Consider the following 115,343-nt stretch of genomic DNA (forward strand, 5'->3'; position numbering starts at 1 on the left):
TTCAAGAGAAATTGCTTCTAGAAGAACAGATGCTAACAGAGATTATTCAGCAAATAGAAGAAGCGCTAATGAAGGAAGTACGGCAAGAGTTAACACACAAAGAGATAATTCGCAAGGTAGAACAGCTCCTAATTCTAATAGAGAGGCAGACAAAGCTAGATCTCAAAGAGATTATTCTCAAAATAAAAGAGCATCCTCTTATGAAAAAGCGCCTGTAAGAACGCAATCGGAAAGAAGTAACTCTAACAGTGAGGGACGTACATCTAGAAATGAAGCTGCTCCAAGAGTAGCGCCACAGAGAGGAAATTCTGAAAGTAGAAACTCTAGTGCAAGACAGTCCGCTCCAGAACGAGTACAAACACAAAGAACGCCTAGTCAAAACAGATCGAATAGCGCTAGACAAAGTGCACCACAGAGAACAGAGTCAGCTAGAGGGAATTCTTCTAGAGAAAGAGCTGCTACCATTTCAAGAATGGAAGACCGAAGATCTTAAGTTAGTCAATATAAGTCAAAAAACACGGTTTCATACAGCCGTGTTTTTTTATGTCTTTTTTTAAATTAATTATCCTATTTTATTTAAAAAGAGTAAATTTGACGAGTTTTTAAAAATAATAGATGAGCACTTCGCATAAGAACCTACATACAAAATTAACTTTAGGAGGTTTATTAATTACATTAGGAATAATCTACGGAGACATTGGAACCTCACCTTTGTACGTAATGAAAGCCATACTTGGCGATCACATAATAAATGCTGATATTGTTCTTGGAGGAATCTCTTGCGTTTTTTGGACATTGACCCTACAAACCACAATAAAATATGTCATAATAACTCTAGGCGCAGATAATCATGGCGAAGGTGGAATTTTTGCCTTATACGCTTTAGTCAAAAAAACAAAAATAAAATGGCTCATAGTCCCCGCAATAATTGGGGGAAGCGCCTTACTAGCAGACGGAATTATAACTCCTCCCATATCTGTTTCTTCTGCAGTAGAAGGAATAAGAACCTATTACCCCTCTATTAATACCGTGCCTATTGTAATTGGGATTTTATTTGTGCTATTTACAATACAGCAATTTGGAACTAAATTAGTTGGGAAATTTTTTGCCCCTATGATGCTCGTTTGGTTCAGTATGCTTGGAATACTTGGACTGATCCAAATAACAAAACACCCAGAAGTTTTTAAGGCATTTAACCCTTATTATGCTTACCAATTATTATCTATTCACCCAGAAGGTTTTTTTGTCTTAGGCTTTGTCTTTTTATGTACTACTGGAGCAGAAGCATTGTATTCAGACATGGGACATTGTGGACGAAAAAACATACGCGTAAGCTGGGTCTTTGTTAAGACAACTTTAGTCTTGAACTATTTTGGACAAGCTGCATATTTAATACATCATGAAGGGGAAACATTGCAAACTTTAGGTGGTTCTAATGGAAATCCGTTTTACTTAATCATGGCTGACTGGTTTCAACCGGTAGGCATTGTGATTGCAACTCTTGCAGCAGTTATTGCTTCTCAAGCGCTTATTAGTGGATCGTTTACTCTTATAAATGAAGCGATGCGACTTAATTTTTGGCCAAAAGTAAAAATAAAATACCCAACCGAATTAAAGGGACAGCTATACATTCCGTCTATCAACTGGTTGTTATTTTTTGGTTGTGTGGGCATCGTTTTACATTTTGAAGAATCCAGTAATATGGAGCACGCTTACGGTTTAGCGATTATCTTATGTATGATAATGACAACCGTTTTACTGAATTTCTATTTAATTATGAAGCGGGTAAAACTATACTTTATAGTTCCGTTAATTACAGTTTATCTAATAATCGAATTTAGTTTTCTTGCAGCTAACATTACTAAATTTGCTGACGGAGGTTATGTAACCTTGATCATCGCTATATTATTAATTTCAGTAATGACTACCTGGTACCTAGCTAAAAAAATCAGTAAAAACTATACTAAAATTGTCAAGATTGACGACTATAGAAAGGTATTAACAGAGTTAAGTGCCGACTTAAGTATCCCTAAATACGCTACTCATTTAGTTTACATGACTAATGCTAATCGCATTGATGAAATAGAAGAAAAAGTAATGTATTCTATTCTTCAAAAAAGACCTAAAAGAGCAGATATTTATTGGTTTGTACACGTAAATATTTTAAGTGAGCCTTACAAAACAGAATATAAGGTTAGTGAAATTATCAAAGATGATTTGTACCGTGTAGATTTCAATCTCGGATTTAGAGAACCTACTAAAATCAACTTGATGTTTAGAGAAGTTATTAAAGACATGGTGAAAAATGGTGAAGTTGATATTACGAGCCGTTACGAATCGCTTAATAAGAATAACATCATTGGAGACTTTAAATTTGTCTTGTCTGAAAAATTCTTGTCGAATGATAGTGATATGAGATGGCATGAAAAATTAGTAATGAATTCTTATTTCTTAATCAAGAAATTAAGTTTATCTGAAGAAAGTGCCTTTGGCTTAGACAGTAGCTCTGTAAAAATTGAAAAATTCCCGATGGTGTTGCATGCACCAGAAAATATAGGTTTAACTCGGGTTAAGTAGTATAATACACCTTTAGATCTCCTTAAACACTGCCTAAAAAACAGTGTTTTTTTTATTGTTGAAAATATAAAACCAACAATCATTATTAAAAATTTAACTTTCAATCAATTAATAGTACCTTTGCACCTCAATTATTTAAAATGAGATTACACAGAAATTTAGTTTATACAACCATTGATTCCCTAAATGCCATATTTAACGAAGGGGAATACGCTGATAAAGTGGTAGCAAGAGCCTTAAAGAAAGACAAACGTTGGGGAAGTTCTGACAGAAAATTTGTTGCCGAAACTATCTACGAAATCGTAAGATGGAAAAGATTATATGCAGAAATTGCAGAGGTAAAAGCACCTTTTGACAGAGATAATATTTGGAGAATGTTTGCAGTTTGGGCTGTATTAAGAGGCTACCCGATCCCTGATTGGCGTCAATTAGAAGGAACTCCGGAAAGAAAGATAAAAGGACGTTTTGACGAACTTTCAAAAGTACGAGCATTAAAAGAGTCTATTCCAGATTGGATGGATGAAGTCGGTGTTAAAGAATTAGGTGAAAAAGTTTGGTCTAAAGAAATTACCGCTCAAAATCAACCCGCTAAAGTAATCTTGAGAGTAAACACGCTGAAAACTACTAAAGCAGAATTAAGAGCAATTTTAATGGACTTGGATATCGAGACCGATGTTTTGAAAGACCAGCCGGACGCACTTGTTTTGAAAGAAAGAGCTAACGTATTTATGACAGATGCCTTTAAACAAGGTTTCTTTGAAGTTCAAGATGCTAATTCACAACTTGTAGCTGCATTTCTTGACGTAAAGCCAGGAATGCGTGTTGTAGACACTTGTGCAGGTGCTGGAGGAAAAACGTTGCACATAGCAGCCTTAATGGAAAACAAAGGACAATTAATTGCCATGGATTTATATGAAAGTAAATTAAAGCAATTAAAAATCAGAGCAAAAAGAGACGGTGCTTTTAATATTGAATACCGTATCATTGATACGACGAAAGTTATCAAAAAATTACACCAGAGAGCTGACCGTGTTTTAATTGATGCGCCTTGTAGTGGTTTAGGAGTTTTAAAAAGAAACCCTGACGCTAAATGGAAGTTACAGCCGGAATTTATTGACAACATCCGTAAAGTACAAGCGGAAGTTTTAGAAAGTTACTCTAAAATAGTTAAGCCAGGTGGAAAACTAGTTTATGCAACCTGTTCCATATTACCTTCAGAGAATCAAGAACAAGTAGCTAAATTTTTAACTACTGATATAGGAAAAGAATTTAACTTTATTAAAGATCAAAAAATTCTAGCTCATGAATCTGGTTTTGATGGTTTTTACATGGCACTATTAGAAAGAAAAGAAGAAGTGGTAAAGCCTAAAGAAGCAAAAGAGGCTAAAGCTTAAATACTTACTTAATACATAGATAAAAATGCCTTCAACTTGAAGGCATTTTTTTTATATAGCAATAAGTCTAGCTTCTTTTCTCTAGATTAATCATTCATTGAGATTAAAAACTCTTCATTGTTTTTAGTTTGTCTAAAACGATCATTAATAAAACTCATTGCTTCAACAGGATTCATGTCAGAAAGGTATTTTCTCATAATCCACATTCTTTGTAATGTTTGTTGATCTAGTAATAAGTCATCTCTTCTTGTACTTGAAGACGTTAAATCAATTGCCGGGAAAATACGTTTGTTAGCAATTTTTCTATCTAATTGCAGTTCCATGTTACCTGTTCCTTTGAATTCCTCAAAGATTACTTCATCCATTTTAGAACCAGTTTCAGTCAACGCAGTTGCAATGATACTTAACGAACCGCCATTTTCAACATTACGGGCAGCACCAAAGAAACGTTTTGGCTTTTGTAGAGCATTAGCATCTACACCTCCACTCAATACTTTACCTGAAGCAGGCTGTACCGTATTATAAGCTCTGGCTAAACGTGTAATTGAATCTAAAAGAATAACAACATCATGACCACATTCTACTAATCGTTTTGCTTTCTCAAGCACAATGTTTGCAATTTTCACGTGTTCTTGTGGCTCTCTATCAAAAGTCGAAGCAATAACTTCTCCCCGCACACTACGTTGCATATCAGTAACCTCTTCAGGGCGTTCGTCAATTAATAATACTATTAAATAGACTTCTGGATGATTTGCAGCAATAGCATTGGCTATTTCTTTCAACAACATGGTTTTACCCGTTTTCGGCTGAGCAACTATCATTCCACGCTGTCCTTTACCAATTGGTGAAAACAAATCAATAATACGTGTCGAAATCGTACTTTGTCTATCAGCTAATTTGAATTTCTCAGAAGGAAACACTGGTGTTAAATGTTCGAAAGAAACACGATCTCTCACGACTTGCGGGTCGTGGCCATTTATTTTAAGAACGCGAACTAAAGGAAAAAACTTCTCTCCTTCTTTTGGAGGACGAACTACACCTTTAACAGTATCTCCCGTCTTAAGACCGAACAAACGAATTTGAGATGTGGATAAATAAATATCATCTGGTGAAGCCAAATAATTATAATCTGAAGATCTTAAAAAACCATAGCCATCAGCCATCATTTCTAAAACTCCTTCACTTTCAATTATTCCGTCAAATTCAAAATCAGAATCTCTAAAATTATTTTTCTTATTTTTAAAATTCGGATTTTGATTTTGCTTGTTTAACTGGTTTGGATTTACCTTTTTTGCTGGAGCAGCTGGGGCTTCAGTAGTATCACTAACGGCGGCTGGAGCTATTGTAGCGCTCTCCTTTGCAGTATGTGTAGTATCTTTAGATACTTCTTTATCTTTCTTTAAAGCGATTTTCTTTTCGTAAGCAGATTTACTAAACTTAACTATCTTAGGTCCCTTCTTCCCTGCTTCTTGATCATTTGTTTCTGCACTTTCAGAAGGTGCAACTGCATCAACTGCAACATTTGATTCTGCTGAAGAAATTTCATCTTCTTGCTGCTCCGCTTCTTTAGAAACGGCAGCTTTGCCTTTTCCTTTTTGTATAACTCCCTTTTTCACAGGAACAATTCGTGCTCTTTTAGGCTTGTCATCATCAAAATTATCCTCTGTCTTCGTCTCGGTTGGTGAGGCAACATTAGTATCCTGAAGTTTTAGAATATTAGCTATTAAAGTATCTTTTTTTACACCATTAAATTTTATGGTTTTAGCAGCTTTAGCTATTTCTTGAAGCTCAGAAAGCTTCATTTCTTTTAATGCAGAAATATCAAACATGAATGTTCTTGGAATTTAATTAATTTGGAATTACTATAAAAAGGATAGGTGGTAATTATTTTATTGTGAATTGCCCGCAGTATGAAGTGCTTACGGTATTGTTATGCAATAATACGAATAAAATTTAATGATACAATAGTATTTTTAAAAAAGAAAATATATTTTTGTGGAACAATTTATTAAAATGATACAAAGAATTCAAACGATATATCTCCTACTTGCTTTTGTAGTAACAGGAATTTTACCTTTTTTATTTCCATTGTGGACAATGAGTGATGGCACGGATTATTTCTTCATGCAAAATCAGTTTTATATTATTTTACAAGGTTTAAGTACAACACTTACAGTTTTAAGTATTGTTTCGTATAAAAAAAGACAAAATCAATTTGTTATTGGCAGATTGAATATCATATTAAATTTAATTTTATTAGGATTGTTTGTATATCGGTCACTAAATGTATCTGGAGAAACAGTACTTGTTTCTGAGAAAGGTATTGGGATGTTTCTACCTATAGTTGCTATCGTATTATTAGTACTAGCTAATAAGGCCATCAAAAAGGATGAAGATCTTGTAAAATCTGTGGACAGATTGAGGTAAACCTATAAACTTAGTTTATTAGTGCGAAGGAAACCCGAATGTAACAATTCGGGTTTTTTTATGAAATAAACTGAAAAAATTTTAAAAAAAGCAATAAGAATCCCTGCATTAAATAAATTTTTATAAATTTGAATACAGTATATTAAAAATGACAGAAAAAATACGGATCCATCTCGCAGATGATCACCAAGTACTAATTGATGGAATGAAAACCTTATTGAATACGGTCTCTGAATTTGAGGTTGTAGGTCATTCCTTAGACGGCAGTATACTTTACGAAGAAGTATCTCAAAACGATGCCACTATTCTTGTTCTTGATATTAGCATGCCTGTAAAAGATGGTATTGAAGTCATTAAAGAATTTTCTAAAAAAGGTTTTCCTTGTAAAGTAATCATTCTATCCAGTTATGATGACTTAAAAATCATTCAAGAAGTAATGAAATTAGGAGCTAGTGGTTACCTCACTAAGCAATGTGCCGGAGAAAATATAGTGGAAGCGATATTAGCGGTTACTAACGGTGAAGAATATTTTTGCAATACAGTAAGAGAAAAAATATTCACTACAGCTACTAAAGATTACTCCAAATTAAACAAATACAAACCCACAATTCTAGACCTTTTAACAGAACGAGAAATTGAAATCATCACTTTAATTGCGTTAGAATTTAGCGGTAAAGAAATTAGCGAAAAATTATACATTAGTACCAATACTGTAGAAACCCATCGCAAAAATATCATGAAAAAGTTAAAAGCAAAAAACACCATCAGTTTGGTGAAATATGCACTTAAGAATAAACTAATAAAATCTTAATTCTGCTTTGCATATACCCACTGACTAAAACTATTTTATGCTTTTAAAAAGATTTTTTATTTTACTTTTCTTCCTCATTAGTGTTAATAATGTTGTAAATGCAGCAGAAACAAAACCATCAAGAAAAGAAGTCTTAAGCCTCACACATGAAGCTACAAATCTCATGAAATATGAGAAGTATGAAAAATCATTAATTAAATCTCGAATTGCATTAAAACAAGCCATCACTTTAAAAGATGATGAGCTTATCGCTATCTGTTACAATATTATTGCAGCTAACTTTGACGGTATAGCCGAATTTGAAAAAGCCTTTTTCTATTATAAAAAAGGCTTATTATATGCTGATAGAACTACTAATGACGAATTGAAAAATTGGTTATACAATAACTTAGGTAACATCTATTGTTTTGATAAGAAAGAATATAAAAAAGGAATCTACTATTATAAAAAATCATTAGACTATAGTAGTAAAATTGGTGATTCAGTCCAAATTGTATTTACAAATCTTAATATTACCTGGGCTTATTTTGATATCGGCGATTTTAAAAGAGGTGTGCCTTATTTAAAATTCATTAATAAATACCACTACAAATTTGGAGATCAGTCTACAATCGTCGCTTTAAACATGTTAAACGGAATGTATTTTGGACATACCAATGATTCCAGCAAAGCCGTTTCTTATTTTGAAAAAGCTATTTTACTAGGTAATAAAGGTGATGAAAAAACAGATCTTTCATTTTCACATCAGGAATATTCAAGGTTTTTGCTGAAACATGGGGACTACAAAAAAGCTTATGAAAACCTTGCAAAATACAATGTACTCACTAATTTAATAAATGACGAAGACAAACTTAAGAAAGCGAACATTGCTGGTATTAATCTCGAAATTGATGAATATAAAAGAGAAATTGATACGATTGAACTTCGCTACAAGACTAAGGAAGAAATGTTATTAGACAAACAATCTAAAAACAAACAAATAAGTGTTATTATTATTTCTATTTTACTACTAGTAATTATTCTGTTGTATTTCTTCTTTCAGAATATTCGCTTAAAACAAAAAAATAAATTGAGCGAAGTACAGAGTAAAATTCAAGAAAATATTATCAACGCCTCTATCAACGGGCAAGAGTTAGAAAGAAAAAAAATTGCTAGCTTTCTTCATGATAACATCAGTGCCTTATTGTCCTCAGCAGGATTGCATTTAAGTGTGCTTAGCGCCAAAAACCCATCAGGAATAGAGGAAATAAGTAAAACAAAGGCTATTCTTAGTGAGGCTCATGATAAGGTGCGTGATTTATCACACCAACTACTCCCCTCTTTGCTGGCTCGTTTTGGGCTATACTATGCGCTTAAGGATTTATGTGAAAAGAACTCTAACTCGCTAATTACTTTTGATTACTCCAGCATAGTAGATACAAAAAGTCGCTATAACGAAGAGTTTGAAATGAAAATGTATTTCATTATCACTGAATTGCTCAATAATATCATCAAGCATAGTGAGGCAAATTATGCTAAATTAACTATTGAAGAAGACAACCATAATTTATCGATTCTTATTGAAGATAATGGGAAAGGATTTGATAATAATGCTTACAATACTATCGAAGGTTTTGGGCTTAATCAGATTCAAGCTAGAATAAATAACATGAATGGAGCAATTACAATTGACTCCAAAACAAATAAAGGAACAACCATCTCCATTATTGCCCCTATTTTATATAAAGTCTAAGTTCGTTTTTCGATTTCAATAATTTCTAAATCCTTTATTTTATCTCCGTCAATTACAAATCGCAGCATGGTACGTACTTGGTGGAACCCACTTTTTCCGCAAGCACCTGGATTCATATGTAGTAGATTGTTTTTTTTATCAAACATCACTTTTAAAATATGCGAGTGTCCACATATGAACAATTGTGGCGGTTTTGCAGCAAGTTCAGCTTTAATATTAGGATTGTATTTTCCTGGATAACCTCCAATATGGGTAATCCAAACATCAACTCCTTCGCACATAAAACGATTGTGCAAAGGAAATTCTAAACGCGCTTTATCATCATCAATATTTCCGTAGACAGCACGCAAAGGCTTCAGTTCCTTTAAGGTATCAGTAACCGATAAATTCCCAATATCACCGGCATGCCAAACTTCATCAGCTTGTACTACATATTTCAATATGGTATCGTCCATATAACTGTGCGTATCAGAAAGCAAAAGGATGTTTTTCATTTAGAGTCAGCTTTTATCATAAGTATTCTCACAAAGGTAAATTGTTTATTGAGAAAACTAAAATAAAGACTTACAAACACAACTTACATTTTTAGGCATTTCTCCACATAAAAACTTTGTACCTTTGTTCTTTAAAACTTTGCGACCTATTATCTTGAGATATTTTATAAAATTAGCTTACAACGGAACCGACTATCATGGCTGGCAATACCAGCCTAATGCTTCTTCAGTGCAAGAGACTTTAAACAACGCTTTATCTGTACTTCTCAATACCCCTGTCAACGTTATGGGAGCAGGACGCACTGATACTGGTGTTCATGCAAAGCTTATGTTTGCTCATTTTGATTTTGAACCGTCAATTGACATTTCTAAGTTAGTACACAAATTGAACGCTTATTTACCAAAAGATATTGTTATCTATGATATTATACCGGTTCATGATGATGCTCACACACGATTTGACGCCACAAAGCGAACGTATGAATATCATATCAATATTTTTAAAGATGCCTTTTTGCAGGAAAAGAGTTGGTATTTTCATCAAAAACTAGATATCCCCTTGATGAATGAAGCAGCAAAGTTATTATTTAATCACACTGATTTTCAATGCTTCTCTAAGGTAAACACTGATGTAAACACCTTTGATTGTACCATTTATGAAGCCCATTGGAAACAAGATAATAATAGTTTAATTTTTACGATATCAGCCAATAGGTTTTTGAGAAACATGGTGCGCTCCATTGTGGGAACCCTTGTAAACATTGGTTTACACAAAATCACACTGGAAGATTTCAACACTATTATTGAAAATAAGAATAGAGATAAAGCTGGATTTTCGGTACCAGCACATGGTTTGTATTTAACCGAAATTGATTATGATTATATTACAAAATAGCCCTGATGGCAGTGAAAATCCTTTATGTTTTTTCTTTAAAAACATAAAGATTGCAACGAACAGCAGGACATAGCTCCAAATAACCGAACTAAATTCAGCTTAAAAAAAATGAAAGCAAAAGCATTTGACACTCGTTTATTTAAACGAATACTACACTATACTAAACCGTATCAATGGCGTTTTAACGGCGTGATTGTATTTGCAATATCCTTATCCTTATTTGCAGCTTTACGTCCTTATTTATTAAAACAAACCGTAGACGACTACATACAGACAGAGGATGCTCAAGGACTACTATTTTACATAACCTTGATGGGAATTGTCTTGTTGTGCGAAGTTTTCTCGCAGTTTTATTTCGTTTTTTGGGCAAACTGGTTAGGTCAAGATATCGTAAAAGACATACGCGTAAAGCTATTCAAACACATCTTAAGTTTCAGAATGAAATATTTTGATTTGGTGCCTGTTGGCCAATTAGTGACCAGATCGGTTTCGGATATTGAATCTATAGCTCGCATTTTTAGCCAGGGACTTTTTATGATAATTAGTGACTTGATGAAAATGGTTGTGGTATTGATTTTCATGTTTTATATGAACTGGAAATTAACTTGGATCGTAATTGTAGCCATGCCGATTTTAGTGTTTTTTACCAGAATTTTTCAACGAAAAATGCAAGTAGCTTTTGAGGAAGTACGAAATCAGATTTCGAATATGAACTCTTTTGTACAAGAAAGAGTGACAGGAATGAAAATTGTTCAGCTATTTAATAGAGAAGATATTGAGTCCGAAAAATTCAAAGAAATCAACGATAAGCACAAGAAAGCATGGATTAAAACCATTCTTTACAACTCCATTTTCTTTCCTATTGCTGATATTATTTCGTCTTTGACTTTAGGATTCATTGTATTGTATGGTGGTATTAAAATATTAAATGGTGATAACTTTACCACCTTTGGCGATCTGTTTTCCTATACTATGTTTATAGGTATGTTGTTTAATCCACTGCGCCAAATAGCAGATAAGTTTAACGAAATGCAGCTAGGAATGATTGCTGCTAATCGTGTCTTTGCCATCATTGATACTGAAGATCAAATTCAAGATACAGGAACAATAGAAGCGCCAGTGTTTTTAGGGAAAATTGAATTTACCGATGTGCGTTTTAGTTACATCGAAGAGGAAGAAGTTATTAAAGGCATCGATTTAGACGTTAGTCCTGGCGATACTGTTGCGATTGTAGGTTCTACTGGCGCAGGGAAATCAACGATAATTAATTTATTAAATCGTTTTTACGAGATTGATAGTGGTTCTATATGTATTGATAAAAACAATATTGAAAACTATACTCTAGGTTCGTTGCGCAAGCAAATTGCCGTAGTACTGCAAGATGTATTTTTATTTGCAGATACCATTTACAATAACATTACGTTAAATAATCCAGAGATTACGCGAGAAGATGTTTTGGCTGCTGCCAAAGAAATTGGTGTACATGAATTTATTATGAGTCTGCCAGACAATTACGACTTTGATGTAAAAGAGCGTGGTGTGATGTTGTCATCTGGACAACGCCAATTAATTGCTTTTTTAAGAGCGTATGTTAGTAATCCAAGTATCCTTATTCTTGATGAAGCGACCTCGTCCATTGATTCTTATTCTGAGGAACTGATACAACGCGCGACTGAAACCATTACACAAGGAAGAACTTCGATAGTTATTGCCCATAGATTAGCAACGATTGTAAATGCAGATAAAATTGTAGTTATGGACAAAGGCTTAATTGTGGAACAAGGAACCCATCAAGAGCTACTTAATCGCGAGACGGGATATTACAAAAATTTGTATGATTCGCAATTTTCAGTGGCCAATTAACCGGTATTTAGGCAAATTAGTATGTTGAAAACGTTTAAGGATTTGTAGTAAAAAAATAGCTTTTAAGAACTGATAATAAGTGTATCCAATCTTCAATTGTCATTTAAGATTTTAACAAATTTCTTAAAATAGGTTTCTTTATTACTTTATCCATTTGAAACTTTCTCAAAACAGAATAAATCCTTAAATTCGCCAAATCAAATAATTTAGAAAACTTATAAAAATGAAATACGATATCATTGTTTTAGGAAGTGGACCAGGCGGATATGTTACTGCCATTAGAGCATCACAATTAGGGTTTAAAGTTGCCGTAATTGAAAAAGAAAACTTAGGTGGTGTATGTTTGAACTGGGGATGTATCCCAACAAAAGCATTACTAAAATCAGCTCAAGTTTTCGATTATCTAAAACATGCTTCTGATTATGGATTGACTGTTTCATCATTCGATAAAGACTTCCCAGCTGTAATTCAACGTAGCCGTGGGGTTGCACAAGGAATGAGCAAAGGAGTTACTTTCTTGATGAAAAAAAATAAAATTGACGTTATCAATGGTTTTGGTAAAGTAAAACCAGGTAAAAAAATTGATGTAACAGATAAGGATAATAAAGTGACTGAATATAGCGCTGATCACATTATTATTGCAACAGGTGCTCGTTCACGTGAATTACCAAACTTACCTCAAGATGGAGAAAAAGTAATTGGTTACCGTCAAGCAATGAGTTTACCTAGCCAACCTAAGAAAATGATTATCGTAGGTTCTGGTGCCATTGGAGTTGAGTTTGCTCACTTCTACAACTCTATGGGGACAGAAGTTACTATAGTAGAATTTATGCCAAACGTAGTACCCGTAGAAGACGAAGACATTTCTAAACAAATGGAAAAATCGTTGAAAAAATCAGGTATCACGGTGATGACTAATTCATCAGTTGAAACAATTGATACTACTGGAAACGGTGTTAAAGCTTTTGTAAAAACGGCCAAAGGAGAAGTTGTTCTTGAAGCTGATGTGTTACTTTCGGCTGTTGGGATCAAAACAAACATCGAAAACATCGGTTTAGAAGAAGTTGGTATTGCAGTTGACAGAGATAAAATCTTAGTAAACGCTTACAATCAAACTAATATTCCAGGTTACTACGCTATTGGTGATGTAACTCCTGGACAAGCTTTAGCACACGTTGCATCTGCCGAAGGAATTAACTGTGTTGAAAAAATTGCAGGAATGCACGTAGAGCCAATTGACTACGGAAATGTTCCTGGTTGTACTTATGCAACTCCAGAAATTGCCTCTGTAGGTATGACTGAAAAACAAGCTAAAGAAAAAGGATACGAATTAAAAATTGGTAAGTTCCCATTCTCAGCTTCTGGAAAAGCGCAAGCCTCTGGAAATTCAGATGGTTTCGTAAAAGTAATTTTTGACGCTAAATATGGTGAATGGTTAGGATGTCACATGATTGGAGCTGGTGTAACTGATATGATTGCTGAGGCAGTTGTAGCTCGTAAACTAGAAACTACTGGTCACGAAATCCTAAAATCAATCCACCCTCACCCTACAATGAGTGAAGCGGTTATGGAAGCAGTAGCTGATGCATACGGAGAAGTAATCCACTTGTAATCTCTAATCAACATGCATTAAAATGCATACTATAATAGTAAAACTCTGCACTAATTAGTGCAGAGTTTTTTTTTAGAACAATAAATAAACTAATTTTATTATTCTCTACAGTAGTAATAAAAAAAAACAGTCACAATAATTTCATTCACTCTAATTTTAACAAATGAAAACATTTGAAACCGAAAGACTTTTTCTAAAACCAACTAGCGTAGAGGATGCGCCTCTATTACTTACATTGCTCTATTCACCCAAATGGTTACAATATATAGGGGACCGAAATGTAAGAAATATTGAGCAAGCTGAAGATTATATTACCCATAAGATGCGCCCGCAAATGGAAAGACTAGGGTTTGGAAATTTTACTATTATTAGAAAAGATGACCAACATAAGATTGGTTCTTGCGGCCTTTACGATCGAGAAGGACTAGAAGGTATTGATATTGGTTTTGCCCTCCTGCCCGATTATGAAAAAAAAGGCTATGCCTTTGAAGCGGTAAATAAATTAAAGGACCTTGCAAATGAACATTTTAAACTTAAAGAAATTAGCGGAATAACATCTAAAAAAAATAAGGCTTCACAAGCTTTGCTGATGAAAATAGGTTTGAAATATGAGAAAGATATAGTACTGCCGAATGAAACAGAAGAAATCCAATTCTATAAACTAACCTACTAGCAGATTAAATAGTAAAAAATCAGGCAATTTTATATTTTGAATACGAATTTAAAATCAACACCTACTCTATACCGTTGTGAAGATACAAATTTGAAAAAAAAATTGTTTCTTTGGGCATTACAAATAAAGAGTAAATAACTCGTTCAATTTCTTATTTAACTGCCGTATTTTAAATAATTATTTTGAATTCAAGCCTATTTCTCAAAACCTTCAACCGATAGTAAAAACAAGATGAGCTTAAAAAAAGAAATCAATAGTGTACGCAGAAAATTAATGCAAGGATTAACAAAGAACATTGGTACTTCACATTTTGATAAAACTGCGGATTTAACTAAGGTTGACGTAAAAAAAATCCTGATCTGCAGACCTAATCCTAGACTAGGAAACCAGTTGTTAATGACGCCACTTTTACAGGAAGTTATTGCTACTTTCCCTAACTGTGAAATTGATTTATTTGTAAACGGAAATGCCGCACCCAGTATTTTTCAGAACTATAAAAATGTAAAGCAAATTATTCGTTTGCCAAGAAAACCGTTCAAGGAACTTGTAAAATACCTAAAGGGATGGATGGCAATTAAAAAGTATGAATACGACATTGTCATTAATGTGGTCAAAAATTCTTCTTCTGGTAGACTTTCAGCACAATTTGCCAATGCTAAATTCAAATTTTTTGGTGACGATATTGATGACCTAGGCTCTAAATTCCCTGATTACGAACATATCGCTAAATATCCTGTCTATAATTTTAGACATTATTTAAACCTTTTGGGGTATCCTGAAAACAACAATCCGATACCTTCTTTAAATTTAAAATTAGATCCATCAGAAATTACTGAGGCACACAAAATACTTCAAAACATTGTAAAGAACGATAAAAAAACAATTTGCATCTTTACTTTTGCTACTGGTGCTAAATGTTACAGTCCAGCATGGTGGGAACCTTTCTACGAATCAGTAAAAGTGGCTTTTCCTGATTATAATATTGTTGAAGTATTACCAGTAGAGAATGTTTCACAAATTGATTTTAAAGCGCCTACTTTCTATAGTAAAGATATTAGAGAAATTGCCGCTTTTATTGCTAACACTGAAATATTCATTGGCGCAGATAGCGGAATGATGCATCTCGCTAGCGCATCCCTAGCGCCTACTGTCGGTTTATTTTCGGTTACAAATGAAAATATGTATACTCCATACGGGAATAACAGTCTTGCTATAAACACAAACCATACAAATACGGCTGAAAGTATTAAAATAATTGCGGATATTTTAAATAAAAACTAAAGTACTAGCAAAACAATCTATAATTGTAAAAAGGGATTCGGTAAAACTCGAATCCTTTTTTGCGTTTCATAAGAATATGTTTTACTACTTTTACGGTTCCAAAAAATACAACTATGTCTGTAGCAAAAAAAGATTATAAAAGAATTACAACAAAGTCATTGATTGAAATGAAGGCAAATGGAGAAAAAATCTCTATGTTGACTGCCTACGATTATACTATGGCAAAAATTGTGGATACTGCTGGTATTGACGTGATCCTTGTAGGGGATTCCGCATCAAATGTAATGGCTGGTCACGAAACAACATTACCTATTACATTAGATCAAATGATCTATCATGCATCTTCAGTAGTTAGAGCTATAGAGCGTTCTCTAGTAGTGGTTGACTTACCGTTTGGTAGTTACCAATCAGATCCAAAAGAAGCCCTGCGTTCAGCGATTAGAATCATGAAAGAAAGCGGAGGACATGCTGTAAAATTAGAAGGTGGAAAAGAAGTTAAAGAATCTATAAAGAAAATATTAAATGCAGGAATTCCAGTAATGGGCCACTTGGGTTTAACACCACAATCCATTTATAAATTTGGTACTTACACTGTTCGTGCTAAAGAAGAGGAAGAAGCAGACAAACTTGTTGAAGATGCACAATTATTAGAGCGCCTAGGATGTTTTGCCTTAGTTTTAGAAAAAATTCCAGCACATCTTGCCGAAAAAGTAGCTAAGAGTATTTCGATTCCTGTTATTGGAATTGGAGCTGGAGGTGGTGTAGACGGTCAAGTACTTGTAATCCACGATATGTTAGGAATGAACAATGAGTTTAGTCCAAGATTTTTACGTCGTTACATGGACTTGTATGAAGGAATGACGACTGCTATTAGTCAATATGTTGCTGATGTAAAATCAAGTGACTTTCCTAATGAAAAAGAACAATACTAAATAAATTACTTATGTCCTTTAATTAGTTTTTGCTACTGCAATTGCAACTACTATTTAAAGGATTTTTTTTTATAACAATCCAAAATACCATCCTTGTTTTGAAAATAATTTCTACTAAAAATAATTTGCAGGTCTTGCATGAAGACAACCACATTATCATCGTGAATAAACGCGTTGGTGATATCGTGCAAGGTGATAAAACAGGCGACAAACCATTATCAGAAGTAGTTAAGGAATATATTAAAGACAAATACAACAAGCCTGGTGAAGTATTTCTAGGAGTCGTTCATCGTTTAGACAGACCTACTACTGGAATTGTAGTTTTTGCCAGAACAACAAAGGCACTTACCCGATTAAATGAATTATTCAAAAATAGGGAAACTCAAAAAACCTATTGGGCCATAGTGAAAAACAAACCTGCAAATCCTACAGACAAATTAGTTCATTACCTGAAAAGGAATGAAAAAAACAATAGTTCTAAGGCGCATTTAAAAGAAGTTCCTGACAGTAAATTAGCTAGTTTAGATTATACCATTTTTAAAGAATTAAACAATTATGTTGCCTTAGAAATCAATCTTCATACAGGGAGACACCATCAAATACGTGCGCAACTCTCGGCCATTGGCTCACCCATAAAAGGAGATTTAAAATACGGTTTTGATAGAAGTAATCCTGACGGCGGTATTCATTTACATGCTCGAAAATTAGTATTTATACATCCAGTTACTAAAGAAGCGCTTCAAGTGACGGCTCCGGTGCCTGATGAAGTAATTTGGAAAGCACTGTAATATTTTCGAAAAGAAAAATAAGTAATTAAAATTTTAAAATTAACTTGCATATCTATTCAACAAGTTAATTTTTACGATGAATTACAAGAATAATTTAAAATACCGAAAAGAAACGCTCACTAAACTTCTGGACAACGTCATTGCACATGAGAAAGAGATTATTGATGCATTGTATAAAGATTTCAAAAAACCCGCATTTGAAACCGTACTTACCGAGACAAATTATGTAGTAACGGAATTAAAAAACACTATTAAAAATTTAAATTCTTGGGCAAAACCAAAACGTGTTTTTCCATCACTATTAAATTTTCCTTCAAGTGATTTTATCTACAAAGAACCTTACGGCAAAGTATTAATTATTGCGCCATGGAATTACCCGTACCAGCTCGCATTGTGCCCGCTAGTTTCGGCTGTTGCTGCAGGAAATCAAGTAGTACTAAAACCCTCAGAACTGACTCCTAATACGGCTGCAGTTATCGCTAAAATTATTAGTAAAACATTTAACAAAGAACATGTAGAGGTAGTTCTAGGTGGCGTTGATGTCTCTAAAAATTTATTGGATCAACGATGGGATTACATTTTCTTTACTGGAAGTGTAGGTGTTGGTAAGATCGTATCTCAAGCCGCTGCTAAAAACCTAACACCAGTTACCTTAGAGTTAGGTGGCAAGAATCCTTGTATTGTTGATAAAACCGCCAATCTTAAATTAGCCGCAAAGAGAATTGTGTGGGGTAAATTTATCAATGCCGGACAAACTTGTATCGCTCCTGATTATATTTTGATTCAAAACGACAGTAAAGAACAATTTATTAAATACCTAAAGCAAGAGATCACCCTTGCCTACGGTGATAATCCGCAGCATTCTCCTGATTATGCTCGAATTGTAAACAGTAAAAACTGGAACCGACTAAAAGACATGATTGAACCCGAAAAAGTGATCCACGGAGGACAAACGGATGAATCTGATTTTTATGTTGCTCCAACACTTATTGAAGAGAATAATTTGGATTCCTTAATAATGGAAGATGAGATATTTGGTCCATTGCTACCAATCTTAACCTATTCAAGTGATGCCGACATTCATGCCGTAGTATCCCGATATGAAAAACCATTATCGTTGTATGTTTTTACAACTAACGATTCTTTTGCTGAAAAAATGATTGAAAGCTATTCTTTTGGAGGTGGATGTATTAATGATACAGTAGTTCATTTTTCTAATAAAAGACTACCATTTGGTGGTGTGGGACATAGCGGAATAGGTGCTTACCATGGCAGTTTAAGTTTTGATGTATTTTCACATAAGAAAGGAATTGTAAAAAAATCCAATTGGCTGGATTTGCCAATGCGTTATGCGCCATACAAGGATAAATTAAAGACAATTAGAAAACTCTTAAAATGGATTTAAGCCAAGAAAAAACAGTTAGTGAAGCAATTCAGTACAGACGCTCTGTTAGGGTTTTTAAAAAAGAACCCTTAGATGCTGCTAAAGTAAAAGAATGCATTCGCTTAGCCTCTTTAGCTCCTACTAGCAGTAATTTACAATTATGGGAATTTTACCATGTTACCTCTACGGGGATTTTAGAAGAACTTTCAACCGCCTGTCTGGATCAAAATGCAGCTAAAACAGCTCAGCAAATGGTAGTGGTTGTGGCCCGCAAAGATTTGTGGAAAAAGCGAGTTCAGTCTAATATTGATTATTTAAAACAGCAGTACGGTAACAAATCAGAGAAAGAGTATACTAAAAGAGAAAGGTTTGCTTTAAATTATTACCAAAAAATTATTCCTACGCTATATGTTGATTTTTTAGGAATCTTGGGTGGTATTAAATTTCTTGTTTTTCAGTTGATCGGAATGTTCAAGCCCATCTATCGGCAAGCAAGAAGAAGTGATATGCGCATTGTAGCCCAAAAAAGTGCAGGCTTAGCAGCTCAAAACTTTATGATCAGTATGGCGGCAATAAACTATGATACCTGCCCTATGGAAGGATTTGATTCATTAAGAGTAAAAAAAATATTAAATTTACCCGCTTCAGCCGAAATAAATATGATTTTAGGTTGCGGCATCAGGGATGAGAACGGGATTTATGGACCCCGATTTAGAGTACCCTTAGAAGAAGTCTATTTTAAACTATAACAAAACTAAACCAAACTTACTTATTAAAACATGAAACAAGTTCAAGACAGAATCGAAGAAATAAGGAATAGTGGATATCCACTAGATTTTGGAAATGTATTCAATCATACTTTCGAAAATTATAAAAAGATTGCATTGTACGCAGGATCACTGATACTCATCTTTTTTGTTATAGTAGCGTTCATATTAGGAGGAATCACCGTAACTATCTTCGGATTAGCTACATTAAAACAATTTGCCAATCCTGAAACCATGGCAGCTGAGAGCCTTGTAGGCATGAATTTAGTCATATACTTAGTAACTCTTGTGGCCTTGTCTTGTTTATTCAGTCCATTTTTTGCTGGTTTTTTGAAAATGGCACAAGCAGCAGATATAGATGAGGAATTTCATATAAGTTCAATGTTTCAATATTACAAAGCTCCATACTTTAAAGAGATCGTGATAGCCACTGCTGTTATCAGCTTAGTGAGCACTTTAATTTCGAGTGTTTTTAATTTAATAAATATTGAAATAGTTGGAAGCTTGTTAAGTCTAGCAATAACTTTCTTAACCATTTTGGTAATTCCGTTAATTATTTTTGGTAAGTTAAATGCAATTGAAGCTATTAAAGGAAGTTTACTAATCATTTCTAAGCAGCCACTCACGCTATTAGGTTTAGTGATTACAGGATTTATTGCCTCATTAGTAGGATTCATAGGTTGCTGTATTGGGGTGATCTTTACATTGCCTTTTATGTATTCACTATATTATGCTATTTACTATGAAATAATAGGTTTTAATACAGAGCAGGAACAATTCTCATAATTGAATTATATACTTCATTAACACAAAGACTGCAATAGGATTTTATAATCTCATTGCAGTTTTATTATAAAAAAATTATTAACTTGTTGGTAATTATATCAAAATGATAAAAAGAAGATAAATGGTGTTATTTTACAAATTTTTTTTTTCAGCAAATGCGAAAATCGCTCTATATGCAAGTATAGACCTTTTGGCATTTGCTACTAAAAATACCATGTTAATAAAGCTTCAAAGTGTAGTGGATTATAATTTAATTTGGGTAACAACCCCAATGTTACTAGTTTTTATCTTTTTGTTCTTTTTTAATTTTTCTAAAATAAAAAATAAATTAAAGAATAATGGAGTTACTTTAAATAACAATAAATATTTTAGAAATAAAGAATATCAAACTTATCTTTTATTTTTTGGAATCCTAACGCCCATAATAGAAATAAATTATGAGCTCTTCAGCGTGAGACCTCAAAGCTTACTAATGAGTAATTTGATTATTGGTTTTTTCTTATTAATCATTTATTTAATTAGTACAAAATCACTCTTTGTCTTTCAACATATTAGACAATTATTTATATCTATCTACTTATTGTATGCCATTTTAGTATGTCGCAATATTATTATGCTACCTACAGATAACATCCCAATCATTGCATACATTGTTGTCTTTTTCTTTTCTTATACAATTCTAAAACCATTAAAAATTTATTGGTTATTTGTAGCTTCTTCCTTTACTTTTCTAAGTGTTGTCTTTTACTTTAGAATCATTCCCATTAAGTCTATCGTAATATTATTTAACTACTCCTTATTAGTATTTATCATCAATTATATAAGGCATATAACATTCTTAAATATTAAAAATAAATTCCGTTTTTCTAATGAAATTGTAAATAAAGGAAGTTCCCTAACTATCGCAGTAAATAAGAAGGGAGAATTATCTTTTTGTAGCGACACTATTTTACCCATTTTGGGTTATGATGTTGCCGAAGTAATGGGTACTAATTTCTGGAAGCTCACTGAAGATTTTTGTCAAATTGACGACGAATTTGAGGAAAGTATGAAAGATGGTCATTTAATGCAACGAAAATTAAAATGTAAAAATGGAGAATATAAATACATACAATGGTCTTGTCAAAAATTTTCTGAAGATTTATTCATAGGTGTAGGACAAGATGTTACAACTCAGGTCAAAATTCAAAAATCTTATGAAAATTTAGTAGAATCAGCTAACGACATCATCTTTGAATTAGATAAATACGGTGATTATCTGTTTATTAATAAGAATTCCGAATTGATAACAGGCTATACTTTAAAAGAATTGTTCAATTCTAAATTTATTAATTTAATAAAACTAGATTATTATGAAAAAGTAATTTCTTTCTACAAAAATGTTGATAATGAAATGACTAATTTCTCCATTTTAGAATTCCCTATTATTAAAAAAGATGGCGAAGAAATCTGGCTATCGCAAAAAGTTTCTATAAATAGAGATGAACATAATAAAATAACTGGCTACTCTGTAATTGCTCGTGATATTACATTTTTTAGAAATAACGAAATCGAACGTATTCAAAGAATAGAAAAAAATCAGAAGTACAATGAGACTTTAAAAAACTTTACTGCTGAAAGTTATTCCCGCAATGAAACTCTTGAAAGTATTTTAAAAAATATATTAGAAAAAACAACTAAAGTCATTGGTGTAAATAGAGCAAGTTACTGGACCTATTATCCAGATAAAATTGTATGTGAAAATTTATACGAATTAAATAAAAAACAATTTCAAAAAGGAGCCGTACTTACTAAAAAGAAATACCCAAACTATTTTTCTTCAATAGTCAATAAAGTTCAATTAGTTGTTTCTAACGTATATTCTAGTGATCAATTTAATGAGTTGGTTGTAGATTATTTTCCCAATAATAATATTTATTCATTACTAGATACGCCTATATTTATCAATGGAGAACTCAAAGGTATCATCTGTTTTGAAGCAATAGACGCTATAAAACAGTGGGACAATGAAGACATAAACTTTGCACGATCAGTATCTGATATTATTGCAATTGCATTTGAATCAAATAATCGTTTAAATGCCGAAAAAACACTTACGTATAAAAGTGAACTACTCGCAGCAATGACGTTGTGTACTGAGAAGTTTTTAAACAGTAAAAACTTAAGTGATATCTTTTCAGATGTACTTATTATTATGGGTAAAGCGACTAAATCTCATCGGGCATATTATTATGAAAACAACGAGAAAGAGCAAACTATTAGTCAAAAATACCGCTGGATAATTAATAATAGTACTTTAACTAAAAATAATCCTGAACTTCAAGACATTCCTTACTACTATTTTGAAGATCTACTAAAACCCTTACTCGAAAATAAAATATATGAAGCTAAGGTTTCTAAAATAGCCAATGAATCACTTAGAAATAAGTTATTGAATGTGGATGTTATATCCCTTATCTTATTTCCCATTTTTGTGAAAAATAAATTTCATGGTTTCTTAGGTTTTGATGATACAAATGAGGAAAGAACCTGGTCTGAAGATGAATTAAATATTTTACAAACCTTAGGCAGAAATATAGCGGCTTCTATAGACCGAATCGACAGTGAAACTGCTATTTATGAAAGTGAAGAAAAATTTCGTTTGCTGGCTAACAACATACCTGGTACGGTTTACCTCTCTCAAAATGATAAGGATTTTACTAAAATCTACCTGAATGATGAAATTGAAAAACTAACAGGATATAATAAATCTGAATTTTTAGAAAAGGAGATCACTTATGTTGAATTAATTCATCCTGATGATTATGAACGTATTACTAATGAATCAAAAGACCGATTATCAAAGTCGGAACCCTTTCATTTCACCTATCGAATAATTAAAAAAACAGGCGAGATTGTATGGGTTGAAGAGTTTGGTGATGCTGTTATTAAAGATGGTAAAATCACGTATATTGAAGGTATAATGCTGGATATTACTAAAAGAAAAGAAGCCGAACAAGCGATAACAGCTAGGGAATATGCTGAGGCGGCTAACAAAGCAAAGTCAGAGTTTTTAGCCAATATGAGTCATGAAATTCGTACTCCACTTAATGGTATTATAGGTTTCACTGATTTACTGATGAAAACTAAGTTAGAGGATATTCAGCAAAAACACATGATTACGGTAAATCAATCGGCACATTCCTTATTAGGTATTGTCAATGATATTCTTGACTTCTCTAAAATTGAGGCGGGTAAATTAGATTTACATATTGAAAAATATGACATTAAAGAACTTCTAAATCAAATTATTGATCTCATTCTATACGAGTCAAATCAGAAAAACCTAGAATTAAAGCTGAATATTTCCAAAGAAATACCAAAATACATCTGGGTAGACATTGTTCGTCTCAAGCAAATATTAATCAACTTATTAGCGAATGCTGTTAAATTTACAGACAAAGGAAGTATCGAACTCAACGTATCCATTCTTGAAAATGGTAGCGAGGATACCACTAAAATTCGTTTTGCGGTAATTGATTCTGGAATAGGGATTTTGGAAAAAAATAAAAACAAAATCTTTAAAGCATTCTCCCAGGAAGACAGTTCTACAACTAAGAAATTTGGAGGTACTGGTTTAGGCCTTACGATTTCCAATAAATTATTGGGATTGATGAATAGTAGTCTTCATCTCGAAAGCGAAATTGGCGTGGGAAGCACCTTTTATTTCGATATTGAATTGCAAACATCAAATACAACATCAGTAGAAAACAGTTTACATTCTGCGTCTGACATTCACGACATCACTAGCGTATTTGAATCAAATGCTAGTTTAAAAACCATTTCGATAATGCTAGTTGAAGATAATAAAATCAACATGCTTTTATTAAAAACAATAATCAAAAATGTGATTCCACAGGCGGTGATTCATGAGATTTTTAACGGTATAGACGCTGTATTCCAATTTGAAAATATACTTCCAGATATAATTTTCATGGATATACAAATGCCTTTAATGAATGGTTATGAAGCTACCAAAGAAATTAGAAAATTAGCTTCTGGAAAGACCTTACCAATTATCGCTATTACTGCAGGAACCGAAATTGAAATCAAAGACAAATGTAAAGAAGCAGGTATGAATGATTATATATCAAAACCAATAATTAAAAGCGTCATTGAAGACACTATTTTAAAGTGGATGCTTTAAGCATAACAAAAGAAAATATTTTTAATACAACAATAACTAAAAAAGACATAAATTCGTTTTTGAAAAAATGAAAACCATAAAACTATAAGATATGAAATGGCAAGGTAGAAGACAAAGTGATAATGTTGAAGATCGAAGAGGAATGTCCTCCGGAGGAAAAACTATTGTGGGTGGTGGAATTATTGGTATTGTAATTTTACTTTTAAATGTATTTGGTGGTGAAAACGGTCAAATGGTAGGTAATATTCTTCAACAAACCCAAGGAACAGAAGCTACACAAACAGAGCAAAGAGATTTAACTGCCAAAGAGTTAGAAGAGCAAGCTTTCATAAAAACAGTTCTAGCTGATAATGAAGATGTGTGGACGAAGATTTTCAATGAAAATAATTTGACTTATGACAAACCTAACATCGTACTTTTTACAGGAGCAGTGCAAACTAAATGCGGTAATGCAACCTCAGATTCTGGTCCTTTCTATTGTCCTGCTGACCAAAAAGTATATATGGACTTAGCCTTTTTTGAAGAGCTAAAAACACGTTTTGGAGCTCAAGGGGGGGATTTTGCTACAGCTTATGTAATCGCTCACGAGATTGGGCATCATGTACAAACGCTGCTAGGAACCTCTAATAAGATGCGCCAGATGCAACAAGGAAAAAGTAAGGCTGAAGCCAATAAATTATCTGTAGCCTTAGAATTACAAGCTGATTTTTATGCTGGTGTTTGGACACATTACAACCAGAAGATGAATAATATGCTAGAAGCAGGAGATATTGACGAAGCCCTAAGCGCTGCACATGCAGTAGGTGATGATGCCATTCAATCTAAAATGCAAGGACATATTGTTCCCGAGTCTTTTACTCACGGTACATCTGAACAAAGGAAATACTGGTTCATGAAAGGGTACAAAACGGGCGATATTAAACAAGGAAATACTTTTGACGAAATAAGATAGACTACTGTTTAATCAATATTTAAAATCGGGATGCACTCCCGATTTTTTTATGCCCAATTTTTACCGTACTGCATATAATAGCTGATTCATAAAAGATATTGTACTGATTTATAGCACAACGAACTCATTTATTTGAATAAAATCAGACAATAAAAAGCAGATCGCAAAAATTAGCAGTACCTTCGCGCCAAATTAAAGGAGTAAGCTATTGAACAGCATTTACTTCATAAACACCATTTATGTCATTTAGCTCATTAGGATTATCTGATGCTTTATTAAAAGCCATCAGCAAAAAAGGATACTCAACTCCTTCACCAATACAACAAAAAGCAATTCCCCCAATATTAGAAGGTCAAGATGTATTAGCATCAGCACAAACAGGAACAGGAAAGACAGCTGGCTTTACACTGCCTATTTTACAATTACTATCTCAAGGAAAACATTTGAGTAACAGACCCGTTCGTGCACTGATACTGACGCCAACACGTGAGTTAGCAGCGCAAATATTTACGAATATTAAAGAATACAGTGAATTTTTAGATTTACGCTCTGCTGTTATTTTTGGAGGTGTCAATCAAAAACCACAGGTAGCGCAGCTGCGTCAAGGTGTTGACATCTTAGTGGCAACGCCAGGTAGATTAATTGACTTACAAAATCAAGGTTTAATTTCACTGTCTAAAGTAGAAATCTTAGTATTAGATGAAGCAGACAGAATGTTAGATATGGGATTTCTAAGAGACATTGAACGTGTTCTTAAAGTACTTCCGGCTAAAAGACAAAACTTAATGTTCTCGGCTACTTTTTCAAAAGACATTAAGAAATTAGCAATGGGTATATTGCACAAACCAGTTCAGGTAGAAGCAACACCCGAAAACACAACAGTTGATGCGATTACTCAAAAAGTATATCCAGTAGCCAAAGAAAAAAAAACCGAACTAGTAATAAAACTAATTACCGAAGGAAACTGGAAACAGATTTTGGTTTTTACCCGTACTAAACAAGGAGCCAATAAACTTACCGAAAGCATGATCAGCGCCGGTATCAAAGCTGCAGCCATTCATGGAAACAAAGGACAAGGAGCAAGAACCAAAGCTTTGGCTGGTTTCAAAAACGGAAGTCTTACTGCTTTAGTCGCTACTGATATTGCTGCTCGTGGACTAGATATTCCATTATTGCCACATGTTGTCAATTTTGAACTACCTAATATTCCTGAAGATTATGTGCACCGTATCGGTCGTACCGGTAGAGCTGGTGCTAATGGTGAAGCCATTTCGTTATTTAGTCCAGACGAAACAGTCTTCTTACGCGATATCGAGAAATTGATTGGGATCAAATTACCCAAAGAAAACATCAAAGGTTTTGAACCAGATCCTAACGCATCAACCGAACCTATTAAACAAGGGCAAGGAAGACAGCAACGTAATTCAGCACCAAGAAAACCAAAACCAGAAGCTGGAAACCGCAGCAGTAACAATAGTTTTGGTCCAAGACGTCCTAGCCAAAATAATGACAGATGCTCTAATAGATAAGCACTAACAAAATGCGTTTGCGTTTTTAGGAGCAGTAGGATTTCGTTTTTCAAGCACGTCGTCTCCCGCTATACACTTCAACCTTGTGAGGGCTAAACGCTAGCCCTCACAAGGTTTTTCGTTGCTATCGGGGCTATTGAGAGCGTATTGTTTTCAAAATAATATAGATAAAAAACAGATCAGCGATTTGATGGCGTTTCCTTCTACTATAGCAAAGCATTTAAATTCGTATTTTCGCTGGAACAATAACACAGTTATTTGTATGTTGTGAGCTTACATCGGCGGGAGAACATTAAATAAAAACAGTTTTAAAAAAGTGAATAATAAAGACAGTAGTTGGACAAGTTGTCCAGAATGCCAAGGTCGGGGCAAAAAAAGTCGGGGTCTCAGCAAAAAAATGCGAGACCGCTACCAGATGGAACTCGATCATTTTGAAAAAACAAATCAAGAAGAAACTGCTCCTGTTCCTCCTAAAGGTCACCTCTACACCTGCTTAAACTGTAACGGATCAGGCCTGATTGCTGCAGCCAATTCTCCCATTCCAGATGAAGTTACTTTTCCCCATATCGCTATTATTGGTGGTGGTATTGGAGGAGTCGCACTGGCCGTGGCTTGTTTGCATCGCGGTATTCCTTTCACTCTTTATGAACGTGATGCCAACTTTGACGCTCGTTCTCAAGGGTACGGACTTACTTTGCAGCAAGCGAGTAAAGCGATTGAAGGACTAGGGATTTCCTCGTTAGATGAAGGCGTCATTTCAACCAAACACCTCGTACACACTACCGATGGAAAAGTTATAGGAGAATGGGGAAAAAGAAAATGGTTAGCCAAAGAGGAAAAAACAGCTCCAAAACGCACTAATATTCATATCGCAAGACAGTCTTTGCGCTTAGCACTACTGGAGCAACTCGGCGGACAAGATAAGGTGCAATGGGGGCATCAATTAGTTGATTTTAAAGAATTGGAAGATAAAACCATAAAACTAAGTTTTGAAGTAAACGGCCAAATCAAGAGCACCAAGGCGGATCTTGTTGTGGGAGCTGATGGTATTCGTAGTTCTGTCAGAAAATTGTTGATTGGAGAAGATATAAGCCCTTTACGATACCTTGATTGTATTGTAATATTGGGAATTTGTCCATTGGAAGCACTTCAGAATGTTAGCAGTCCACTACTAGACTCAGCCACTGTATTTCAAACTGCCAATGGCAAGGAGCGAATCTATATGATGCCGTTTACTAATGATAGTATAATGTGGCAATTGAGTTTCCCAATATCAGAAGATGAAGCTAAAGAATTAAGCACTCAAGGTCCTAAAGCACTCAAAGAAGAAGCGTGTCGTAGATTGCAATGGCACGATCCTATTCCGCAAATTTTAGCAGCCACAAAGGAAGCCCAAATTTCTGGTTACCCTGTATATGACCGAGAATTATTAAATACAGCATTGCTGGAGCAAGCAGGACCAATAACGCTGATTGGAGACGCAGCGCATCCGATGAGTCCGTTTAAAGGACAAGGGGCAAATCAAGCTTTACTGGATGCTCTTTCATTAGCTAGAGGAATATATAAAGGCTGCCAACCTTCATCGCAAAGGCGAAAATTGGGATTAAGAGAAAATGTATTGACCGAGTTTGAATCAGAGATGCTGACACGTTCCGCTACCAAAGTAAAAGATTCTGCTGCTGCTGCTCAATTTTTACATTCAGATGTAGTACTTCATGAAGGAAATCAACCTAGAGGAAGTCTAAAGAAAAAAGACATTTAGCTAGAAATTAAACAATAACAACGGAGTATATTTTTGATGCCATTGCTGTCATTTCTAAAATTAACCCAACCAACCATCACGATCTAAACTACGATATTGAATCGCTTCGGCAATATGAGCAGAAACCAAATTTGGTGATGCGTCTAGGTCGGCGATTGTGCGTGCTACTTTCAAAATACGATCATAGGCCCGTGCTGAAAGATTCAGTCGCTCCATGGCGGTTTTCAATAGTTGTTTAGAGACATCATCAAGAGCACAATATTCTCTGATGTGCTTGGTATTCATTTGTGCATTGTAATGAATGTGCTGTATGTCTTCAAACCTCACCGACTGTAGTTCGCGTGCAGCAGTGACTCTCTTTCGGATATCGACGCTGCTTTCGGCTTTTCGATCATCAGATAATTTTTCGAAAGGAACAGGAGTTACTTCGATATGAATGTCTATTCGATCTAATAAAGGACCGGATATTTTACTCAAATAACGTTGCATCTCATGCGGTGACGAAGTTTGTGGCGCATCAGGATCATTAAAGAAACCACTCGGACTAGGGTTCATACTCGCCACCAACATGAACGAAGAAGGATAAGTTACTGTAAACTTAGCTCTCGAAATCGTCACTTCCCTATCTTCTAGCGGCTGACGCATCACTTCTAAAACATCGCGTTTAAATTCTGGCAACTCATCTAAAAACAAAACACCATTGTGCGCCATCGAGATTTCACCTGGTTGAGGATAGCTACCACCGCCCACAAGCGCTACATTTGATATGGTATGGTGTGGACTGCGAAACGGTCGTTGATTCATCAAGCCCACCTCTTTTAATTTACCGGCAACACTATGAATTTTAGTCGTTTCTAAAGCTTCGCGTAAAGTCATTGGTGGTAAAATACTAGGCAAACGTTTGGCAAGCATCGTTTTTCCCGCTCCTGGTGGACCAATAAGAATAATATTATGTCCTCCTGCTGCAGCTATTTCCATGCATCTTTTTATAGACTCCTGCCCTTTCACATCACTAAAATCAAATTCAGGAAAATCCAAATCTTTATAAAATTCGGCTCTGGTATCTATGGTTGTTGGTTCAAGTGTACCTTTTCCTTCTAAGAAGTCTATTACTTCTTGAATATTTTCAACACCATACACATCTAAACCAGCCACAATAGCTGCCTCTTTGACATTTTGTTTGGGTAGAAAAAAGCCTTTAAATCCTTCTTCCTTAGCTTTAATCGCTATCGGTAAAGCACCCCGAATAGGTTGAAGACTACCATCTAGTGACAACTCCCCCATAATAATATATTGGTCGTAATCAATGGCTTTTATTTGCTCGGATGCTACTAAAATTCCCACTGTTAGCGTCAAATCATAAGCTGAACCTTCTTTGCGCAAATCAGCTGGAGCCATGTTGATGGTTATCTTTTTTCCGGGAAGTGCATAGCCATTATTTTTGAGCGCCGCTGCAATACGGTAACTACTTTCTTTGATTGCATTATCTGGCAAACCCACTAAGTGATAACCAATTCCTTTGTCAATATTAACTTCCACAGTGATAGTTGTCGCTTCGACTCCAAACACAGCACTCCCAAAAACTTTTACAAGCATAGCAGATATTTTTTTTAAAAATAATGAAATTTCGAATACCAAAATAAAAATTAATACAAGTTATCTCATAAAAAAACAGCTATCAGAAAACAGCTATTTTAGTGCTAATCTTATAATAAAAAACCAGTATTGTTAAAGATAATCTAGCACTTTTATTTTACTTTTAAGATCACAAATTTCTAATAACTACACAATGGATTTAAAATCTGGATTGCCTTTCTGGCTGATAAAAAATGGACTAACTGATGATTATAAGACTTTAGACTCCGACATTGAAACTGAAATATTAATAATAGGATCAGGCATTACCGGAGCACTTACAGCACATTTTCTATGTGATGCGGGTATAAAGTGTGTTATTGTCGATAAAAGAATGTCGTCAACAGGAAGTACCACAGCTAGCACTGCGCAACTACAATATGAAATTGATACCTACTTATTTGATTTAATTGAGAAAGTTGGGGAAGAGAACGCTGTCAAAGCTTATAAAAAATGCTTGGAGTCTATTTATACACTAGAGAAAATCATAAAAAAACTAAAAATTGATGGTGACTTTAATTGGCGATCAAGCCTGTACTTGGCTTCTGATGCGGCAGGCTATAAAGATTTAGAAAAAGAGTATGATGTAAGAAAAAAACACGGACTGCCAGTGACGCTATTGAATAAAAAGCAACTGAAAAGTAAGTTTAATATCGATAAAAAAGGTGCCTTATACAATGACTGTTCTGCTCAAATCGACACTTTTAAACTTTGCAATGCAATTTTAGATTACCATAAAAAACATTCTGGTTTGGTTGTATACAGCCATACAGATGTTGTTAAAATCGAAAATAAAAAAGGCTATATTCTTGCTCATACTGAGAAAAAAAACACCATTAAAGCTAAGAAAATTGTTGCTGCTCCCGGTTTTGAATCTGAGAAATTATTAAAAGAGAAGGTGGTGCAGTTGAACTCTACTTATGTCATCGTCAGCAAACCAATGAAGGAAGAAGAATTTTGGAAAGAGAAATGTTTGATATGGGAAACTGCAAGACCTTACATTTATATTCGAACTACGGAAGACAATCGAATTATGGTAGGCGGTTTTGACGAACCTTTTCAAGATCCCAAACGCAGAGACAAATTGATGGAGAAAAAAAACGAAGCCATCATTAAGCGCTTCAAAAAATTGTTCCCTGACAGTAAAATCGAGATTGACTTCTATTGGTGTGGTACCTTTGGAGAAACTAAAGATGGTTTGCCATTTATAGGTGAGCATAAAGATCATCCTGATATGTACTTCGCATTAGGTTATGGCGGCAACGGAATCACCTTTAGTGTCATTGCTGCCGAGATGATTAAAGACCTTTATCTAGGAAATCCTACAGATAGTGATTTATTTGCTTTTGATAGATAATTATACTTTACTTACGATTTTTATATTTAGTACAATACTTACTACTTCGGGCTTTAAAACAATCCTATTTAAAGCCCTTTTTCATACATAAAGTAACGTTATGAAGAGCACTTAATCTAATTCGCTCTTGGCTTACAAAGTCCAATGATCAGCATTTTCATCACTTTTTGGATATATTTTCTTATATTTGCCGAGATTTATTTGATTTTTTGGACAAAAACATGAATAATCATTAAGATTTTCAGTACGTCCTTTCTACGATTTCTTAGCCTTGAGATCTATTTTAAAATCACTTTTTAACTGCAGCTTGCTGCTTCTATTGCCTTTTAGAAAAATTCTAATTACAGGCGCTACATAATCTAAAATAAACTAGAAATGCACGTAATAGATTATCTAATCTTTGTTGTTTACATGCTAGCTATGCTAGGTGTTGGACTTTATTTTTTTAGAAAGAACAAAACTGCCGAAGACTTTTATGTAAGTGGTAGAAACATGAGTAGTTGGCATATTGGATTATCAGTCGTCGCTACAGATGTTGGTGGAGGGTTCTCGATAGGTTTAGGAGGTTTAGGTTTTACCATGGGAATCTCTGGATCATGGATGCTTTTTACGGGACTTTTAGGAGCTTGGTTAAGTGCAGTGTTCTTAATCCCAAAAGTGAGTCACTTAGGTCATAAATATAAGTTTTTTACGTTTCCTCAAATTTTCAGCCATTTTTATAATGCTAAAGTCGCGTTACTTGCAGGAATAATTTCAGCAATTGGATACATTGGTTTTACTAGTTCTCAGGTGTTGGCTGGAGCCAAATTAGCATCGGCAACTATAGAAGGCTTAAATCTTCAAACCGCCCTGATTGTTATGGGACTTATTGCAGTAATCTATACGGCCATTGGAGGATTAAAAGCGGTAATTTACACAGATACTATTCAGTGGTTAATTTTAATTTGCGGACTCGTATTTATTGGAATTCCTATAGCCTATAACGCAGTAGGTGGTTATGATGCCATCAAAGCAACCTTAGCACCTGAATACCTGTCATTGACAAATGTTACTTGGTACCAACTATTAAACTGGTCCATAACCATTATCCCAATTTGGTTTGTAGGAATGACATTATACCAAAGAATATATGCCAGTAAAGGGGAAAAAGAAGCTAAAAAAGCCTGGTTAATCGCTGGAGTTTTTGAGTGGCCCATAATGGCTTTTATGGGAGTTATTTTAGGAATGCTTGCTAAGGTAGCTGCAACTCAAGGGATGTTTGCTGGAATCACAGATGCTGCCTCTATGGATAGTGAAATGGGACTGCCAATTTTATTAGCAACCATATTACCTGTAGGATTAATGGGACTGATGTTATCTTCTTATTTCTCAGCTATTCTTTCAACTGCTGACAGCTGTTTAATGGCAGCTTCAGGAAATATCGTAACTGATATCATCGCTAAATTTTCTAAAAAAGAATTAACACATAAGCAAGAATTAAAATTATCACAAATTGTGACTTTGCTTGTTGGTTTCTTTGCCATTCTATTGGCTTCTCAGATGCAAAATGTATTAGAGCTTATGCTTTACTCCTATGCTTTTATGGTCTCCGGATTGTTTGTCCCAGTAATTGGCGCTTTATTTTGGAAAAAAAGCCACCCAATTGCGGCTTTCTGGAGTATGTTATTGGGCGGAAGCACAACAATTTTTTTAATTATTACTGAAAATAAATTACCTTTCGAAATAAAGTTACCTGAACACTTAGATGCAAATATTTATGGCATCAGTATCTCGTTGCTATTATTCGTGACCATATCAATGTATCATTATAACAAAAAAGAAAAACAACATGGAATTCAAAATAATTAATGCTAGCACAGGCGAAGATCAAACCTATACAAATCAAACTATTGCTGAGTTTCTATTTACTCATTTAGAAGAATATGGAGACAAAGTAGAAGATATTTTAAAATGTATCGCTTATGTAATGAATCCAGACAAAGGTGGAAACATCGTGGTAGGTCTAGACGACAATAAAATTGTAGGGGTTGTTATATTGAACAATACCGGAATGAAAGATTTTATCCCAGAAAACATATTAGTGTACATTGCAGTAGACAACAGCCAGCGCGGTAAAGGCTTTGGTAAACAATTGATGCAAAAAGCTATTGACACTGCTGAAGGAAATATAGCCTTACACGTAGAGCCAAATAATCCTGCTAAGAAACTATATGAAAAATTAGGTTTTACTAACAAATACCTAGAAATGCGTCTTATCAAATAATCCAAAATGGAAAATTTAAACCCAAGCATTTTAGCACTTACGCTACTGCGAAAGGAATTACACCAGTATCCAGAAGTATCTGGAAAGGAAAAAGAGACGGCTAAAAAAATTATTTCTTTCCTAGAAAATTATCCTCCCGATGAAATAAAAACTAATCTCGGAGGACATGGAATTGCAGCTATTTATAAAAGCGGTAAGCCTGGGAAGCATGTTTTATTTAGATGTGAATTAGATGCGCTGCCTATTGAAGAAATCAATAGCTTTGATCATAGATCAAAACTAAAAGGAGTGTCTCATAAATGTGGGCACGATGGCCATATGGCTATTTTATGTGGACTCGCAATCGAATTACATAACCACCGACCTGAAACAGGGGCTGTAATTTTATTATTTCAGCCTGCTGAGGAAGATGGTAGCGGAGCAGAAAAAGTTTTTAATGATATTAATTTTACCTTCAAACCAGATTTTGCCTTTGCTCTGCATAATTTACCTGGATTTCCTAATCATCAAATTGTGGTGAAAGAGGGCACTTTCAGTTGTGCCGTGAATAGCATAATTATAAAACTAAAAGGAAAAACGGCGCACGCTGGAGAACCTCAGAACGGCATCAATCCTGCTTTAGCACTAGCTTCCATTATAAATCAATTTAACGCACACATTCAGTCCGATATTACCAAAGGAAATTACTGCTTACTCACTCCTATTTATATTAACATGGGTAAGAAAGCCTATGGAGTTTCAGCAGGATCAGGAGAAGTACACTTTACTGTACGTAGCGATAGTAATATCCAAATGAAAAAAATAGAACAATCACTAGAAAAGGTGGCAAAAACAGTGGCTGAACAATTTCAACTACAGTCTCAAATTAGCTGGACACAGCATTTCCAAGCCAATGAGAATAATGAAGCAGCTGTAAATTACATAAGACAATCTGCTGCGATTAATCATTTTGATTTAATGGAAAAAGAAAATCCATTCACTTGGGGAGAAGATTTTGGATTATTCACTCAGCAGTTTCCGGGAGCCATGTTTGGATTAGGTTCTGGTAAAAACACTGCTGCTCTGCACAACCCAGATTATGACTTTCCGGATGACATTATTGCTACTGGAGTGGCTATGTTCTACCAAATAAGTAAACAAATTTTAAATGCACACTAATTCAATCATAGAACTCGATCGTACGGCCTATCAAAACAACATTGACTTTTTGAGAAAGACTTTTGGTAAAAAAGTAAAAATTTCTTCAGTTGTCAAAGGAAACGCTTATGGCCATGGATTGCATGAATTTGTAACTATGGCATACAGTTGTGGTGTCAATCATTTCTCTGTTTTTGATGTCGAGGAAGCTCATATTGTAAAAGCTCAGCTTCAAGATAAAGTTACCATCATGGTGATGGGACTCGTGCAGGAAGAAGATATGGAATGGGTTGTCGCTAATGATGTCGAATTTTTTGTCTTTGATAAAACCCGATTAAATCAAGCCACTAAAATGGCAAAAAAACTTCATAAAAAGGTCAAAGTCCATATTGAAGTCGAAACGGGAATGAACCGAACGGGCTTTGAAAAAAAAGAACTAAATAGTATCATCAGTTTTCTAAAAAAGGAAGAACAATTTGTCGTTTTTAAAGGTCTTTGTACACACTATGCTGGTGCAGAAAGCATTGCAAACTATTATAGAGTGGACCAACAAATCAAACGATTCGACGATATTTATCAATATCTTTGTAAGAACGATATGAAACCTGTAATTAAGCATTCGGCTTGTTCAGCAGCATCGATGATGTTTCCAGAAACACGAATGGATATGGTTCGGATAGGGATCATGCAATATGGTTTATGGCCAAGTCCTGAAGTATTTGTAAATTATTTGAACAGTAAGAAAAATAAAATAGACCCTTTGAAGCGTGTCATCACCTGGAAAAGCACCGTGATGAGCGTTAAGAAAGTCAACATAGGCGATTTCATAGGGTATGGAACGAGCTTTTTAGCAGAAAGAAAAATGAAAATTGCTGTAGTTCCTATTGGATACTCACATGGATACAGTAGGTCTTTGAGCAACCAAGGGCGCGTTTTAATAAATGGGCAACGCTGTATTGTTGTTGGATCTGTCAATATGAACATGATGACGGTAGACGTTACAGATATTGACAATGTTAAAAAAGATGACGAAGTAGTTTTAATAGGCAAGCAAGAGGAATTAACGGTGTCCGTAGCTTCATTTAGTGATTTCAGTAATCAGTTAAATTATGAATTATTAACCCGAATAGCTAAAACAATTCCTCGCAAAATTATAGAAAAATGGCATTTATAAAGTTATATAGAAAAAAATTAGAAGACAATTATAAGTTCCTTGATAACATATTCAAATCAAGAAACATACAATGGGGAGTGGTTTCTAAACTTTTATGTGGAAACAAGATTTACCTCAAAGAAATTATTGCTTTAGGAGTGCGTGAAATTCACGATTCCCGCATCAGTAATTTAAGAAAAATAAAAGCATTAGATCCTGATATTCAAACGGTTTATATAAAACCACCCGCTAAGAGAAGTATTGAAAACATAGTGCGCTATGCTGATGTTAGTTTCAATACTGAAATTTATACTATCGAAATGCTTTCTAAAGAAGCACAGAAGCAAAACAAGACACACAAGATCATTATTATGATTGAAATGGGTGATTTGCGCGAAGGTGTCATGGGTGAAGAACTAGTGGAATTCTATGGCGATATCTTAAAATTACCAAATATTGAAATTCTTGGGATAGGAACTAATTTGAATTGTTTGAGCGGCATTATGCCTACACAAGATAAGCTTATTCAACTGAGTTTGTACAAACAATTGATTGAAGCTAAATTTAATATTAGTATTCCATGGGTATCTGGTGGAACATCTGTCGCTATCCCTTTAATATTGAAAAATGCGAGACCTATGGCCGTTAACCATTTTAGAATTGGTGAGGCTTTATTTTTTGGAAAAGACCTTTTTACAGGAGATACGATTGAAGGCATGCATAATGATGTATTTAAATTGTATACTGAAATTATCGAAATCACTGAAAAACCAGACACTCCTATTGGTGAACTTGGCGAAAGTGGTGTTGGTACCAGTTATGTAATGAGTGATACGGATGATTTAGGAGAAACCTCATTAAGAGCTATTTTGGATATTGGTTTATTAGATATGCAACCGCAATACATAGAACCAGAAGACAGTGATATCACCATTATAGATGCGAGTTCTGACATGCTGGTGATTGATATTTCTAACTCTAAGAAGAAATACAAGATTGGAGATTTAATCTCATTCAAAATAAAATATATGGGAGCTTTGTACCTCTTAAATTCAGACTATATCGAAAAGACAATCGGGTAGTCAACAATAAAGCTATACAAAGGGAAGCGGGTTCATTATCCTCTTCCCTTTTTTTGTAGGAAAAAAACAAATGTTAATTATTGTGTTTTTTAACATTTAAAGCTAATGATTCTCTATTTTTAGAAAAAATTAACTAAAACCCTATGAAAAGAATTGTTACCCTCCTCTTTTTATTAATTTTTATCCCAAAAATTAATGCTCAAGAGTACTTTCCTAATAATGAAAGTGTTCAAAATAAAAACAACAATTATACGGCATTTACTAATGCCAGAATAGTTGTAACACCCACCCAAATTATTGAAAACGCCAGTTTACTTATTCAGAACGGAAAAGTAATTGCCGTAGGCCAGTCAGTAACCATTCCTAAAAATGCGATTACAGTAAATTTAGAAGGAAAAACAATCTATCCTTCATTCATTGACATGTATACCTCTTTTGGAATAGATAAACCAAAAAGGGAATCTAATCGACAAGATCCTTTATACGATACTAAAAAAGAAGGGTATTACTGGAATGAGCATATTAAAACCCATGTGGATGCTTTTGAAAACTTTAAATACGATACTGCAAAAGCAGAAGAGTTCTTGAAAGCAGGTTTTGGTGTTGTGGCCACACACAATGCAGATGGAATTGCTCAAGGTACTGGAACCTTAATTGCCTTAAACAACGAAAACCAACACGAACGTTTATTAGCTAATAAAATCACTAATCATTTTAGCTTCACGCGCAGTCCTACGTCTAACCAGGCTTATCCAAGCTCTTTAATGGGAATGATGGCTTTGCTTCGCCAAATGTATTATGATTTAGATTGGTATAAAAAAGGCGGTTCTACTACTCAGGACATGGCTTTAGAGGCTTTGGCTAACAACAGTAAACTAATACAAATTTTTGCTTCCGAAGACAAATTGAATAGTTTACGCGCTAATAAAATTGCTAAAGAATTTGGTTTAAATTACATTCTTAAAGGCGCTGGTAATGAGTATGAAAGAATAAACGAAATAAAGAAAACGAATGCGCAGTTTATTATCCCAATAAATTTTCAAGAAGCTTATGATGTTACAAATCCGTACCAAGCAAGTCAACTGGATTATGGCGAACTTTTAGCATGGAATCAAAGTCCAACCAATTTAAAAGTACTGTCTGATAATGGGATAACTTTTGCTTTAACAACAGACAAGCTGAAAAAAACAGAAGAGTTTAGAACCAATCTTCTAAAAGCCATTCAATATGGTTTTGACAAGACCAAAGCCTTAGCTTCTCTAACTACAGTTCCGGCTTCCCTACTAGGAAAAAGTGATGAATTAGGTAGTTTGCAAGTGGGACATTTAGCAAATTTTTTAATCACATCAGGGGATATTTTTGAAAAGGAAACTGTTATTTATGAAAACTGGGTTCAGGGGTCTAAATATGTTATTAATGATAGAATTGCCAAAGACATCCGTGGAGAATACGACTTGACTTTTGACAATAAAACCTATAAATGGAGTGTCAAAGGCGAAATTACAGCTCCAAAATCAGAAATAACAACAGTAGCCAAAGAGAAAATTAATTCTAAAATCGCTGTGGCTAATAACTGGCTTTCCTTGATTGTTCAAACCAAAGATTCTACAAAAACCAACTTTAATAGACTTACTGCCTATATCGACAACAGCCCCAATTTATCTGGAAAGGCAATTTTATTTGATGGTAGAGAATCTAACTGGACAGCAATTAGAACAGCAGCTTTTGTAAAAGAAATAGATTCTTCAAAATTAGAAAAAACCAATATCGTAATTCCTACAATGCATCCCAACATTGCTTATGGTACTATAGAAAAACCAAAACAAGAAACATTGTTGTTTAAAAATGCAACCATATGGACTAATGAAAAAGAAGGAATCCTGAAAGAGACTGATGTTTTAGTTAAAAACGGAAAAATTGCTGCAGTAGGTACAAATCTATCTGACGCCTCAGCAACAGTAATTGATGCCAAAGGCAAACATCTTACCAGCGGAATTATAGATGAACATTCTCATATTGCAATTTCTAACGGTGTGAATGAAAGCGGACATAATTCAAGTGCCGAAGTTACTGTTGAAGATGTTGTCAACTCAGATGATGTCAATATTTATAGAGATCTAGCTGGTGGTGTTACTACTTCACAATTATTACATGGTTCGGCGAATCCAATTGGAGGACGTTCAGCCATTGTAAAATGGAAATGGGGAGCTTCACCAGAGGAAATGTTATATAAAGAGCAACCAAAATTTATCAAATTTGCGTTAGGTGAAAATGTAAAACAAGCCAACTGGGGCATCAATAACCCAACGCGTTTTCCTCAAACTAGAATGGGTGTTGAACAGGTTTATATGGATTATTTTCAGCGTGCCAAAGACTATGACGAAAACTGGAAAAAATACAATTCATCTTCTAAAAAAAATAAAGGAAAAGCACCAAGAAAAGATCTTGAACTACAAACTTTAGCCGAAATTATCAATAAAGAGCGTTTTATCACTTGTCATTCTTATGTACAGTCAGAGATATTGATGTTAATGAAAGTGGCAGAGCATTTTAACTTTAAGGTGAATACGTTTACTCATATTTTAGAAGGATACAAAGTTGCTGATAAAATGAGAGAACACGGTGTAGGAGCCTCTACCTTCTCAGACTGGTGGGCCTACAAATTTGAAGTGAATGACGCTATTCCCTACAATGGTCCGATTATGCACAATGCTGGCGTGGTTGTAGCTTACAATTCTGATGATGCCGAGATGTCTCGAAGATTAAATCAAGAAGCGGCAAAGGCTGTAAAATATGGAAACATATCAGAGGAAGAAGCCTGGAAGTTTGTGACCCTGAACCCTGCAAAATTATTGCATATCGATGACAAAGTAGGAAGTATAAAAGTAGGAAAAGATGCTGATATAGTACTTTGGAGTACTAATCCCTTATCTATTTATGCCAAAGCAGAAAAAACAATTATTGAAGGGGTTACCTATTATGATTTGAGAAAAGATGAAGAACAACGTAAAGTGGTCGCTAAAACTAGAAATCAAATTATTGGTCAGATGCTAGATGAGAAAAACAAAGGTATGAAGACTCAAGAACCAAAGAAAAAACAAAAACCAGAATACCATTGTGATACTTTAGAACAATAGAAACCGAGACGTTAATGATGTACTAATTCAAAAATAATTTAAAAAACAATGTATAAAAATATAGCTCTACTGTTCTTGATCTTTAGTGTATCAATGAATGCGCAACATGCTCCAGCAAAAAAGCAAACAAAATCCATCTTAATTTTAAATGGTACAGCCCATTTAGGGAATGGTCAAGTAATTGAGAATAGTGCAATAGGATTTAAAGATGGTAAATTAATATTAGTAGCTGATGCCACAGTCATTCGTCTGGCGAAAGATCCTTATGATGAGACGATAGACGCTTCTGGCAAACAAATATATCCCGGGTTTATTGCTCCTAACTCTACCTTGGGATTAGTTGAAGTCGATGCGATAAAATCATCTGATGACGAAAGTGAGATTGGAAATTTTAACCCTAATGTGCGCAGTATTATTGCCTATAATGCCGAATCTAAGGTAATCGAAACGGTAAGACCTAATGGAATCTTAATGGCACAAATCACACCTCGAGGAGGTAGAATATCTGGAACATCCTCAATTGTTCAGCTAGACTCCTGGAACTGGGAAGATGCCGTTATAAAAGAGAATGACGGAATCCATTTGAATTTCCCATCTTCATTTAAAAGAACGGGCTGGTGGGCAGAACCTGGTGCAACTAACTTGAACAAGGATTATGCAAAACAAGTAACAGAAATCAACACTTTCTTATCGAGTTCAAAAGCCTATTTGGCTGATAATTCAAAAGAAAAAAACCTTTTATTTGAATCTGTTAAAGGCTTGTTTGATGGAACACAGACCTTGTTTATCCATGCTGATAATGAATTACAAATTATAGATGCTATTAAATTAGCAAAGGAAAACAACATTGATAAAGTCGTTATTGTAGGCGGATTTGAAGCTTATAAAAGTGCCGATTTATTGAAGCAAAACAACATAGGCGTACTTTTGCGTCGTGTGCATGATATGCCAGAAAATGATGATCAAGATGTAGATTTGCCTTATAAAATGGCTAAAATACTTACTGATAAAGGAATCATTGTGGGACTGGAAAACAGTGGAGACATGGAAAGAATGAATACTAGAAACCTGCCTTTCCTTGCTGGAACTTGTGCTGCTTATGGTTTAGACAAAGAACAAGCTTTGCAACTCATTACTTCGAATACGGCTCAATTGTTAGGGATCGATTCTTTTTGTGGAACTTTAGAAGAAGGAAAAGATGCTACCTTATTTATTTCAGAAGGTGATGCGCTAGACATGAGAACTAATAAGCTAACTAACGTATTTATCCAGGGAAGACAAATCTCACTAGATAATCATCAGTCTCAATTAAATCGCATTTACAAGGAAAAATACGGTCAAAATTAAGTTACACCTTACATCTAAATCATAAATTGCACTAACAGACAATTTGGACTGATCCAAATTGTCTGTTTTTTTTTATCCAGGATAAAAGTCAATTAGGCTCAGCTAAATTTCGAATATACTATTTAAGACCCATATAAAACAAATTAATCATCACTACCCATAAAATTTAAGGGGTCAAATTATAAAATATGTAAAAATAACTAGAATAACGGCAATTTTAGCAGGGATATTGAATCATTTCCTATTTTTGCTAAAAAAAAATTAACCAACCTATGAGAAAAATTATTTTAAGTGTGATTTTGATCACTATTTTAGTATTATCCCTTTTTTCAACACAAATTTTATCAGCTCAACCAGCGCCATCCACTTCCGTACTATTTGACACTGGTGATACAGCCTGGATGATTGTAGCCACAGCTCTCGTTTTATTAATGACACCAGGACTCGGTTTTTTCTATGGTGGAATGGTAGGCAAGAAAAATGTAATTAGTACGATGCTTCAAAGTTTTATGGCCATGGTCATTGTTACTCTTCTATGGGTTCTTATTGCTTTTGGATTATCATTTGGCCCTTCTATTGGTGGAGTTATTGGAAATCCTTCTTCTAATTTATTCTTTCAAGGTGTAGGTGTGAACACAGCTTGGAGCCTTGCTCCTACTATTCCATTCATGTTATTTGCGCTATTTCAAGCAAAATTTGCCATCATCACTCCAGCTTTAATTACAGGAGCATTTGCTGAGAGAATACGCTTCTGGGCTTATTTATTATTTATGGTATTATTCATCTTGTTTGTTTATACTCCCTTATGTCATATGACATGGCATCCAGATGGTTTATTATTCAATTTAGGAGTTTTAGATTTTGCTGGAGGAACAGTAGTGCATATGAGTGCGGGTTGGGCAGCATTAGCTGGAGCCATGTTTTTAGGTAAAAGAAAAGTTCAAAAAGTAAGTCCTGCTAGAATAACCTATGTATTGTTAGGAACGGGATTACTATGGTTTGGATGGTTTGGTTTCAATGCAGGTTCAGCAATGGGAGCAAATGGTTTAGCGGTACAAGCCTTAGGTACCACTACTGTTGCAGCTGCTGCTGCTGCTATGGCGTGGGTATTTTTAGATAAAATTCTCGGACATAAATTATCTGCATTAGGAGCTTGTATAGGTGCCGTTGTAGGACTAGTTGCGATTACACCTGCTGCAGGTTTTGTAAGCATCCCTCATGCCGTTTTTATCGGTATTTTTAGTAGTATTGTTAGTAATCTTGTAGTAAGTAAATTTCCAAAAGGAAAAATTGACGATGCCTTAGATGTCTTCGCCTGTCACGGTGTGGGAGGTATGAGCGGAATGTTGTTAACGGGTGTATTTGCTTCTAAAGCAGTAAACTCAGGGGTAACAGACCAAGGTCTTATTTTTGGTGAAACCACATTGTTTCTTCACCAACTAGTTGCTTTAATTGGTGTATCTGCATTTGCTTTTATAGCATCTTATATTCTATTCTTTATTGTAAACAAGATAACACCTTTACGCGTGTCTGACGAGAAAGAAGAATTAGGGTTGGATATTTCTCAACACGGAGAATATTTATAAAGTAATTTCAAAATACAACTAACCATTAACCAAAAAAAATCCAATCTTTTCAGATTGGATTTTTTTTTATTTTTTAAAATTGGCAAGTCCCGTTTGCAACCAAGAATAATATTCATCTACACTAACATAACTAATCGTTGGTGCGGTTTGATTCAGGCTATTACCTTCTAAATCAGTCAAAACATATAGCGGCTGTGTATTAGTATTGTACTTAGAAATCATAAAATCAGTCCATTTATCACCGATTGTTTCGATATCAGAACCCGTAGTTTTTGAAACAAACTGCTGCTCTTTTGGCAATTCCCGTTTGTCGTCTACATACAGAGAAATCAAGACAACCTGATTATTGAGTATCGGTAGAATTTGATCGTCAGACCAAACGTTGTTTTCCATTTTACGACAATTCACGCAAGCATAACCAGTAAAGTCTAGCATGATGGGTTTGTTAACTGTTTTGGCGTAAGCCAATCCTTTTTCATAATCATCAAAAACGACAATACCATGCGGACCACTTTTAGCGCCTTCTGGTAAAATAGCTCTAGCGACACTACTTCCAGAACCGCCTAATCCCATCGGACTTTCACTGTATTCCATTGTTGGAGGAAAAGCACTAATGATTTTTAATGGTGCTCCCCATAATCCTGGAATCAAATAAATAGTAAACGTCAATACTAATAGCCCCATCATTAATCGTCCCACTGAAATATGCGTCAACGGACTGTCATGCGGCAATGTAATTTTTCCAAATAAGTAAAAGGCAAGAGTACCAAAAATTGCAATCCAGATAGCGATGAAAACTTCGCGTTCAAGTAAATGTAGCTGTAAAACTAAATCAGCATTCGATAAAAATTTGAATGCCAATGCTAATTCAAGGAAACCAAGAACCACCTTCACTGTATTCAACCAGCCACCTGATTTAGGTAAAGAATGCAACCATCCGGGAAACATTGCAAAAAGCATAAATGGCAAAGCTAAAGCTAATGAAAAACCAAACATTCCTACAATAGGTGCGATTCCCCCTTTTGAAGCTGCTTCTACTAATAAGGTTCCCACGATAGGTCCTGTGCAAGAAAATGAAACAATAGCGAGTGCCAATGCCATAAACAAGATCCCAATCATTCCACCTCTATCAGCCTGGCTATCTACTTTGTTTGCCCAAGAATTAGGCAACATTATTTCGAAAGCGCCTAAGAAAGAGGTAGCAAAAACTACTAATAAAACGAAGAATATGATATTAAACCACACATTAGTAGACAAGGCATTCAAAGCATCTGCGCCAAAAATCCAAGTAACTAAAAAGCCTAACATTACATAAATAACAATAATTGAAATCCCGTAAATGATTGCATTCCTAATTCCTTTGGCTTTTGTCTTACTTTGTTTTGTAAAAAAACTAACTGTCATAGGAATCATTGGAAACACACATGGAGTTAACAAAGCGGCAAAACCAGATAAAAATGCAATAAAAAAGATAGACCACAATCCTCTTTTAGTATTTGGTTCGTGCGAAAAATCAGAAGCAGGACTTGCACTAGCTGCCACCATAACATTACTCGCTCCTAAACTTGGCTCTAACGAGTCTGCCACTACACTATCTAATTCCTTAGTAGCTGCAATTTCATCTTCAGCAGTACTTTTAGCTTCTTTAGGAACTGCAACAGCCGCAGCTGCAGAATTAGGTAAAGTGAATGTGAATTTTTTCTCGATATTAATACAAACCTCTTTACAAACCTGATAATTAAGTTCGGCCTCAATTTTAGTCAAATTAGGATTTGTAACTCTAATGATTTGCTGAATTTGGGCTTTCTTCTCAAAATACGTTTCGTTGACTTCAAAGATATCATTGTAAGCCGTTTTAGTCTTACTCTCCTTAGCCTTTCCAATTAACGTATAGTTTCCTTTAGTATTTTTAAAAACCACTTCTAAAGCTAACGGTCCACCATCAGGGGTGAACTGGGAATAAAGATGCCAATCCTTTTCGATTGTTCCATCAAAGGTTAGCATATAGGTATTCTCTGATTTTTTCTCGATTTTTGTAGTCCACTTTGCAGGGTCAAGAATTTGAGAATTGACATTAACGAAAGCCAATAAGGCAAGAACTAAAAAATATAGTTTTTTATTCATAAAGCAGTTACTTATAATTTTGGGGTAGTCCAGATTTTTTAAATTCATTATTCTAATGCTATTTTTAACTTGTTCGTTGTATCATTTTCAATTTTAAAACGTTCATCTTGTCTATAACCTAAGATCCAGACAATAGTATCACCAGACCATAGAATCCAAACCTGTTCTTTGTCAAGAAGAGATAATTTTTGATCTTTAAAAAACTTACTGAGTTTTTTAGACTTTCCGTCCATCCCTAAAGGTTGAAAAGAATCACCTTCTTGCCAACGTTTTAATGTCAATGGAAAATTTAGCTTATCTGCATCAACAAATATAATTGTATTTGAAGGATTAGAAACAGTATCAACTTTAGATAAACTCAGTTTTAAGGGAATCTTAACATGTTCTTGATGTTCATCTATAAAATAGACCTCAGTCTGCTCTTCGTTTGTTATTCTACTTAAAATTAATGTTTCTCTATCTTTGATTAATCGAAAATTAGACGAGAAGATTTGTTTTCCTGACAAGCTTTCAACCAGATTGTAAATATCGTTCCATGAAGTAAAACCAAAGTCCTTTAACCACTGGTACAAATAGGATTTATAATTGGGTAATTTTAAAAGTTCGTTCAGGTTAATATGAAAATCTTCGTCCTGTTGACTCACTACTTGCTGGTACACCATTATTGACGCGTCTTCCACAAGGCCAGAAGCTTCTTGCAAGTACGACTGTGTTTTATGAAAGGCATCCATAAAATGCGGATTCAGTTCTTTCAATAAAGGAACTAAATCACGTCTAATCTTGTTACGTAAATATTTGTCAGAGGCATTACTGCTATCTTCTCTCCATGCAATGCCATTCTCTTGAGCATACTTCAAAATTTCTTCTCTCGAAAAAGTGAGTAAAGGTCTAATGATGCGATCGTTTTGCTCTGGAATTCCTGTTAAACCTTCTAATCCAGTGCCCCGACTTAAATTTATCAAAAAAGTTTCCAAATTATCATCAGCATGATGCGCTGTAAGGATATAATCGTATTCTTGCGTTTCTAAAAGTTCGTAAAACCAATTATAGCGTAAATCTCGAGCTGCGACCTGAGTAGAAAGTTTATAGTCTTTGGCGAAAGCCAGCGTGTCAAACTGAGTTACAAAAAGCGGAATTTCATTAGCATCAGCATATTCCTGAACAAATTTTTGATCTTCAAAACTTTCCACTCCTCTCAGCTGAAAATTGCAATGGGCAATAGCAATATCTAAATCCAACTGTTGCAATAAATGCACCATGAGCATACTGTCTAAGCCGCCACTGGTTGCGAGCAATAGTCGCTTATCTTCTAAGAAAGAAAAGTTTTGATTGATATGATTTTTAAAATCTTTTAGCATAATTTAAATTTAATCATTTCCTTTTGAACTCACTAATACTTGGTGCATTGCTTTTGACTTTAGGATGCATTCTTCATATTCTTTTTCTGGAATAGACATGGCTGTTATAGCGCTACCCACAGAAAAAGAAACATATTGTTTTTCTTGGTTGTACAAAATACTTCGTATCACCACATTAAAATCAAAATCACCATCAGGTGTAAAATAGCCTACCGCTCCACTGTATAAGCCACGCTTTGTTTCTTCTAAATCTTCAATGATTTTCATCACAGAGATCTTTGGTGCTCCAGTCATACTTCCCATAGGGAACGTCTTTTTTAGGGCGTCTACCACTGCATATTGTGCATCTAACTTAGAGGTGACAGTAGAAATCATCTGGTGGACCTGTAAGAAAGAATAAATATTGCACAACTCGGTTACTACTACTGAGCCTTTTTGCGCAGTATGTGACAAATCATTACGCACCAGATCCGTTATCATAATATTTTCGGCACGTTCTTTTGGATCAGCGGCTAGTAAAGCTTTAGATTGCTCATCTTCCACTGCGTTTTCAAAACGTTTGGAGGTCCCTTTTATAGGTTGTGAAATTAGCATTTCTCCGCTTTTTTTCAAATAACGCTCTGGAGAGGCTGATAGCAAGAAGTGTTTGTTGTTTTTAAAAAAAACGGCAAAAGGTGGTTTTGAAATTTCGTTTAGTTTAAGAAACTTATCTAGTGGATTTATACTGGCATTTTCAGCATAAAATTCCATGCAAAAATTAGCTTCATAAATATTTCCTTTATGGATATGATCCAGCATTTTAGTAACCTTCTCTATATACACCTCTTTAGAAATACGTTGTTGAATTGCTAAGTTCGCTTCGTTTACTACATCTGCTAACTCACACTTCGATATTAAATTAAAATCTTCCTCAAATTCATCGTCACACAGATTTAGATAGTGCATTTCGAGTTGGTCTCCTTTCAAGATCAATATCTTTTTAGGTTGAAAAAAGAACAAATCATCAAAGCCTAAGCCATCCCAATTATTAGAATGCAGGGCTTCAACATCATTTTTTAAATCGTAAGACAAATAGCCGAATAGCCAATCTTTAGTTGTTTGCTGGTATTGCTTTAAATCGTCAAAGGCACTATGGTAATCCGTTTTAATTGCAGTAAACGCATCGACTGCTAAAATGCAGTCATAGGATGAAAATTCCTGATGGTAATTATTACTATCCATAAAACTGATTTCACGGAATTGCTGTGCCCAAATTAGCAGTTGCTCTTTAAATAATTTTGGATTTGAAATGTGCTTGTGAATGGATGCTCTCAAAAGGATTTTATTTAAATATCAAAATTACGATAAAAAAAAAGCTTTAATATATGATTATAAGAAAAATCAGTTGTTTTTTTTCGTAAATTTACAGTAAGCTACTGCAAATAAAAGACTTAAACACCATGTAATATTTGAGAAGCTTTCTAATTGACACTGTCAAAATAAAAGGAAATCATTAGGTGCCAATTAAAATAGTAGGAATCATTTTTATTATTTAACCATAAAACCTATATATTATGAAGATCGCCACTATCATTATTCGGACTATGCTTGGACTTTTATTCATCTATACTTCTATAAGTTACTTTTTTCACTTGAGCCCAGAACCAGCTTCCTCTGGTGAATTTAAGGCTTTCCAAGTGGGACTAGTTGCTTCTACTTACTTAATGCCTTTAGCAAAAGCTGTAGAACTGCTATGTGGAATCTCCTTTGTTACAGGCAAATTTACCACTCTAGCTAATCTTGTAATTTTTCCTGTTACGCTAAATATATTATTGATTAATTATTTCTTAGCTCCAGATAATTTGCCGTTGGCTATTTTCGTATTTTTAGGAAACATCTTTTTAATCTTTACACATTGGGAAAATTATAAAGGATTGTTTAAAGCTGAATAAACTACTATAAATAGAAAAACCCGATCTTTCGAACGGGTTTTTATAATAAATGCAGTACATCAATTACACGTGTAATGCTCTATTGTCTGTCGCTGCTAATGCTGCTTCTTTTACTGCTTCTGCAAAAGTAGGATGAGCATGAGACATTCTTGAAATATCTTCGGCAGAGGCTTTGAATTCCATTGCTACCACTGCTTCAGCAATTAAATCAGCCGTTCTAGCTCCAATCATATGAACACCAAGAACCTCATCTGTTTTTGCATCAGCAAGAATTTTTACAAATCCGTCTAAGTCAGCACTTGCACGAGCACGACCTAAAGCTTTGAAAGGAAAACTTCCTGATTTGTAAGCAATACCAGCTTCTTTTAATTGTTCCTCTGTTTGTCCTACTGCAGCTACTTCTGGCCAAGTATAGACAACACCTGGAATTAAATTGTAATCGATATGTGGTTTTTGACCTGCAATTAATTCAGCAACCATAGTTCCTTCTTCTTCAGCTTTGTGAGCTAACATGGCTCCACGAACCACATCACCAATCGCATAAATATTAGGAACATTTGTTTGTAAATGATCATTTACTTCTACTTGTCCTCTATCAGAAATTTTAACTCCTGCTTTATCAGCATTCAATCCAACTGTATATGGACGACGCCCTACAGATACTAATGCGTAATCTCCTTCAAGCGTTATGGTTTCTCCTTTAGCATTTTCAGCTTGTACAGTAACAGCATCACCGTTTCTTTCTACTGATTTTACTTTATGAGAAACGTAGAACTTCATTCCTTGTTTCTTTAATACTTTGGTCAATTCTTTAGACAATGAACTATCCATTCCTGGAATAATACGGTCCATGTATTCTACTACAGAAACTTGTGCTCCTAAACGTAAATATACTTGACCTAACTCAATCCCAATCACTCCACCACCGATGATTACTAAATGCTTAGGAACCTCAGGCAATTTTAACGCTTCTGTAGACGTGATGATTCTTTCTTTGTCAATAGTTATAAAGGGTAAAGAAGACGGTTTAGAACCCGTAGCAATAATAATATTTTTTCCTTCAATCGTTTCAGTCGTCCCATCCGCTTTTGCAACAGCCACGTGTGTAGCGTCAACAAAAGATCCTGTTCCTTGTAAAACGGTAATCTTATTTTTGTCCATTAGGTATTTCACACCACCAGAAGTTTGATCCACCACTGCTTGTTTGCGAGCCACCATTTTACCAAGGTTCACTTTTACATCACCAGTTAGTTCGATTCCGTGGTCTTCAAAATGCTTAATTTCAGCATAATGGTGAGAAGAAGCAAGCATTGCTTTTGAAGGAATACAGCCTACGTTTAGGCAAGTACCTCCTAAAGTGGAATATTTTTCTATAATTGCTGTTTTGAAACCTAGTTGTGCACAACGAATCGCTGACACGTATCCGCCTGGACCAGAACCTATAATGACTACGTCAAATGAACTCATAGTATATTTTTTATATGTAAATTAATTTTTCGAAGTACAAAATTAAGGAATTAAGTTTTGTTTAAAGTTTAAACCACCAGCTTTTTTGTTAGGAATTTATTTGAACCTTAAATATTTATCATTCAAATTCTCATTTTACTGTATAAATTCTCATAGAGCCACGATGGTGGTGTTTTTTACTTCACTGATCATAAACGTACTTTGTGTACTGCCTATGTGGTGTAATGTGGTTAATTTTGTCACTAAAAATTCCCGATACGCTTCCATATCTTTGACCACAATTTTTAAAATATAATCATAATCACCGCTCACATGATAACATTCTAATACTTCAGAAAGTTGTACTACCTCACTCTCAAAGGTGGTTAAAAATTCCTTAGTATGTTGCACTAGTTTTAAATGACAAAAGACAATAAAGCCTTTTTCTACTTTTGATTTATCGAGCAGCACTACATACTTATCAATTATCCCTTCGCGCTCCAGTTTCTTGATGCGCTCGTAAACCGCAGTTACTGACAGGTTGAGTTTTAAGGACAACTCTTTGTTGGTTCTTTTACTATCTTTTTGTAATAATAATAGCAGTTTTTTGTCGGTGGCGTCTAAGGTCATCAGTTAAAAGAATAGGTGAATTGAAATAAAATCTATAAAAATTATAATTTGTGATATAAAACCGATTAATTAATGGTAAAAATAAACAATAGTAGTTTTAAAAACTATTTTTAAATGAGATGATTGATTATTAATCTATATATACCTTATTTTGAAGTAGGTTTATTGAGCATTCAAAACCCTAGCCCAGATAGCAGCGGTATCCTTTATTTTTTTTTCAAAAATAAAGATATAGCGAATAGCTGGATCAAGCTTCTAAAAATAATTTAAAAATATAACAATGGACAATTTCAATCCCGCAGACAACATTCAGGATTTACAGTATTTTGGCGAATTTGGTGGTGTAAACCCATCTATTTCCGACTCATCTACCTATACCTTTTTATCAGCAAAAACTATGTTTGATACTTTTGAAGGCAATATGGAAGGTTGCTATTTGTACTCCCGTCACTCCTCACCTAGTAATTTATACTTAGATAAGGCGCTAGCGGCAATGGAAGGAACAGAAACGGCTAACGTATCAGCATCTGGAATGGGTGCTATTACGCCTAGCTTACTGCAATTATGTGGAGCTGGTGATCACATTGTATCTAGCCGCACTATCTATGGTGGTACCTATGCTTTCTTGAAAAATTTTGCTCCACGATTAGGTATCAAAACGGCTTTTGTCGACATCACAAAATTAGATGTTGTAGAAGCTGCTATCACGCCAGATACTAAGGTATTGTACTGTGAGACTGTTAGCAATCCATTACTAGAGGTAGCTGACATTGCTGGCTTGTCTAAAATTGCCAAAAAACACAATTTGAAATTAGTCGTAGACAATACTTTCTCTCCATTATCTGTAACACCTACTAAATTAGGTGCTGACATAGTTATTCATTCTTTGACAAAATACATCAACGGAAGTAGTGATACTGTGGGTGGTGTAACTTGTGCATCGCAAGAATTTATTAATAGTTTGAAAGATGTTAACAGTGGAGCTAGTATGCTTCTTGGTCCAACAATGGATAGTATGCGCTCAGCGAGTGTGATGAAAAACCTACGTACTTTACACCTGAGAATAAAACAACACAGTCATAATGCGGCTTACCTTGCCGAACGTTTTGAGAAAGATGGATTAAAAACGGTTTATCCAGGTTTAGCTAGTCATCCCAGTCATCAATTGTATGCTTCGATGATTAATCCAGAGTACGGTTTTGGAGGGATGATGACACTCGATGTAGGTTCTTTGGCTAAAGCCAATGAATTAATGGAATTGATGCAAGCACGTAATTTAGGTTACCTAGCAGTAAGCTTAGGTTTTTACAAAACTTTATTTAGTGCTCCTGGAACCTCAACATCAAGTGAAATACCATTAGAAGAGCAAGCAGAGATGGGATTAACCGATGGGTTAATTCGTTTCTCGATAGGACTTGACAATGATATTGAAAGAACATACCAAATGATGAGAAGCTGCATGACGGAGCTTTCTATCCTATAATATTTTTTAGTTGTTTACTGTAGTTAAATCCGTTTGAGAGCATTCTTGAACGGATTTTTTACTATCTACTATTTTTGGCACGATTGACCGCCTTTTTTTAATAATAGATTTAATCTTGCTTCTAAAAATTGCTACACTTTCAAAGTCATGGTAACATTATCAAAATACCGTTCCCCATGTTTGAAAAAGTTTTTAATAGTACCACTTTCTTCAAAACCCATTTTTTTATACAAACCTAATGCTAAGTTATTTTCGTTGTATACCTGCAACCAAAGCATTTGTAAAATGGAATTTTCTTTAGCCCAATCTATAGCAGCAGTAAGTAATGCTGTGCCAAGTCCTGTATTTTTCCATTCCCTTTTCATTCCCATACCAATAACCGCTGTATGTTCCATCACTTTTCTACTACTTCCGGTTAAATCTATGTTGCCAATAATTTGATTGTTAAATTCGGCAACCAATAAAATAGAATTACTTATTTCACTATAGGAGTTAATTAAATCTCCCTTATCTTTTATACTTAAGTTAATTTCATGCTCTAGCTTTGGAATGAATTCACTTTGCGGAATGTACTCCTTTAAACATTCTAGAAAGTTTGCTGCGTCATCAACTAAGGCTTCTCTAATTGTCACTTTCCTTCCGTCTTTTAATGTTGCCTCTATCTGTTTAAATTTACCCATTCACGTTAATTTATGAAATGATTTTATGTCCTTCAAATATACTTATTGTCATTAAATGTTGTGGACTTTTATCGATGTACCGCTTAGAGAGTTTGGGAACTTCATAGCGAATCTATTACGGGCTTAACGAAAACTTGATGCGAAACGATAATCGTAAATTTACCACAAAAATTGCAATCTTGCCAAATGGCTGTTATAGGCTGGTTTAATCCTCACTTTGTAAAAAATATTCTTCCAAAGTAGTTTTGTCATTCAGCATTTCTCGTACAATTTCATTTTTCGAGATGATTTCAGCAAACTTTTTTTGAGCTTCAGTAAATTTTGTTATTAAATTCACAGGATTTGGAAACTCTACATATAAATGCTCTTTTCTGATTAGTATTTTGTATAATTCGTTGTTATTTTTATCTCCAGAATAGTATTTTTTCATAAACTCAGAATCTAAAAATGGATCTGATTTTTTAAGTTTTGATTTCGGAAAATATTTGGAAATTCTACCATCGAAAGTCCAATTTGGATGATGAACTAACATAAAACCTTTTGGATGTTTTAGAAAATTTGCCCAATGTTTTACTTCTTGAAAAACTTGAAAATGTTTCAATCTATAGTTTTCTGGAATAGACATTATATTAAAATACTCGTTACAAACTTCTACTTGTAAATATAAAAGTAGGATAAAATTGGTAAAAGTTAATTTTGCGTCGTGGAAACTTTTATATTCAAGTAAAAAGTTTTGGATCAATTTATTACTACTATTCAAATTGCAAGCTACACAATTATGACCTTTGGTAAAATTTGAATGAATATTACAAAACAGAGTGTCATATTCTTTTTCATTATCGTCTAGGTCACAATAATGTGTCACAACAAAAATGTCTAAAACTTGTTCAAAAAGTGGAATTAGATTATCCGAACTTTCCCTTTTTTCAGCATTATGTTCTTTTATTAAATTTCGAGTTTTTTTATCCATTTGTCTTTATTGTACATTCGTGAAAAACTAGCTTATAAAGTTATGCCACTTTGAGATGGCTGGAAGTTCGTAACCGCTCAATTTTCCGCTTGACGAAAACTTGATGCGAAACGGAAATTCCACTAATACCCCACTATATCAAAACCGCTGTTGTAGGCTGTGTTTTATTTTTTAAGTTTCATGTTGTCCAACTGTTATTACTTTACCCTCTTCAAAATAAATATCCAAAACATCTGGGTCAATATTGAATAATCCAGGCACAAATCCTAAATCATATGCAATATGGCTGTCATCGTAAAAATAAGAATCCTCACCTAAAAGTTCAATCACTTCTTCCTTTGTTTTTCCAATCAATATTTCACTTTTAATGATGTCATCTGACATCTTGAATCTCTCTTCCTTATTTTCATTCCATTCTTGCATGTTAAAGGCGGTTTTGGGATAATAAGAAACTGAAAAAATCCAAATCATTATAATTCCAATATATAATAGAGGACTTAAAATAACTGTCGGAATGATAGCTAAATATTTTCTATTACTTTCATTTCCAAGTTTAAATTTCATTAAAATCCGCTTAGTTAGGAAATAAATTGGAAATGCCAGAATCAATATTACTAAGGGGACTTCAGGGCTCATATTAATCTAATATTTAATCAATGGATTGCTTATCAATTCGAATAATTTCTGAAATAAATCGTGCTAATTCTTTGACATTTCTTTTTACTTTCTCAAACGTCTCCATTAATCCAGTCACAAATAATCTTTCGTTAAAGGTCATTCCTCCGAGTACATCCATCTTTTTTACTTTTTCTAAAATTTCCTCTTTTGTCATTTATATTTGTGTACAGGGTGTTTCTTAAAATTGGCTACAACGTTATGCACTTTGAGATGGCTGGAAGTTCATAACCGCTCAATTTTCCGCTTAACGAAAACGTCGTTAAAAAAGATAATTCCACTAAATTCCAGCTAGCTCAAAATGGCTATTAGCGTTAGTTGTTATTCATTTTTTGGAATTAATTTAGGAATTTCATCCTGTCTATATTCACCATATTTTCTGATGTATTTTCCATTCGGGAATATTATTATGTAATTGCCACAGAGTTTTGCATTTTCAAAAAGTAATTTTTCAATTGTACCATTTTTATCCTCAATTACATTTTTCTTTCTATAATCATATAATTTTGCGGTTATAAAAAATTGTAAAATATTTTTATTTTTCTTTATCTGTCTTTTGTATGAGGAATCATTCGTGTAATAATCAATACAAGATCCATTCGGAACGGTTTCAGGCATTATAAAAAAATTTAACACAATTATATTTGAATCATCAATTTTATTTCCACTTAAATTAAATAGCTCTTCAACTAATTCTGCTCTAAAATTTTCTTTCAAATTTCCGTTTTCTAAGTTTTGTGAATAAAAATTCACACTGAAAAGTATTAGTATTGTAAAGATGATTTTCTTCATATTTGTATTGTAAGATTAATTTTGTTTATTATTTCTGAGCTAAAATTATCACTAACATTTCGACGCTTGGCGAGGTTGGGGAATAAAGATGCGAGATTTTTCGGTCAAACACAAATTTTTCAAATACAAAACCAACTTTCCATTAAACCTAAAATCCCAATCTCGCCAAACGGCTGTTAGCGGTAGCCAAGTTGCTCATGCAAATTATTATTATTTATAATTCAGTTTCTACTTTTTCAAAGTAAATACTTTCCCCACTATCAGGATCGCCGATTACAAATTCAATTCTATAGTTTCCAAAACCTCTGTCAATATGAGCAGAAGTAAATAGATTTGCACATTCTAATGACAATTCATTATAATCAAATTCGTAGTCAACTTTATACTTTCCGCTTTGACATACGTCTATGAAAGGAGTTGTTGTCAAAGTAAAAGTTCCGTTTTCAAAGAATTGAAGTTTGTATTTATCATAAGTATTTTTCTCAAAGTCGAGCCGAGTTACCTTTGCGATATGATATGTTCCTATTAAATCTTTAGTTTGTGGTTTATTTGTGAATATTTCACTAAACAAACTAAACAGTGAACAAACAATAACAATGCTTGATGGAATTCCTGTGAGTAGTAGTCCTTTTTTTCGTGTTTTATTGTTTAGAAGAAAAGCAAGTCCGACTAAAAAAGCCAAACCCATAATGATTATAATTAAAATTATTAGTAGATTAAATATCATTTTTGGTTTAGTTTCTTAATTGCATTTATTTGTGATTGGTTACCGCTAACTAGTCTATAACATCAAATATACACAACTTAAATCATTATCCTATTTTACTCCCAATCATAATTAAATATGAGAAACATCAAAAAAAAACGCCCAGTTCTATACAGGGCGTTTACAAAATCAAAAATATATTTCTAAGCTTCTTTGAAGTTCAGCTTACTGTTTTTTCGACTGAAACCAAAATAAATCACAAGTCCGATTAATAGCCAAATGGTAAAGTAAATCCAGTTCCATACACTTAACTCGGCCATCATATACAGACAACTCACTAAACCTAATAGCGGAATTAAAGATAGATTTTGACGGAAAGACCATATTGTAAGTCCGATTAAGACAAACAGGAAAATCCACATCGGTATTTTATGCTTGAATAAGCTAAAACCACTTTCATATTTCAAGTTATGATCAATAGGTAGACCTGCAACAACAGTGGCATATTTAGCTTCATCTTGCTGGTAATTACTTAATAAATTTTCTAAGTCTGGTGTGCCTTCTGCTGTGTTTGCTTCATCGATACTTACTAAATAATCATACACCTTTTTAGATTCTGTTTTATTTAAAGCGGTAATAATTGCTGTAGGATTGTTTACTTGGGTTTCATTGGTAATAAAATCCATTGTCGCCTTGGTATTAAAATTAAAAGCATAAAATAAACCTGCAGCTAACATAAATGGCACCACATATTTTGAATTTACATAAGGTGTTTTAAATTTCCCTCTTGGGATATTGGGTTTGTTTTGCAAAACTAAAACCCCCGCACAAACCAATACAAAAGCAAATAAAGTTCCTATACTACATAGGTCCGTTACCATTGTTAAGTTTAAAAATAAGGCTGGAATAGCAACAACAAAACCAGTTACAATAGTGGCATACGATGGCGTTTTGTATTTTGGATGTACTCTGGAAAACTTTTTAGGAAGTAATCCATCGCGACTCATACTCATCCAGATACGCGGTTGCCCCATTTGAAAAACTAATAAAACACTTGCCATGGCAATTACTGCACTTACGGCAATAATACCTGACATCCATTTTAAATCTAATTCTTGGAACACAAATGCTAACGGATCACCAACATCTAACAGGCTGTAGTTTACCATTCCTGTCAACACTAACGCAATAACAACGTATAGAATTGTACAAATGATTATAGCCCACATCATTCCGCGGGGTAAATCACGTTGAGGATCTTTACATTCCTCTGCAGTAGTAGATATCGCATCAAAACCAATGTATGCAAAGAACACTGCCGAAACTCCTTTTAATACACCACTTACCCCATTAGGAGCAAAAGGAGACCAATTAGCTGTATCAACATAAAAAACACCTACAGCAATTACTAATAAAATAATACAGAGTTTGACAACCACCATCATATTACTAGCATTACGAGACTCTTTCATCCCACGATATACTAAGGCGGTAATTAAAATAATAATAAATAAGGCTGGAATATCAGCTACAAAGTGAAAGGAACCTATCGTAGGCGACGTAGTCCAAGCAGTATAAGCCGCTTTTAATGCATCGCTTAGATTCTCGTATGATTTTCCGCTTTGCATCAATGCAGTAGCATCTTTAAATCCATTAGAAGCCGTTAGATAATCCATCTGGATCCATTGGGGTAGTTGTATGCCTCCGCTTTCTAAAAGTCCGGTGAAATAATCACTCCAGGAAATAGCGACGGTTATATTACCAATGGCGTATTCCATAATTAAAGCCCAGCCAATAATCCAAGCTATTAATTCTCCAAAAGCAACATACGAATAGGTATATGCACTTCCTGAAACCGGAACCATTGACGCAAATTCGGCGTAAGCAAAAGCAGCAAAACTACAGGCAAGAGCGGTAAATAAAAACAGAAAAATTACTGCAGGGCCACCATCAGCACTTGCTTTACCAATGGTACTAAAAATTCCAGCTCCCACAATCGCTGCGATACCAAAAGCAGTTAAATCCCTGGCGGTTAAATGTCTTCCCAAAGCGGCATGACCATCGCTTTCATTTTTCTCAACTTGTTGTAAAATGTCTTGAACTGTTTTTTTTCTAAACAAACTCGAAAGTGCCATAATCAGGAAATTATTAGTATAGATTAATTCTGAATGAATAGGGTGCTATTACCAAGCGAATAGGATACTATTATTCGAAATTCAAATGTATAAAACAATTTCAATTATCAGTGATTAGGGATTATATTTTTTATTAAGGAAGTTAATTAAGTCAAAAACACATTTTATGCTATTTTTAAAAGTTAAATTAACAATTAAAAAATACCGGTAAAAACAATTAAAAATTCTGCTATAAAAATGGACAGCAACTAAAGATGCATTTGTGCTCTTATTTTAGACAGTTTCTTAAAATACTTACAGGATGTTGTGCTTTTCTATTCGTTCCATCAAAAATTTGATGACGACAACTCGTTCCCGCTGCTGCGATGGCTACATCAGCCGCCGTAGCTCTAATTTTGGGAAATAAAGTATCCTCACCCATTTGCATACTAATGTCATAGTGTTCTTTCTCATACCCAAAGGAACCCGCCATACCACAACAACCTGAATTGTAAATGGTCACTTTATTATTTGCAGGCACATTTAACATCGCAAAGGTAGCTTCAACAGAGCTTAATGACTTTTGATGGCAGTGACCGTGAATTTTAATCTGTTTTTCTTCATCTGAAAACTGTGCAGCATTAATTTTTGAACTACTGATTTCTTTTTTGAAAAACTCTTCAATGGTTAGGCAATTTTTAGCCAATTGCTCAGCGGCTTCTTTATCATCAGCTAAACGAATGTATTCATCTCTAAAAGTTAAGATAGCTGAAGGCTCAAGGCCCACTAAAGGTATAGAAGCTGAAACTAGAGGAGCAAAAATGGATACATTTTTATTAGCAATAGCCTTGGCTTCTTCAAGAAAGCCTTTGGAAATATAGGCTCTAGCGCTCTCTTCATGCGCTACTATGCGTACATCATAACCCAACTGACTTAACAATTCATAAGCATCTATCCCTACCTCAACATCATAGTAATTTGTAAACTCATCTATAAACAAATAGAGTTTACCGTTTGTATATGAACCTGCTGTTTTTCTATTTTTAGAATCTGCTAACCATTTCCTAAATGTTTTAGCAGCTAATAAAGGTACTTCGCGTTTTGCAGCCACGCCCATTCCTTTTTTTACCAAAGGTTGGCTGACCATAAAATTAGTCAATGCCGGAAAAACACTACCCAGTTTATTTAGTTTGGCGTTATTAGCAAAAATTTTATTGCGCAGCGAGAAACCATTGGCTTTTTGATATTGGTATAAAAACTCTGCTTTTAATGCAGCGACATCCACATTACTCGGACATTCACTAGCACAGGCTTTACAGCTGACACATAATTCAAATACTTCGTACAGTTCTTTATGGTTAAATTTATTATCTTTTTCAGAGTTTGTCAAATAATTACGTAAAGCGTTTGCACGCGCTCGCGTCGTATCTTTTTCATCCCGTGTGGCACGGTAACTAGGACACAAAGTTCCTCCTGCCGAAGGTAGTTTTCTACAGTCTCCTGAACCATTACACTTCTCAGCTGCTCGTAACACCCCTAAACTATCTGAAAAATCCTGGATGGTTTGTATGTCTGGCTCTATCCTTCCTGGTTCAAAACGGAGGTTTTCATCCATTTTTAAAGCATTCACAATTTTACCAATATTAAAAACCGAATCAGGGTCGAATGCTAATTTAATTCGTTTGAGTAGTTCGTAGTTTTTATCCCCAATCATAAAAGGCAAGAACTCGCCACGTACGATTCCGTCTCCATGTTCACCACTTAGTGAGCCACGATATTTTTTTACTAAAACCGCAACCTCTGTAGCAATGTTTCTAAACTGATAAACACCTTCTTTTGTCTTTAAATTCAAAACTGGGCGCAAGTGAATTTCACCCGCTCCCGCATGAGCATAATAGATAGCCTCTTGGCCGTGTCTTGCCATCATTGCAGAGAAATCAGCAATATAATTAGGCAAATCACTTAGTTCAACAGCAGTATCTTCTATCGAATCAGCCGCTTTTTCATCTCCTACAATACTTCCTAAAAGCCCTAATCCGGCTTTGCGCAACTCGTTAATCTTATCGATATCAGTACCGTAAATTTTTGGTAAAGCATAGCCAAAGTTATTCTTTTGTAGATCAGCTACCAGCGCATCTGCTTGTGCCTCCGCATCCTCCATGCTCAAATATGAACCCACTTCCATCATGATAACAGCCTTAGGGTCGCCCTGTATAAAAAAACGGTTCTTAGCTTGCTCTCTGTTGGTTTTTGTGCAATTCAATATGGTATCATCCATCATCTCGCAGGTATACAAATGATGTTTCATTGCTGTAACTACTGCTTCTAGACTCTCCTGAATACTAGTAAAATGAGCCACAACCATGACATTGTTAGTAGGTGGTAAATCATCTACTTTTAAAGTGACTTCGGTGGTAAAGGCAAGTGTTCCTTCACTACCACAAAGCAATTTTCCTACGTTAATTGTAGGTTCATCTCCCGAGAACAAATCTGATTTGAGTAAAATATCTACAGCATAACCGGTATTTCTTCTATGAATTTCTGGCTTTGGGAATTCATTTTTAATCTCTTCTTGCGCAGCTGCTACAGATAATTCTTCGTATAGCTTTCTATAAATAGCATTTTCTAAGGAGTCTCCTTTGGTTTTTTCGATAAAAGCCTCCGATGTTAATTCGCCAAAAACAGCAAGAGAGCCATCACTTAAAATCGCCTTAATTGCTACAATTTTATCGCGAGTCACACCATATCGTATCGAAGTCGTTCCAGAGGAATTATTTCCTACCATCCCTCCTATCATACATCTATTTGAAGTTGATGTATTGGGACCAAAAAATAATCCATTAGGCTTTAAATACAAATTCAGTTCGTCCCTAATTACTCCGGGCTGTACAGTAACTGTTTTTTTTTCTTCGTCAAAAGAAACAATATTTGTAAAGTATTTAGATACATCCACAATAATTCCAGTTCCCACTGTTTGTCCTGCAAGTGAAGTCCCTGCAGTGCGAGGAGTCAACGAAATACCATTGGCTTTAGCAAAATGAATTAACTTGATAATGTCGGTTTCATTTTTAGGCAAAGCAGCCGCTACAGGTGTTAATTGGTATGCCGAAGCATCAGTAGCATATATTGTCTTATGCAATTCATCATATAACAGCTTTCCGTCTAGAGAAGCTGCTAATTGTTGTAGTTGAAGGGGAGTTGGCATTGAGTAAAAGGTATTGCTTTTGTTTTCACAAATATAAAAGATAGTGTCTTATAAATACTAGAACGAACGGACTAAAATAAAATTACCAGATGGTTTTATATTTTAATGCGTTCGTCTTTATTTTAAATGCACTTTTAATAATCAAATCGTTTAAAAGCTTCCATTGCTTCATATTCTGCAAGCCCTAAATCGTCATAGGTCTTTGCTGTATTTTTATTACGATCTTCGGCTCTAACCCAAAACTCTCTCGAATCACTACCTTGAAACATCACTCTGTCTTTTTGAGATTGATGGTATAAAATCGCGTGTCTTTTTAATAATACCTCATCTGGACTTAATGGAACTGCCATATCAATTTCGTCAATATCCCATTCATGCCATGCACCGCGATACAGCCACAACCAACAATCATTCATAAACGGTTTTGGTTTTAGAACTGCCATTGCAGCAAATATGGCATTTAAACAAACTTCATGCGTACCATGCGGATCCGCTAAATCTCCTGCTGCAAATACCTGCTGTGGTTTAATTTTTTCGATGATATCCATCACAATGGTAATATCATCTGGTCCCAGTGGGTTTTTCTTTATTTGTCCCGTTTCATAGAAAGGCAAATCAAGAAAATGTATGTTTTCATCTTTTAAACCAATGTAGCGCGTAGCAGCATACGATTCCCGTCTTCTAATCAATCCTTTTAATTTTCGGACTTCGGGAGAATCAATTTGGTTTTCCCTCTTATTATTTAGGAAATGAATCACCTCTTTAAAATCTATTTTTGTTCCGTCTTCGCCAATGAAATCATTGCAAACTTCAGCAAATTTTAAAGCTTCGTCATCGGTAACCGCAATATTTCCTGAAGTTTGATACACAACATGCACATTATGCCCTTGCTTGATCAGTTTAGAAAAAGTTCCTCCCATCGAAATTACATCATCATCAGGGTGTGGGCTGAATAAAATGACATTTTTTTGAGCAGGCTCTGCTCGTTCTGGTCTATTCGTGTCATCAGTATTGGGTTTACCGCCGGGCCAACCTGTTATGGTATGTTGCAATTTATTGAACATATTGATATTCATATCATACGCAGATCCTTCTTGAGCTAACAAGTCAGACATTCCATTATTGTTATAATCTCTATCAGTCAGTTTTAAAATGGATTGCTTTGTCTTTTTGCAAAGCCAAATAATAGCTTTACTTTTTAACTCTGGCGTCCAAACGCATTCTTCTACCAACCAGGGCGTTTTAAGACGTGTTAATTCTGAGGCTGCTGATTGATCTAAAACGAAGGTTGTATTGTCGTGATTTTGCAAAAAAGTAGCAGGAATCTCAGCACTAATATCTCCTTGTATCGTTCTTTTAATAATTTTGGCTTTATTTTGCCCCCATGCTAATAGAACAATTCTCTTGGATCTCAAAATTGTAGAAACACCCATAGTGATGGCTCTTTTTGGAACATTATTGATTCCATTAAAATCAGAAGAAGCATCTACTTTAGTGATATGATCTAGTGTGATTAAACGAGTTCCGGAATTAATATGAGAACCGGGTTCATTAAAACCCACGTGTCCCGTGCGTCCAATCCCTAATAATTGGAAATCTAGTCCGCCCGCATTTTTTATTTTCAGTTCATAATCAGCACAGTATTGATTTAAGTCTTCAATAGCAACTGTACCATCAGGAATATGAACATTTTCAGGAAGAATATCAATATGATTAAAAAGATGCTGGTGCATAAAGTAATGGTAACTCTGGTTGTTCTCTTTATTCATTGGATAGTATTCATCCAAATTAAAAGTAACAACATTTTCAAAAGTCAACCCTTCCTCTCTATGCATACGCACTAATTCATCATATACGCGAATGGGAGACGAACCAGTGGCCAAGCCTAAAATGCATTTTTTATTTTCCAGCTGCTTGGACCGAATTAAACTAGCTATTTCCTCAGCAACAATTTTTGAAGCTTCTGCAGAGTTTTTAAAAATTTCACTGTGGATTTTCTCAAATCGAGTGGTTTCGTATTTTCCAGGAGCTACATAGCTTAATTTGCGAGTTGCAGTCATAATTATGATGTGTTTTAAGGTCGTTAATACAACAAATATAAAAAATTAAAACACACCAATGCAATTATTTGCATTATTTAATATTAAAATAACCAAATAACGCAACATAACGCAACTATAACACCGTTACTCCAGCAGCTATATACTCTTTTAAAAGCTCATCATTTGGTTTTAAGTCAGTTATAATGGTACTTAAACGATCAATCCCGCAAACCACATGAGGCATTTTATTATTTAACTTATCAGCTGTAAACATGGATACCACCTTATCCGAAGCTTCCAACATGGCTTTTTTAACAATCGAAACCTCATATCCTACCTCGGTTAATCCCTGTTTAATATTAACACTACTTGCTCCCATAAAACAAATATCCGCTTTAATCTTAGATAACACCTGAAGTACATCCATACCAATAGTTACCATAGCATTTTTTTGCATTTTACCCCCTATAAATATCAAATCAATATTTTGATATTGAGACAATTGCATCGCAATAGGCAAACTATAGGTGTAAATTGTCGCCTTCAATAAAGGTGGAATTAGTTTTGAAAAAACCAGATTAGTAGTTCCACCACTCATTATAATAACCTGACCATCATGCAACATAGAAAGAGCCTTAAGACCTATTTCCTTTTTCTTATTTTCATTAGAAATAGTAATATCAAAAACGTTTTTTTCCTTATCCTTAACAGGAATTGCGCCGCCATACACCTTTTCAAGAAGCCCTTTTTCATGCAGTTTGTTCAAATCTCTGCGAACAGTGTCTTCTGACAAACCTAAAATTTCTGCTAATTCTATGGTACTAACGCGTTGTTCCTTAACAAGCTTGGTCATAATAAAATTGCGCCTTTCTGCTTTTAACATAGTGGTAAAATAAATTGATAGAATACAAATGTATTAAAATAAATCATTTAAAAAGAAGCATTTAAACAAGCATTAAATTTTCAAATACATTTTTATTCGACTTAAAATTGCATTATGTTGCATTTTTTAACTAAAAATGAAAAATAATTCGAAAAAAGTTGCAATTATTTATAGTAAATAAATATATTTGTGTACTAACCTTAAAATAAACCAAATAATTATGAAAAAATTATTCCTGATTTCATTATTGTTTTTGTTGGTTCAAACAGCCTTTGCACAAACACAAACAATTACTGGAACTGTAAAAAACAAAGCGGATGGGATTCCTATTCCAGGTGTTACAGTTCTTATTAAAGGTACTACAAAAAGTAGTGTTACGGATCTAGATGGTAAATACGCCATCGTTGCAGCACCAACAGATGTACTTGTTTTTAGTTATATTGGTTTTGAAACCAAAGAATTTAAAGCAACATCTTCCACAATCAATCTTAATTTAAGTGAAGGTGCAGAAAGCTTAAAAGAAGTGACTGTAACTGGAGCATTTGGTATTAACCGCCCAAAAGCCTCTTTAGGATATGCTACTCAGGGCGTAAAAGGTGCTGATATCGCTGATACACAAAGGGAAAACTTTGTTAATGCTTTACAAGGTAGAATTGCTGGTTTAACAGTGACTAGTACATCGGGTTCTCCTGGGGCTTCGGCAGCAATTCAACTTAGAGGAGTCAACTCCATGAGCGGGAATAATTCTCCATTATTTATTGTAGATGGTTTACCAATAAGCAACTCTACACTGGATCAAGGCTTATTAATTTCAAATGGACCTAATAGAGATACAGATTATACTAATCGTGGTGCCGATATTAATCCAGATGATATAGAATCTGTTACTGTATTAAAAGGTCCTGAGGCTGCAGCCTTGTACGGAATTGAAGCAGGAAATGGAGCTATCGTTATTACAACTAAAAAAGGAAAAAGCGGTAAAGGAACACTTACCTATTCTACTGATATTCGTTTAGACGATGTATACCGTTTTCCAGAAACGCAGCAAGTTTATCAAAGAGGTTATAATGGTATAAGCGATGCAAATTACCGTAGACACTTTGGAGAAGCTTACGGATCAGATGCCGTTTTATATGACAACATCAATAACTTTTTTGAAACAGGTGTAAAAAAGACGAACTCCTTAACATTTGACGCTGGTAATGATTTAATGACTTACCGTTTATCCATGTCAAATATTGATCAAACTGGAGTTGTTCCTAACTCGGCATATAATAGATTAAACCTTTCTTTAAGCGGAACAGCTAAAATATCAAGCAAATTAAAATCAGAAGCTACTTTCTCTTACATTAAATCAGAAACAGACAAAACATCTAAAGGAGCTGGTGGATTTTTATTAAATCTATTAACTTTTCCAGCTAATGAAGATGTTACTAATTATTTAAATCCTGATGGTACTCGTTATAAAATAACGGATGGTACTAATGATACTGAAGTGGACAATCCGCTTTTTGAGGTAAATAAGAACAGAGGAAATGATAAAAACAATCGTATTTTGACAAATGTGTCCTTGACTTACGATCCTTTGTCATGGTTGAGTTTTACAGGTCGTTTTGGTATTGATGCGAATGCAACACAAGGATTTAAGTCAGTACATCCTGAGTCTTCTAGAAGTGCTATAGGAATAGGTAGTGGAACTGGTATTTCTACAGGTGGTTATTTCGAACAATACACGGATCAATCAAACAACTACAACTATTTGGCTTTTGGAACTGCTAAAAAAACAATTGGAAAATTCAATGGGTTGCTTCGCGTTGGGGTTGCTAGATTAGAGAATAATTATAAAATTTTGTCTACAAAGGGTGAAAAATTCTACGAATCTGATGTAATGACAATTAATAACACAGACCCTACGACACAAAGATCTCAAGAAAGAATTATTAAAAGACGTGTAGACGGTATTTTTGGTGAATTCACTGTAGATTATGACAAAACTTTATTTTTGACTTTAACAGGAAGAAATGACGTTTCCTCTACTTTGCCTCGAGCTAATAACTCGTTCTTTTACCCATCATCCTCTTTAAGTTTTGTATTCACAGAGTTAGATGGCTTGAACAATAGTGATGTTATTTCTTATGGAAAATTAAGAGCTTCTTATGCAAGAGTGGCTAATGATGCTAAACCTTATTCTATCTCACCAACTTATGAAACTAAACCCACAACAGGTGGTGGTTTTGGATATTCAGTAACGGGAGCCAATCCAAATCTTCAGGCAGAAATGAATACTTCTACTGAGTTAGGTACTGAAATGCGCTTCTTTAAAGACAGACTAGGATTAGATGTAGCTGTTTACCAAAGAAAAACTGATAACTCAATTGTAAATAATATGCGTTTAAGCTATGGTACAGGATTTGTATTAACGGCATATAATTTTGGATCTTTAAGAAATAGAGGTATTGAAATTACTATGACAGCCAGTCCAGTAATCACAAATGACTTCTCATGGGATATATTAGCCAATTTCACAAAAACAAATAGTGAATTATTAAGCTTACCTCCTACTTTATCTGAATACTACACTTCTGACACTTGGTTATATGGTAACGTTAGAGGGGGTGCAAAGGTAGGTTCTCCTTTAACTACTTTTACAGGGTATACTAATTTAAGAAATGACAATGGGGATATCTTAATTAATCCTTCAAATGGTCAACCCGTGAGAGATCAAAGCTTTCCAATTATTGGAGACAGAAACCCTGACTTTGTAATTGGACTTCAAAATAGCTTTGCCTACAAGAATTTTAAACTATCCTTTTTGTTAGACATTCGTAAAGGTGGTGATATTTATAACGGTACTGCTGCTTATTTATACACTCAAGGTCTTAGCACAAAAACATTAGATCGTGAGCAACCATTAATTTTGAACGGTGTATTACAAGATGGTTTAGAAAACACTGCTACACCAACTCAAAATAACATTCAAATAAGTCCATACTACCAAAACGAATATTATAATATTAATTATGTTGATTCTGATTTTATCGAAAGAGACATCAACTGGTTAAGAATGCGTGATATTACATTAAGTTACAGAATGCCATCAGAGGTTTTACAAAGAACTAAGGTTTTTAGCAGTATTTCTATGTATCTTACTGTAACTGATGCCTTCATGATTACTAATTATACAGGTGCTGATCCAGCAGTAAATGGTTTAAATGCCAGCTCAGGAGGTGCAGGAGGTACAGGATTTGATTATGGAGTACTTTCTACTCCAAGAGGTTTTAATCTAGGATTTAAATTTGGACTTTAATAAATTATAAAATGAAAAACATAACAAAATATATAGCTGTATCAGTAGCAACTCTATTACTTACAGCGTGTAATCGTGATGAAATAGCAGATGTAAATATTAATCCAAGCTTCCCAACTATTACAGAGCCTATTTACCTTTTACCAAACATCCAAGCTTCTATGGCTTTAGGGATTCAATATGATGCTCGATATTTAGGTAAGTACACTCAGAATTTTTCTCATACTACATCAAATTACGCTTGGGATCTATACGGTTATACTCCAAACAGTGATGCTGGTGGTGAAATATGGAAAATGGCATATTATTCTATCGGTTTAAACTTAACCCAAGCCATGGATGTGGCAAAGAAAAATGAACGATACGATATTGTAGGCTTATCTAAGGCAATCAGAGCTTGGACTTGGCAAGTGGCTACAGACTATCACTCTGACCTTATCAAGTTTGATCAGGTATTTACTTCCCGACTTACTTTTGATTATGGTACACAAGAAGATGCCTATAAAGAAGTTGTTCGTTTAGCGAAAGAAGGAATTGTTGATTTAGAACGCACTGATGGAAAATCAGAAGCAAGTTATACAGCAAAAGGAGATTTAATTTACAATGGTGATAAATCAAAATGGATCAAATTTGCTTACGGTATATTGGCTAGAAATGCTAACAACTTGAGTAATAAATCCAGTTATAATCCTGACCAAGTTATTGATTATGTAAATAAATCATTAGCGAGCATTAATGATGATTGCTATGTTAAATTTTCAGGAATTGCCAATTCGGATACTAACTTTTTTGGACCAAGTCGTAACAACTTATCTAGTTTTCGTCAAACAGATTTTGTAGTTCGCGCTATGGATGGAACAGTTTTTACAGCGGTAGATCCCCGTATGGCTAATGTACTTTCACCATCCGCAGACGGTGTTTTTAGAGGAAACCCTTTAAACACATCTGCTGGAACAGTTGCTGCAACTCGTATTCCAAATTTATGGGGAACGATCACTTCAGGAAACTCTTCTACTGCTGGAAGGTACTTGTTTAGAAACACAGCTGATTTCCCTATAATGACCTATGCAGAACTGCAATTTATTAAATCGGAAGCTGCCTTTAAAAAAGGAGATAAAGCGACTGCGTTAGATGCCTACAAAAAAGGAATTGCCGGAAGTATTGATATGGTAAATAGAAATACGGTAGTGTCTACTACAGCTCCTACTGCTACCTTAATAACAGCTGCTCAAAAAACAGCTTTCTTAAGCGATCCCAATGTAGTTCCTACAGCGGCAAACCTTACGTTAAAACACATTATGATGCAAAAGTATATTGCACTTTTTGGATATGGCTATGTGGAAACTTGGACAGATATGAGAAAATACCATTATGATCCCTTAGTTTATGAAACACTTGCTATTACTGCAGTCTCTACTGATAATAATGGAAAACCGGCTTACAGAGTGCGACCTAGATACAACTCAGAGTACGTTTGGAACTTTGCTGCCTTAGAAGCAATTGGAGCAGATAAAGCAGATTACCATACTCAAGAAATGTGGTTCTCTAAACCGTAATTATTTTAATTTTAAATAAATTTCAAATGAAAAATATAAAAATAACAATTACTAAATATGTAGGTATAGCAGTACTTTCAATGGGGCTCTTTTCCTCATGCGGAGATGAAACTAATTTTTCACCGTATAAAGAAAGTGTATCTGAAACTGCAGCTTTAGTAAAATTTCAACATACAGCAGTAGGTCCTAATGGAAGTAATTTTACCGTTAATTGGTACCTAGATGATGTGAAAACAACTGGTGTAACTGTTGCTTCAGGCTTGCCATTAGGAACGAGTTATGGTAATAGCTATCCTGCCGCTATAAACTATGCGCTTGTGCCTTCGGGAACTAAAAGCATGAAAGTTGAAATACCAGCTACGCAAACTGCTGTTGCTAGTACCTTATTTACAGCGCCGTTAACGGTTGAAGCTAAAAAGAATTATACCACTTTTATAGTAGGAATTGCCCCAAATTATTCTGCTTATACAATTAAGGATGATTTATCAGTGGCGAATCAGGATGCTACAAAAGCGTATATTCGTTTTATCAATGTGATTCCTAATTCACCAACTGCTGGATATGATTTATCTATAAAAGAACTTAATTCTAATGCGGTGATTTACACGGGGGTAAAATATTTACAAGGAAATGAAGTTTTCATTCCTATTACTCCTATCATTGATTCTGAATCTGCAACATATGAAGTTCAGCTAAGAAATGTGGGGACAACAACTGTTGTCGCTAAATCTACTTTTACCCCAAGAAAAGGTAGAATATATACGTATTATAGTAGAGGATATGTTGGTGGACTGTCAAATGGTTTGCCAAGTACCACAGCTAATATTCCGGTATTGACCTATTACACTAATAAATAATTTACCTAAAATTTAATGGGATTGAATCACTCTAGTTTTGCTAGAGTGGTTCGGCTTACCCTGACTTTAAGCCTTAATTATCAACTACTACAATACAATCACTATGGACACCTATTTTAGAAAAGTTGCTTTTATTTTGTTTTTTATTGCTCCCATTGCCATTAGCGCAATGCCTTTAAAAAACAAAGTAAATTCCGAATGGATCAATCCAAAATCAGCGATTAAAACAGGAGCGGATAATTATGAAAAGTACCTCCCGCTACTTAAAGATAAAAAATTAGGCATTGTCACCAACCAAACGGGAATTTTAAGTACTAAAATTCATTTAGTAGATTTCCTTTTAGAAAAAGAGATAAAAATACAAACCATATTTGCTCCTGAGCACGGTTTTAGAGGAACAGCAGATGCTGGAGAACATGTAGTAGATTCCAGAGATAAAAAAACAGCTCTTCCCATCATTTCATTATATGGAGATAATAAAAAGCCAAAAGCGGAGCAATTACACGGCATTGAAATGATGGTATTTGACTTACAAGATGTAGGCGTTCGTTTTTATACGTACATCTCTACTTTGCATTATGTGATGGAAGCTTGCGCTGAAAACAATATCCCTTTACTAATTTTAGACCGTCCTAATCCTAATGGAAGCATTGTAGATGGTCCACTATTGGAACCGGAATATGCAAGTTTTGTCGGCATGCATCCTATACCTATGCTACACGGTATGACTATTGGAGAATATGCCCAAATGATTAATGGTCAAAAATGGTTAAAAAACGGAATACAATGCCAACTAACGGTGATTCCATGCAGCAATTATTCTAGAGAAATGGCCTATAGCTTGCTTGTAAAACCTTCTCCTAATTTGCCTAACGATCAGTCTATCAATTTATATGCGAGTTTATGTTTATTTGAAGGAACTAACGTAAGTGTTGGCCGTGGTACCGAGAAACAATTCCAAATTTACGGCTCTCCATTTATACAAAAAGCCAACTTCAGCTTTATTCCAAAACCAAATTTCGGCGCTAAGAACCCGATGCACAATGGAAAAAAATGTTACGGAAAAGATCTAACACAAATAAAAAAAGTTTCACAATTAGAACTAAAATGGCTATTAGATGCCTATCATAAAACAGCTGACAAATCTCACTTTTTCAACTCTTTTTTTACAAAATTGGCTGGTAATAAAAAGCTCCAGCAACAAATAGAAAAGGGTCTTTCTGAAAATGAAATAAGAAAAACATGGTCAAAAGATGTAACTGAATTTAAAGAAATGAGAAAACAGTACCTGCTCTACTTTTAATTATCAGTTATACTACAGTACCTTTTATTGCCCTTTAAACAATGACCCCCGATTTTAATACTAGATACAAAAAATGAAAAAAAACAATCTCGATACAGAACAAGAATCACTCTATACACACCTGGACAAAATGAGTACGCAAGAATTACTCGTTAACATCAATGCCGAGGATAAAAAAGTGGCTCAGGTGGTAGAACAACAAATTCCTAACATCGAAAAATTAGTCGATGCAATTGTTGCCAAAATGAATTTAGGTGGTAGGCTCTTTTATATTGGAGCAGGAACTTCGGGCAGAATAGGTATTCTTGATGCTTCAGAATGCCCTCCTACTTTTGGTGTACCAGACGACTGGATTATAGGAATTATTGCTGGAGGTGATACCGCTATTAGAAAAGCAGTAGAGAATGCTGAGGATGATTTTGACCAGGCATGGAAGGATTTGGCGGCTTTTGCTGTTACAGATTTGGATGTAATTATTGGAATTGCGGCCTCGGGAAATACACCGTATGTTATAGGCGGACTACAAAAAGCGAAAGAACACAACATGATCACGGGAAGTATCTCTTGCAACAGCCAGAGTAAAATTTCTGAAATTGCTGATTTTCCCATCGAATTAATTGTAGGCCCTGAATTTCTTACCGGAAGCACAAGAATGAAGGCTGGAACCTCTCAAAAATTAGCCTTAAATATGATTTCCACATCGGTAATGATTAAACTGGGACGCATTTATGGTAACAAAATGATTGACATGCAGTTATCGAATAAAAAACTAGTTAAGCGAGGAATCAAAATGATCGTTGAAGAACTACACATTAGTAAAGAAAAAGCAGCAGAACTGCTTGAAGAACATAAAAGCGTTCGCGCAGTACTTATGGCTATGAAAACAGTATAAGAAACTATTTTCAGTCTGATTACTATTAAAAACAATAAGTTGGTTTGGTTTGATCTTATTAAACACTGTCCTTTAAAATTATAACAAATCTCATAACTTTTTTATAATCTGACAGTGTTTGATTTGGTCATAAATTTTTAAATCCATTTTTTACCAAATAATGCAGTAACCTATTACAAAAAACTTCCTAAATGACTCCAAGTGCAATCCTAATTCTTATTATCATCTATTTTGGCGTGCTTTTTTTCATCTCTCATTATGTTAGTAAAAATGACAGTGGCAATGAGGCTTTTTTTAAAGCTAATAAAAATTCAAAATGGTATTTAGTAGCTTTTGGGATGATTGGTACGGCACTCTCTGGTGTTACCTTTATCTCTGTACCTGGAGAAGTAGGCGCCCCAAGTGGAGAACAATTTAAATACTTTCAGTTTGTACTAGGCAACGCCATAGGTTTTATTATCATAACCAAGCTGTTATTACCGCTTTATTACCGCATGAACCTGACTTCTATCTATAGCTATATAGAGAAAAGAATGGGAAATTATAGTTATAAAACAGCAGCCAGTATATTCCTGATCAGTAGGACAGTGAGCTCCGCTTTTAGACTTTATTTAGTCGTGATTGTTTTACAACGCTTTGTCTTCGATTTTTACAACATCCCTTTTGCGGTGACTGTATTGATTTCGCTACTACTCATTTATTCTTATACTTATAGAGGCGGTTTAAAAACAATAATTATTACTGATACACTGCAAACATTCTTTTTAGTGACCTCAGTATTTTTAACCATTTATTTTATTTGTGATAGTCTTGACTTAAATGCTATCGAAGCATTTAAGGAAGTAAAGAACAGTGCGTATTCTAAAGTATTCTTCTTTGATGATTTTATGACCAATAAATACCACTTTGCAAAGCAAATACTAGGTGGAATGTTTGTAACAATTGCCATGGTAGGACTGGATCAAGATTTAATGCAAAAAAACCTGAGTTGTAAAAACATCAAAGAGGCTCAGAAAAACATGCTTAGTTTTACTGCTATTTTTGTAATAATAAATATCTTTTTCCTTAGTGTAGGAGCGTTATTGTATATCTATGCAAACAAGAATGGTATTGCAATACCAGTGGATACCCTTACACAAAAACCTAGAACCGACTTACTATTTCCCGAAATTGCATTAAATCATTTGTCTATTGTTCCTTCAATTGTCTTTTTATTAGGGCTAATCGCAGCCACATTTGCCACTACTGATTCGGCTTTGACTGCTTTAACAACTTCTTTTTGTGTTGATTTTTTAGCCATGGATAAAGCAGAAAATATGGGAAATAAAAACAATATACGTAACAGGCATTTTGTTCACTTGGCATTTTCAGTGATTCTATTTATTGTCATTGTACTCTTTAATATGATAAATGATAGCTCTGTAGTGGGCATGATTTTTAAAGTAGCGAGTTACACCTACGGTCCATTATTAGGTTTGTACGCTTTTGGTCTTTTTCAAAAATCTAAAATTGTAAAAGATAAATTAGTACCTATAATTTGTCTCTTAGCTCCCCTATTCACCTTTTTACTCAACGAAAATTCTAAAGTACTTTTCAATGGATATGTATTTGACAACGAATTAATAATTATCAATGGTTTACTAACCTACATCGGCTTATATGTAAGCAGTTCACAAGCTTCTGAAAAGCAACTTTTTTAAATCCCTAATTGTAATCTAGCACCAATCATTGAAATAATAAATAAGATGAAAAATAAAATATTAAAAATTGGAACCACTTCTGTATTATTCTTTCTATTGCTCAATTGTGCTAATTATAAAAAGACAGTTAAATTAGAAGAAGTTGGCATTGCAGACAATCTTAAAAAATATGTTCAACACGATAAAAACATACAAAAACCATTTGCGAAAGATTCAGATATAGAAAACAAATGGGTTGATAATTTGTATCGTTCAATGACAATTGATGAAAAAATAGGCCAGCTTTTTATGATCGCAGCCTATTCTAATAAAGAGGAAACCCATCAAAAAGCCACAGAGAAATTAGTTACTGATTATAAAGTAGGAGGAATTATTTTCTTTCAAGGAGGGCCAGTTCGTCAGGCTCTTTTAACTAATCGTTATCAGGCCAACTCAAAGGTTCCTTTATTCATCGCTATTGATGGAGAATGGGGATTAAACATGCGTATCGACTCTACCTATCGTTACCCTTGGAACATGACTCTAGGTGCTATTCAAGACCTTAAATTAATAGAAAAGGTCGGTCAAAAAATGGGAGAGGAAAATAAAAGAATGGGAATCCATTTTAATTTTGCTCCGGTAATTGATATCAATACTAACCCTAAGAATCCGATTATTGGCAACAGGTCTTTTGGCGAAAGCAAAATAAATGTTGCTGATAAAGCATCAGCATTAATGAAAGGACAGCAAAGCCAAGGAGTATTTAGCACTGGTAAGCATTTTCCGGGACATGGCGATACTTCAACTGATTCTCACAAAACCTTACCTACTGTTGATTTTTCCAAAAAAAGAATAGATTTAGTTGAATTGTATCCTTACAAACAACTTTTTGATGAAGGTCTCGCTTCCGTAATGGTTGGACACCTTAATATTCCAAGCTTAGAGCCTAGGGAAAACCACCCGACTTCACTTTCTTATAAAGTAGTTACCAAATTACTTCAAAAAAAATTAGGCTTTAAAGGTCTGATATTTACGGACGCTTTAGGAATGAAAGGTGCAAGTAATTTTAAAGGTCCTGGCGAAGTGGATCTAGCTGCGTTCTTAGCTGGAAATGATATCTTACTCTGCCCAGAAAATGTACCGCTAGCAATAGAAAAACTTAAAAAAGCGTACGAAGAGAAAACGATTACAGAAAAGCGGCTTGCTCATTCTGTGAAAAAGATATTGCATTACAAATTCAAAGCAGGTTTAAATAACTATACGCCAATAGATACCACCAATTTGTATTCGGATTTGAATGCTTCTAAAAAAGACGCACTTCAATATCAACTGTTTGAAAATGCTATTACAGTAGTCCAAAATAAACAAGAAATACTTCCTATAAAAGAGCTCAATCAAAAAATAGCTTATGTCAAACTAGGTGATGCTGATCATACTGCCTTTTTAGCGACCTTAAAAAAGTATACTGATGTAACAGAAATCACTGATTCAAATATCGAGCAGCTTAATGCTAAATTAAAGGTGTTTAATACTGTTATCATTGGTTTTCATAAAAAAGATAAAGCTTGGGAAAATCACGAATTCTCAGCAACAGAATTGAATATCATACAAGAAATCGCCAAGCACAATAATGTGATTTTAACGGTTTTCACTAAACCTTATTCACTACTAACCATTCCATCATTTGAAAATATTGAAGGCGTAGTAGTCGCCTATCAAAATTCAGAAATATCTCAAATTGTAGCTGCCGAATTAATGTTTGGTGCTATTGAGGCCAAAGGAAAATTACCTGTATCAATCCATTCTACTTTTCCTGCCAATACGGGAATAACTACGCAAAAATTAAATCGTTTAGGTTTCACTGCGCCTGAAAACAGGGATATGAATCCTGAAATTCTAGCCAAAATTGATGCCGTGGCTCAAAAAGCCATTGATGGGAAAATGGCACCAGGAATGCAAGTACTGGTAGCGAGAAAAGGAACCGTTGTTTTTCAAAAATCCTATGGACATCATACCTATGACAGCAGCGTTGCAGTATCAAATAGTGATCTCTATGATGTGGCCTCATTATCCAAGATGATTTCCACTCTTCCAAACGTGATGCAATTGTTTGACCAAAAGAAAGTGGGCTTAGACAGTCGTTTGGGTACGATGCTTCCCTATTTTAATAACACCAATAAGAAGGATATTATCTTTAAAGATTTATTGACTCATTATGCAGGACTCAAAGCGTGGATTCCATTTTACAAAGCAACAGTAGACAGTGATAATCAACCCTTAGAAAAATATTATAGAAAAAATGCTAGTGCTGAATTTTCTATAAAAGTGGCTGACAATTTATTTTTGAGAACGGATTACCAAGATACCATTATGAAGATCATAGCAGACACTCCTTTGGCAACAAAAAAAGAATACCGGTACAGCGATTTTACTTTTATAATTTTGAAAGAATATCTAGAAAAAGTAACCAATAAAGATTTAGCTAGCCTGAGTAAAGAAAATTTCTTCAACTCCGTCGGGATGACCAACACGTTGTACAATCCTTTACAAAAGTTTGATAAAAAAGGAATTGCTCCTTCTGAAGTTGATAACTATTTTAGACATCAGGTAGTACAAGGTTATGTTCATGATATGGCAGCAGCAATGCAAGGTGGAGTTGCAGGACATGCAGGCATTTTTTCTAATGCAATGGATGTGGCTAAAATGATGCAGTTGTATCTACAAAAAGGATCTTATGGCAACCACCGTTATTTTTCTGAAGCAACATTTGATGCCTTTAATAACTGTTATTATTGTACAGAGGGTGTAGAACGAGGTTTAGGCTTTGATAAAAGATTGGGAGCTGACGGGCCTACTTGTCAATGCGCATCGGCTTCTAGCTTTGGTCATACGGGATTTACGGGTGATATGGCTTGGGCAGATCCTGAAAACGAAATTGTCTATATTTTTCTATCTAATAGAACCTATCCAGAAGTGAGCGCAGCAGGAAACACCTTAGCAAAAGGGAAAATACGAGAAGACATTCAAAAAATTATTTATGAATCCATAATTAAATAAAAAGTAGTGTACTTACTAGCTAACTTTACATTTTAATTACAGCTTTCTAACATCATACCATTAAATACCATGCTAAAAGAAAGAATAATTTCAGTTGATATATTAAGAGGCATGACCGTGTTGTTAATGATTATTGTCAACAACCCTGGTAATTGGGGCGCTGTTTACAGTCCGTTGTTACATGCTAAATGGCATGGCTTCACTCCTACTGATTTGGTTTTCCCTACTTTTATCTTTGTGTTAGGAATTGCAATTCCATTGGCTATGCCAGTAAAAACTTGGAACAAAGAAACATTTCTAAAGATAGTCACCCGTTCACTCAGAATTATAAGTCTGGGTTTATTTTTAAACTTCTTCAGTCGCATTACTTTTGATGGGATTGATCCAATAGTTCTATTATTGCTACGAATTATAATAACTATTTTAGTTGGTTATGCTTTATTAGGGAATTTTAAACCAAAAGTTAAATTCCTCTTAGCCGCTTCTATTTTCATTATTTTACTTTTTTTGGCGTACAGCGGCCTTGACAATTTTAAAGATGTTCGATTACCAGGCGTCTTACAGCGCATTGGAGTAGTGTATTTAATCGCATCCATTATCTATCTTATAGCTGATTTAGAAACTCAAATTGGGATTGCTATTGCACTATTGGTAGGATACTGGGCGCTAATGACGATAATACCCGTACCCGGAATAGGGACTCCAAATTATAGTGAAGGAACCAATCTAGCTTCATGGTTAGATGGCTTTTTATTAGAGGGACATATGTATAGTGTTACAAAAACTTGGGATCCTGAAGGTATATTGAGTACCATTCCTGCAGTAGCAACTGCCGTGATAGGCATCTTAATAGGAAGTTTAATTAATAGTAAGGAACCTAAACGAGCTATTAGCAAAGCGATGCTCTTTATCGCCACTATTTTGACAAGCGTCGGCTATCTCTGGTCGTTGGTATTCCCACTAAACAAAGCATTATGGACAAGTTCCTATGTGCTGTATAGTGCTGGCTTGGGACTATTCGTACTCACGCTGATCCATTATTTAACAGAAGTAAAAGCATTAAAAAAGGTTTTCTTATTTTTCATAATCTGGGGAGTAAATCCCATGATTGTATTTTTTATGTCAGGCATAATTCCACGTGCATTAGGAATGATAAAATTTCAAAACCCAGAGCAAATTGACAAGCAAACCACAGTTTTAAATTATGCATATCAGTTTTGGATTACACCCTTATTTAATGATGAGAAATCAGCATCGTTGCTATATGCTATAGTTTACGCGAGTTTATGGTCATTATTGCTTTGGTATTTTTATACTAAAAAATTATTTTTCAAAGTATAAAGTTTAACTAGTACCTTATGTAATTAATTTTCAGCGCTTTTAAAACAATAAGATGTTCCACTATACTTTTTAATTAAATAGCTTTGGCAAAGAAATTGCAGTAAATAGAGTAGTTTATTTTTATTGCACATATAGCAGATAAAATTCACTAAAAAAACTATTTTTGACCTTTATAAAAACTTCTAGAGAATGACCAAAAACAACAGCATACTAGCCTTTTTATTCTTTCTATTACTTTCCTTTACTGTGGGAAATGCCCAAGAGAAAGTTGTTGCTCCAAAAAACGAGTTCAGAGCCGTTTGGATTGCAACCGTAGTCAATATTGACTGGCCAAAAGCCGGTGCCGACCCAGTTGAAAACCAAAAAGCAGATTTTATCGAAATTCTAGATACTTATAAAAAGCTCAATTACAATGCTGTTATCGTTCAAATTAGAAGTGTCGGAGATGCTTTTTACCCCTCTAAACTAGCCCCTTGGTCTAAGTATTTGACAGGCAAGGAAGGTAAGGCACCAAGTCCTTATTTTGATCCATTAGAATGGATGATCAATGAAACGCATAAAAGAGGATTTGAATTCCACGCTTGGTTAAATCCGTATCGCGCTACAATGGATCTGAATACTGCTGTGTTAAGTCCCAACCATGATTTTTACAAACACCCAGAGTGGATGATTAAATATGGTGGAAAATATTACTACGATCCAGCTTTACCTGAAGTACAAACGCATTTAATTGCTGTAGTGGATGAGGTAGTAAAAAATTATGATATCGATGCCATTCATTTTGATGACTATTTTTATCCGTACAAAATAAAAGGAGAAGAATTTAACGACAGTGCATCTTTTAAAAAATATGGAAACGGAATGACGATTGAAGACTGGAGACGTCTCAATGTCAATAATTTTGTAAAATATGTTTCTTTTGCCATTAAAAATGAAAAACCATGGGTTCAATTCGGAATTAGTCCGTTTGGGGTTTGGCGAAACAAATCAGTAGATCCAAAAGGTTCTGATACACAATCCGGCCAAACTAATTATGATGATTTATTTGCAGATCCTATGGCGTGGATGGAGTACAGCTGGGTAGATTACATCTTACCGCAATTGTACTGGAGCATGGATCACCGCACGGCATCATACACTAAATTACTAAAATGGTGGGCAGAAAACTCTAAAAACACTGCCGTTTATATTGGTAATGGAAGTTACAAGATCAATACTGATTCTGATCGCAGATGGTTCAATCCAACTGAAATTCCGAACCAAATTGATGTCACCAGATCTTACAAAAACATCGGTGGAAATGCCTTTTTTAGTGCCAAATCATTTGTTAGAAACAATAAAGCGGTTACCCAACTGCTCATGGATAATCAGTATAAGTATCCTGCGCTACCTTATGTAGTTCCTAATTCGAGAAAAGTAGTAAATGATATTCCAACCGTATGTGACAGTAAGGAAGAAGGAACTACCGCTACTTATACTTTAAATTATCCAGTGAATTCTAAAGTGCGTTATGTAATGGTGTATGAGGCTAAAAATGATGCCAAAATAGACATTAGTAATCCAAGTCAAATTATTGACAAAATTGCATTTAAAGAAAAGAAAGACAGCATCAGTATCGTCATTAAAAAAAATAATTTAGAAAAAAACAGCCGCTATGCGCTTACTTTTATTGATTTTTACGGTAATGAAAGTAAAGCTACTGTTCTTAAACCAGCTTCTAAAACACCAACCATTCAAAGCTCTTTAAATGACGAAAATAGACAATAGACCTTGGTACTGGATTCCGGTACTGAATTTTGCATCAGGTCTACCTTATGCCATTATCATCTCGGTTTCGGTAATCATGTACAAAAATTTGGGAATCAACAATGAAGACATTGGTATCTATACCAGTTTATTGTATTTGCCTTGGGTAATCAAGCCATTGTGGAGTCCGTTTATTGATCTTTATGCCACTAAAAGGAAATGGTTTTTGGCCATGCAATTGCTCATCTCTATTGCCTTTTTAATTGTAGGATTGTCGATTCCCATGAATCACTTTTTTGTTATTAGTTTAGCGGTTTTTTGGGTAGCTGCTTTCGCTTCGGCTTCTAATGATGTGGCCAGTGATGGCTTTTACTTATTAGCATTAGAGAAAGATCAGCAATCCTTTTTTCTAGGAATTAGAAGTACTTTTTACCGTCTTTCTATGCTTACTGGAAATGGTTTGATCGTTATTATTGGAGGTTATCTCGAACAAGAATATGGCGACAAGCAAAAAGCCTGGTCGTATACTATGATCATCGTAGGTTTATTAATGACTTTAATTACGATCTACAATTATTTTGCCACTCCCAGAACTGAAAAAGCAATTGTAAAAAATTCTATTGAAGCTGAGAAAGCGAGTTTTGCAACGGTATTTTCGAGCTTTTTTCAAAAGAAGCAAATCGGAATTGTACTTGCCTTTATTTTATTGTTTCGCTTAGGAGAATCACAATTGCTTAAAATGCTAACGCCTTTTTTAATTGATGATATCAATTTAGGCGGAATGGGTTTAACAACCCAAGATGTTGGGATTATTTATGGAACATTTGGTGTCATCTCCTTAACGGTTGGAGGAATCATTGGTGGTATCGTCATCTCAAAAGACGGTTTAGGGAAATGGATGTTACCCATGATTTTGGCGATGCACTTACCCATTATTGGTTTTGTATTGCTTGCTCATTTTCATCCTGCAAGCGTGTACTACATCTATGCCACTGTGATTGCTGAGCAATTTGGTTATGGCTTTGGTTTTGCTGCCTTTATGATGTATTTGATTTATGTTGCCGAAGGCGAATCCAAGACTTCCCACTACTCTATTGCGACAGGTTTTATGGCATTAGGAATGATGCTTCCGGGAATGGCAAGCGGATTTATTCAGGAGTATCTAGGGTATGGCAATTTCTTTATCTGGGTTTTCTTAGCAACGATCCCGGGATTGATTTTGTCACGATTGTTGATTTTTCCAAAGGATTTTGGGAAGAAGTCTGAGCAAGTACAATCATAACTGCATCAGTCGTTTAAGTTTTTTAAAACAGCAACTAAAATTAGTAAATAAGCACAACCACAATTAATAGAATTAAATTGTTCTTTGTGTACTTGGTGGTTAAATAAATGAATATGACAGTAGAGCAAAAAATAGGACAATTCTTTTTTCCAGCAGTTTTTATCAATGATAGCGAAGAAAATATACATGCCACAGAACAACTTATTCAAAAGTACAACATTGGTGGTTTGACTTTTTTTCATAGTAGAGCTAGTGCTGCAACTAATTATGAAACTAAGAAAAAAATTGTTTTAAATGATGATAGCTATGCGCGTTTAAAAGAACTAATACAGCGCTATCAAAAATGTGCTACTACTCCTCTATTAATGAGTATTGATGCCGAATGGGGACTGGCCATGCGTGTTGAAAAAACACCACAATACCCCTATGCAATTACCTTGGGCGCTTTGCCTGAAAGCGAGTCGCATTTAGTGTATGAAGTAGGAAAACAAATCGGGCTGGATTTAAAGTCGGCTGGCATTCATTACAACTTAGCACCACTAGCGGACATCAACAATAATCCTAATAATCCTGTTATAGGTTACCGTTCTTTTGGAGAAAACAAAGAGAAAGTTGCGCATTTTGCTTTAGAATATTTATGCGGGATGAATGATGTAGGTGTTTTAGGATGTTTGAAGCACTTTCCAGGACACGGAAACACTAATGTAGATTCTCACTTAGGCTTACCTATTTTAAAAGAAAATTTAGAGGAATTGTTAGCCAATGAGCTATACCCGTTCATTAAAGGAATTGACAATGATGTAGATTCGATTATGATTGGCCATTTGGCAGTTCCTGCATTAAATGATGGCAAAGATACTTCGGCAACTTTATCAAAACCTATTATAGAAACACTTTTGCGAAAGCAATTAAACTATAATGGACTGGTTATTTCGGATGCTTTGAATATGCACAGTGTTTCTAATTTATATACAAAAAAAGGGCAGTTAGAATGGGAAGCCTTCAATGCTGGAAATGATGTTTTATGTTTTGCTGAAAATGTTCCTGAAGGGATTCAAGAAATATTAAAAAATGGAAGTCCAGAACGCATTGAAGCCAGTTACAACCGCCTAATGAAATGCAAGGAGAAAGTGGGCTTGTTTAATTTGGAAGCAGAAAAGGAAACCGAATTAGATTTTGAAACCGCAGCAATTTTAAATAGAAAAATTGCGCAAAACAGTATCACGCTACTTAAAGACACTAATAACACTGAAATTGTTTTGGATGCATCCAAAAAAGCAAAACTAGCCCTGCTTAGTTTACACAAAGGAACTGATAATCATTTTATCAATGCCCTGCATGAAAAACTACAAGCACCAGCATTTGCTGTTGAAACTGTAGAAAAACTAACAATAGCAACAATAGAAGAAGAGCTTATTCCATTCGACACCTTGGTTATCTCCTTATTTGTGCCAAAAGCAAAACCAATGAATAATTTTGATATTACTCCTGAAGTTTTATCATTACTGCAGCGATTGTTAGCAACAAAAAAGTGTATGCTATACGTTTTTGGAAACCCGTATGCATTGCAAGTAATTCCTAATTTAAAATTAGCAAACGGAATTGTTCAGGTGTATCAAGATTTTATGCCTTTTCAAGAAAATGCTGCTGATCAATTAGTCAACAATGTAGTGTGCAAAGGAGTTTTACCAGTACATATAGATGGTTTATAGAATTATTTTCTAAAAAATTGTCGCTGCTTTTCTTTTGAAAAACAGTACAATTCTAAAAAATAAACGAGAGTATTAAAATAGTCAAAGGAGCTCACAATCAATAACTAAACCAAAGCAGAACAGCTTTTATTAATTGGGATTCATTAAATATAGAGGTTCACTACGGCATTACTCTGTTAAAAATCAGTTTAGGCTTATAGCTACTTTTTTATCTATATTGCAATCTCAAACGATATAGCATGGATACAAAAATTAATAAAAACAAAGAATTATCAATTACTGAAGCCTTAATCCCCGTGATTGCATTAATCATTATGTTGGGCTACAATGTATATGTTTATGGAGATGAAGCATTAAGCGGAAGTAATCAATTTGTTTTACTTTTAGGTGCTGCAGTTGCTGCCATCGTTGGATTTTTTAATAAAGTTACTTATCAAAAAATGATTGATGAGGTGGCTGAAAATATAAAAGCTACAGTAGGAGCCATTTTAATTTTGCTAATGGTAGGTGCTTTGGCAGGAACTTGGTTAGTAAGTGGTATTATCCCATCGATGATTTACTATGGTTTACAAATCCTTAGTCCGGCTATATTTTTACCAGCAACTTTAATCATCTGTTCTATTATTTCTATTGCTACAGGTAGTTCGTGGACAACCAGTGCCACCGTAGGTATCGCTTTGATTGGTGTAGGTGGTGCCTTAGGTTTTGATTTGGGCATGGTGGCTGGAGCCGTAATATCTGGGGCCTATTTTGGAGACAAGCTTTCTCCCATGTCGGATACCACAAATCTAGCTCCCGCTATGGCTGGAACCGATTTATTTACTCATATTAGGTACATGACCTTGACAACGATACCAACGTATTTAATCACATTAGTATTGTTTATCATTTTAGGCCTTTCTGTTGATATTAAAGGAGATGTCAATATTGCAAGCTTACTGCATGATATCGAGACATCTTTCACAATCTCAGCTTGGTTATTTTTAGTCCCTGCGATTGTTATTGGCCTAATCATAAAAAAAACCGAGCCGTTAATTGCGCTTTTAGCTGGAACTTTATTAGCCGCTGTTTTTGCAATAATTTTTCAACCACATATACTGAATAATATTGCAGGAGTAGATACTATGACATTTAAATCAGCTTATAAGTCCGTTATGGATGCGATCACAGGGAAAGTGGTGATACCAACAGATAATAAAACCTTGGCTGATTTATTCACCTCAGGCGGAATGCAAAAAATGTTAGGAACGATCTGGTTGATTATTTGTGCTATGGTTTTTGGAGGCATTATGGATGCCATTGGCGCTTTGGCAAGAATTAGCCAAGCTTTACTAAAATTAGCACATACTACCTTCGGTCTTTTTGCTTCAACAGTTGGAAGTTGTTTAGCGTTAAACATCACTGCATCTGATCAATATTTAGCGATCGTAGTACCCGGTAAAATGTTTGCAAAAGCTTACAAAGAAAAAGGCTTAGCTCCAGAGAATTTGAGTAGAACATTGGAAGATTCAGGAACGGTGACTTCGGTACTTATCCCTTGGAACACTTGCGGTGCTTATCAATCAGGTACCTTAGGTGTGGCTACTTTTGACTATTTACCGTATGCATTTTTCAATATATTGAGTCCGTTTATGACTTTAATCTTTGCTGCTTTTAATATCAAAATTAGACAGTTGGTTTCTGATAAAAAAAATTAATTAGTTCCCTTTTTCTTTTTTTCTAAACACATCCTGTAAAACCATAGCTATCTATTAGTTATGGTTTTATTTTTATTTACTATAATTAAAACTTATTAATACATAAAAATATATAATCGAAACTGATTAAAAAAAACTGTACTTATTACCTACTTTTGCACCATCAAAAAAATTAATAATAAAAATTAAATTTATGTCATTAGTAGGAAAAAAATTCCCAAGTATTGCAGTTGACGCGATGTCAGAAATGGGTGATAACTTAAAAATCAACATCTTTGAAGAAGCAACAAAAAACAACAAAAAAGTACTTTTGTTTTGGTACCCAAAAGATTTTACTTTTGTTTGCCCAACTGAATTACACGCTTTTCAAGCTGCTTTACCTGAATTTGAAAAAAGAAATACAATTGTAATTGGTGCTTCTTGTGATACTAACGAAGTACACTTTGCTTGGTTAAACACAGCAAAAAATAATGGTGGAATTGAAGGTGTTACTTACCCAATTCTTGCAGATACTAATAGAAACTTATCTAACATATTAGGTATCCTTGATATCGATTCTACAGAATATAGTGAAGAAACTGATTCAGTAATGATTGAAGGATCTAATGTTACTTTTAGAGCGACTTACCTAATTGATGAGACTGGAAAAATCTTCCATGAAAGTGTAAACGATATGCCATTAGGTCGTAATGTAAATGAATATTTACGTATGGTTGATGCCTATACTCACATCCAAGAAAAAGGAGAAGTTTGTCCTGCAAACTGGGAAGCTGGTAAAGAAGCAATGAGTGCTGACAGAAAAAGTACTGCTGAATACTTAAGCTTAAACTAATTTCTTAGGAATTACAAAGTCTCAAAGTTGCATAGCTCTTGATTAGCTGAGTTACAAAGTTTCAAAACTTTGAGACTTTGTAACTATGCAACTTTGAGACTCATTAAAAAACCTATGCAACTTTGCTTATCTGCAATTTTGAACCTAAAAAATAATATATGTTAATCGATTTAAACGAAGATACTTTAGCTGATCTAGTAAACCAAAACAACAAAGTTGTGGTACAATATTCAGCATCATGGTGTGGTAATTGCCGCATTATGAAACCAAAATTTAAAAAATTAGCTACTGAAAATGAAGCAATCACTTTTGTTCTTGTTGATGCTGAAAATTCTCCTGAATCTAGAAAACTAGCTAATGTGAGTAACTTACCTACTTTTGCCACTTTTGTTGATGGTAAATTAGTTAACGAGACACAAACGAACAAACAAGAAGTGCTAATTGAATTAGTAAACGAAATTGTTTAAGTTTTTTGTTTAAGTTTTATCACTTCCTGATTTGTCAAGCTGTTTACTATTAAGCACAATAACAATTTCCAAACGAGTTAAAACTTTAAACTTTTAAAAAACTTTAAACTTTAAACAAAAAAGAAAAACATGAAATTACCTGTAATAAAACATCTTACACAATTTATAGAAGACAATGACCAAGATTATGTTATAGAAACAATTGAAGTTCTGGAAGCAATGACAGAGATTCCTTCTTTGAAAGATGAAGAATTAGATGTTATAGGAGAACTAATTTCGAATATGTATGGCGCTTTAGAAGTACAAAAAATGGTTAAAAATGGTACTGATAAAAAAGAAGCATTAAATACTTTTATGAAAAGAGTGATGGGGTCTATTGACAAATAAGAGCCTCTTATTTTTTATATTTTTAAAAAACGTACTTGTAACTGGGTGCGTTTTTTTTAGGTTATATACTCCCATAATTAAAAACACATTCGCTTACAGGCCTTTGGAAATATGCTAAAATCTTATTGCTTAAAACCTAATTCTTAAATAATTTTCATACTTTTGAACCTTAACGAAAAAATTAAATAATGGCTGCAATTACATTAGGCGGAAATCCAATACATACCTCAGGTGAGTTACCAAAAGTAGGTTCTCAACTTGCTGATTTCAAATTAATACAAAATGATTTATCAGTAGCTTCACTTAGTAGTTTTGCTGGTAAAAATTTAATTTTAAATATCTTTCCAAGTGTAGATACTGGAACGTGTGCTGCATCTGTTAGAAAATTTAATGAAACTGCAGCAAATCTAGACAACACAGCAGTTTTGTGTATCTCAAGAGATTTGCCTTTTGCTCAAAAACGTTTTTGTGGTGCAGAAGGATTAGAAAATGTAATAAACTTATCTGATTTCAATACAGGTGAATTTGGAAAAAGTAATGGTTTAGAAATGCTGGACGGACCTTTAGCTGGTTTGCATTCTAGAGTGCTTATTGTTGCTGATGCAAATGGAACTATTCTACACACAGAGCAAGTATATGAAATTGCAGACGAACCAAATTACGATGCCGCGTTAGCCGTACTATAAAATTCAATTAATGGAATTTCAAAAAGACAATACCTTCGTTAGCGGAAGATTAAAAAGCGTTACCTATGCTTTTAAAGGTGCTATCAAACTAATTACCACTGAACACAGTGTAATGGTGCAATTTTCTCTAGGAATAATCATGGCTATTGCCGGATTTTATTTTGAAATAACCCGTACAGAATGGCTTTTCCAGGTCCTAGCAATAGGTTTAGTAATGAGTGTTGAAGGATTAAATACGGCTGTTGAAAAAATAGCCGATTTCATTCACCCCAACTATCACGAAAGAATAGGTTTTATAAAAGACATTGCTGCGGGTGCTGTATTTTTTGCAGCTATCACAGCAATTATCATTGGTTTAATCATCTACATGCCTCGAATTTTTTAGGCATAAGTTCAATCCCGAATGGCAAAAACAAAAAAAGCAGCTCCTTCAGATAAAAAAGACAATTCAAAACTTAAGGATCGTAAAAAGTGGCAACTCACTAAACAACATAAGATTGTTTTAGGTAGTTTGCTGATTTTATTTTCTATTGTTTTATTGATGGCCTTCATCTCGTTCTATATTCATGGACAAGAAGATCAAAGCGCCGTAAATGAATTAACAGACAGAACTGAAACCGTTCAAAACTGGTCTGGAAAATTTGGTGCGTTCCTAGCTGACATCATCGTATACAAAGGCTTTGGGTTAGCTTCCTTTATTTTTGTTCGTTTATTCATGCTTTCAGGGATTTACTTAATTGTTGGCGTTTCCGCCAAAAAATTAAAATCAATCTGGTTTTGGGACTTGTTTGTCAGCATCATTTTATCAGTACTCTTTGGTTTTTTTGCCACTTCCCTACCAGAACTTGGTGGCGTTATTGGCTATGAACTTAATTTATTCTTACAAGATTACATTGGGAAAACAGGAACATTACTTGTCCTGCTTTTTGGACTAATCGTTTATGTGATTTTTAAATTGAAATTATCACCTGAAAAAATTCAGTCTTTTTTCGAAAACACAAAAAAAGAGATTAAAACTAATTTGGCCACTGCCACAGCTAGTAACAATGCAGGAGCCTATAATTTAGAGGAATTTGCAGTCACAGAAGATAATGACGATTTAGAAAACATTGTTTTAAAACCAAAAGCATCACAGTTTGAAGTGGACAAAGAGGCGTTAAAACCAACAATTACCAAATCATCAGAAATCAACTTAGATCCGCTAGCAAAACCACTTACTGTTAATCCAGTTCCTGTTGAAACGCTAGAAGACGCATCAGATTCTTTTGTCATTGAAACAGCCCCTGAAGAAGCTATTATTGAGGAAAATTTAGCTTCTAGATTAGTATCTGATTTTGGATTATTTGATCCTACATTGGATTTATCTAATTACAAATACCCAACTATTGATTTATTAAAGGAATATTCAACTGGAGGAATCACCATTAATCAGGCGGAATTAGAAGAAAATAAAAATAAAATTGTCGATACCCTTCGCAATTATAAAATAGAAATTGCCCAAATTAAAGCAACCGTTGGACCCTCGGTAACTTTATACGAAATTGTTCCTGAAGCGGGAATCCGAATTTCGAAAATTAAAAATCTAGAAGATGATATCGCTTTATCTCTTTCGGCTTTAGGAATTCGTATCATTGCTCCTATTCCTGGAAAAGGAACTATAGGTATTGAAGTTCCCAATAAGAATCCTACGATGGTTTCTATGAAAAGTGTTATTGGCTCAGCCAAATTTCAAGAAGCCGAAATGGAATTGCCTATCGCGCTTGGAAAAACAATTTCTAACGAAACATTTGTTGTCGATTTAGCTAAAATGCCTCACTTACTGATGGCGGGTGCAACTGGACAAGGAAAATCAGTAGGTTTAAATGCGGTCTTGACTTCATTGTTATACAAAAAACATCCTGCTGAAGTAAAATTTGTTTTGGTTGACCCTAAAAAAGTAGAACTTACACTATTCAATAAAATAGAAAGACATTACCTCGCTAAACTTCCCGATACCGAAGATGCGATCATTACGGACAATGCCAAAGTAGTAAATACCCTAAATTCTCTTTGTGTGGAAATGGACAACCGTTACTCTTTATTAAAAGATGCCATGGTTCGTAACATCAAGGAATACAATGATAAATTTAAAGCTCGAAAATTAAATCCTGAAAATGGACACCGATTTTTACCGTATATCATACTGGTAGTAGATGAGTTTGCTGATTTGATTATGACCGCTGGTAAAGAGGTAGAAGTTCCTATTGCGCGTTTGGCTCAATTAGCACGTGCTATTGGAATCCATTTGATTATTGCAACACAAAGACCATCGGTAAATGTGATTACCGGTTTAATTAAAGCCAACTTCCCTGCTAGGATTGCCTTTAGAGTAACCTCAAAAATTGACTCTAGAACCATTCTTGACACTCAGGGTGCTGATCAATTAATTGGTCGTGGTGATATGTTGTACACCAATGGAAATGATGTGGTAAGGGTGCAATGTGCCTTTATCGATACACCAGAAGTGGAAAAAATCACTGATTTCATTGGTTCCCAAAAAGCGTATGCAACGGCTTATTTACTTCCTGAATTCTCAGGAGAAGAAAGTGGCATTAATCTTGATATGGATATCTCCGAAAGAGACACTTTGTTTAGAGAAGCTGCTGAAATTATTGTGAATGCACAACAAGGATCAGCATCATTGTTACAAAGAAAATTAAAATTGGGCTACAATAGAGCCGGTCGTTTAATTGACCAACTAGAAGCAGCTGGAATTGTAGGTCCGTTTGAAGGTAGCAAGGCGCGAGCTGTGAACATCTTAGACTTAAGTTCTCTTGATCAATTTTTTAACAATGAACAAAATAATTAACACTATGAAAAAATTAATTCAAATTGCATTTATTCTTCTTTTTAGCTTTTCAATACAAGCACAAGACAAAAAAGCAAAAGCGCTTTTAGATCAAGTGACTTCAAAAGTTAGAAGTTATAACAACATTGTAATTGATTTTAAATATTCTTTGAATAACGCTAAAGAAAATATCAATCAGGACAGTAAAGGAAATGTGACTATGAAAAACAATCAATATGTATTGAATTTCATGGGAATAACTAAGATATATGACGGTAAGAAAACCTATACTATAGTACCTGAAGATGAAGAAATTACGATCTCGAGTGTCAATGAAAATGATGACAATGCGATCACACCTTCTAAAATGTTGACTTTCTTTAATAGCGGGTACAAATATTCGATGAATATCTTACAAGACATTAGAGGAAGAAAAATCCAATACATCAAATTAGTCCCAACAAATCCAAAGGATCAGAGAAAAGAAATCTTATTAGGGATTGATGTTCAAACAAAACACATCTATAACTTAATAGAAATGGGTAAAAAAGGAACAAAAACGACTTTAACCGTTAATTCTTTTAAAACCAATCAGCCATTGTCAAAAAATCAATTTACCTTTGCACAAAGTAAATATCCAAATTACTACATCAATAAATTAGATTAAATTATTAGGTGAAAATTCTTGACAAATACTTATTAAAAACATTCTTGATTACATTTACTACGGTATTTGTAATATTGTTTTTTATATTCATACTGCAAACGGTTTGGTTATTCATTGCGGAGTTAGCGGGTAAAGATTTAGATTTCTTATTAATTCTAAAATTCCTACTATTTTCAATGCCGCGAATAATTCCATTGGTACTTCCGCTATCCATCTTGTTAGCGTCGATAATGACCTTTGGAAATCTAGCCGAAAATTACGAATTTGCTGCTATGAAGTCGTCGGGAATTTCGTTACAAAGAGCAATGAGAAGCTTAACGGTTTCCATTGTACTACTGAGTATCGTGGCTTTCTTTTTTGCCAATAATGTGATTCCGTATGCCGAGTTTAAATTCATCAACTTTAGGAAAAACATAGCACAAGTAAAACCTGCATTGGCTATAGCCGAAGGACAATTTAGCGATGTAGGCCTTTACAACATCAAGGTCAACAAAAAATCAGGTGAGAACGGAAACATTTTAACCGGAATTACGATTCATAAAAAATCCAACATCGGTGACGGTAGCAAAACCGTAATAAAAGCCAAAGATGGCGAACTGATTAGTAGCGAGCAATCCAGCATTTTACAACTGATTTTAAACAATGGAAACTACTACGAAGACATCGTGCCTAAAAAATATGAAGACCGTAAAAAACTACCTTTCGCGAAAAGCTCGTTTAAAAAATACACCATCAATATTGATTTATCGCAATTAAACAAAGTGGATGTTGATGAAAATAATATCGCTAACACTAATACGATGTTAACGATAAACGAGTTGAGTTACACACTTGATTCTTTAAATAAAAACTACAAGACAGAGGTTATTTCTTACTCTGAAAATATAAATCTTCGAACAGGTATTCCAGCAAATCCCATTTTACCAAGTACAGGGAAGCCTGTAAAGAAACTTCTTAAGAACGACAAATTCCCAAAAGATCTATTGGCAAAATATACCAACCAACAAAAGTCGGATGTTTTAAAAATCGCCAGTAGCAATATGGTAAGCACTAATTACTCTATTGATGCTACCAAGGTCAATTTAGAAAGCAAACAGAAGAATATCAACAATCATCAACTTGCCTTCTATGACAAATTTGTCATTGCTTACGCCTGTTTAATGATGTTTTTTATTGGAGCTCCATTAGGTGCCATTATTCGCAAAGGAGGATTAGGTTTGCCCATTATCTTTGCCGTTTTAATCTTTATCTCTTTTCACTTTATCAATACTTTTGGAAAAAGAATCGCGCAGGAAAATGGTATCACTCCTTTCATGGGAGCCTGGCTATCGTCTTTTATACTGACGCCATTGGCTATTTTATTAACTTACAGAGCTACCAATGACATTGGGCTTATCAATATGGATGTTATTTTAGCACCCTTTCAAAAAATATTTAAAAAATTATTTCCATCCAAAAAACAGGCTTAACATGCTCACAGATACAATACAACTCAACACCATTGAAGAAGCAATTGAAGACATCCGTCAAGGAAAAATAATCATCGTTGTAGATGATGAAGATCGGGAAAATGAAGGAGATTTTTTGGCTGCAGCCGAAAAAGTAACCCCTGAGATGATCAACTTCATGGCTACTCATGGACGCGGACTGATATGCGCACCACTTACTGAAAGTCGTTGCAAAGAATTAGGACTGCATGTAATGGTGAGTAATAATACAGATCCAATGGAAACGGCTTTTACCGTATCTGTCGATTTAAGAGGAAACGGGGTAACAACAGGAATCTCTGCTGCTGATAGAGCCAAAACAGTTCTATCCTTAGTAGATGCTGCTACAAAACCACACGATTTAGCACGCCCAGGACACATCTTCCCATTGATTGCAAAACAAGGTGGCGTTTTAAGAAGAACTGGACATACTGAGGCTGCAATAGATTTCGCTAGACTTGCCGGATTTAAATCGGCGGGTGTTATTGTCGAAATCATGAATGAAGACGGTACCATGGCACGTCTACCTCAACTAGTAGCAGTAGCTAAAAAGTTTAATTTAAAATTGGTGTCTATTGAAGCGCTAGTCGCATATAGAATGCAACACGACAGTTTGATCGTTAAGAAAGATGATTTTGATATCCAAACCCGTTTTGGAACTTTTCGCTTAAGAGCTTACGAGCAAACCACTAACAAACAAATTCATATTGCTTTAACTAAAGGAACATGGAATTTAGGAGATGCTATTTTAACTAGAATCAACTCATCTCAGGTGAACAATGATTTGCTAGGTACTTTAACAAATAATGCCGACAAGCAGTTGGACGATATGTTCAAAAAAATTAATGAAGACGGTAAAGGTGCCGTGATTTTCATTAACCAGGACATGCAGTCTGTGAATTTATTAAACCGTATTGCCGATCTCAAAGCGTTACAAGCCCAAGGCGAAATGAAAGCGCCTAAGATTATCATTGATAGTAAGGATTTTGGAATTGGTGCTCAAATTTTGCACGATATTGATATTTCAAAAATAAGATTAGTATCAAATACCGTACAGGAAAAGCGTGTAGGAATGATAGGTTATGGCTTAGAAATCACTGAATACGTTAGTTATTAGTGTTTACACTTTAAAGGATTTAAAAAATTTCAATTCCTAAATCCAAGGAAATGAAACAATTAAAAAATAATTTAAATTTTAGCCCATTTTTTTATCGAAATAGACTTCAAAAACCAAAAAAGCAACTTATATTTGCACTCGCAATCAGCTACTGATAGCGAGTTACTGGAGAAATGGCAGAGCGGTCGAATGCGGCAGTCTTGAAAACTGTTGACTGTAACAGGTCCGGGGGTTCGAATCCCTCTTTCTCCGCGAAAGAAACCCGAAACGAAAGTTTCGGGTTTTTTGTTTTTAAGATTATGACAAAAGCTTGCTTTGGAGAATAAATTTAAAAACAAAAAACAAACTCAAAATTTATTTTGAGTGGAGGTTTGATTTGTAGGTCTCCCCTTCTGGGATCATGAAATAATCCCTCTTTCTCCGCAAAGGATACCCGAAACGAAAGTTTCGGGTTTTTTGTTTTTAAAATTATAGAAAAAGCTTGCTCATAAGAGTAAAGTTAAGATACCGTCAATATTTATCTTGAGTGGGGTTTCAGTTGTAGAACCCCTCCTTCCGGCATCATGACATAGTCCCTCTTTTCTAATATTAAAGACTTAATGAACTCAGTTCAATTTACTATAATTTAAGATTTACCTATTTAAAGAGATCGTTTATAAATATCACTAAAAGTGGGTATAGTAAAATCCTACAAAATATCGTTTATTTACCCCCAATTGAATCAATCCAAATCAAACGTTATGGAATTATCTTAAATAACTTAATGCTTTACGGTTTCCCTCATTCCATAAGATTTTTTATTCAATACCTTAGCGAAATTATGAATCTGAATAAATAAATAAACAATAATGACTAAAAATAATCTGTCAGATAGAGACATCTGCACTTAATTCATAACTCTTGCTCTACAAATTTTAAATTATGCATATCCCAGTATTCATTATTAAATGTAAATAATTAATAGTTTTCATAAATGATCTACGCTATAAAACATAACAAAGTAAATCGTGCTATTTTTAAAGCCAATGAAGATGCTTTAACATCGTCAATTTTTGAAAGATTGATGTATTTACCACAAGAGTTGTTGCATCATATATTTGCTGCAGCCTTGTTTGATAGTATAGAGGATTTAGAATTACATCAAATAGAGAGTATAACGTTTTGGCCCAATTGGGATCCAGAATACACAACTAATAAAACACATGTACAACCAGATGTTTTCATTCGTACTGCTAAGCAAGATATTATTATCGAAGCCAAAAGGAAAGATAAAAAGCAACAAAGTCAGCATCAATGGGAAAAAGAAATTCAAGCCTATAATAACGAATACGCAGAGGATGTAAAACCATTAGTTTTTATTGCTTTAGGAGGTTTACACACACATGAAATGGAAATTATTTCGGTAAAAGGTATAAATCAAAATATTTATATGTGTAGTTGGAATAGCATATTGAATACCATACAAAACATTATTCACGATATGGAATTAGCAACCAACCACACCAATAACAACATTGCTATTATAAAAATCCTAAGAGACATGATATTGTGTTTTGAGCTCTTTGGGTTCTCTACTGCACTATGGTTAGAACGATTTATAAAAGCACCCAGAATACAGCAAAAATCTTTAAATTATTTTTCAAGCTCATGGACAAATTAAATACGTCAGAAATAAACGAAGCATTAAAAGATGTAAGAAACGCTTACCGACTTTTAGCACTATATCAAAAACGATTACTTGATATTGTAAAGTATACAGCTAATACCTACAATGTAACTTTCAATAGCGGTTGGTCTAAATTTAGTAATGCAGCTTCTAACGGTAATAGAGCAAGTATAGATAAATTATCCTGGGATTGGTTGTCTTTGTATCTGTACGAGTTCAATCTAGGAGCGATACAGATTGGTGTTGACAAATACAATTTCAAAATTGTTCATCAAGCTGATACGGGATATTTTGACGCAAGTTCTGATAAAAGAATTGATCGAGGTAATGCAGAACAATTTTCGGATGTAAATAGTGCTGTTACACGCTTGTTTTTTGTTTTAAGTAAAAATGACAATGGATGCCCTATGCAACATATTTTAAATGGTAATTTAAAGGCAGTAGATAACAATAATATCAAAAAAGGAAACTGGCTGGCAGTGCCTTATAATTTACAACGGTTTTCAAGTCAGCTGCAAACAGACTATGTGTTAACTGAGTTTACTACAATATGTAAAGAAACGTTTGGAGTAAGTATAATTGAAAAAACACTGCTAACAGAACTAAATTAATGACTTATTCAGGACCTCATAAATATTCATTAGTACTGCAAGGATAAAAAGAACGCACTATTAAACAAAAGCTTGATCATTTGGGTAATGTGATAACTTCTTTTAGCAGTCCAATAACAAAGGATAAATGCCCTAAAATTTATATTTTAATGATAAATGAACATATTGTTTATGTTAGCTATACGGGGCAGTCAGTATATAAGCGCTTGAGAAATGAAATCAATCCAAAAGGAGCGAAAGGTTATAAAAGATATAAATGGAAAGAGCAAGCACAAATAAAATTAATCTTTTTTGTATTCAATCAAGATTTAAAATGCAATCAACACAAAGATGATGAACCCTATATTTTATTAGCAGAAGCAGTAGAAGCCGAATTAGTTTATAAAGTAAGGAATGAAACAGGAAGGTGGCCTGAGTTTCAAAATGAGATCCATTTAAATAATAAATCTTTGGAAAAAGCTAAAATAATTGAAAACGAAATGTTTGGTAAAATCACAGAGTAGCTAAAGGTTTTTGTAAAAGGGCTGATGGCTTTGGGAAAATTAATAAAAGTATAAGATGTTATTATTGTAACAGGTTTTGAGAGAGGCATTGTAGGGAGATAAAGTATAGAAAATGAGTAGCGAAAAAATCATAAGAATCAATAAAGTCCTTCGAGAGTTAAATATTAGTTTAGAAAGAGCTGTTAGTATTTTTAAATCGGCTAATATTATTATTGAATCAAACCCTAATACTAAAATAAATGAAGAACAATACAATTTTTTAGTTTCGGCATTACGAATGAAAAAATATGAAACTGTAATTAAGCCCCAAATTACAAATCATATTGTAATTGATTCAATTAGGAAAAAAAAAGGTGTTCCATTCACTGTTTTTAAATATTTTGGCACAAAGGATATTCATTTACAATCATTAAGAGAAAAATACTTATATCATTCTGATTTTAAATATTTTAACGACCCTTTCGATTGTAATATTGAATTGATAAATTTTGAAAAAATAGGTAAAAGTAAAAAAGAAAGAAATATTGAAGGGACTGTACGTGAAAAATTTAACAGCATTGGGGTTTGTTGTTTTACGCGTAATGTAAAATCAATTTTAATGTGGTCTCACTATGCTTCAAACCATCAAGGTTTTTGTATAGAATACAAGTATAATTCAAGAATATCTGGTATAAATCCATTAGATGTCAACTACTCAGATTCATTTGTAAAAGCTGATTTTCATAAAGATAAACAAGATGCGTTATTCCATATGATTTTCACAAAAGCAAAACAATGGGAATATGAAGAAGAATTGAGAAGTATTAATGGTCATTTTACGGATACTAATTCTAGAAAAGTGCCCTTTATAAAAGAAGACATAAAAGCTATTTATCTCGGTGTAAAAATTGAATGTGATCTTAAAACTAAAATTCTTTCTATTGTAAAAGAAGTGTATGTTAATAAAATACAAGTATTTAAAGGCAGCTTATCACCAAATTCTTTTGAAATTCATTGGGAAGAAATAAATTTAGAGGTTAAAAAACCATGTGCAACAGGTTTTGAGAGAGCCGTTAAAGTCGAAAAAAGTAATTAATTAAAAACAAAAATCATATTATCAACAACTATAATAAGCATAGTATTGATTTAAAAACACAAATATAATGATAAAAAAGAATATAGGAATTTTGGCTTCTATGAGTTGGAATAGTAATGATTGGGCGTCAAGAGCATCTAAAGAAGATATTGAAAATTCTAATTATGACTATGTGAAGGAAAAAGGCGAAATGCATGAAGACCTAAATTTTGGTCATGAAGTTTTACCTACTGAAGATAATGGGAAATTTATAGCTTATACACCTATGTTCAACACCTATCCTTCAAAAGAAGAATCAAAATATGTTGAAATTGTTTTCTTTAGAAGTTTAAACCATCGGACAAAACAAAATTGCATAATGGGTTTCTACGCCTTACCCGTTATCGCAGCACATAAAAGAACGAAATCGAAACACGAGCTTTATGAAACATATGATTATGGTAATGTTGCATCATTACCCGAACATATTGTTCTACTTAAAAATCCAATTTTAATTACGAATGAAATTATCGCAAAAGAGAACTTTGTTCCAAAAGGGAAAAAGTTGGGCCAACAAGGATTTAATTATTTGGCTTATGACAATACATTAAAAATTCTTGATAAAGCAACAGAACTGAATCCTTCTGATGCAAAATTGAAGAAAATTAAATTTTATTTTCTTTCTGAAAAAAAGTACAGAAACATGATCTAAAATTAGAATAAAAAGTGACTTCATTAGGTTCTGCAAAACCTAGCAGAGAAAGAAGGTTATAGAATATATAATAAACAAAAAGAACAGTATGAAAATAATCCCGCCCTATCAAATCACTAGCGAAATACTGACTTTAATTCATGAAGCAAAAGAATATTTAATACTGGTTTCTCCCTATGTAAATTTCAATAATTGGGAAAGCATTAAAGTGGCAATTCAAAACGCAGCCAATCGAAATGTCAAGTTTAAGTTTTACTGTAGATTAGACAGTGAAAACTTTAAGAGTTGGGAACAAATAGAGGCTTTAGGCATTCAACCCAAATTAGTTAAGAACCTACATAGCAAACTTTATTTTAACGAAAAGGCAGGTATAGTTACCTCTATGAATTTATTGACTAGTTCTAATCTAAATGCGATGGAATTTGGAGCGATTTACAATACCACAGAAGAGTTAGAGGAATTGAAAAGCTATGTGAAAAAGTATTTAGAACCAAATGTTGAAAAAGAAAAACCAAATGATGAAGATTTATATATAGCAAAAGAAAAATTTCAATTTCTAACACAAAACTATTTATCAAAATCCTTAGAATTTGGGGTAAGTTGCAAATGGCAAAATGGAAGTTTGATTATCAATGCAAAAAACACATACTATATTAATTTAGATAAAGTTAGAAACATTTTTTCAATTTCTGGGGTTGTATCTGGTTTAGAAAGCGAGAATTTTAACAAGTTTAAAATTGATACTAATTTAAGTAATTTAGAATTTATTCAAAATGGTGAGGTCGGAATGATGTCAAGTTTTGTGGCAGTTTCGAAGAAATCATTTAGCCATAATAATTTTGATTTTTTGTCAGTTAATGAGAAAAAAGAAATTTTAGATCATACCTTAGAATTCATAATTGAGCTTACCGAATTTAAATCTTACGTCTATGAAAACAGAAAAATAGTATCAATAAATGATTAGTTACAGAGACTAAGAAAAACAAGTATATGATTGGTTAATGACCACGCATAATATAGATGCAAATTTTACTTTTTCATTGCGTCAAAAAGGGTCCAAAGCCTCTGAATTGGATTGTTTTATTGCAACTGAAAATGATAGAAATAGCTGCATATCAAAATAAAGCTAATGGTAAAGAAGTTCTAAAAGGGAAAAAACAGAACAGATATTTAATCATTTTGGGAATAGTATAAATAAAAAAGGAAATGACGTTTAACGAATTTATAAAAGTAGTTACACCTCAGCAAGTAGAGACTTGGTGGAATACTATTGCTTCAAGCGAAGCACGTGAAAAAACGGAAGAAGACAATTGCAAGTACATGTTGTCTAAGAATAGTAAAACAGTACCTATTGAGTATGCAATAGATAAGTTAGGTCAATACTTTAATGCTGATCTTCATGACTTTGCTAACAGCGTAGATCGCAGAAATGCCTTTTGTGAAGCTTTTGATTTTACCATTGTAGAAAATCTAGTTTACAATGATACGGAAGTGCAATCATTTACTAATTTTTATAAAAGTTTAAAAAATACTACTACTGTTTTTCAAGATGCTGTTAATTATTTAAGGACAATTATTACTCACAATAATATTGATCCCTATAAAATTAGGTTCGCGTTGCGTGAAAACAAAAAACAAGCAATGTTAATCATAGGAATGCCAGCAATTTTTGCTTTCAAAGAAGTGAATGGCAAGGCTATAATCACATTAAGTTTAGATAAAGAATTTTATGATGATTATAGAAATAAGTTCGATGAAAAATCCGAAAAAACATATAAAGAGAATGAACACGGTAACGTATTAGCAACTTTCGAAATTAATTATTGGCATGAGATTCCACAAGAAGTATTAGAGAATCACACAAAAGAGCTTTTATCAATTTATGATGCAACAAAAGATACCAAAAGAGCCACTTGGAATACGGAATCAGACACAACAAATAGTGTTTTAAAATACTTGATTTTTACGAGGCAAAATATAGAAGAATTTATAAGAAATATTCAACCGATAAACTATTGGGTATTTCAAGGAAATCCAAAAGAATTCAATATCGTCAAAGCTTTAGAGGACAACGCACTTAAAACATGGAGAGTAAAGGCACATAAAGATAAAATTAAAAAAGGGGACAAAGTAATTCTATGGAGCGGAGGAAAACATGCTGGTGTTTATGCATTGGCCACAGTTGACTCTGATGTAGAAACAATGCCTGAACCAGAAATAGAGAAGTCTTATTATAAAGACCAAACCGTTTATGAAGATAAAGAGCGTGTTTTCTTAAAAATTGATTACAACCTATTTAGTCAACCAGTACTAAAAACCGTATTAGAAAATCATCCTTGGTTTTCAAAAATGAAAGTAGGTAGTCAAGGAACAAATTTCACTGCTACAAAAGAGGAATATAAATCTATTTTAAAACTCATTTCTAAAATGAATAAATTAATCTTAAACATTAGTTGGAATAGTAAAGACTGGAAAGAAGAAAGCCAGGATAAAAGCAATCATGAGTGGGTTAAAAATGGTGGTGTTCCATTAGAAAGCTGGAATTTTGCCAGCAATACAGCAGTAAATACAAATGAGCATATTTTTGGGTACGCCAAGTTTACAAATAATCCAAAAATAACGGGTAAGAGTATTTTTATTTTCTATTCGGATAAAAAAATTGTTGGTTTTTATGGTAATGGTACTATTGTAGAAAAAAAAGTAGATGATAATATTTTAAACCTTAGAGGCGACCAAAACTTAAGTTTTGTACTTGAAAATAAAATAGTAAACATTCTTGAAAAAGGATATTTAGAAGATGGAAAACGAATAGGACAAGGTGGTTTTAATTACTTACATAAAAATGAAACCGTAATTAAAATTTTAAATGAAGCGTTAAATCTAAATCCAAACCAAAAGGATGAAATAACAAGACTAAAAGAATGGTTTATGAAAGAAACGCTGCCAAATGAAAGTAATGTTAACAATACTAATTTAATTAACATTCCACTCAATCAAATCCTTTACGGACCTCCTGGAACAGGAAAAACTTTTGAATTACAAAATACTCTTTTTGATAATTTTACAATTAGAGAAACTGCCTTAACAAGAGAACAGTATTTAGAATCTGTGGTTGCTGATTTAACATGGTGGCAAGTAATAAGTATTGCTGTTCTTGATCTTGGTAAGACAAAGGTAAATGATATCGTAAATCATGAGTTTATAAAAATAAAAGAGAAATTATCTTCTTCCAAAACTGTTCGCCCAACCATTTGGGGACTATTGCAAAGTCACACTGTCTTGGAATGCCCTTTTGTGAATGTGAGTAATCGATCGGAACCATTATACTTCTCAAAAAGTGAAGATTCAAAATGGACAATCGATGAAAAATTGTTGGATGATTATTACCCTGAAGCAAAAAACATTTTAGCGATTAGTAATAATTACAAACCTAGTAATGATACCTTAATTAAGAATTACGATTTTGTTACTTTTCATCAGTCATTCAGTTATGAGGATTTTGTGGAAGGAATAAAACCGAAATTAGATGACGGAGAAACGGAAGTCGCTTTTGAAATCAAAGACGGAATTTTCAAAAAACTCTGCATCAAAGCAGAAGCGGATCCAAAAAATAAGTATGCCATTTTTATTGATGAAATCAATCGAGGAAATGTTTCGGCTATTTTTGGAGAATTGATTACCTTGATTGAAGACGACAAAAGACTTGGTTCTGCTAACGAACTTAAAGTAAAATTGCCTTATTCTAAAAGAGAATTGGGTGTTCCTTCTAATCTTTATATCATTGGCACCATGAATACAGCTGATCGAAGTGTAGAAGCTTTGGATACTGCCTTAAGAAGACGTTTTTCGTTTACGGAGATCATGCCCAATCCAGCATTATTAGAAGAAATACAATTCAGTAGTTTTAATCTATCGGAGGCATTAAAAACGATTAATGAACGAATTGAAGTTTTATTGGACCGTGATCATACCATTGGTCATTCCTATTTCTTAAAAGTGAATAGCGGTGATACCGAAAGATTAAAATCGGTTTTCAAAAACAACATCTTTCCATTATTACAGGAATATTTTTATCATGATTATGAGAAAATTGCCTTGATATTAGGAGAAGGTTTTGTCCGTGTAAAAGAGAATCAAACTGTAAATTTTGCAAAATTCAAAAACATAGATGCACCTGAAGTTGCAACACAATTTGAGTTAATTGACAAAATAGAAGATATAGAAACAGCAGTTCATTTATTACTAAACCGCAATGTCTAAACCCATACATAAAATACAGGTTTTTGAACATCAAACCCTCTATTATGGTAGAGAGTACAATACTATTGCGTTTAATACAAACCATTGGAATGCGCTGGCTAAACTGAATGAGTATCACGATAACAAGTATTTTACAGTTGTCCATAAAGGAATTAAGTTTGCTCAATATGTTGGTGTAATCCAAATTGATGGTTTGTGTATTGAGATTCTTCCAAAAGCGGATCATTCATCCGATGATAAGAAAGTCTGGCAGGGCGTTCTAATTGAAATGTTGCGAGTAACAAAAAAACTAAAAGTGGATAATGTTGGTCATGCAAATGTCAATAAGCAAAATATTCATCTGCTAGATATATATTTTGAATGGTATCTTAATGAAGTACAATTGCTTATTCATCAAGGTTTGATTAAGCAATACTACAAAGAGACGAATAATGTTAAAGCGTTAAAAGGGAAACTGGAGTTTGCAGGGCATATTCAAAAAAATCTAATTCATAAAGAACGTTTTTATACCACACATCAAGTCTATGAAAAAGACCATGTAGTACATCAGGTTTTGAGACAAGCGTTAGGTATAATTGAACAATTTTCGAAAGGAAATCATTTGTACAGCAAATGTAAGTCCGTCCAACTTGATTTTCCAGAAGTAAAACCAATTCAGGCCAATCAAGCGACTTTTGCTAAGATTCCAAAATCTAGAAAAACAGCACCTTATAAAACCGCTTTAGAGATTGCTCGTTTGATTATTTTAAATTTTGCCCCCAATGTATCCAGTGGTAAAGAAAATATGTTAGCCTTGCTCTTTGATATGAATTCGTTATGGGAAGAATATGTTTTGGTATGCTTGAAAAATGCAGCAAAAAACAACGATTTAAATGTTGCGATTCACGGTCAAAAGTCAAAAACTTTTTGGAACGGAATTACAATTCGTCCAGATATCGTAATTGAGAAAGGTCATGAAACTTATATTATCGATACCAAATGGAAGAACATTAACGGCGGAAAACCTTCAACGAATGATTTACGCCAAATGTATGTGTACAATGACTACTGGAAGTCGACTAAAGCCATGTTATTGTATCCTTCTAGTAGTACAACATTTACAAAAGAGGATTTTATTCCTTTTAATAAAATAACAGAAATAGGACATCACGAATGCGGCCTAGGTAAAATTTCTATTTTGGATTCAGGTAACAGAAAACTGGATAAAGAAATAGGCAGCACCATTTTAGGATGGTTTGATATAATTTGACAAAGTATACTACATAAATGTATCTATTAGGACTAGAGCATAAATATTTAACTCGGAAGAAATAGATTTTAATAAATTGGAGTTTGAACTGTATTATGCAAAAAAACACTTAAAATCAAACATCCATAAAGCCATACAAATTCTTGGTCTCTCTGGTGTTACTACTAAAAAAATTAAAGAACTGATTCAAAGAAAAACAAGATTAAACCGTCACACTTTGTCGAACTAACAAGCTACTTTAGCAACACTAAAAAAATTAATTATGGCCAAAGTAGGTTTTTACAAAAGGTATTTATACATCATCGATCGACTAACAACCGTACCCAGTAGTTTTAAGGATTTGCATAAACATGTGATGACAAAACTTGAAAAAGATGATTTGGGGAATAATTTTGAATACTCTTCACGAACTTTTGATAGGGATAAAAAAGATATTTTTGATTTGTTTGGTATACTTATTCAATACAATCGCAAAGATAAAGTGTATTATATAGATGAGGAAATCGAAGATCCTTCAGTATCAAGAATGATTGAAGCATTTTCAATTCATCAAGCACTCAAAGAAGGCAATAAATTATCCCCGAGTATTTATCTCGAAAAAAGAAAAGTTACCGGAACCCATTTAATAAACGGAATACTGTACGCAATACAAAATCGTTTTCTGATTTCATTTACCCACACGAAGTTTTGGAATATGGATATTAGCCAACGTAGGGTAAAACCATTAGCCATAAAGGAATCGGAACACCGCTGGTACCTTATTGCACAAGATGAAAAGGATGGAAGCGTAAAAAACTTTGGTTTTGACAGAATCACTGATTTAAAGATATCAGATACAACATTCAAGGCTATCGCTTTTGATATCGATAAAAAATACCAACATGCATTTGGTATTGAAACCTACGAAGCTGTTCAAAAAATAAAACTTTCTTTTACTTGGCAGCAAGGAAATTATATAAAATCATTCCCGCTCCATTCTTCGCAAAAAATCTTAAAAGATACAGAGGAAGAACTCTTAATTGAATTATTCATTCATCCAACTAATGATATCATTATGGAACTATTAAAATATGGTGCTAATGTAAAAGTGATAGAACCTAATATTTTAATTAGTATGATAAAAAAAAGAGTGATGGAAACGGCGAATTTATATTCATAATCAAGTAATTTAAAATCTAAAAAAAACTTTAAAATTTATGGATGAAATAAATAACCTTTTACAACAAGTAGCTGAAATACAAGATAAGTATGATACTCAAGCTAAAGAAAGTGGAGAGAACTTCAATGTATTCTCAATTATGAATATGGAACATAATGAAGTATATACTCATTCAGCTATTATCGGAGAACTCTTAAACCCTAATGGTTCACATGGACAAGGAGATGTTTTTTTGCAATTATTCGTAAAAGAATTGCAAAACGAATTTGGCCCGGATATTATAAAAAACGAATTTGGAACGTTGATAAGTGATAAGATTTGTGAAAGAACAATAAGCCTTGAGATTGATTGGGAAAATATTACTGGTGGTAGAATTGATTTAATTATTGAAGATCATAAACAGATTTTAATTATTGAAAATAAATTATATGCTGTTGACCAACTTCTCCAACTAATTCGTTATGATAATTACGCGAAAACAAAGAAAAAAAATTATACAATTCTTTACCTGACATTGTTCGGGAAAAGTTTAGAAAAAGAAGAACATGTAGAAGGATTGGTTAGAGGTTATAATTTTTCACATAAAGAAATAAATGAGTATAAAAAGTTTGTAGAAAATAATAAAAACAATAATTGTTTATATTATCCTATTTCGTTTGAAGTTCACATTTTAAATTGGATAAAAAAATGTCTTGAAGCACTTGAATTCAAGCCCTTATTAAAAGCAACACTAGAACAATATTTGGCATTAATAAAAAAAATAACATTCCAAACAATGAGCAATGAAATGAAAAAGAAAATTATTTCGATAATTTTAGATAATCCCCAAGAAAAAGAAAAAAATGTAAAAGCAGCTTTTGAGATTGTTGAAAGTATAGAAAATTTGAAAAGGAAAATATATTATGATTTTTTTCAATTATTAAATAAATACGCTCAAGATAACAATATTATTTGTGATGAAAAGAACCTTAATGATGCAAAGGGATATGGACTATATTTTATTCCAAATGGATGGAATTCAAAACCATATCAAATTGGTGTTTTTTTTGATAGTGATTATTCTGGATTATATGTAGGGTTATCGTACGGAAAAAATGGAGTTGAGCAAAAACTAAAAATTAAAGAAAAATTTACAAATATAGATTCTAGATTTCGATCCAATGATTATTGGATTTGGAAAAATCCAGAAAATTGTAATTGGAAAGACAATTCTGAAATATGGGTAGATATTGTAAATGGGGTAAAAGGGAAAACTTACAACGACATAATTTTAATAATACAAGAAATTATTGACATTGAAAATTCATAAACCAAAAAGAGGCTAATCGCCTCTTTTTTTACACAAAAAACTTTCCTACGACACCTTTTGGCCTCTAAAAATATTTCCTTTGCTAAAAAACAAGATGAAAAAGAATAGTACAATAATCAACAATCCATTTACATCATCAATGGCTTTTGAGTTAAAATCAGATGCTAATGATGATGAAAGTCTAAAAGATGTTAATACTTATTTTATAAATGAATATCTGGGAATCGATACTCCTTTGGACAAAAAGGAAACAAAAGTTAATTTAAGGTACAAAAAATCATTAGTAGCAGTATTTTCTATTGTCACTGGACCTAACAGAGCTAAAAAAGCAATCGAATTGGCTCTTTCCCAACCATTATTCAATGATAATATATCTAAGAACTCGAACGCGATTTTATTGCTGATTTCAACACATACCACAGAAATTGATATAGACGAAATCGGAGAAATAAACGATTATATTCAAACGAAAGCAGAATACAATACTTCTATAATTATGTCAGTAAGTGAAGACGAAAACCTCGGTGACGCTATATCAGTTACTATCGTTTTATGCGAATCCGCAAACTTTAAAATTTAACTGATCCCCGTTTTAAACTCCTTATGAACTTTTAACAATAAAAACATGAAAAACAATCAAACTTCAGATTCTAAAGAAAATTAGAAATATATAATACAGCGTTAGAAACTTGGAAGAAACGAAAGTCAATCGATATCCATTCAATTCCTTTTGATGCAGCTTGTACTGATCTCATTATTCCAAATTCAACTAGCAACACACTTAATGTTCCTACAGCTATTACCATCTTTAATAGTAACGAAAATATAAGCATTGGAATGATTGATATTCCGAATCAATTCGATGAAATAATTACTGAAGAGGAATTTGTTACTAATTTTCAAAGCTTTCGCAACCTATTTGACGCCTTACTTTTTAAGAGTACAGATGCCAACTTTTCGGATTTTGGATTTAAAGTAATGATGTCAGACGATAAATCTAGTACAATAACACATTTTCGAAATCCTTCTTTTAATTTTGACAATTTTAAAGAGGTATTTAAGTCTAATAGCCTTGTGATTATGACAACAGCTACTGCTTCGGGTTTTAATAGAGCTATAGAAGCCGCTTCTTCAGCTTTTGTATTACCAGATTTTTATAAAGATCAAATAATTGAATTGAAAAATGTAGTGGTAAGCGTTGCTACTGGTAATAGTACATGTACCAATGATGAAGTGAATGATATTGGTAAGTATTGTTTAAATCAAATTAAACGCGGTGCCACACTAACACTTGATAGAATGGAAGATCTAACCTTACAAAATGCGATTAAATTTTCAGTACTAATTAGTGGCTTTGACACTAAAGACTAAAAATAAATAGTATGCTGTATTTTGGCACAGTTGAAAATTGTCTGCAGTATGGGAAATTTGCAAACCAATTAAGACTACTTAAACTAAAAAAAACTGTCACTTATGGCTGGCATGGAGATTCGATGATTTAACTGATAATGGAAAGGAAAAATTAGTACGACACGGTTTGTCGTAGTCGCCGTTTATCTTTGATTAGTAAAAAGAAAACAACTATGACTTCAAGCGATTTTTTTGCCAAATTTAATCAAGAAAATATAATTATCTTATTAGAAGGAAAACGCAATATTTTAGAAATTGATAAAGACAAACTAGTTCAGTTAGGAAAGTTCCTGGCATCAAACCTGCCTTATGCAAAGTTTAGAAGCGGTAACGCCGATGGAGCCGATTTCTATTTCTCACAAGGGGTTTTACAAGTGACTAAAGATCGCTTGCAGGTTATAACACCTTATGACAACCACCGTCAAAAATCAAATAATGCGTATGAAACCATTTCGCTCGACCAGATTGATTTGGTCAACGAACCCGAAGTGGTGTATCAATCCAAAAACAATAAAAAAACTAAATCCTTAATCGATAAGTTTGTTGGCGGTGGCAAGAATCGCTTTGCGATAAAAGCGGCTTATATCATTCGTGATACTGTAAAAGTGACAGGGACAAATTCAGGTATTCCTCCTGTGAACTTTGCATTTTTTTATGATGATGAGCAAAATCCAAGAACAGGTGGTACTGGTCATACAATGGAAGTATGCGACATTAATAAAGTGCCCTATCTAACTCAATCTACTTGGGGAAATTGGATATAAAAAACCCAATGTGGTAAACCGTAAAATTTACAAGATCATTAAGCCTATTTTTGATTGCTGATCTTTTATAAAAAATTAAATTACAGCTATTATGAAAAAGATTACTATTGAGTTAACTGAAGAACAGCATGAAATGATGATCAACCATTTGCAAAAGGGAACAACCTTGAATATGAACAACGAGACTTTTTCAGGTTACGGTTTGAACCTAAAATGCATCGAAGGCGGAATTTCTTCTTGGCTGGAAGTCGAAATGAATGGCACCATAGATTTAGGTGAAGTGAATTGGAGCATAGAATAAATAAATTAAAAATGGAAATAGAAAAAATAAAAATCCAAATCCAATCTATTTATCTAAAATGGAACAGCTTATCCCAAAGTATGGATGACGATACCTATGCAGAACTATACGAAAGCGATGTTCGAACTCTTATAATAGACTACTGTGAAAATAAAGGTTACGAAGTAGAAGGCTACCCTTTTCAAAAAAGAATTTTAGGGCAAACCGACAATGAATACGACGAAGATTATTTCTGTTACGAGCGCAACCTTAAATATCTTGATGTTTTGGCGGCAACAGAAGAAGATGTACTGGAATTAATGTATTTTTATGCTAAAACCTTTTGGCACGACCAAGTGGGAACCAAAGAAGAATATAGAAAGTATCTTATTGAAGGTATAAACAACAACTCGCACGATATTGAATTTTAAATAAATTAAGATGAACATCCTATTCTTACACGGCCTCGAAAGCAAATTAAGCGATGCAAAAAGAGCCATTCTTGAAAACTACGGTACCGTAATTGCTCCAGACATCGATTATAAATCGAATTCCAATGCCATTCAAAACTTATATGATGAATACCACAATCAGGACATTAATGTCATAATAGGAAGTAGCATGGGTGGTTTTGCCGCTTATCATCTAGCAAATAGTATAGGGCTTTGTGCATTACTATACAATCCTGCTCTACCCTACCGTAATAATATTGAACAAATAATCCCATCGACCTTGCCGATCAATAACTCCATATACATGCGAATCGTTTTGGGTGGTCAGGATGATATTATCCAGGCAAAAGACAATCTGGCTTTTCTATCACAAAATTATCAAAACTTAAAAGATTGCACTATTGAAATATTAAATGAATTAGCACATCAAATACCTGTAGCTATTTTTGAAGAGCAAACAAAAACTTTTTTTAAGAAGTTCGTTTGTTGATTCCTATTTAATAGGTTTACCTATTTCATCTGTTTACATGAAAGCAAAGGCACTAGAATTCTAAACCAGTTCACATCCAATGTACCGCAATTAGTAAAGTATTATTTTCTATGCCCAAATTAAAAATTAATTTTCACGGTGAAAGTTATACCCTTAAAAAGTTCGAGTGTAGTGACTATGAAATTAAAGAGTGCATGAAAGTGGCTACTAAAATGAAACTTCCTTTAACGAAAGCTTTATTAGACCCATTCTTCTTTTACTATCTTAAAATATCGGCTATTGCATCAACGGAATATCTTCCGGGTACAAAATGGTTCGGATTGTTGGACTCGCCAAGAAACCAAATTGAAATCTGGTATGATGGAAATAAAATTAGGAAACTCCATATTAACGATATAGATCAGGATTTGTTGCTTTTTCCCTTATACAACAAGAGTAAAATTGAGATTATAGAAGAATATAGTCCCGGTATTTATGTGGAACAGCACGCAATAGGTTTTGTGGGTAGCTACGATCTAAATATAGAATCCTTCAATTTGGAAGATTTGCAGTTCAATTTGCTGCAATATAATGATAAACTACTATTACAACCACCAACCTACTCTAATCAAAAACTACACTCTAGGAAAAAGGAAACATTGCTAACTTACCAGCATGCTTTTGAGATAATATAGTGAAACCACTGAACAGTCTAGCTAAATAATATTCTATAAATGAAAATCAACATCACAGATAAGCATACTATCTACAATGTTGATTTTATAATTTTAATCTTTTAATTTTGTCCAAAATGAACTACTTTAAGTAACCCAAAATATACCAAAACTTAAAGCAGTCGATTTGTTTACTGGCCTGCTCCTAATACTTGTAAGACACCTACTACCCACATTACAGGTTTCCACAATAGTACAAAACCTACAACTGATAGTATTGAAAATACAGACCAAAACCAAAAACTCGCTTCATGGGTGAATAGTGGAAACAGTTCATTTAACAACATATAAATACCAAATGGTATTGCTGCCAATACAACTAAAACCCATACAGCAAACTTGATAAGAGATACGATAATATTTAATAAAACTTGAAATAACATAATTGTGAACGTGTTGTGACTATCGTCTAGTTAAAAAATAATGAATTCGATATTAGTGTTAATTTTTATTTATTGGTGGTGGTTTAATTGGGATTGTCATCATCCATAGCGGTGATTAAACCTGTAACCAATAGTGATAAGCCAGCACTAATGATACCAGCAGTTTTGGGGTTTTTGCCTGAATATTTGGCAATTGCCATTCCTGCCGCAACGCTAGTACTTAGAATTGGACCTAAACTACTAATGTCCAGTTCTGCTTTTTGCTTCTTGAATAAATTTTTCATAATGATTTGTTTTAAAATTAGAAGACAAAAGTATCGTTCGATTATGCCAACTACTGTCAGTCAAAAAATAAATTCAGAATACAAATAAATGACAGTAATAGTCATTATCATTTATTATTTTTGATAGATGAAAAAAGAACAAAATCATCTAAATGCCCCTCAAGTATACCTCACAAAACAATTGGTTGAAATTCTCAAAAGCTCCTCCTTTGAGAGTATGAAAAATCTAATTTCATACCTCAGTGCCAATAGAGAAAGTAAAATAAGTGAACGTACTTTTTATAGGTTAAAAGCAACTTTACGAGATGATTACGGAATCATAATCAAACATTCTAGAGCTAATGAAGGCTACTATTTAGACCAAGAAAAATCAATGAATATAGAGTCTTTTCTAAGTCATATGGAAATTTTAGCCACAGCCGAACAGCTTTCTGTCAATTTAATCGAGAATAACAATACACTATCTTTTGTAGAATTTGAAAACAAAGCCGCAATTGATACCGTACCTAATTTTAAAAACGTTGTAAATGCCATCCAACAACGATTACCTATAACTTTCAACCATAACAGTTTTTATCATTTAAAAGAAAGCATTTATACTGTAAAGCCATACTTGCTGAAACAATATCAAAATCGTTGGTATGTAATAGGCGAAACCGAAAAAGGCTATCGCACTTTTGGAATTGACAGAATCGAAAATATCAAACTGGGTACTAAAAAGTTCAAACCAAAAACTGAAGAAGCCAAAGACAAGTTCAGAAATGTAATTGGATTAAATTATGTGGATCATAAACTAGAAAAAATACAGTTGTCTTTTCATCCTTCACAAAGACCATATGTGTTATCGTTGCCTTTACACCGTGCTCAAAAAGAAATAAACTTGGAAGAGGATACTTCTTTTGACGTTGAGTTAAGAATTCACCCCAATTTTGAGTTCAGACAACAAATTTTAAAATATGGAAGTTTGGTTAAAGTGGTTGAACCGGAATGGTTGGCAGAGGAGATTAAGGAGGAGTTGAAGAAGGGGTATGAGGGGTATTTGTAAAAAAAAGGTTCAACTTTCAATTGAAAGTTGAACCTTTTTAAATTTATTATTTGATATTATTTAATGTGTTATTTCAGATTGACTTTTAATTAATATTTCTCGTACTAAGGCTTCAGATTCATCTATTAGATTAACTCCAAAGCTATCGGTCATTTTATATCCAATTCCAGCTGCTGCAATTTGCCCTATAAAAGGAATGTATTTTAATACTTCTTTAGATCCAATATTTACCGACAATCTCTTCAATAACAACATTATTCCTTCTTTTGCTACAAATTTAGAAGCATATTGCCCTGCTTTTGTCTTAATAACAGTGAAATTTGCATTATTTCCCATTCTTTTTGACAATTCATTTATGCTGTTTTCATCTAAGCCAAAAATATTTTGAATCTCTTTCGACATTTTTAATAAAATAGCTATATCTAAAGCTATGTCTAAACCAGGAACTGGATTAATTCCATTTGCCGCGGCAGAGTATGCTCCATAAGCTACTACCTTTTTAGCAATTGCACTTTTTTCTTTTAAAATTTGTTCGTTTAAAGGTGCTACATCAGCCAAAAAGCGTTGCTTTTTGATTCCTGTTAAATTTTGTTCAATCTCAATTAGTAAATTTGACAAATCCATTCTTAATGGATCTCTCGAGGAAATCAAATAAATTCCTTTTGTCTGAATATTTTCAATATTTTTTTTAATGTCATTTCTTACTTTTTCAAAAACTTCATATTCATTTAGATTATCATCATGTTTACCATTTGTAATAGATTCATCCATCTTAGTACGAACAACAAATACTGGTTTTTCCATTCTAACCATTTCTTTGATTAACCATAAATCATTTTCAAAAAAACGATTTGCAGTTACAACAATTACTGCATCATAATCTACGAATTTACATTGTTCGATATAGTTTTTTACTGGAAATTTTTCAGTTCCACATCCTGGTAAATCGGAAAAATGAATTCCATTACTAGTATATTTTTTTATATTTAAAGTAGTTTCTGTTATTCCAACTTCTGCTACTTTTCGACCAACAATTGCATTAATTAATGATGATTTACCAGCTCCACTTTGCCCGGAAATTGCAATATTTACCGTTGCATTTTTGATAGCCTCATAATCCTTTTGTAAATTTTCGATAATTTTCAATATTGTTTGATTTGCAAATTCTGTTTCCATTTCTCTGTATTTAGTTACTATTAAAATTGTTTACTTTAATTTAATTTTTTCAAACTTAGCATCTCATACCGCCAATTACTGTCAGTATAAAATTTATCTGATTATATTCCTTACAATCTTCTCAATCCCCTCATCAGCTTTTTTCAAATTAGCCAATGTCAATTTCAAGTCAATTCCGTTAGCAGTTATATTGGCAGGATTACTAAGCCAATCTTCCATTTTTCGTTTGCCTTTAGATTGATTGATGCGTCTAAGTGTTACAGCAACATTTTCTGGGCAGTTGACCACCAAAGCAATCTGTTCATCGGTAAGTACTGATTTGTATTGGGTATGTACCGCCTCCGAGGATCGAAGGTGTTCATAATCGTAAGGATCTCCACCTCGCAGTGTTTTGCCTGTGTAGATATCAATATAAAGTGCAATTCCATCGCCACCTCTTATCAGAGCCGCTTGATGCAGGGAGGCTTTGGTTTTTGTAAAAATCTTATCAATTTCTGTGCGTCTGTAAGGTCGATTAGGATCAAGCATTATCTATACTGTTAATTTATTATCAAATATATTATAGTATAATCGAACCATTTTACGGTTTCCCGCATATTAAGAAAATTAAATGCGTTAACTAACAAAGTTTTTTAATGACAACCACTGTTAAGGGCTTTAAATCAATTTTAAAAATAGGATATTTTATAAATGCTAAGTACAAAATAAACAGTTACTAATACTAAGCTGATAGAACAGTAATCCTTATCTTCTATAGAAATAATGAACTAGATAAGTTTTCAAAAAAATTTAAGTAACTAGGTGGCGTTGCTTTTTACATTCTGAAAATTGATAAACTCAACAAATGAATAAGAATATCGAATATCCTCTACCAATCAATACCTAATATAAGGTATCTCCTTTATAGTACATTTTATTATCAATACAGACTCAAATTAAAATTCCATAAATCACAGTGACAATTCCGTAATGGTCGGCATGTACTTAATCTTTAATTTTACAAAAGCTTATTAATTAACATTATAAAAGCGTAGTAATGAATTTTTTCGTTTGCTAATAATTAAATAAAGTCCCCTAATCTTACTTTTATTTATTTGCAAAACATTCAACTGTACTAGTAAAAACTACAGTTTAAAACAGCATAATTTTATTGGATTTCCATTAAAATTACACGAGAAATTGGAGAAGATTAGTCAATCATTAAAGAAAATTGTTATGAATACAACACACTTAAATACAGTCGAAAATAAATTTAAAAATTTTATAGTGGATCAAGAACATCCATGTGTCATGGCCAATACGGTATTCCAAATGGATAATTATCAAATGAAGGTTTACGACAATATGTTATCTGATGAGATTGTAGAACCTATGCTACAGGATATTGAAAACTATATAAAAAATTATAATTTTGAATCAAATAACTTTGAATCATTAATCGTTTGTTTTACAGCTAATGATTTCAAAACTGAAAAAGAATACGAACAAGCGTTGTTTAATTTACTGCAAAAATTGCACGACAAAGATGATGCTGCTTGGGACCCAAACGTAAGTAAAGATCCTAATGATCCCAATTTTAGTTTTAGCATTAAAGGGAAAGCCTTTTATATTGTAGGCATGCATCCTAACAGTTCAAGATTAGCTAGACAAGCGCCCTATTGCACTATTGTTTTTAATTTGCACTGGCAATTTGAAAAATTAAGAGAAATGGGGGGCTACGAAAGAGTGAAGAAAAGGATTCGACGTAGAGATGAAGCACTGCAAGGATCAATAAACCCAGTACTCCGTGATTTTGGAGAAGACAGTGAAACAAAACAGTACAGTGGGAGACAAGTAGAAAATAATTGGAAATGTCCTTTCCACCATAATAATTAATAAAATGAAAACATACCAAGTTATTGCACCACAAACTGGAGCCGCTTTTACAATGAACAAAGGAGATATATTAACTGTAGTTGATCCGTTAGGAGAGCAAGTTAGTGATATGGTTCTTTTTAATCGAGAAGATACCAGAGAAAAAATATCTTCAGGAAAAACAATGGACTTTGAAGAAAGTATTTTAATTTCAGAAGGCAATTTTTTATGGAGTAATCGCTCTCATAAAATGATGGAAATTATCAAAGATACTAATGGACGAAATGACTTCCTGCTTGCACCATGTAGTCCTGAGACTTTTAAAATTATGTATGATAATCACGAAGAGCATCCTAGTTGTCTTAATAATTTACATCAAAATTTGTTGGCCTATGATATTGAATTAGATGAAATTCCGACAGCCTTTAATATTTTTATGAACGTTCAGTTTGACGACAAAGGTAAACTGAGTGTGCTTCCTCCGACATC

General features: G+C 33.9%; 93 protein-coding genes, 1 tRNA gene and 1 pseudogene (1 of these 95 running past the window's edge). 73 read left to right on the top strand and 22 right to left on the bottom strand.

Translation table 11 applies throughout. The features are described 5' to 3' along the window. From ACEN2K_RS03560 to ACEN2K_RS03570, 3 genes and pseudogenes are all read left to right on the top strand, one after another. Window positions 1-493 (top strand): annotated as a pseudogene (locus ACEN2K_RS03560) (hypothetical protein); the annotation flags it as partial. A 122-nt stretch (window positions 494-615) separates the two neighbouring features. Next, window positions 616-2,577, top strand: a complete 1,962-nt coding sequence (locus ACEN2K_RS03565) for a KUP/HAK/KT family potassium transporter (RefSeq protein WP_441757946.1) — start codon at window positions 616-618, stop codon at window positions 2,575-2,577. A gap of 140 nt (window positions 2,578-2,717) precedes the next feature. Then, window positions 2,718-3,971, top strand: a complete 1,254-nt coding sequence (locus ACEN2K_RS03570) for an RsmB/NOP family class I SAM-dependent RNA methyltransferase (protein WP_441757947.1) — start codon at window positions 2,718-2,720, stop codon at window positions 3,969-3,971. 86 nt (window positions 3,972-4,057) lie between these two features. Here the strand turns inward: ACEN2K_RS03570 and rho are convergent, their stop codons facing one another. Then, entirely contained in the window at window positions 4,058-5,800 is a 1,743-nt protein-coding gene (rho, locus tag ACEN2K_RS03575; protein WP_441757948.1) for a transcription termination factor Rho, read from the bottom strand. Window positions 5,801-5,984: 184 nt separating this feature from the next. On the opposite strand from rho, the gene ACEN2K_RS03580 reads away from it, so the two are divergent. From ACEN2K_RS03580 to ACEN2K_RS03590, 3 genes are all read left to right on the top strand, one after another. Continuing rightward, entirely contained in the window at window positions 5,985-6,398 is a 414-nt protein-coding gene (locus tag ACEN2K_RS03580; RefSeq protein ID WP_441757949.1) for a DUF4293 domain-containing protein, read from the top strand. Window positions 6,399-6,546: 148 nt separating this feature from the next. Then, a complete protein-coding gene (locus ACEN2K_RS03585) occupies window positions 6,547-7,209 on the top strand; it encodes a response regulator (protein WP_441757950.1) in 663 nt (220 codons plus the stop codon). A gap of 37 nt (window positions 7,210-7,246) precedes the next feature. Then, the gene (locus ACEN2K_RS03590) at window positions 7,247-8,941 is read left to right on the top strand and encodes a sensor histidine kinase (RefSeq protein ID WP_441757951.1); all 1,695 of its coding nucleotides are present in this window, start codon (window positions 7,247-7,249) and stop codon (window positions 8,939-8,941) included. On the opposite strand, the gene ACEN2K_RS03595 is transcribed toward ACEN2K_RS03590, so the two are convergent. Next, window positions 8,938-9,435, bottom strand: a complete 498-nt coding sequence (locus ACEN2K_RS03595; RefSeq protein WP_441757952.1) for a metallophosphoesterase family protein — start codon at window positions 9,433-9,435, stop codon at window positions 8,938-8,940. The two genes, ACEN2K_RS03590 and ACEN2K_RS03595, sit on opposite strands and share 4 nt — an antisense overlap. 154 nt (window positions 9,436-9,589) lie before the next feature. Between ACEN2K_RS03595 and truA the strand changes: the two genes are divergently transcribed. The 14 genes from truA (at window position 9,590) to ACEN2K_RS03665 (ending at window position 28,845) form a co-directional block, all read left to right on the top strand. Continuing rightward, on the top strand, window positions 9,590-10,330 hold the full coding sequence (gene truA, locus ACEN2K_RS03600) for a tRNA pseudouridine(38-40) synthase TruA (RefSeq protein ID WP_441758466.1): 741 nt from the start codon (window positions 9,590-9,592) through the stop codon (window positions 10,328-10,330). 108 nt (window positions 10,331-10,438) lie between these two features. Next, entirely contained in the window at window positions 10,439-12,193 is a 1,755-nt protein-coding gene (locus ACEN2K_RS03605) for an ABC transporter ATP-binding protein (protein ID WP_441757953.1), read from the top strand. A 223-nt stretch (window positions 12,194-12,416) separates the two neighbouring features. After that, on the top strand, window positions 12,417-13,805 hold the full coding sequence (gene lpdA, locus ACEN2K_RS03610) for a dihydrolipoyl dehydrogenase (protein WP_441757954.1): 1,389 nt from the start codon (window positions 12,417-12,419) through the stop codon (window positions 13,803-13,805). Window positions 13,806-13,968: 163 nt separating this feature from the next. After that, complete coding sequence (locus ACEN2K_RS03615) at window positions 13,969-14,478, top strand: GNAT family N-acetyltransferase (RefSeq protein WP_441757955.1); 510 nt, start codon at window positions 13,969-13,971, stop codon at window positions 14,476-14,478. A 231-nt stretch (window positions 14,479-14,709) separates the two neighbouring features. Next, window positions 14,710-15,759 (top strand): glycosyltransferase family 9 protein, encoded by a 1,050-nt coding sequence (locus ACEN2K_RS03620; protein WP_441757956.1) that lies wholly within the window; start codon window positions 14,710-14,712, stop codon window positions 15,757-15,759. 113 nt (window positions 15,760-15,872) lie between these two features. Further along, on the top strand, window positions 15,873-16,691 hold the full coding sequence (panB, locus tag ACEN2K_RS03625; RefSeq protein ID WP_441757957.1) for a 3-methyl-2-oxobutanoate hydroxymethyltransferase: 819 nt from the start codon (window positions 15,873-15,875) through the stop codon (window positions 16,689-16,691). A 98-nt stretch (window positions 16,692-16,789) separates the two neighbouring features. Further along, a complete protein-coding gene (locus tag ACEN2K_RS03630; RefSeq protein WP_441757958.1) occupies window positions 16,790-17,479 on the top strand; it encodes an RluA family pseudouridine synthase in 690 nt (229 codons plus the stop codon). Window positions 17,480-17,555: 76 nt separating this feature from the next. Further along, window positions 17,556-18,884, top strand: a complete 1,329-nt coding sequence (locus tag ACEN2K_RS03635) for an aldehyde dehydrogenase (protein WP_441757959.1) — start codon at window positions 17,556-17,558, stop codon at window positions 18,882-18,884. Then, window positions 18,875-19,612 carry a nitroreductase family protein gene (locus ACEN2K_RS03640; RefSeq protein ID WP_441757960.1) on the top strand — a complete coding sequence of 246 codons (738 nt, stop codon included), beginning with the start codon at window positions 18,875-18,877 and terminating at the stop codon, window positions 19,610-19,612. The genes ACEN2K_RS03635 and ACEN2K_RS03640 overlap by 10 nt, the downstream gene beginning before the upstream one ends. Window positions 19,613-19,642: 30 nt before the next feature. Further along, window positions 19,643-20,416 carry a hypothetical protein gene (locus ACEN2K_RS03645; RefSeq protein WP_441757961.1) on the top strand — a complete coding sequence of 258 codons (774 nt, stop codon included), beginning with the start codon at window positions 19,643-19,645 and terminating at the stop codon, window positions 20,414-20,416. A 472-nt stretch (window positions 20,417-20,888) separates the two neighbouring features. Next, window positions 20,889-24,602: a PAS domain S-box protein gene (locus ACEN2K_RS03650; protein ID WP_441757962.1), complete on the top strand. Its 3,714-nt coding sequence runs from the start codon at window positions 20,889-20,891 to the stop codon at window positions 24,600-24,602. 91 nt (window positions 24,603-24,693) lie between these two features. Continuing rightward, the gene (gene ypfJ, locus ACEN2K_RS03655) at window positions 24,694-25,554 is read left to right on the top strand and encodes a KPN_02809 family neutral zinc metallopeptidase (RefSeq protein WP_441757963.1); all 861 of its coding nucleotides are present in this window, start codon (window positions 24,694-24,696) and stop codon (window positions 25,552-25,554) included. A 239-nt stretch (window positions 25,555-25,793) separates the two neighbouring features. Then, window positions 25,794-27,083: a DEAD/DEAH box helicase gene (locus ACEN2K_RS03660; RefSeq protein ID WP_441757964.1), complete on the top strand. Its 1,290-nt coding sequence runs from the start codon at window positions 25,794-25,796 to the stop codon at window positions 27,081-27,083. Between the two features lie 316 nt (window positions 27,084-27,399). Continuing rightward, a complete protein-coding gene (locus ACEN2K_RS03665; RefSeq protein WP_441757965.1) occupies window positions 27,400-28,845 on the top strand; it encodes an FAD-dependent oxidoreductase in 1,446 nt (481 codons plus the stop codon). 60 nt (window positions 28,846-28,905) lie between these two features. On the opposite strand, the gene ACEN2K_RS03670 is transcribed toward ACEN2K_RS03665, so the two are convergent. Next, window positions 28,906-30,441 (bottom strand): YifB family Mg chelatase-like AAA ATPase, encoded by a 1,536-nt coding sequence (locus tag ACEN2K_RS03670; RefSeq protein ID WP_441757966.1) that lies wholly within the window; start codon window positions 30,439-30,441, stop codon window positions 28,906-28,908. 193 nt (window positions 30,442-30,634) lie between these two features. Here ACEN2K_RS03670 and ACEN2K_RS03675 point away from each other — a divergent pair, with 193 nt between their 5' ends. The 9 genes from ACEN2K_RS03675 to ACEN2K_RS03715 all read left to right on the top strand — a co-directional run bounded on the left by ACEN2K_RS03675 (window position 30,635) and on the right by ACEN2K_RS03715 (window position 43,542). After that, the gene (locus ACEN2K_RS03675) at window positions 30,635-31,837 is read left to right on the top strand and encodes an NAD(P)/FAD-dependent oxidoreductase (protein WP_441757967.1); all 1,203 of its coding nucleotides are present in this window, start codon (window positions 30,635-30,637) and stop codon (window positions 31,835-31,837) included. A gap of 375 nt (window positions 31,838-32,212) precedes the next feature. Beyond that, window positions 32,213-33,685, top strand: coding sequence for a sodium:solute symporter family protein (locus ACEN2K_RS03680; protein ID WP_441757968.1), 1,473 nt, complete (start codon window positions 32,213-32,215; stop codon window positions 33,683-33,685). Next, on the top strand, window positions 33,666-34,100 hold the full coding sequence (locus ACEN2K_RS03685; protein ID WP_441757969.1) for a GNAT family N-acetyltransferase: 435 nt from the start codon (window positions 33,666-33,668) through the stop codon (window positions 34,098-34,100). Before ACEN2K_RS03680 ends, ACEN2K_RS03685 begins: the two co-directional genes overlap by 20 nt. A gap of 6 nt (window positions 34,101-34,106) precedes the next feature. Then, the gene (locus tag ACEN2K_RS03690; RefSeq protein ID WP_441757970.1) at window positions 34,107-35,258 is read left to right on the top strand and encodes an amidohydrolase; all 1,152 of its coding nucleotides are present in this window, start codon (window positions 34,107-34,109) and stop codon (window positions 35,256-35,258) included. Continuing rightward, the gene (gene alr, locus ACEN2K_RS03695; RefSeq protein ID WP_441757971.1) at window positions 35,248-36,411 is read left to right on the top strand and encodes an alanine racemase; all 1,164 of its coding nucleotides are present in this window, start codon (window positions 35,248-35,250) and stop codon (window positions 36,409-36,411) included. The genes ACEN2K_RS03690 and alr overlap by 11 nt, the downstream gene beginning before the upstream one ends. Beyond that, on the top strand, window positions 36,399-37,472 hold the full coding sequence (locus ACEN2K_RS03700) for an alanine racemase (protein WP_441757972.1): 1,074 nt from the start codon (window positions 36,399-36,401) through the stop codon (window positions 37,470-37,472). The genes alr and ACEN2K_RS03700 overlap by 13 nt, the downstream gene beginning before the upstream one ends. 143 nt (window positions 37,473-37,615) lie before the next feature. Further along, on the top strand, window positions 37,616-40,609 hold the full coding sequence (locus tag ACEN2K_RS03705) for an amidohydrolase family protein (RefSeq protein ID WP_441757973.1): 2,994 nt from the start codon (window positions 37,616-37,618) through the stop codon (window positions 40,607-40,609). Window positions 40,610-40,657: 48 nt separating this feature from the next. Then, window positions 40,658-41,956 carry an amidohydrolase family protein gene (locus ACEN2K_RS03710; protein ID WP_441757974.1) on the top strand — a complete coding sequence of 433 codons (1,299 nt, stop codon included), beginning with the start codon at window positions 40,658-40,660 and terminating at the stop codon, window positions 41,954-41,956. Window positions 41,957-42,228: 272 nt separating this feature from the next. Then, window positions 42,229-43,542 carry an ammonium transporter gene (locus ACEN2K_RS03715; protein ID WP_441757975.1) on the top strand — a complete coding sequence of 438 codons (1,314 nt, stop codon included), beginning with the start codon at window positions 42,229-42,231 and terminating at the stop codon, window positions 43,540-43,542. Between the two features lie 66 nt (window positions 43,543-43,608). On the opposite strand, the gene ACEN2K_RS03720 is transcribed toward ACEN2K_RS03715, so the two are convergent. Genes ACEN2K_RS03720 through ACEN2K_RS03730 form a run of 3 tightly spaced genes read right to left on the bottom strand, consistent with a single transcriptional unit; the run spans window position 43,609 to window position 48,338 of the window. Then, window positions 43,609-45,666 carry a cytochrome c biogenesis protein CcdA gene (locus tag ACEN2K_RS03720; protein ID WP_441757976.1) on the bottom strand — a complete coding sequence of 686 codons (2,058 nt, stop codon included), beginning with the start codon at window positions 45,664-45,666 and terminating at the stop codon, window positions 43,609-43,611. Window positions 45,667-45,713: 47 nt separating this feature from the next. Then, a complete protein-coding gene (tilS, locus tag ACEN2K_RS03725; RefSeq protein WP_441757977.1) occupies window positions 45,714-47,024 on the bottom strand; it encodes a tRNA lysidine(34) synthetase TilS in 1,311 nt (436 codons plus the stop codon). A gap of 9 nt (window positions 47,025-47,033) precedes the next feature. Beyond that, window positions 47,034-48,338, bottom strand: a complete 1,305-nt coding sequence (locus ACEN2K_RS03730; protein WP_441757978.1) for an anthranilate synthase component I family protein — start codon at window positions 48,336-48,338, stop codon at window positions 47,034-47,036. 239 nt (window positions 48,339-48,577) lie between these two features. Between ACEN2K_RS03730 and ACEN2K_RS03735 the strand changes: the two genes are divergently transcribed. Further along, window positions 48,578-48,955, top strand: coding sequence for a DoxX family membrane protein (locus ACEN2K_RS03735; protein WP_441757979.1), 378 nt, complete (start codon window positions 48,578-48,580; stop codon window positions 48,953-48,955). Between the two features lie 63 nt (window positions 48,956-49,018). Here ACEN2K_RS03735 and lpdA (ACEN2K_RS03740) read toward each other — a convergent pair whose 3' ends face one another. Both lpdA (ACEN2K_RS03740) and ACEN2K_RS03745 read right to left on the bottom strand, forming a co-directional pair. Continuing rightward, window positions 49,019-50,422, bottom strand: a complete 1,404-nt coding sequence (gene lpdA, locus ACEN2K_RS03740) for a dihydrolipoyl dehydrogenase (protein ID WP_441757980.1) — start codon at window positions 50,420-50,422, stop codon at window positions 49,019-49,021. Between the two features lie 150 nt (window positions 50,423-50,572). Further along, window positions 50,573-51,031, bottom strand: a complete 459-nt coding sequence (locus ACEN2K_RS03745) for an Lrp/AsnC family transcriptional regulator (RefSeq protein WP_441757981.1) — start codon at window positions 51,029-51,031, stop codon at window positions 50,573-50,575. A 280-nt stretch (window positions 51,032-51,311) separates the two neighbouring features. Between ACEN2K_RS03745 and ACEN2K_RS03750 the strand changes: the two genes are divergently transcribed. After that, window positions 51,312-52,514, top strand: a complete 1,203-nt coding sequence (locus tag ACEN2K_RS03750; RefSeq protein WP_441757982.1) for an aminotransferase class I/II-fold pyridoxal phosphate-dependent enzyme — start codon at window positions 51,312-51,314, stop codon at window positions 52,512-52,514. 131 nt (window positions 52,515-52,645) lie between these two features. Here the strand turns inward: ACEN2K_RS03750 and ACEN2K_RS03755 are convergent, their stop codons facing one another. The 10 genes from ACEN2K_RS03755 to ACEN2K_RS03800 form a co-directional block, all read right to left on the bottom strand. After that, window positions 52,646-53,194 (bottom strand): GNAT family N-acetyltransferase, encoded by a 549-nt coding sequence (locus tag ACEN2K_RS03755; RefSeq protein WP_441757983.1) that lies wholly within the window; start codon window positions 53,192-53,194, stop codon window positions 52,646-52,648. Window positions 53,195-53,399: 205 nt separating this feature from the next. After that, window positions 53,400-54,164 (bottom strand): hypothetical protein, encoded by a 765-nt coding sequence (locus ACEN2K_RS03760; protein ID WP_441757984.1) that lies wholly within the window; start codon window positions 54,162-54,164, stop codon window positions 53,400-53,402. Window positions 54,165-54,335: 171 nt separating this feature from the next. Further along, complete coding sequence (locus ACEN2K_RS03765; protein ID WP_441757985.1) at window positions 54,336-54,728, bottom strand: hypothetical protein; 393 nt, start codon at window positions 54,726-54,728, stop codon at window positions 54,336-54,338. A gap of 85 nt (window positions 54,729-54,813) precedes the next feature. Further along, complete coding sequence (locus tag ACEN2K_RS03770) at window positions 54,814-54,996, bottom strand: hypothetical protein (protein ID WP_441757986.1); 183 nt, start codon at window positions 54,994-54,996, stop codon at window positions 54,814-54,816. Window positions 54,997-55,160: 164 nt separating this feature from the next. Further along, window positions 55,161-55,631, bottom strand: coding sequence for a hypothetical protein (locus ACEN2K_RS03775; protein WP_441757987.1), 471 nt, complete (start codon window positions 55,629-55,631; stop codon window positions 55,161-55,163). A 214-nt stretch (window positions 55,632-55,845) separates the two neighbouring features. Then, a complete protein-coding gene (locus ACEN2K_RS03780) occupies window positions 55,846-56,358 on the bottom strand; it encodes a hypothetical protein (protein WP_441757988.1) in 513 nt (170 codons plus the stop codon). Window positions 56,359-56,540: 182 nt separating this feature from the next. Further along, window positions 56,541-58,472, bottom strand: coding sequence for an amino acid permease (locus ACEN2K_RS03785; protein WP_441757989.1), 1,932 nt, complete (start codon window positions 58,470-58,472; stop codon window positions 56,541-56,543). 268 nt (window positions 58,473-58,740) lie between these two features. Further along, window positions 58,741-61,656 (bottom strand): FAD-binding and (Fe-S)-binding domain-containing protein, encoded by a 2,916-nt coding sequence (locus ACEN2K_RS03790; RefSeq protein ID WP_441757990.1) that lies wholly within the window; start codon window positions 61,654-61,656, stop codon window positions 58,741-58,743. Between the two features lie 134 nt (window positions 61,657-61,790). Next, entirely contained in the window at window positions 61,791-63,716 is a 1,926-nt protein-coding gene (gene nagB, locus ACEN2K_RS03795; protein WP_441757991.1) for a glucosamine-6-phosphate deaminase, read from the bottom strand. A gap of 115 nt (window positions 63,717-63,831) precedes the next feature. Further along, the gene (locus ACEN2K_RS03800) at window positions 63,832-64,581 is read right to left on the bottom strand and encodes a DeoR/GlpR family DNA-binding transcription regulator (protein ID WP_441757992.1); all 750 of its coding nucleotides are present in this window, start codon (window positions 64,579-64,581) and stop codon (window positions 63,832-63,834) included. Between the two features lie 220 nt (window positions 64,582-64,801). Here ACEN2K_RS03800 and ACEN2K_RS03805 point away from each other — a divergent pair, with 220 nt between their 5' ends. The 39 genes from ACEN2K_RS03805 (at window position 64,802) to ACEN2K_RS03995 (ending at window position 110,073) form a co-directional block, all read left to right on the top strand. After that, window positions 64,802-67,888 carry a SusC/RagA family TonB-linked outer membrane protein gene (locus tag ACEN2K_RS03805; protein WP_441757993.1) on the top strand — a complete coding sequence of 1,029 codons (3,087 nt, stop codon included), beginning with the start codon at window positions 64,802-64,804 and terminating at the stop codon, window positions 67,886-67,888. Window positions 67,889-67,899: 11 nt separating this feature from the next. Continuing rightward, window positions 67,900-69,444, top strand: a complete 1,545-nt coding sequence (locus ACEN2K_RS03810) for a SusD/RagB family nutrient-binding outer membrane lipoprotein (RefSeq protein WP_441757994.1) — start codon at window positions 67,900-67,902, stop codon at window positions 69,442-69,444. Window positions 69,445-69,470: 26 nt separating this feature from the next. Next, the gene (locus tag ACEN2K_RS03815; protein ID WP_441757995.1) at window positions 69,471-70,301 is read left to right on the top strand and encodes a DUF4397 domain-containing protein; all 831 of its coding nucleotides are present in this window, start codon (window positions 69,471-69,473) and stop codon (window positions 70,299-70,301) included. Window positions 70,302-70,404: 103 nt separating this feature from the next. Further along, entirely contained in the window at window positions 70,405-71,604 is a 1,200-nt protein-coding gene (locus ACEN2K_RS03820; protein WP_441757996.1) for an exo-beta-N-acetylmuramidase NamZ family protein, read from the top strand. A 73-nt stretch (window positions 71,605-71,677) separates the two neighbouring features. Then, window positions 71,678-72,496, top strand: coding sequence for an N-acetylmuramic acid 6-phosphate etherase (gene murQ, locus ACEN2K_RS03825; protein WP_441757997.1), 819 nt, complete (start codon window positions 71,678-71,680; stop codon window positions 72,494-72,496). Between the two features lie 191 nt (window positions 72,497-72,687). After that, window positions 72,688-74,196, top strand: coding sequence for a sodium:solute symporter (locus ACEN2K_RS03830; RefSeq protein WP_441757998.1), 1,509 nt, complete (start codon window positions 72,688-72,690; stop codon window positions 74,194-74,196). A 45-nt stretch (window positions 74,197-74,241) separates the two neighbouring features. Beyond that, window positions 74,242-77,232 (top strand): glycoside hydrolase family 3 N-terminal domain-containing protein, encoded by a 2,991-nt coding sequence (locus ACEN2K_RS03835; protein WP_441757999.1) that lies wholly within the window; start codon window positions 74,242-74,244, stop codon window positions 77,230-77,232. A 69-nt stretch (window positions 77,233-77,301) separates the two neighbouring features. Further along, entirely contained in the window at window positions 77,302-78,573 is a 1,272-nt protein-coding gene (locus ACEN2K_RS03840) for an acyltransferase family protein (protein ID WP_441758000.1), read from the top strand. A gap of 189 nt (window positions 78,574-78,762) precedes the next feature. Further along, the gene (locus ACEN2K_RS03845) at window positions 78,763-80,340 is read left to right on the top strand and encodes a glycoside hydrolase family 10 protein (protein WP_441758001.1); all 1,578 of its coding nucleotides are present in this window, start codon (window positions 78,763-78,765) and stop codon (window positions 80,338-80,340) included. Then, window positions 80,321-81,601, top strand: coding sequence for an MFS transporter (locus tag ACEN2K_RS03850; RefSeq protein ID WP_441758002.1), 1,281 nt, complete (start codon window positions 80,321-80,323; stop codon window positions 81,599-81,601). Before ACEN2K_RS03845 ends, ACEN2K_RS03850 begins: the two co-directional genes overlap by 20 nt. A gap of 113 nt (window positions 81,602-81,714) precedes the next feature. Then, entirely contained in the window at window positions 81,715-83,313 is a 1,599-nt protein-coding gene (locus ACEN2K_RS03855; RefSeq protein WP_441758003.1) for a glycoside hydrolase family 3 protein, read from the top strand. A 239-nt stretch (window positions 83,314-83,552) separates the two neighbouring features. Continuing rightward, window positions 83,553-85,010, top strand: coding sequence for a Na+/H+ antiporter NhaC (nhaC, locus tag ACEN2K_RS03860; protein ID WP_441758004.1), 1,458 nt, complete (start codon window positions 83,553-83,555; stop codon window positions 85,008-85,010). Window positions 85,011-85,203: 193 nt separating this feature from the next. Next, window positions 85,204-85,842 carry a peroxiredoxin gene (locus ACEN2K_RS03865; protein ID WP_441758005.1) on the top strand — a complete coding sequence of 213 codons (639 nt, stop codon included), beginning with the start codon at window positions 85,204-85,206 and terminating at the stop codon, window positions 85,840-85,842. A 158-nt stretch (window positions 85,843-86,000) separates the two neighbouring features. Then, on the top strand, window positions 86,001-86,309 hold the full coding sequence (locus ACEN2K_RS03870) for a thioredoxin family protein (protein ID WP_441758006.1): 309 nt from the start codon (window positions 86,001-86,003) through the stop codon (window positions 86,307-86,309). Window positions 86,310-86,438: 129 nt separating this feature from the next. Further along, window positions 86,439-86,696 carry a DUF6952 family protein gene (locus ACEN2K_RS03875; protein ID WP_441758007.1) on the top strand — a complete coding sequence of 86 codons (258 nt, stop codon included), beginning with the start codon at window positions 86,439-86,441 and terminating at the stop codon, window positions 86,694-86,696. A gap of 188 nt (window positions 86,697-86,884) precedes the next feature. Further along, entirely contained in the window at window positions 86,885-87,382 is a 498-nt protein-coding gene (gene tpx / locus ACEN2K_RS03880; protein ID WP_441758008.1) for a thiol peroxidase, read from the top strand. Between the two features lie 10 nt (window positions 87,383-87,392). Beyond that, window positions 87,393-87,767, top strand: coding sequence for a diacylglycerol kinase family protein (locus tag ACEN2K_RS03885; RefSeq protein ID WP_441758009.1), 375 nt, complete (start codon window positions 87,393-87,395; stop codon window positions 87,765-87,767). Window positions 87,768-87,785: 18 nt separating this feature from the next. Then, the gene (locus ACEN2K_RS03890; protein WP_441758010.1) at window positions 87,786-90,230 is read left to right on the top strand and encodes a DNA translocase FtsK; all 2,445 of its coding nucleotides are present in this window, start codon (window positions 87,786-87,788) and stop codon (window positions 90,228-90,230) included. Between the two features lie 4 nt (window positions 90,231-90,234). Next, window positions 90,235-90,876: a LolA family protein gene (locus ACEN2K_RS03895; protein WP_441758011.1), complete on the top strand. Its 642-nt coding sequence runs from the start codon at window positions 90,235-90,237 to the stop codon at window positions 90,874-90,876. An 8-nt stretch (window positions 90,877-90,884) separates the two neighbouring features. Next, window positions 90,885-92,345 (top strand): LptF/LptG family permease, encoded by a 1,461-nt coding sequence (locus tag ACEN2K_RS03900; protein WP_441758012.1) that lies wholly within the window; start codon window positions 90,885-90,887, stop codon window positions 92,343-92,345. Between the two features lies 1 nt (window position 92,346). Then, a complete protein-coding gene (ribB, locus tag ACEN2K_RS03905) occupies window positions 92,347-93,480 on the top strand; it encodes a 3,4-dihydroxy-2-butanone-4-phosphate synthase (RefSeq protein WP_441758013.1) in 1,134 nt (377 codons plus the stop codon). Window positions 93,481-93,647: 167 nt separating this feature from the next. Next, window positions 93,648-93,732: transfer RNA gene (locus tag ACEN2K_RS03910), tRNA-Ser, on the top strand. Window positions 93,733-94,453: 721 nt separating this feature from the next. Beyond that, on the top strand, window positions 94,454-95,140 hold the full coding sequence (locus tag ACEN2K_RS03915; RefSeq protein WP_441758014.1) for a hypothetical protein: 687 nt from the start codon (window positions 94,454-94,456) through the stop codon (window positions 95,138-95,140). After that, window positions 95,128-95,757: a hypothetical protein gene (locus ACEN2K_RS03920; RefSeq protein WP_441758015.1), complete on the top strand. Its 630-nt coding sequence runs from the start codon at window positions 95,128-95,130 to the stop codon at window positions 95,755-95,757. Before ACEN2K_RS03915 ends, ACEN2K_RS03920 begins: the two co-directional genes overlap by 13 nt. 149 nt (window positions 95,758-95,906) lie before the next feature. Next, window positions 95,907-96,260: a hypothetical protein gene (locus ACEN2K_RS03925; RefSeq protein WP_441758016.1), complete on the top strand. Its 354-nt coding sequence runs from the start codon at window positions 95,907-95,909 to the stop codon at window positions 96,258-96,260. A gap of 598 nt (window positions 96,261-96,858) precedes the next feature. Beyond that, window positions 96,859-97,335 carry a DUF2971 domain-containing protein gene (locus ACEN2K_RS03930; protein ID WP_441758467.1) on the top strand — a complete coding sequence of 159 codons (477 nt, stop codon included), beginning with the start codon at window positions 96,859-96,861 and terminating at the stop codon, window positions 97,333-97,335. Between the two features lie 67 nt (window positions 97,336-97,402). Then, the gene (locus ACEN2K_RS03935) at window positions 97,403-98,026 is read left to right on the top strand and encodes a hypothetical protein (protein WP_441758017.1); all 624 of its coding nucleotides are present in this window, start codon (window positions 97,403-97,405) and stop codon (window positions 98,024-98,026) included. An 88-nt stretch (window positions 98,027-98,114) separates the two neighbouring features. After that, the gene (locus tag ACEN2K_RS03940) at window positions 98,115-98,990 is read left to right on the top strand and encodes a phospholipase D-like domain-containing protein (RefSeq protein ID WP_441758018.1); all 876 of its coding nucleotides are present in this window, start codon (window positions 98,115-98,117) and stop codon (window positions 98,988-98,990) included. 242 nt (window positions 98,991-99,232) lie between these two features. Next, window positions 99,233-102,286, top strand: coding sequence for an AAA family ATPase (locus ACEN2K_RS03945; protein WP_441758019.1), 3,054 nt, complete (start codon window positions 99,233-99,235; stop codon window positions 102,284-102,286). After that, a complete protein-coding gene (locus tag ACEN2K_RS03950; protein ID WP_441758020.1) occupies window positions 102,279-103,535 on the top strand; it encodes an McrC family protein in 1,257 nt (418 codons plus the stop codon). Before ACEN2K_RS03945 ends, ACEN2K_RS03950 begins: the two co-directional genes overlap by 8 nt. Before the next feature lie 262 nt (window positions 103,536-103,797). After that, complete coding sequence (locus ACEN2K_RS03955) at window positions 103,798-104,694, top strand: helix-turn-helix transcriptional regulator (protein WP_441758021.1); 897 nt, start codon at window positions 103,798-103,800, stop codon at window positions 104,692-104,694. A gap of 37 nt (window positions 104,695-104,731) precedes the next feature. Next, window positions 104,732-106,003: a PD-(D/E)XK nuclease family protein gene (locus tag ACEN2K_RS03960; RefSeq protein WP_441758022.1), complete on the top strand. Its 1,272-nt coding sequence runs from the start codon at window positions 104,732-104,734 to the stop codon at window positions 106,001-106,003. A 94-nt stretch (window positions 106,004-106,097) separates the two neighbouring features. Continuing rightward, window positions 106,098-106,583, top strand: coding sequence for a hypothetical protein (locus ACEN2K_RS03965; protein WP_441758023.1), 486 nt, complete (start codon window positions 106,098-106,100; stop codon window positions 106,581-106,583). 257 nt (window positions 106,584-106,840) lie between these two features. Beyond that, the gene (locus tag ACEN2K_RS03970) at window positions 106,841-107,374 is read left to right on the top strand and encodes a hypothetical protein (protein ID WP_441758024.1); all 534 of its coding nucleotides are present in this window, start codon (window positions 106,841-106,843) and stop codon (window positions 107,372-107,374) included. Between the two features lie 212 nt (window positions 107,375-107,586). Then, window positions 107,587-108,177, top strand: a complete 591-nt coding sequence (locus ACEN2K_RS03975) for a hypothetical protein (protein WP_441758025.1) — start codon at window positions 107,587-107,589, stop codon at window positions 108,175-108,177. A 91-nt stretch (window positions 108,178-108,268) separates the two neighbouring features. Then, window positions 108,269-108,478: a hypothetical protein gene (locus ACEN2K_RS03980; protein WP_441758026.1), complete on the top strand. Its 210-nt coding sequence runs from the start codon at window positions 108,269-108,271 to the stop codon at window positions 108,476-108,478. Between the two features lie 11 nt (window positions 108,479-108,489). Then, entirely contained in the window at window positions 108,490-108,888 is a 399-nt protein-coding gene (locus ACEN2K_RS03985) for a hypothetical protein (protein WP_441758027.1), read from the top strand. Between the two features lie 10 nt (window positions 108,889-108,898). After that, window positions 108,899-109,399, top strand: a complete 501-nt coding sequence (locus ACEN2K_RS03990; RefSeq protein ID WP_441758028.1) for a YqiA/YcfP family alpha/beta fold hydrolase — start codon at window positions 108,899-108,901, stop codon at window positions 109,397-109,399. A gap of 110 nt (window positions 109,400-109,509) precedes the next feature. Continuing rightward, window positions 109,510-110,073: a hypothetical protein gene (locus tag ACEN2K_RS03995; RefSeq protein ID WP_441758029.1), complete on the top strand. Its 564-nt coding sequence runs from the start codon at window positions 109,510-109,512 to the stop codon at window positions 110,071-110,073. 170 nt (window positions 110,074-110,243) lie between these two features. Here the strand turns inward: ACEN2K_RS03995 and ACEN2K_RS04000 are convergent, their stop codons facing one another. After that, window positions 110,244-110,495 carry a hypothetical protein gene (locus tag ACEN2K_RS04000; RefSeq protein WP_441758030.1) on the bottom strand — a complete coding sequence of 84 codons (252 nt, stop codon included), beginning with the start codon at window positions 110,493-110,495 and terminating at the stop codon, window positions 110,244-110,246. An 83-nt stretch (window positions 110,496-110,578) separates the two neighbouring features. Continuing rightward, window positions 110,579-110,779: a hypothetical protein gene (locus tag ACEN2K_RS04005; protein ID WP_441758031.1), complete on the bottom strand. Its 201-nt coding sequence runs from the start codon at window positions 110,777-110,779 to the stop codon at window positions 110,579-110,581. 127 nt (window positions 110,780-110,906) lie between these two features. On the opposite strand from ACEN2K_RS04005, the gene ACEN2K_RS04010 reads away from it, so the two are divergent. Then, entirely contained in the window at window positions 110,907-111,824 is a 918-nt protein-coding gene (locus ACEN2K_RS04010; RefSeq protein ID WP_441758032.1) for a helix-turn-helix transcriptional regulator, read from the top strand. Between the two features lie 60 nt (window positions 111,825-111,884). Here the strand turns inward: ACEN2K_RS04010 and ACEN2K_RS04015 are convergent, their stop codons facing one another. Further along, window positions 111,885-113,000 (bottom strand): GTPase, encoded by a 1,116-nt coding sequence (locus tag ACEN2K_RS04015; protein WP_441758033.1) that lies wholly within the window; start codon window positions 112,998-113,000, stop codon window positions 111,885-111,887. Window positions 113,001-113,093: 93 nt separating this feature from the next. Next, complete coding sequence (locus tag ACEN2K_RS04020; RefSeq protein ID WP_441758034.1) at window positions 113,094-113,528, bottom strand: hypothetical protein; 435 nt, start codon at window positions 113,526-113,528, stop codon at window positions 113,094-113,096. A 687-nt stretch (window positions 113,529-114,215) separates the two neighbouring features. Here ACEN2K_RS04020 and gntA point away from each other — a divergent pair. Then, complete coding sequence (gene gntA, locus ACEN2K_RS04025) at window positions 114,216-114,875, top strand: guanitoxin biosynthesis heme-dependent pre-guanitoxin N-hydroxylase GntA (RefSeq protein WP_441758035.1); 660 nt, start codon at window positions 114,216-114,218, stop codon at window positions 114,873-114,875. Window positions 114,876-114,879: 4 nt separating this feature from the next. After that, a protein-coding gene (locus ACEN2K_RS04030; RefSeq protein WP_441758036.1) for a DUF1989 domain-containing protein crosses the window boundary here: on the top strand, window positions 114,880-115,343 show its 5' portion. The gene runs 139 nt beyond the window's last position; the window shows 464 of its 603 coding nt (coding positions 1-464); the start codon lies at window positions 114,880-114,882; its stop codon lies beyond the right edge, outside the window.

Origin of the sequence: Flavobacterium sp. W21_SRS_FM3 (assembly GCF_052113625.1) — a bacterium.
Classification (GTDB): domain Bacteria; phylum Bacteroidota; class Bacteroidia; order Flavobacteriales; family Flavobacteriaceae; genus Flavobacterium.

Coding starts and splice junctions, on each gene's coding strand:
- ACEN2K_RS03565 (WP_441757946.1), top strand. CDS start 616: ATGAGCACTTCGCATAAGAACCTACATACAAAATTAACTTTAGGAGGT.
- ACEN2K_RS03570 (WP_441757947.1), top strand. CDS start 2,718: ATGAGATTACACAGAAATTTAGTTTATACAACCATTGATTCCCTAAAT.
- rho (WP_441757948.1), bottom strand. CDS start 5,800: ATGTTTGATATTTCTGCATTAAAAGAAATGAAGCTTTCTGAGCTTCAA.
- ACEN2K_RS03580 (WP_441757949.1), top strand. CDS start 5,985: ATGATACAAAGAATTCAAACGATATATCTCCTACTTGCTTTTGTAGTA.
- ACEN2K_RS03585 (WP_441757950.1), top strand. CDS start 6,547: ATGACAGAAAAAATACGGATCCATCTCGCAGATGATCACCAAGTACTA.
- ACEN2K_RS03590 (WP_441757951.1), top strand. CDS start 7,247: ATGCTTTTAAAAAGATTTTTTATTTTACTTTTCTTCCTCATTAGTGTT.
- ACEN2K_RS03595 (WP_441757952.1), bottom strand. CDS start 9,435: ATGAAAAACATCCTTTTGCTTTCTGATACGCACAGTTATATGGACGAT.
- ACEN2K_RS03605 (WP_441757953.1), top strand. CDS start 10,439: ATGAAAGCAAAAGCATTTGACACTCGTTTATTTAAACGAATACTACAC.
- lpdA (WP_441757954.1), top strand. CDS start 12,417: ATGAAATACGATATCATTGTTTTAGGAAGTGGACCAGGCGGATATGTT.
- ACEN2K_RS03615 (WP_441757955.1), top strand. CDS start 13,969: ATGAAAACATTTGAAACCGAAAGACTTTTTCTAAAACCAACTAGCGTA.
- ACEN2K_RS03620 (WP_441757956.1), top strand. CDS start 14,710: ATGAGCTTAAAAAAAGAAATCAATAGTGTACGCAGAAAATTAATGCAA.
- panB (WP_441757957.1), top strand. CDS start 15,873: ATGTCTGTAGCAAAAAAAGATTATAAAAGAATTACAACAAAGTCATTG.
- ACEN2K_RS03635 (WP_441757959.1), top strand. CDS start 17,556: ATGAATTACAAGAATAATTTAAAATACCGAAAAGAAACGCTCACTAAA.
- ACEN2K_RS03640 (WP_441757960.1), top strand. CDS start 18,875: ATGGATTTAAGCCAAGAAAAAACAGTTAGTGAAGCAATTCAGTACAGA.
- ACEN2K_RS03645 (WP_441757961.1), top strand. CDS start 19,643: ATGAAACAAGTTCAAGACAGAATCGAAGAAATAAGGAATAGTGGATAT.
- ACEN2K_RS03650 (WP_441757962.1), top strand. CDS start 20,889: ATGAGTAATTTGATTATTGGTTTTTTCTTATTAATCATTTATTTAATT.
- ypfJ (WP_441757963.1), top strand. CDS start 24,694: ATGAAATGGCAAGGTAGAAGACAAAGTGATAATGTTGAAGATCGAAGA.
- ACEN2K_RS03660 (WP_441757964.1), top strand. CDS start 25,794: ATGTCATTTAGCTCATTAGGATTATCTGATGCTTTATTAAAAGCCATC.
- ACEN2K_RS03670 (WP_441757966.1), bottom strand. CDS start 30,441: ATGCTTGTAAAAGTTTTTGGGAGTGCTGTGTTTGGAGTCGAAGCGACA.
- ACEN2K_RS03675 (WP_441757967.1), top strand. CDS start 30,635: ATGGATTTAAAATCTGGATTGCCTTTCTGGCTGATAAAAAATGGACTA.
- ACEN2K_RS03680 (WP_441757968.1), top strand. CDS start 32,213: ATGCACGTAATAGATTATCTAATCTTTGTTGTTTACATGCTAGCTATG.
- ACEN2K_RS03685 (WP_441757969.1), top strand. CDS start 33,666: ATGGAATTCAAAATAATTAATGCTAGCACAGGCGAAGATCAAACCTAT.
- ACEN2K_RS03690 (WP_441757970.1), top strand. CDS start 34,107: ATGGAAAATTTAAACCCAAGCATTTTAGCACTTACGCTACTGCGAAAG.
- alr (WP_441757971.1), top strand. CDS start 35,248: ATGCACACTAATTCAATCATAGAACTCGATCGTACGGCCTATCAAAAC.
- ACEN2K_RS03700 (WP_441757972.1), top strand. CDS start 36,399: ATGGCATTTATAAAGTTATATAGAAAAAAATTAGAAGACAATTATAAG.
- ACEN2K_RS03705 (WP_441757973.1), top strand. CDS start 37,616: ATGAAAAGAATTGTTACCCTCCTCTTTTTATTAATTTTTATCCCAAAA.
- ACEN2K_RS03710 (WP_441757974.1), top strand. CDS start 40,658: ATGTATAAAAATATAGCTCTACTGTTCTTGATCTTTAGTGTATCAATG.
- ACEN2K_RS03715 (WP_441757975.1), top strand. CDS start 42,229: ATGAGAAAAATTATTTTAAGTGTGATTTTGATCACTATTTTAGTATTA.
- ACEN2K_RS03720 (WP_441757976.1), bottom strand. CDS start 45,666: ATGAATAAAAAACTATATTTTTTAGTTCTTGCCTTATTGGCTTTCGTT.
- tilS (WP_441757977.1), bottom strand. CDS start 47,024: ATGCTAAAAGATTTTAAAAATCATATCAATCAAAACTTTTCTTTCTTA.
- ACEN2K_RS03735 (WP_441757979.1), top strand. CDS start 48,578: ATGAAGATCGCCACTATCATTATTCGGACTATGCTTGGACTTTTATTC.
- lpdA (WP_441757980.1), bottom strand. CDS start 50,422: ATGAGTTCATTTGACGTAGTCATTATAGGTTCTGGTCCAGGCGGATAC.
- ACEN2K_RS03745 (WP_441757981.1), bottom strand. CDS start 51,031: ATGACCTTAGACGCCACCGACAAAAAACTGCTATTATTATTACAAAAA.
- ACEN2K_RS03750 (WP_441757982.1), top strand. CDS start 51,312: ATGGACAATTTCAATCCCGCAGACAACATTCAGGATTTACAGTATTTT.
- ACEN2K_RS03755 (WP_441757983.1), bottom strand. CDS start 53,194: ATGGGTAAATTTAAACAGATAGAGGCAACATTAAAAGACGGAAGGAAA.
- ACEN2K_RS03760 (WP_441757984.1), bottom strand. CDS start 54,164: ATGGATAAAAAAACTCGAAATTTAATAAAAGAACATAATGCTGAAAAA.
- ACEN2K_RS03765 (WP_441757985.1), bottom strand. CDS start 54,728: ATGAAATTTAAACTTGGAAATGAAAGTAATAGAAAATATTTAGCTATC.
- ACEN2K_RS03770 (WP_441757986.1), bottom strand. CDS start 54,996: ATGACAAAAGAGGAAATTTTAGAAAAAGTAAAAAAGATGGATGTACTC.
- ACEN2K_RS03775 (WP_441757987.1), bottom strand. CDS start 55,631: ATGAAGAAAATCATCTTTACAATACTAATACTTTTCAGTGTGAATTTT.
- ACEN2K_RS03780 (WP_441757988.1), bottom strand. CDS start 56,358: ATGATATTTAATCTACTAATAATTTTAATTATAATCATTATGGGTTTG.
- ACEN2K_RS03785 (WP_441757989.1), bottom strand. CDS start 58,472: ATGGCACTTTCGAGTTTGTTTAGAAAAAAAACAGTTCAAGACATTTTA.
- ACEN2K_RS03790 (WP_441757990.1), bottom strand. CDS start 61,656: ATGCCAACTCCCCTTCAACTACAACAATTAGCAGCTTCTCTAGACGGA.
- nagB (WP_441757991.1), bottom strand. CDS start 63,716: ATGACTGCAACTCGCAAATTAAGCTATGTAGCTCCTGGAAAATACGAA.
- ACEN2K_RS03800 (WP_441757992.1), bottom strand. CDS start 64,581: ATGTTAAAAGCAGAAAGGCGCAATTTTATTATGACCAAGCTTGTTAAG.
- ACEN2K_RS03805 (WP_441757993.1), top strand. CDS start 64,802: ATGAAAAAATTATTCCTGATTTCATTATTGTTTTTGTTGGTTCAAACA.
- ACEN2K_RS03810 (WP_441757994.1), top strand. CDS start 67,900: ATGAAAAACATAACAAAATATATAGCTGTATCAGTAGCAACTCTATTA.
- ACEN2K_RS03815 (WP_441757995.1), top strand. CDS start 69,471: ATGAAAAATATAAAAATAACAATTACTAAATATGTAGGTATAGCAGTA.
- ACEN2K_RS03820 (WP_441757996.1), top strand. CDS start 70,405: ATGGACACCTATTTTAGAAAAGTTGCTTTTATTTTGTTTTTTATTGCT.
- murQ (WP_441757997.1), top strand. CDS start 71,678: ATGAAAAAAAACAATCTCGATACAGAACAAGAATCACTCTATACACAC.
- ACEN2K_RS03830 (WP_441757998.1), top strand. CDS start 72,688: ATGACTCCAAGTGCAATCCTAATTCTTATTATCATCTATTTTGGCGTG.
- ACEN2K_RS03835 (WP_441757999.1), top strand. CDS start 74,242: ATGAAAAATAAAATATTAAAAATTGGAACCACTTCTGTATTATTCTTT.
- ACEN2K_RS03840 (WP_441758000.1), top strand. CDS start 77,302: ATGCTAAAAGAAAGAATAATTTCAGTTGATATATTAAGAGGCATGACC.
- ACEN2K_RS03845 (WP_441758001.1), top strand. CDS start 78,763: ATGACCAAAAACAACAGCATACTAGCCTTTTTATTCTTTCTATTACTT.
- ACEN2K_RS03850 (WP_441758002.1), top strand. CDS start 80,321: ATGACGAAAATAGACAATAGACCTTGGTACTGGATTCCGGTACTGAAT.
- ACEN2K_RS03855 (WP_441758003.1), top strand. CDS start 81,715: ATGACAGTAGAGCAAAAAATAGGACAATTCTTTTTTCCAGCAGTTTTT.
- nhaC (WP_441758004.1), top strand. CDS start 83,553: ATGGATACAAAAATTAATAAAAACAAAGAATTATCAATTACTGAAGCC.
- ACEN2K_RS03865 (WP_441758005.1), top strand. CDS start 85,204: ATGTCATTAGTAGGAAAAAAATTCCCAAGTATTGCAGTTGACGCGATG.
- ACEN2K_RS03870 (WP_441758006.1), top strand. CDS start 86,001: ATGTTAATCGATTTAAACGAAGATACTTTAGCTGATCTAGTAAACCAA.
- ACEN2K_RS03875 (WP_441758007.1), top strand. CDS start 86,439: ATGAAATTACCTGTAATAAAACATCTTACACAATTTATAGAAGACAAT.
- tpx (WP_441758008.1), top strand. CDS start 86,885: ATGGCTGCAATTACATTAGGCGGAAATCCAATACATACCTCAGGTGAG.
- ACEN2K_RS03885 (WP_441758009.1), top strand. CDS start 87,393: ATGGAATTTCAAAAAGACAATACCTTCGTTAGCGGAAGATTAAAAAGC.
- ACEN2K_RS03890 (WP_441758010.1), top strand. CDS start 87,786: ATGGCAAAAACAAAAAAAGCAGCTCCTTCAGATAAAAAAGACAATTCA.
- ACEN2K_RS03895 (WP_441758011.1), top strand. CDS start 90,235: ATGAAAAAATTAATTCAAATTGCATTTATTCTTCTTTTTAGCTTTTCA.
- ribB (WP_441758013.1), top strand. CDS start 92,347: ATGCTCACAGATACAATACAACTCAACACCATTGAAGAAGCAATTGAA.
- ACEN2K_RS03915 (WP_441758014.1), top strand. CDS start 94,454: ATGATCTACGCTATAAAACATAACAAAGTAAATCGTGCTATTTTTAAA.
- ACEN2K_RS03920 (WP_441758015.1), top strand. CDS start 95,128: ATGGACAAATTAAATACGTCAGAAATAAACGAAGCATTAAAAGATGTA.
- ACEN2K_RS03925 (WP_441758016.1), top strand. CDS start 95,907: ATGATAAATGAACATATTGTTTATGTTAGCTATACGGGGCAGTCAGTA.
- ACEN2K_RS03930 (WP_441758467.1), top strand. CDS start 96,859: ATGTGGTCTCACTATGCTTCAAACCATCAAGGTTTTTGTATAGAATAC.
- ACEN2K_RS03935 (WP_441758017.1), top strand. CDS start 97,403: ATGATAAAAAAGAATATAGGAATTTTGGCTTCTATGAGTTGGAATAGT.
- ACEN2K_RS03940 (WP_441758018.1), top strand. CDS start 98,115: ATGAAAATAATCCCGCCCTATCAAATCACTAGCGAAATACTGACTTTA.
- ACEN2K_RS03945 (WP_441758019.1), top strand. CDS start 99,233: ATGACGTTTAACGAATTTATAAAAGTAGTTACACCTCAGCAAGTAGAG.
- ACEN2K_RS03950 (WP_441758020.1), top strand. CDS start 102,279: ATGTCTAAACCCATACATAAAATACAGGTTTTTGAACATCAAACCCTC.
- ACEN2K_RS03955 (WP_441758021.1), top strand. CDS start 103,798: ATGGCCAAAGTAGGTTTTTACAAAAGGTATTTATACATCATCGATCGA.
- ACEN2K_RS03960 (WP_441758022.1), top strand. CDS start 104,732: ATGGATGAAATAAATAACCTTTTACAACAAGTAGCTGAAATACAAGAT.
- ACEN2K_RS03965 (WP_441758023.1), top strand. CDS start 106,098: ATGAAAAAGAATAGTACAATAATCAACAATCCATTTACATCATCAATG.
- ACEN2K_RS03970 (WP_441758024.1), top strand. CDS start 106,841: ATGATTGATATTCCGAATCAATTCGATGAAATAATTACTGAAGAGGAA.
- ACEN2K_RS03975 (WP_441758025.1), top strand. CDS start 107,587: ATGACTTCAAGCGATTTTTTTGCCAAATTTAATCAAGAAAATATAATT.
- ACEN2K_RS03980 (WP_441758026.1), top strand. CDS start 108,269: ATGAAAAAGATTACTATTGAGTTAACTGAAGAACAGCATGAAATGATG.
- ACEN2K_RS03985 (WP_441758027.1), top strand. CDS start 108,490: ATGGAAATAGAAAAAATAAAAATCCAAATCCAATCTATTTATCTAAAA.
- ACEN2K_RS03990 (WP_441758028.1), top strand. CDS start 108,899: ATGAACATCCTATTCTTACACGGCCTCGAAAGCAAATTAAGCGATGCA.
- ACEN2K_RS03995 (WP_441758029.1), top strand. CDS start 109,510: ATGCCCAAATTAAAAATTAATTTTCACGGTGAAAGTTATACCCTTAAA.
- ACEN2K_RS04000 (WP_441758030.1), bottom strand. CDS start 110,495: ATGTTATTTCAAGTTTTATTAAATATTATCGTATCTCTTATCAAGTTT.
- ACEN2K_RS04005 (WP_441758031.1), bottom strand. CDS start 110,779: ATGAAAAATTTATTCAAGAAGCAAAAAGCAGAACTGGACATTAGTAGT.
- ACEN2K_RS04010 (WP_441758032.1), top strand. CDS start 110,907: ATGAAAAAAGAACAAAATCATCTAAATGCCCCTCAAGTATACCTCACA.
- ACEN2K_RS04015 (WP_441758033.1), bottom strand. CDS start 113,000: ATGGAAACAGAATTTGCAAATCAAACAATATTGAAAATTATCGAAAAT.
- ACEN2K_RS04020 (WP_441758034.1), bottom strand. CDS start 113,528: ATGCTTGATCCTAATCGACCTTACAGACGCACAGAAATTGATAAGATT.
- gntA (WP_441758035.1), top strand. CDS start 114,216: ATGAATACAACACACTTAAATACAGTCGAAAATAAATTTAAAAATTTT.